Source organism: Verrucomicrobiia bacterium, assembly GCA_026414565.1.
Taxonomy (GTDB): domain Bacteria; phylum Verrucomicrobiota; class Verrucomicrobiia; order Limisphaerales; family Fontisphaeraceae; genus Fontisphaera.
The window spans coordinates 1-115,343 of sequence record JAOAIT010000049.1; the positions used below are offsets into that span (position 1 = coordinate 1).

Consider the following 115,343-nt stretch of genomic DNA (forward strand, 5'->3'; position numbering starts at 1 on the left):
CCGCCCTCGCCTCCCTTGCCACCACCGCCGCCCAGCTCGCCCAGCACCTCCTCACCGACCCCAACCTCGACCCCCACACCCTCGCCGCCGCCATCGAGCGCCTCACCCTCGCCCAATCCCTCCACACCCTCGCCAACCCCCAAGCCTCCCCCCACGACCGCGCCACCGCCCTCGACGCCTTCCACCAATACCGCCAGGCCGACCTCGCCCGCCAACGCCTCGAGCTGGCCCGCCAGCGCCTCGCCTCCCAACCCCCCCACGAACCTCCTCCCCCCGATCCCCTCGACGAGGAGGAAACCGCCCGCCTCCTGGTGGACCAGCTCGACCAAATCCTCGGCCTCAAACCCAAAAAGCCCAAAACCTCCCCTCCACCTCCTCCGCCGCCTCCACCCCCGCCGCCGGAACCACCCACGCCCCTTTCGCCCGCTTGGCCTCCTCCGCCCGCCGACCCCCTGCCTGGCCAAGGAGATTTTACACTCCCTCAGCCTCCGCCCCCTTCGCCCGACACCCCCTTTCCCCCTCAGCCTGAAGCCCCGCCCATCCCACCTTATCCCCCTCCATAGCGGGCTTGCTTCCAATGATTGCCAGGCAGGGCAAATCCCCTGCCGGCAATCCCCGGGGCCATTGCTGCCATCCTTGGAAAAAATAAAGCAGACGCCTTCAGAAACAGGAGCACCCTCCGCCGCAACTTCCCTTCGGCTCGCCCGCCTCATGCCCGGCCTTCACGGCCCGCCGGCAGCGGGGGAACTCTACCCCTCCAGCTTGCCGGCATGCGGCAGCAAGGCGCGGTATTCCGAAGGGGAGTGACCGGTGATCTTTTTGAAGACCCGGTTGAAGTGCGTCAGCGACTGAAAGCCCACCTCAAACGCAATCTCGCTGATCCGCAAATTCGGATTCAGCAGCAAATTCTTGGCCTTCTCGATCCGCACCCGCGAAACGTAATCGGTGAAATTCAGCCCCGTGACTTTCTTGAACATCTTGCAGAAATAAAAACTGCTCGTGTTCACCGCCCGCGCCACCATCGAAAGCGACAAATCCTCCGCCTGATGCGCCTGGATGTATTCCTTCGCCCGCGTGATCACCGGCGGCTCCGCATTCGCCCGCTGCATCAAAATCTGGTTGCTCACAATCGCCAGATGCTGCGCAAATATGCTCAGCAGCTTCACGATCGCCTCATAATGCTTCGGCGGTATCAGCTTCGTGCTGAAATAAATGTGCCGCAATTCCTCCCGGTCAATGTGTATGCCCCACTCCGCGATCAGCCGCGCCGTCCGATCCAGTTGCGCCTCCGTCGGCGCCTTCCGAAACACCTGCCCCGTCTGCAAAAAACCAATCAGCCGCTCCCCCAGCCGCACCGGCACCGCCGTATCCGTCAGCCCCACCGGACACGTCAGCGTGTGCGGCTCCGTCTGGGCGGCCTCCGAGAGTTTCTGCTGGATCTGCAGGCACACCGCGCACGAACGGCTCTTCTCCGCAATCATCGCGCACAGCGGATGCTCGTTGCGCTTGCCATGATGCGGAAGCTGCCACGACTCCAGCGGCTTGAAACTCACCGGCAGCCCCGTGATCTCCTCAAACGCCCGCTCGTAATCCTGGTAGATCGAAGACTGCGTCAATATCTCCGCAATCGTCCGATCGTTCTCCGCAAACGGCGAGGCCGGCGCCGGGGAGCTTTTTTTCTGCGTGCGGGGCGATGCGCGGCGCATGGGTTTGCCGGAAGCATGGGGCGCTTGAGCCACTGCAGCGGGCGCTGGCTCAAACACGGTTGGCGACTTGCCAAAAGTTGCTTCCACAAAGCCAATTTATATTAACCTTCTTTTGGCCACAATACCAATTTTGACTTGGGTCAGTTTCCCCCCAAAAATTACCCTCCACCCCCCCACCCGCACCCCCCGCCCGGACTTCCGCATTGCGGGATTCCTCCGCTTGCGGCAAGCTGGGCGTGGACTGCACACATGACACCATGACCCATGCCTTGCTCAGTCCCGACCTGCTCCGGCGCCTGGAGCAGTTCCAGCTCCTGGCCCGCCGCCGCGCCAAAAGCTCCGCCAAAGGCGAGCGCCGCAGCCGGGCCCGCGGCCATTCGGTGGAATTCGCCGATTACCGCCCCTACGTGGCCGGCGATGACCTGCGCTATCTCGACTGGAATCTCTACGGCCGCCTCGAGCGCCTCTTCCTCAAATTGTACGAGGAGGAACGCGAGCTCCCCGTCCTGATCCTCCTCGACGCCAGCGAAAGCATGGGCTTCGGCCAGCCGCCCAAGTTTGACTTCGCCCGTCAAATCGCCGCCGCCACCGGCTACGTCGCCCTTTGCGGCTTTGACCGCGTCAGCGTGCTGATCTTTCCCCGGCACGAGGAGGAAACCGTCGCCCGCCGCGGCCTGCACCTCGTGCGCGGCCGCAAAATGGCCTTGCCATTCTTCCAACTCCTCTCCCAGCTCCAACCCGGCGGGGCGGGGGACTTCAACGCCGCCCTGCGCCGGGCCGCCCTCGAAACCCGCCAGACCGGCGCCGCCGTCGTGCTCAGCGATTTCCTCGACCCGGCGGGTTATGAGGACGGCTTGAAGGCGCTGGTGGCCCGCGGCTTCCAGGTGCATGCCGTCCAAATCCTCTCCCCGGAAGAGCTCGCCCCGGCCACCTATGGCGACCTCCGCCTCGTGGACGCCGAAACCGGCGGCATCCAGGAGGTCACCTTCGGCAAATTCCGCCTCCGCGCCTACCAGCAGACCGTGGCCGCCTACGTCCAGCGGCTCCGGGAGTTCTGCGCCGCCCGCGGCGTCACCTTTTTCAGTGTCAGCTCGGCCACGCCCCTGGAGGAGCTGCTCCTCCGGCAGTTGCGGGCCGCGGAGGTCTGGGCATGAACTGGCTCTCCCCCGAAGCCCTGGTGTTTGCGGCGGCCCTGCCCGTCGTCGTGCTCTTTTACCTTCTCAAGCGCAAGCGCGTCGTGCGCCTCGTCTCCAGCACCGTCCTCTGGCAGCGCTTTCTGGCCGAGTCCCAGGCCAGCCGCCCCTTCCAAAAATTGCGCCACAACTGGCTCCTCTGGCTCCAGCTCCTGCTCCTGACCCTCGTCATCCTTGCCCTGACCCGCCCCTACTTCGGCGGCGATCAGCGCCTGGCCCGCCTCCGCGTCGTCATCCTCGACGGCTCCGCCTCCATGCAATCCACCGACGTGGCCCCCAATCGCTTCGCCGCCGCCCGCGCCCAGTTCTTGGATTGGTTGAACAGCCTCCGCGATGAGGATCAGGTCGTGCTGCTCTGGGCCGGCGCCCAGACCGTGGTTAAACAATCCGCCACCTCCCACAAACCCTCCTTGCGCCGGGCCGTGCAGGAATGTGTCCCGGCCGATGTCCCCACCCGCCTGCAGGAGGCCCTCCGCCTCGCCGAAACGCTCATCCGCAATCAAAACGACGCCGAAATCCATCTCTTCAGCGACGGCGCCGCCGCCGGCCTCGAAGAGTTTGCCCATGCCAATTTGCCCCTCGTCTATCACCAAGTGGGCGCGCGCGGCCACAACGTCGGCTGGATCGGCGGCGATGTCCGCGCCCATCCCGAAGACCCCGCCCAGCGGGCCGTCATCGGCCGGCTCCTCAACCCCACCACCAATCAATGGCTGGTCGAGGTCGCAATGGCCTTCGAGGGCCAGTCCGTCGCGCGCCAGGTGGTGTCCCTCCCCCCCACCAACACCCTCCCCGTCCTCTTCACCTTTCAACAGCCCCGCGATGGCGTGGTGCAGTTGCAAATTCATACCCCCGATGACCTGGCCGTGGACAATCAACTCTTCCTCATGAGTTACCTCCCGCGCCCCGTCCGCACCCTCCTAATCACCAAAGGCAACCGCTTCCTCGAGCGCGCCCTCCGCGCCGTCCCCTCCATGCAACTAACCGTGCAGCCAGCCTTGCTGGGGCCGGCGGCCGGTTTCGATCTGGTCATCCTGGATGACGTCTTGCCCGCAGTGTGGCCCGAGACCAGCCTCCTGGCCATCCATGTCCAGGCCACCAACTGGTTCGAGCGCGTGGGCAACCTCCCCAATCCCGTCATCGTGGATTGGCGGGCCAACCACCCCCTCCTGCGCTTTGTCAGCTTTGACAACGTCTATATTCGTGAGTCCCTCTCCGTGCCGCCGCCCTCCTGGGGCGCCGTGCTGGTGGAGGCCCGCGAAACCCCGCTCATCGTGGCCGGCGAGTGGAATCAGCAGCGCGTGTTGTGGCTCGGCTTTGACCCCCTGCAAAGCAACTGGCCCCTCATCTTCACCTTCCCCATCTTCATCGCCAACGCCGTCGAATGGTTGCACCCACCCGGCGCCGCAGGGCAGGGGATGCTCAAAACAGGCGAGCCCCTCCGCTGGACTTTGCCCGCCCCCGTGCCCGCCGCCGCAAAAATCATTTTGCCGGACAATCAGGCCATCCCCTTGCCCCTGGAAGCCGGGCGAAAAGAAATCATTTACGGCGGCACGGAGCGGATCGGACGCTATCAACTGGAGGCCGGCCCTCATCGCGCCGTCTTCTGTGTAAATCTGGCGGATGCCGCGGAAACCGCCACCACGCCGCGCCCGGAGCTGATCATGGGCGCGCACTCCCGCGCCGAGGCGGTGAAAAAAGCGCCGGCCAATCTCGAGTTCTGGCGCTGGCTGGCCCTGGCCGGGCTTCTGGTCCTGATGTGGGAATGGTGGTATTACCACAAACGAACCGTCTGAGCCACGGTACTCCCCGCATTCTCCCACTCATCCCCGCGCCCGCCCCCTCTTCCGCCGGTTACCCCTCAATTTTGCAGCCGCAACAGCGCAAAAATGCTCTCAATCAGATCCTTCGTCCGCAACACGTAGCCCGGCAACTGATCCGAACTGATGTTGAGAATCTCCAGCGCCGCCGGACTCCCCCGCAGCGCAAACGCCTGGTACCCATACCCGCACCCCAAAAAATACGCCGTGAGATTGCCCACATGCACAAGGGACGCCAGCCGCTTGTGGGGGCCCGCCGCTTCCGGTTGATGATGGCTCCACACCGCGGCAACCAGGTGCGGGGGAAATTTCCATTGGGCCAGCAGCCGGCCGCCCACCTCCCCATGGTGCACGCCGAGCAGTTGCTTCTCGGTGTCGGCCGCGTCACTGGGCCGGCTCTCAATCTCCTCCACCAGCCGGTCATAAATGTGCTCCAGCACCTGCGCCAGAACGATTTTCCCTACATCGTGCAGCAGCGCCGCCGTGAACGCCACGTTCTCATCATCGCCCAAGTCTTGCGCAATGATTTGGGCCGCCGCGGCGGCGGTCAACGAATGGCGCCACAGCTCGTCCTCCTTCAGCCCGTACGTTTGGTGCGAGCCTTTGAAAATTTGCGTGCCGCTCAGCGAGGTCACCAGCCGGAAAATCTGGTTGAACCCCAGGCGGGTCACCGCCTCAAATACCGTCTCCACCGGCAGGCTGCCCCGAAAGTACGCGCTGTTGCAACGCTGCAGCACGCTCGCTGTCAGGCCCGGATCCACATTGATGAGCTGAATCACATCGCTCAACGGCACATTCGGCGTCGCCAGCTTCTGCATCAACCGCGGCAACACCTGCGGCGCCGGCGGCAGATGCCGGGCTTTGGCAATGAAATCGTCTATTTCCTGCATAGCACAAAAGGCGTGGCTTTACCGGGTCGTTTGAGCGTGACCTCCCCGCTGCCCAAATCCAACATCATCGCCATACTGAGATATCCCCCAAACTCCGCCGCGGCCACCTGCAAATCATAGACGGGCAGCATGTTCTTCAACATCATCACGTTGCGCGGCCCCAAATCGTACGCCTGCTCCCCGTTGATGACTTCCATCCCCCCCGCCGCATGCACCTGGGCCTGCGCCAACTGCCCCCCCTGCCGCGCAAATTCTCGCAACAGCGCCTGCAATCCGGTGTCCACAAAAAGGCACGGCTCATCCATGCCGCGGCTCTCGTCCAGCATCGAATCCGGCAATATGGCCGCCAGCAGCCCACCCACCGAATTTACCGGATCATAAATCGCCACCGCCACCGCTGTCCCCAGCGGCGGGGTCTGCAGGGTCAGCAGGGGATCGCGCCCCACATACATGCTGCCCAAACCCACAATCTTTTCTCTCGCCATAATGACATTTCCTCGCCGGCGTGCCCGGCATTGCTGCCCTGAAGCTTGAAGGCCGCCGCGTCCCACCGGCGCCACTCCTGTCCGGCTCCCTTTCCATCTTCGGAATGGTCCGAAGTTAACATCGGCTGCCCTCCGCAGGTCCTTAAGTTGAAATTCCCGAGCGCTCGCAGCCCGCGGCCAGCCTTTGGCCCGGCAAAAATGACCGGCGTCCCCGGCGTTATTTTCCCAGATAACCGCCCCGGGCAAAGATTGCCCAAGGGGGGGGGACAAACCGAAAAGATGCGGAAAATCGCAGAAAAACGCCAAAATTCGGCCTTTTTTCCTGGCTGGCACGGCTGTTGCTTTGCTTCCGCCCAGCAACAAACACTGCTATGAGAGTTGCCGAGACAATCGAAACCAGGCCGTGGGCGGCGGATGCCCGGCAGGTGATTCACTTCCCCGCGGGGTTGCTGGGGTTTGAGCACCTCAAGGATTACATGCTGCTGGGTGCCCCCGAGGAGGCGCCGTTCTTCTGGCTCCAGGTGGTGGACGACCCCAACCTGGCTTTCGTGGTGGTGCCCCCCGCCGCCGTCGTGGCGGACTATACCCCGGACCTCAGCAACGAAGACGTGGATTTTCTCGGGCTCCAATCGCCGGACGAAGCCCTCGTGCTGAACATCGTGACGGTGCGCGGCCCGGCGCGCGCCACCGTGAATTTGAAAGGGCCGCTGGTCATCAACCGGCGCACCCTCGTGGGCAAACAGGTCATTCCGCTCAACGCGGCGGAGTACCCCGTAAACCATCCCCTGGCCGTGGGTGAATGAGCGCGGCCAACCAACCTTTAACCCTGCGCCATGCTCTATGTTGATCCTCTCACGCAAAATCGGCGAAAGCATCATCATCGCCGGGCGCATTACGGTGAAAATTGTCCGGGTGGAAGGCGACGTGGTGAAAGTGGGCATACAGGCGCCTTCCGATGTGCCGGTGCACCGCGAGGAGGTGTACCGGGAAATCCAAAACAACAACAGGGAAGCGTTGACCAGTGGCCGGCCCGTCATACCCAAATTGCGGCCGGACCCGGCGCCTTCCGCCCGAACATCAGTACGGCCCTGTGAGTGTCATAGCAGGACGTTAAACACTGAACCCAACCCACAAACCATCAACAGGAAGTAACTATGGTCATCAACACCAACATCCACGCGCAGGTCTCCGCTTCGAACCTGCAAAAAAGTCAGGAACTGCTCGGCAAGTCGCTGGCCCGCTTGAGCTCCGGGTCCAAAATCGTGGACCCCGCCGATGACGCCGCCGGCCTCGCCGTCAGCAACCGCATGGACGCCCAGATTAACCGTCTCGGCGCCGCCAAATCCAACGTGCTCAACGCCCTCTCGTTCACCCAAACCCAGGACGGCTACCTCAAAAAAGTCGCCAAGGCCCTGGACCGCATGAGCGAGCTGGCCATCCTCGCCCAGGACGTCACCAAGACCGACGCCGACCGCGACCTGTATCAGAAGGAGTTTGAGGAGTTGGGCAATTTCATCTCCAACACCGCCACCAAGGATTTCAACGGCGTCAGCCTGTTCACCAGCAACACCTTGGGCGTCACCATCGATGCTGAAGGCAACACCTTCGACATGAATGGCACCGACCTCAGCGTGACCGCTTACACCGACGCCATCGCCGCCAGTGTGGCCACCACCGTGGGCGCCGCCGACGCCCTGAAGAAGGTCAAGGACGCCATCAGTCAACTGGCCCAGGACCGCGCCAGAATCGGGGCCAACCAAACCCGCCTCCAGGCCACCATTGATCAGCTCGTCCTGGTCAAGGAAAACATGAACGCCGCCAGCTCCCGCATCCGCGACGTGGACGTGGCCGAGGAATCCACCGAGTACGCCCGCAACAACATCCTGGTCCAGAGCGGCACCGCCATGCTCGCCCAGGCCAATCAACTGCCCCAGAGCGTGCTGCGCCTGTTGCAGTAATTTCATCGCACGCGGCCGGCGCCGCCCCGTCCCATCCGGCGGCGGCGCCGTTCGCATTTTTACCCCCCCGGCCCCTGCCCAATCGAGGGATCCAGCCCACAGCACCCTCCCACTTATGACCGACTGGCAACAGGACCCCATCCTGGCGCGCTTTTACCAGCTTGCCACTCATCCCGCCAACGGCATCCGCGTGGTTTCCCTCGACTTCTTTGACACCCTGGTCCTGCGGCTGGTACACCGCCCCACCGATGTTTTCTACGAAGTCGGCGACCGGTGGCGCGCGGCCGGCTTGTGTCGGCCCGACCTCACACCCGAGGCCTGCGAGGTCTATCGGCGCGCCGCCGAGCGGCGCGCGCGTGAGCGATGGATCAAGTCGGGCAAAGGCGGTGAGGATGTTAATCTGGAGCAAATTTACGCGGAATTGCAGCCCCTCCTCACCACCCCCAGCGCCGCTGACATCGAACTGGCGGTGGAACAGGACGTATGCCTCCTCAACCCGGCCGTCTTCCACCTGGCTCACCACCTGCGGGAACAAGGCTTTCGGCTCGTGGTGGTGTCCGATATGTATTTGAGCGCGGCCCATTTGCAGTCCCTCCTCGCCGCCAATCACGTCCCGGAAGGTTTTTTCGATAGGATTTTCACCTCCAGCGACCTGGGAGTGTGCAAAGGCTCCGGCCATTTGTTTGCGCGCGTCGCCAGAGAATTGGGCGTGCGTCCCGCAGAAATTCTCCACTTGGGGGACAACCTCGAATCCGACGTCTTGGGTGCCCGCCGGGCAGGCGTGCGCTCCCTCGCCTACGTGGCCCACCATGTCCCCGAGTTCGCCCCCGTACTGGCCCGTGAGCAAACCCTGCTGGGGGACCGCCAGCCGTGGTTCAGTTGGGACGCGCTGCGCCTCCTCGCGGCCCGCCACTTCCCAGGCGACACCGCCGAAGCCTTCTTTGCGCGGGCAGGGGCCATGACCTTCGGCCCGCTGCTTACCCGCTTTGCCGAGTGGGCCTGTGATCAGTTTGCTTCCGCCGGCGTGCAAAAGGTGGGCGCCTTCATGCGGGAAGGGGAAATTCTGGGCAAACTCATCCAAAAGGAGGCCCACCGCCGCGGCCTCCCTCTGGAGGTTTCCCCTCTCTACGCCAACCGCTCCTCCACCGAACTGGCCGCCCTGGGGCGTGTGAACAGCGAGGGAGTAATTGATTGGTTGCTGCGGCACCGTGCCCTTGACGTGTGCACCATCTTGCAGCAACTGGGCCTCGACTCTCGGTGGTGCAAGGAAATGAAACTGCCCGAAACGGCCAAATTGCGCGAAGAATCTGCGATCATGCGCTTTGCGGAGTTCCTGTTTCGCCCGGACGTGGCCGCTCAGGTGGAGAAACACAGCCGGGAGGAACGCCGCAAGTTCCTGGATTATTTCACCGCCTGGCTGGACGGCAGCTCCGTAGTGGGGGTCTGTGATCTGGGATACAACGCCACCGCTCAGTGGCAAATCCAGCGCATCTTGCAACTGGAGGGGCTGAACACCCGGCTGCTGGGCTGTTATGTGCTAACTTACGAAAAAGCCGCCGAGCGGGTCTTGGAGGGTCTGGAGGTGCGCGATTTCCTGGGTGCCTTTGGCCATCCAGCCTGGCATCTGACCGCCTTCTTGCGCAGTCCGGTCTTTGCAGAAATCTGCCTCAATGCCCCGGTGGGCACCACTCTGGGCTACCGCCGGCGAAACGATGGCACCGTCGAGCCGGTGCTCGCGGAAACTCAGTTTCCGGAGCCGGTCAAGCGCAATTGTGCCGCCTTCAAACGCGGGGTGGAGCGTTATCAGGAGCTCTGGCACTGGCAGCTCAACCGCCGCCCGGAACTGGCGGATTCCTCCCGTGCCTTCACCCGCAAGCTCACCCATCATGCCGATGCCCGCAGCATGGCCATCTTGAGCCGTCTGGCCGCTTTTCCGCTCGGGGTGGAGGTTCAGCATTTCGGCAGTTTGACCCTGGATGACCGCTATTTCGAATCGGGTCAGGCGGCAGTGATCAGCGCTGACCAGGTGCAGGTGTTTCGTCAACGAGGTTACGCAGGCACCTTGAACACCTACCAAATCTTGTGGCCCCAAGGAGTGCTGCACGCGGCCAGTCCCGATATCGGCTCCCGTTTTTTCCAGTTGGCCGAGTCCTTGCTCAAATGCCGGCCTCAGGGCGAGTATGAGCTCCCCAAACACCAGGTGTGCGCTGTGGCTCGCTGGGATATGCAGCCATCCTCCCTTGCCGCCCTGCTTCCATCCCTCGCCAAACAGGTGCCGGCCTCGGGGCCGATCTCCCTGGTGCTGCTGGTGTCGGACGAAACACAGGCGGTGCGGAGCCGCGCGGGCATCGCCTCGCCGAACGGCCTCCAACTGACCTTGGTGGAAATGACCGACCCGGCGCGCTGGCACGAAAAAGTGTTGGAGGTCGCCGCCCGGTCTTCCGAACCATGGCTGTGGCTTATCCCTGCCTGCCAGACGATGCCGGAAGTCCCTTGGGCCAAACTCTACCAGAACGAACGCCTCGGGGCATGGACTGACACGGCCGCAGGCCTGGTGCTGCGCCGCACTGCCTGGCTGGAATCGTGCATGTTGTCCGGCCGCGGTAACCTCAACACCATGCTGACGGAGGTGGCCGAGGATCTGAAAAACCTGGGCTGGGAAGTCTCTGGCCACCGCACTCCGGCCCTCCCTGCCTCCCCTGCGACGCAGGAGGTTGCCGGCGCCTTGATCTGGCACGGCACCTTTTCCAATGCGGGCAGTCTCTCCGCCGTGAATCGTGCCCTGACCGCCGCCGTGGAAAAGCAGCCCGGTTGCCGCTTGACTCGCCTCCCGCTGGAGCAGAGCGTCAAAGTGCCCACCGCCCGAGGTGTTCTGGTCCGGCACGCCTGGCCGCCCGATTGGCGCCGGCCCGAATGCCGCAAATTCGTCGTTATCCAGCCGTGGGAATACGGACGGCTGCCCCAGGACTGGGTGCAACAGTCCGCTCAAGTGGACCAGTTTTGGGTCCCCTCCACTTATTTGCAGAAAGTCTATGTCGAATCGGGCATCCCGGCCGAAAAAGTCCGCGTGGTCCCTAATGGCGTTGACACCTCCAAATTCCACCCCGGCGTCCCCCCGCGGCCGTTGCCGACCTCCAAGCGATTCAAATTCTTGTTTGTCGGGGGCACGATTTTCCGCAAGGGCCCGGATGCCCTGCTCGAAGCCTACTTCCAAACCTTCACCCGGCGGGACGACGTGTGCCTGGTGATCAAGGATTTCGGTGGCAAGAGTTTCTATGCCGGGCAAACCATGACGCAGAAAATCAAAGCGCTGCAGCTGCGGCCTGATGCCCCGGAAATCCTCTACCTTAACGAAGACTGGCCGGAGGAGGCGCTGCCCGGGCTTTACACCGCCTGCGATTGCCTGGTGCACCCTTACCGGGGCGAAGGCTTTGGCTTGCCCGTCTTGGAGGCCATGGCCTGCGGCCTGCCGGTGATTGTGACCCGCGGGGGCGGCGCGGACGATTTCACCCCGGAAGCCCTGGTGTATTTCGTGCCCGCGCAACGCCAGAGCATCGGAGGCAGTGTGAGCGGTCTGAAGCTCGCCGGTGAGGGGTGGGTCCTGGAGCCCGACCGGCAGGTCCTCAGCCAATGGATGCGCCATGTCGTGGCGCACCCGGAGGAGGCCCGCCAAAAGGGCCGCGAGGCCGCCCAGTACGTGCAGGCCCACTGGACCTGGGACAAGGCAGCCGAGAAGGTGGTCACTTGTCTGCGGGAACTCGAAGCAGTGGAACCGACGGCTCCAGCTCCAGCCCCGCTGGCCCAGGAAACCAGACCCGCATCCATCACCTTGCCGCCGGCCGCCTGGTTGGGAAATTTGAAACAGGCACGGCAATACGTAGAGAAGAAACAGTGGCGCGAGGCGTGGGAAGAAACGCTCAAGGCCCTCGCTGTGCGGCCTTATCACCCCGAAGCCTATTTGCTCCTGGCCGAAATCGCCCGGGCCGTCAACGACCTGAACACCGCCCGCCGCCTTGCCGAGCGCAGCCGGCGCATGGCGCCCACCTGGAAAGCCCCCAAAAAATTGCTGCATTCTTTGCATGGCAAAGGCTCGGCCCACTGCCAAAGCTGGCCCCAGCCCCCGGCGGAGGACGCCGCGCCCCGGCTGACCGTGGCCTTGATTGTTAAAAACGAGGAAGCTTTCCTCGACCGCTGCCTCGCCTCCGTCAAGGAGCTGGCCGGCCAGATCGTGGTGGTGGATACCGGTTCCACCGACCGCACCGTCGAAATCGCCCGCGCCCACGGCGCCGAGGTGCATCATTTTGCCTGGTGCGATGATTTCAGCGCCGCCCGCAATGCCATGCTGGAACACGTCCGCGGCGATTGGGTGCTCATGCTCGACGCCGACGAAGAGCTGAAACCCGAGGGCCGCGCCCGGCTGCTGGAGGAAATGCGCAACCCCAAAGCCATGGCTTACCGCCTCCCCCTGGAGGACGCCGGGGCAGAGGACGAAGGATGCAGCTACGTGCCGCGCCTCTGGCGCAATGCCCCCGGCCTGTTTTTCGTGGGGCGGGTGCACGAGCAAATCTTCAGCAGCCTTGAGGTGCGCCGCGCCGAGTGGGGGTTGCAAAACCTCCTCAGCCAGGTGACCTTGCGGCACTACGGTTACAGCGCCGAGATCACCCAGGCCCGCGGTAAAGTCGAGCGCAACCTGCGGTTGTTGCAAAAGGCCGTCGCCGAGCTGCCCGCAGAGCCTAATCTTCTGATGAACCTGGGCCTGGAACTGGCCCGCTCAGGTCGGCTGTCCGAGGCCCTGGAACAATACGAGGCGGCCTTTGCCACCCTGAGCGCCAAACCGGCGGCGGAGGTGGTGCCCGAACTGCGCGAGCAGTTGCTCATGCAATACTCCTCGCATCTCATGCAGGCGCGGCGTTTTGCCGACGTAATCCGTGTGTTGCGCGCCCCGCTGGCCGTGCAGCAGGGCGGTTTGACGGCCTCGCTGCATTTCGTTCTCGGACTGGCCTTGATGGAGGAACAACGCGCCCTCGAGGCGGCCGCCGAAATGCGGGCCTGCCTGGCCAAACGCCATCAGCCCGCCCTCACGCGCATCAACAAGCTCATCCACACCGCCGCCCCATGGCATTGCCTCGCCCGCGCCCTGGCCCATGCCAGGGAAATTGACGCAGCGCAACAGGCCTTCTCCGAAGGCGTCGCCCAGCATCCGGACAATGTCCCGTTGCGTTGGGATTATGCGCGCTGGCTGTGGCAGCAGCAACAGGCCGTGCCGGCGCTCGAGCAGCTTCATGCCGTGGTCTCCCTCGACTCCGCCCGCATCGAGGCCTGGCTGTTGGGCGCTCAAATCGCGCTCAGCCGGCCGGAATATGACGAGTTTGCGCTGGATTGGACCGGCGAGGCGGTAAAGTGTCACCCGGACCACCACGAGCTGATGGCCCTGCGCGCCGAGGCGCTCCTGGCCCATGGGCATGTGGCGGAGGCGCTGCCCTTGTTGCGTCAGGTGGCGCTCAATGGCCACTTCCGCCTCCATGCCGCCCGTATCCTCTGCGAACTTGCCCTGGCCCAGGCGCCCGCCCCGTTGCCGCCGGAAAAGGAAGTCTTCGTCAGCCGTGAATTTATTGGCTGGTACCGCCGCCTCATTGACTGCCGGGGCGCGGCGGCGCTGCAACAGGTCAACCAACGCTTGGAGACCCTGGCCACAGTATTGCCTTCAGCCGCGCGGCTGCTCCAGGCCGCCCTGGCCGAGGCCGGGCAGGCCGGAGAGGGCGGCTCCGAAAATCTTTCCACGTCCGCTTAAAGTTTTTCGGCGACCTTCCGATAACTTGAGTGTCGTGTGACAAAGGCGGCCGGCAGCCTGGAAGAGCCGGCGGGGCAACGGTGGCCGCCCCCGAGATCGCGCCACCCGCGGCACGGAAGCCGCGCAATCCCCCGAAATGGGGGGTGACTCACGGAAGGAGTCAACTATGGTTATCAACACTAACACATCGGCCATCAGCAGCGCTCGTCTGCTCTCGGAATCATCCGCCATGCTCGCCAAGTCGCTGTCGCGCTTGTCCTCGGGTTCCAAGATCGTGAACCCGGAAGATGACGCCGGCGGTCTGGCTGTGTCGCTGAAATTCGACGCGCAGATCAACCGCAACAACGCGGCCAAGTCCAACGTCCTCAACGCCCTGTCCTTCAACCAGACCCGCGACGGGTACCTGCAGAAGGTGCAGAAGGCCCTTGACCGCATGAGCGAATTGGCCGTGCTGGCGCAGGACGTGACCAAAACGGAGAGTGACCGCGCCCTGTACGACAAGGAGTTCCAGGAGCTGAAGAGCTTCATCAGTGAGACGGCGCAGAAGGAATTCAACGGCATCAGTCTGTTCGATGGCACGACCCTGAAAATCACCGGTGACAGCGACGCCAACACCTTCGACCTCCAGGGGGTGAATCTGACGGACGCCAAGTACACCTTCGCTTCGGTCGACATCTCGACCAGCACCGGCGCCGTGAGCGCGCTGACCGCGGTCAAGGATGCCATTGACCAGTTGGCCACCGATCGCGCCACCGTCGCGGCCGGCAACGCGCACCTCACCTATGTGGCCGACCGGCTCAGCATCCTCAACGACAACCTGATCGCGTCCAACAGCCGCATCAAGGATGTGGATGTGGCCGAGGAAAGCACCAAGTTTGCCCGCTACAACATCCTGGTTCAGGCAGGCACCGCGATGTTGGCTCAGGCAAACGCCAGCCCGCAATCGGCGCTCCGCCTGCTCTCTTAAGCAGTGCGACCCATGCGGGTTTAGCGGACAACTCGGACGGCGCTGGGGCGCCGTCCGAGCCTTGATAAAAGCCGCCGGCCGAATGCCTGCCATCGGCCGGCGGCTGTATGCTTGCAAAAAAATACTTAAGCTGACCTATGGATTTGGGAGTCTCAGGCCTGGCCTCGGGGTTTGACTGGCGCAGCTTCATTGACCAGATGCTGCAAATCGAGCGCACCCCGCAAAACCGCATGCGCAACGAGCAGAGTTCTCTGCGCAAAATCAATGACGCCTACGCCAGCCTGAAAACCCAACTGCAGGCCCTCAAAGGCAAGGTCGAAGCCCTCCAAAAAGAGGAATTGTACCAGGCCCGCACGGCAAAATCCTCCGACGCCTCCCTCGCCACCGCCTCCGCCGCCACCGGCGCCGCCGTGGGCGAATACCGGTTCACCGTCAGCCAGTGGGCCACGGCCGCCATGCAGCAGGGCCTGACCAACCGCGGCGCCGCCCTGAGCCCCACCAATGACGTCTCCGGCCTGGTCCTCAGCCAGGCCGCCTTCTCCCGGCCCGTCACCGCCGGAACCTTTACGGTCAACGGCAGGCAGATATCGCTCGAGACCACCGACACCCTCCAGGGAATCTTTGATAAAATTGCCGCCGCCACCGGCGGCGCGGTCACCGGCAGTTACGATGCCGCCACCGATACCATTTCCCTGACCAGCGCCTCCCCCATCGTGCTGGGGGCCGCCACCGACACGAGCAACTTCCTGCAGGTGGCGCGGCTCTCCAACAACGGCACCGGCACCGTTACCAGCCGCTCCGCGCTGGGCTCGGTCCAGCTTGGCGCCAAACTCAATGCCGCCAATTTCAGCACTCCCATCACCGGCGATGCCGCGGGGAAGGGCGAATTCAAAATCAACGGCGTCAGCATCGCCTTTGACACCGCCACGGACACCGTGGCCGCCGTGCTGGCTCGCATCAACCAATCGTCCGCCGGCGTGTACGCCACTTATGATGCCGAGAGCGATCGCTTCGTCCTGACCAACAAAACCACCGGCGATGTCGGCATCGCCCTGGAGGATGTCACCGGCAATTTCCTGGCCGCCACCGGCCTCAGCGGCGGCACCCTGCAGCGCGGCGCCGATTTGCAATACTCCGTCAACGGCTCCAGCACCCTCATCAGCCGCAGCAACACCATCACCGAGGAAACCAGCGGCATTGCCGGCCTGTCGGTGACCCTCCTCAAACCCCCGCCCGCGGGCGGCACCGTGGACTTTACCGTGACGGTGGGCGCGGATACCGAAAAGGTGAAAACCGCGCTCAACGATTTCCTCAGCGAGTACAACAAAACCCAGTCGCTGATTGATTCGCAAACGGCGATCACCACCGATGCCAATGGCAAGGTCACCGCCAATACCCTGGCCGGCATGACCGATGTGTATGAAATCGCGCGGCAGTTGCGCGCCCTCGCCACCCAGGCCCTGAGCGGCCTGTCCGGCGGCTTCTCCCGCCTCAGTGATCTGGGCGTGGACACCTCCGGCACCGATAATTCCCTCAAACTGGCCAACAGCGCCAAGCTGGATGACGCCTTGAACAACCGGCTCAGCCAGGTGGCCGCCTTCTTCACCGACAAAACCTATGGCTTTGCCGCCAAATATAATGCTTACCTGGAACACGTGGTGGATGAGGAGGGCGTGCTCGCCAAAACCCAGAACTCGCTCAACAAACAGGTCACCCAGTTGGATGACCAGATCGCCGAGCAGGAACGCTACGTCCAAAACCTTCGCGAGCAGATGGTCCGCAGCTTCATGGCCATGGAAAACGCCCAGGCCCGGGCCAATCAGCAGTTGTCCTTTTTGCTGCAACGCTTCAAATCCTGACCCCGCCCACGCCTTCAACGCCCACACTTTCCGCTCAACTTCCCGCCCGCCCTGACGATAAGGATGAATGTGAACAAAGAATTTTGTCCGCAGATCCCGCCCGGGGTGGAAGTGGAGATGGACGGGCGCAAGCTGTGGTTCAGCCAGGCGCCGGCCTCCTTGGAGGCCCTGCTCGAGCACCTGGCCCGCCGCAGCCTGCAAACCCGGCGGGTCGTCGAGGCCCTGCACGTGGATGGCATGCGCGTGCACCCGGAAAAGGCCACGCAGGTGGTGACCCAGTTCCAACAACTGAAGGTGCAAACGGCCAGTCTGGACGAAATCCAGGCCCGCCGTTTGCACGAGGCGCTGGCCCACGCCGACCAGCTCCGCCAGCAGGTGCGGGGGGTGTCCCTGGTCCTGCTCATCAACGAATGGCGGCAGGCCCATGCCCTCTGGCAGGCCCTCGTGCCCGGCCTCCGCGAGTTGTTGCTCGCGGTGTGGAGCCTGGAGGAGCTGCGCGATGCCCAAGGCCCCCAGGGGGAACAGCTCTGGCAGCCGCTCCGCCAGCATCTGGAGTCCATCGAGGTGCACTTCAGCCGCACCGAGTGGATGTTTCTCGAATACGAAAACCGCTGGGGCCTGACCGAGGCAGTGAATCTCTCCGAGCAACTGGAAGTCAACCTCGGCAAATGGTTGGAGAAACTGACCGAGCACCTCGCCCGGCTGGGAGAACATTTGCGCGCGTGAGGGGCCATGGATAATTGGCAAGCCATATCCCGTTGGGCGCCGCTGGTTTGGCTGGCTCTCCCGCTGGCTTTCGGCGGGTGTCTGACGGATCGCCCCCCGGACCTCGTCATGGGCCAGGTCCACCGTCCCGTCAACATTCACACCAGCCCCCAATTCCCCGCCCAGACCCTCCGGCGGGTGGCCGTGCTGCCCTTGGTGAGCGACGTCGCAGGCGCCACCGGCCAGTTCGGACGCGACACCTTGGAGCCGGAAATCCGCGCCGAGCTGTCCCAGATGGGCCGCTTCGAACTCGTTTTCCCCACCATGCAGCAGCTCCGGCAATGGACAGGTCAAGCCACCTGGACGGCCGAAGAAAAACTCCCGCGCCAGTTTCTCAGCACCCTGCGCCAGCAAACCGGCTGTGAGGCTGTCTTGTTCTGCCGGCTAACCGCCTACCGTCCCTATCCGCCCCTGACCATTGGCTGGAATCTGAAGTTGGTCGAGGCCCGGGAAGGAGAGATTGTTTGGGCGGCGGATGAGGTGTTTGACGCCGGCAACCCGGCGGTGGCCAACAGCGCCCGCCTCTATTACCAGAAAAATACCAAAGACCAGCCGCCCTTGAATGACAGTCGCAGCATCCTCAACTCCCCCAGGCACTTCGGCCGTTATGCCTTCCACGCGCTGGTCGAGCGCATCCCCCCCGCCGCCCCGCAAAAAACCCCTCAAGTTTTCGCCGGAGCTGCCGATAATAAAGGTGGAAAACAGAAATAGGCCTGCCAATAATTGAGTGATAGGCATGCAAATCAATCCGAACAGTCCTTTACGGCCGGTTCCCACGGTGGGCAACTCGCCGTGGGCCCCTGTCAAACCCGCCGGGGAGCAGGGAACGGTTGATTTCAAAGCCACCGAAGCCCTGGAAAAGGCCCTCGAGCGCACCCCGGACGTGCGCCCCGAAAAAGTGGAAAAGGCCCGCCAGGACATCGGGCAGGTGGATTATCCGCCGCGCGAAACCATCCAAAGAATTGCGCAACTGCTGGCTTTGAACTGGGACAACTCCAACAAGTAACCGTTACCTCCTGCCTGCCATGGCCCTGCCCAACCCTTATCAATCCTACCGGCGGATGGCTGCCCAGACGGCAACGCCCGGACAATTGGTGCTGATGTTGTTTGATGGCGCCATCAATTTTCTCGAACGCGCCGCCAAGGGCTTCGAGCTGGATGATCCCCTGGAATTTAACACCACCATCAACAACAACATCCTCAAGGCCCAGGCCATCATCAACGAATTAAATGGCTCCCTCGACATGGAGGCCGGCGGCGAGCTCGCCGCCAACCTGCGCCGCCTGTACGAATACATGGACTATCGGTTGACCGAGAGCAACCGCACGAAAACCCCGGAAGGTTTGCACGAAGTCATTCAGCGGCTGGGCGTAATCCGGGATGCCTGGGCCGAAATGATGCGCCGCCAAAACGCCACCCAGGATAGCGCCACCCCCGCGTTGTCCTCCTTGATGGCCTGACATGACCGCTACGGCAGATTTGCTTGAACGCTTGCAGCAATGGCGTGATACCACCCTGGAAGAGCGCCAAGCCATCCAGGGCGGCCACTGGGAACTGGTGGCCGCCTGCCAGGCCCGCAAAAGTGAGTGGATGCGCGACTGGCCCTTTGCTCCCACCCATCTGGCCGGGGAACCCCCCGAAGTCCGCGCCCTGGTGGAAGAGATCCTGGCCCTGGAGCGCGGCAATTACGACGCCCTGACCGCCGGCCTGGAGAACACCCGCCAGCAGCTCGCGGCCATCGGCCAGAGCCGCCAACATTTGCGGCAGCTCCGCCGCGCCTATGGCAGCGGCCGGGCCTCCGCCTGGGAATCCTGGTCTTAAGCCGTGGGGCCGCCCGAGGCCTCCGCCGGGCTGTCCAGCGACTCACGCAGGGTGATCAACAGACGCTGATTCTCCAACGGCTTGGGCAGCAGGCTCGCCTGCACGCGTTGCGCCAGCGATAACAGCTCCGGCGTCATCTCCTGCACCATCAAAATCACTTTCAATCCCGGCCATTGATGGCGCAGCCGGTTCATGAGCTGCCACGCCGTCATGTCCGGCAGATTCACCTCGGCCAGCAGCACTTTCGCCGGTTGGGGACTGCTCGCCGCCAGTCGCAGCGCCTCCTCGCCGGTCCCGGCCAACTGCACCTCGTAGCCCCGGTAACCGAGCACCGCCTTCAACAGTGTCCGGCACGCGGAATCGGATTCCACCACCAATACGGACTCGGAGCCTTCCAGTTTTTTCTGCTGCAACAACAACGCATCCTGGGCCAGCGGCTCCGGCCGCGAAGCCGGCGGCCGGGCGGGTAAATACACATGCACGCGGGTGCCTTTGGCCTTCTGGCTCTCCACCTCCAGCCACCCGTTGTGCAAAGCCAGGATTTCATTGGCGGCAAAGAGGCCCAACCCCATCTCCCGATCGGCATGCGTGGTGAAAAACGGTTGCTGCAACCGGGCCAGCACCTCCGGCGCCATCCCATGACCGGTGTCGGACACAATAATATGCGCGAAAAGACCCGCCCGCCGTGGCGGCGCCGCCTCGGCTGCCTGAAATTCAGCCTTCTCCAGGACAAAGGCCAGCTCGCCCCCGCAGGGCATGGCTTCGCGCGCATTCAAACACAGATTGATCAACAGTTGCCGCAGGAGGGCGGGGCGCCCAAGAATCAGCCCGGGGGCGCATTCCACCCGCAGCTTGGCCACCCGCACGGCGCGCCCCAGGCAGTGTTGCATCAAGGTGATGATTTCTTCCAGCAGCACCCGCGGATCCAGCAGCTCCGGATGACTGGGACCCTTGCGGCTGAAAAGCTGCAGATGGCGGATCACCTGCGCGCCGTTTTGCGAGGCCGCCCGCGCATTGCGAATAAACTGCAAACACTCCGCCGGCGTATCCGGCGAGCTCTCCGCAAGATCCAGATTCGAAAGAATGGCGGTGAAGTAGTTGTTGAAATCGTGAATGACCCCATTGATGACCGGGCCCAGACTCTGCGTTTGCTGGGACCGCAGCAGGCCCTTGCGCAAAATAAGCTGTTGCGCCGGCTGGCGGAAACGCACCAGGCAGGTGCGTTGTTCGGGCGGCCCAAGCGGCGTGACCACCGTTTCCACCGGCGTGGCCTCGCGCTCCTGTCCCCCACGCCGGACGGACACCCACCAGGTGGCGCCCGGTGTGCTGAGGCCGGCATCAGGCTCCAACTCGCACGGATTCTGGCTCAGCCCCAGGGCTGTCACCGGCTGCCCCACCACTTGCTCCCGGGATACACCAAAGAAATCCTCCGCGGCCACATTCAGCGCCGCAATCCGCCCCGCTTCCACTATCACCAGGGCGTCCTTGTCGGCCTCAAAACTGGCCTGTTGCAAGGCCGCAGTGCCGGGGCCTGACCCCGGGGCGGGCGCTTCCAGCAAGGCATGCCAGAGCGGGCCGTTCGGGGGGGGCTCGGGCAACCGTTCAAGCGTCAGGCCCCAGGCCGATGCCACACTGGCCGAACCATTGGAGAAAGCCACCTGTCCGCCTCCCTGATTTTTGGCCGCTTGCCATGCCTGCCGGGCCTGCTCTTGCAAAGCGGCAGGCAATAGGTCCCACCAGGCGCAACCCGCTGCCACTTCGGCGGGCACTTGCAATAACCTAACGGCGCTCTGCCCCCACCACCTGACCTTCCCCGTATCATCCAGCACCATGCATGCCGGGCCGCGAACACTGTGGCTTTGGGCCATAGAATTATGGCCCCAGTATTTGTCAGGGTGAATGAAAGTCAAGGCTTTGCGGTCAGTCCATCGCCTTGGACCGCCCAACCTCCTTCTCGCAAGCTGGCTGCAAAACGCCCCCCGCGCCCGGCCATCAGGCCGGCCTCCCCCCGGCGCTCGCCGCTCTGCGCTATGCCGCCGCCGGTGTGGCGCAGGCGGCCTGCAAGTCCTTGCGCCGCTGCCGCATGGTGCGGAAAAATTCGTAACCCTCCCGCAAGCGGCGCACGCAGACTTCTTTGTCCTCCAGCATCGTCTTGATAATGCGCAGAATGGGCCGGGGACGCAAATAATACGCGCGATAAAAACGATCCACCGCCTCGTAGATTTCCTCTTTGCTCAGCCCCGGGTATTCAAGGGTGGATTGTTGCAGGCCGTCCTGATGCACAATGTCGGTTTTGTCCTTCTTGGCAAACCAGCCGTTGAGCCGCGCCATCTCGTATAGCTCCGTCCCGGGGTAGGGGGCCGCCAGCGAGACCTGGATGCTGAAGACATCCAGCTCCATCGCAAACCGGATGGTTTGCTCGATGGTCTCCCGCGTTTCAATGGGAAGCCCCAGGATGAAGGTGCCGTGAATCATGACGCCCAGCTCCTTGCACGCCTTGGTGAAGGCGCGCATCTCCTCCAGCGTCACCCCTTTCTTGATGCGGTTCAGGATCTCCTGGCTGCCGGATTCGTAACCCACCAAAAACAGCCGCAGGCCGCAGTCCTTCATCAGCTTGATGGTCTCGTAATTCAAATTGGCCCGGCTGTTGCAGGACCACGTGATGCCCAGCGGCTTGAGCTTCTTCGCAATCTCCCGCGCGCGCGGCAGGTTGGCGGTGAAGGTGTCATCGTCAAAGAAATATTCCTGCACCTGGGGGAAAAGCTTTTTGGCGTGCGCCATCTCGGCGGCGACGTTCTCGGGCGAGCGCACCCGGTACTTATGGCCGCCAATGGTTTGCGGCCAGAGACAGAAGATGCACTGCGCGGGACACCCGCGGCCGGTGTACAGGGAGATGTACGGCTCCTTCAGGTAGCCGATGGAGTACTTTTCCACCTGCAAATCGCGCTTATACACATCCACCACCCAGGGCAGCTCGTCCATGTTGGTGATGAGTTCGCGCTCCGGGTTGTGCACGATTTTCCCCTCGGCGTTGCGGTACGAAAGCCCCTTGATTTCCGCCAGCGGCCGGCCCTCGGCCACTTCCTTGCAGGTGTAGTCAAATTCCTTGCGCCCCACCCAGTCAATGGCCGGCGAGGCTTTGAGGGTCTCGCTCGGCAGCACCGCGGCATGGGCGCCCACAAAGCCGATCACGGTCTCCGGGCGCTGGGCCTTGATGGCCTCGGCCACCTTGCAATCATTGCGCAGCGAGGGCGTGGAGGTGTGAATGATCACATGATCGTATTCCCGGGCAATGGCCAGGCACGCCTCACGATCAATATCGTGCGGCGGACAGTCCAGCAGGCGGCTGTTGGGCACCAGGGCGGCCGGTTGCGCCAGCCAGGTGGGATACCAGAAGGAGCGAATTTCCCGCACCGCCTGGTAGCGGGAGCCGGCCCCGCCATCAAAACCATCAAATGACGGAGGATTCAGAAAAAGAGTTTTGCTCATAAACCGTTTGCTGCAGCGAAATCAGCCGCCGGAGAATCTGGCTGCCTGGTTGCGATGCCCATGCTCATCACCTCCGCGCGGATTCAAGCCTCTTTGCGCCCGATCCTGGCCAGTAATTCCTCTTTCTGCCGGTGATCGGCGCTGCCGCATTCACCGGCGGGTTGCACGGTGATCTTGCCGCCTTTGCCCTCTTTAAGCGCCAGCCGGGCTTCGGCCAGATGGCCCTTGCCCATCGAGGCCCCGTTAAACGCCTGCACTTTGGCGCCCGCCGGATCGGGTTTGGGTTTGGGGCCAAAGTTGTACTTGATGTTTTTCCAGTTGTCGCCCGGCTGGTAATTGGTGCCCAGGGCGCCGCTGGGATCATAGCCGCAATGCACCATGCAGTTTTCGCACCGCGGATCCCGGGCCACGCCGTTGACCGTGCCATACTTGTCCCAGTCCACCTTCTCCAGCATTTCCCGATAGGTCTTGTAATGCCCATCGGTCATCAGGTAACAGGGCGCCTTCCAGCCGGCAATGTTCCGGGTGGGAATCGCCCACGCCGTGCAGGTCAGCTCGCGTTTGCCCGCCAGGAATTCCTGATACACCCGCGTGCCAAACAGGGTGTATTTCTCGCCCCATTCCAGGATCCGCGCGAATTTCTCCTTCGTCATGGCGCGGGTGAGAAAGAAATCTTCCGGCTTTTTGCCCAGCCGCTGCAGCATGTCCTTCTTCGCCGCGTCATAATCGTAACCCGGCGAGATGGTGTGCCCGTCCACCCCCAGCCATGAGAAAAAGGCAAACATCTGCTCAATCTCCCGCACATCAGTTTCCCGATACACAGTGGTGTTGGTGGCCACCTGGAAACCCAGCCGCTTGGCCATTTTAATGGCCTCGACACACTCTTTGAACACCCCCTCCCGCTCGACGATGAGATCGTGGGTGTACTCCAGCCCGTCAATGTGGACGTTCCAATAAAGCCACTGCGTGGGGGCAATGACCGGTTTGTCCTCTTTTTTGCCCTGGCGGATGACCTCGGCTTCCTTGTCGGTGAGCAGCTTTTCCGCCAGCAGCTCTTGCACAAGGGGCTCGCGGGCGGGACTGTAGGTGGCCGCCAGATATTCCCGGAGCTTGCGCCGCATAAACACGCCATTGGTGCAGATATAAACAATGCGCCCTTGGGCCAGCAGCCCGTTCACCAGCGCTTCAATCTTGGGATAGATCAGCGGTTCGCCACCGCAGATGGACACCATCGGCGCGTCACATTCCTCCGCCGCCGCCAGACAGTCCTCCAGCGCCATCATGTCTTTGAGGCTGGTGGAGTACTCGCGGATGCGCCCGCAGCCGGTGCACGTCAGGTTGCAGGTGTGGAGCGGCTCCAGTTGCAGCACCAGCGCAAATTTGGGCGTGCCGCGCAATTTGTGTTTGATGATGTGGCCGGCGATTTTCGCCGTCAACGCCAGAGGAAAACGCATAAATGAAATGAAATCACTTGAGCTGAGCCACCCAGTTGGTCACCTCAAGTTGGGGCGCTGGAGCTTCGGCGGGGGGCGGGGTTTGGTTTTTGATCAGCCCCGGCAACAGAAAGGTGGCGGGGGACACCGAATGACTGCCGCTGAAGCCACCGCAACCGGTGGCGGTCAAGGCCAAGCATGCCCCTGCCAGCAAAACCCTGCCGAAGATTTTCCAGTGAATCTGCATCTAATAACAGGCTAATATAAAACTTAAGACCTTGATAGCAATAGGATTTTTCGGCAAATAAAACGGCGGACTGCCGCCAGGTTGGCCGCCAAATCCACCGGGGAGCGCCGCAGGGAAGGTTTCCCTCGTGTTGCTTTCGGGGTGGAAGGGAAAACGGATGCGTTGCCCCAAGTTTGGCCAGTCTGCCGGTTGTCTCAAAATCAAAAACATGCCCTGTTTCTGCCATGCTGGCCGTGAAGTTTTAATGCTGCGCCTGGGTCGCCTCGCCGGGCTGCTGTTATGCGCCAGCGGCCTGGGGTTGGGCCATCCGGTCACCGCTGCTGAATCAGGGCCGCCGGGCCAAACCCTACCCAAAGGCGAAGCCGCAGACAGCGGCAACGCCTTTTATCAATTTTACGAGCAACGCTACAAGGAGGCACAGAAGCGGGCCAGCCAGTTGACCAATAACTTCACCGCCGCCTGGGAATGGGCCCGCGCCTGCTTTGATTTGGGTGAATTCGCCACCAACGACACCCAGCGGGCGGCGGTGGCGGAGGAGGGCATTATGGCCAGCCGCCGCGCAATTGAGCTGAAGGCCGATCATGCCGCGGGCCATTATTATCTGGGAATGAATCTCGGGCAGTTGGCGCGCACCAAAAACCTCGGCGCCTTGCGGCTGGTCAAAGAAATGCAGGACGCCTTCTACCGGGCCCGGGAGTTGGATGCGCATTTTGACTTCGCCGGCGCGGATCGGTGTCTGGGGTTGTTGTATCGCGATGCCCCGGGTTGGCCCATCAGCGTGGGCAACCGCGGACTGGCCCGCCAGCATCTCTTGCAGGCCGTGCAACTGGCGCCGCTCTTTCCGGAGAACCCGCTCAACTGGGCCGAAACGCTCTGGCAGTGGCGCCAGACCCAGGACGCCCGCAAACAACTGCCCGCCGTGCAACGCGCCTTCGACCACGCCCGCACCAATCTCACCGGCGCCGTGTGGGCGGCCAGTTGGCGCGATTGGACCAACCGCTGGAACATCTTGTTGCAACGCTTGCAGCAGGGGGCAAAATAAGCATTGTGCCTGCTGCCCTCTGCCCCGGCAGCACGGGCAGACCCGCCCCACCGCCTCCGCACCACTTATGCCGGGCCGTGGCCCTTCCTCCAAATGGTTTGCTGGCACGGCTCATGGGGGAAATCGCTCGGCCCCAAGCCCCGCAAAGTCAAGGGTTGTCAAGGCCCCGGGCGTACGGCATGATGCAGGCGTCCTCCCGCCGGAGCAGGCAGGCCCCGGGGGCTGGTGCTATATCAGGCGGGGGAAGTCGCATAAATCCCTCAATCACACGCATTATGAAACAGATGTCATGGCTGCTGGCTGGCGCCCTGCTGGGTGGGGCGACGGGTTTGTTTGCTGCAGATGCCTTCAACGGCTTGGACATGGGCATGGGCAACTTGTTCCGCGTTTCCAAGGCCGAAAGCCGCTCCATCAGCCCGGAAAACTTCACCGGCGAAAAAGGCCGGGGCGGCATGGCCACCGAAGGCACAGGTAAAAATGCGGCCCGCGAACTGGGGCAGGGCTGGAAGGTCTCCCCTTCCGTGCGAATTGCCGCCGGACAAACCTTTACCTTGGGGGAAATCAAAGGCCCGGGCATGATTCAAAGCATCTGGATGACGCCCACGGGCAACTGGCGCAAATCCATCCTGCGTTTTTACTGGGATGACGAGCCGACCCCCTCGGTGGAGTGTCCGGTGGGCGATTTCTTTGCCATGGGCTGGGGGCAGTACAGCCAGCTCAGCTCGCTGGCGGTCTGCGTCAACCCGGGCAGCGCGTTTAATTGTTACTGGCCCATGCCCTTCCGCAAAAAGGCGCGCATCACCATGGAGAACATTGATGGCCGCGACATGGTGTTGTACTACCAGATCAATTACACCCTGGCGCCGGTGCCCCGTGATGCCGCTTATTTTCATGCCCAATACCGGCAGGAAAAGCCCCTCAAACAAAAGGGGCTTTACACCATTTTGGACGGCGTCAGAGGCGAGGGCCATTATGTCGGCACCTATCTCGCCTGGCAGGTGCACAGCCCGGGCTGGTGGGGCGAGGGAGAAATCAAGTTCTATCTGGATGGCGACAAGGACTGGCCCACCATCTGCGGCACGGGCACCGAGGATTATTTCTGCGGCTCCTATAATTTCGAGGTGCGCGACTGGCAGGACAACAAAAAACGCAATTACGGCGTCTTCAACACCCCTTACTCCGGTCTCCATCAGGTCATCCCGCCCAATCAAATCTACGAGGTGGGACAGCGCTTTGGACTGTATCGCTGGCACATCCCCGACCCGGTGCGCTTCAAAAAGGATTTGCGCGTGACCATTCAGGCGCTGGGCTGGCAGGAGGGCGGGCGTTACCTCCAGCTCCAGGATGACATCGCCTCGGTGGCCTATTGGTATCAGAAGGAGCCGCATGCGCCCTTCCCCACGCTCCCTTCGGCCAAAGACCTCGAGTATCCCGCCAAGCCATGAAGCTCTGCCGATTTGTCACCGAAGCGGATGCCGTTCCACGCCCGGGGCTGGTGACCGAAGGGACGGCGGTGCTGGATCTGACCGCCGCCGGCATCTTCAGCGTGGCGCAAATCCTGGAAGTGGACAGTCCGGCGGAGCTGGCCGCCTCGCTGGCCCGCCGGAGCCTGCCACGCCTGGCCCTGGCGGACGTCAGACTCCAATGCCCCCTGGACCGTCAGGAAATCTGGGCGGCCGGGGTCACCTACCTGCGCAGCAAGACGGCGCGCATGGAGGAGTCGGCCCTCAGCGCCAGCGCCTATGACCGGGTTTACGCGGCGCCGCGGCCGGAATTGTTCTTCAAATCCCTCCCGGACAAGGTGGTGGGGCCGGGTCATCCGGTGGGCATTCGCTCGGATGCCCGCTGGAGCGTGCCCGAGCCGGAGCTTGCCTTGGTCTTCAATTCACGGGGACGCCTGGCCGGTATCACCCTGGGCAATGACATGAGCAGCCGCGATATCGAAGGGGAAAACCCGCTTTACCTCCCCCAGGCCAAAATCTACCGCTTCTCCTGCGCCGTGGGCCCGTGGATACACGTGGGAGCCGACGAGACCGAGGCCCGGCGCTGGACCATCCATTTGGAAATCACCCGTCAGGGCAGGGAGGTCTTCAAGGGGGAAACGCCGGTGGACCGGCTCAAACGGCGTTTTGACGAATTGGGCGGTTATCTTTTTCGCTGTCAGGAGTTTCCGCATGGCGCTGTGCTGCTCACCGGCACGGGCATTGTGCCGCCGGACAGTTTCACCTTGGAACCCGGGGATCACATTGCCATCTCCGCCGAGGGGGTGGGGCGGTTGGAAAACCCGGTCATGGTGGTGTAAAAGGCAATAAAAAAGGCCGGCCTTACCGCCGGCCCGCAAACGGCCTGATGCCCTGCGGCTTAGAGCTGCTTCATGGCATTGTCCAGGGCCTCATAGAGCTGTTGCATCGTGGCTTCCGTCTCGTCGCCCATGTTGGAGATGCGGAAGGTGGTGCCTTTGATTTTCCCGTAGCCCCCGTCAATGAGGAAGCCCTGTTCACGCACCAGCTTTTGCAGTTTCGGCACGTCCACCACCCGGCCCCCGGGCTTGGCGCCGTTGTTGATGCAGGTCAGGGTGACGCTCTCGTAACCCGGCTCGGGGAACAGCGTAAAGCCATGTTTGGCCGCCCAGGCGCGGGTCATTTCCGCCAGCTTCTTGTGGCGCGCAAAACGGGCCTCCAAACCTTCCTGGAAGATGTCCTCCAGCTTGGACGCCAGCGCAAACACATGCCCAATGCTGGGCGTGCTGGGGGTCATGTTCTGCTCCGCATTTTTTTGAAACTCCACGAAATCGAAGTAGTAGCCCCGATCCTTCATGGTCGCCGCCTTGGCCAGCGCGGCGGGCGAGCAGACAAACACCGTCATGCCCGGCGGCAGCGCAAAGGCCTTCTGCGTGCCGGCCAGCAGCACGTCCACCCCCAGCTTGTCAAACTCCAGCTTCACCGCCGTCATCGAGCTTACCGCGTCCACGATGAACATCACGTCAGGGTATTTCTTTTTCAGCTCCGCAATCTCATAAACGGGGCTCATCACGCCCGTCGAAGTCTCATTGTGGATGAGCGTCAGGGCGTCAAACTGCCCGGTGGCCAGTTTGGCGTCTATCTGCTCGGCGCGAATGGGAGAGCCCCAGGGGACTTGCAGCGGCTCCGCCGCCTTGCCACACCGCTGGGCCACATCATACCACTTGTCGGAAAACGCGCCGCACATGCAGTTCAAAACTTTTTTGGCCACCAGATTGCGAATGGCCGCTTCCATGACGCCCCAGGCCGACGAGGTGCTCAAATAAACCAGTTGCCTGGTGTGGAGCAGGGCCTGCAGTTGCGGCTGGATTTTCGCATACAGGTCTTTGAACGCCTGGCTGCGATGGCCAATCATGGGGGTGCAAAAGGCCCGGAAAGTCTTTTCACTGACTTCCACCGGCCCCGGTATGTGCAGTTTTACATGAGCCATAATGCAAATGGAGTAGCACACGGCGATGCCGCGCGCGAGAGATTCATTCCCCAAAGCCCTGCCAAAGGCAAGCCGGTTGTTGGGGCCGGCCGCCCCCAGATTTCATTTTTTGTTCGAGTCCAGGGTTGACTTGGGCGCCAAGGAGGGATAATGGACTTTTTGTGTCATGATGACACGGGGGCCGATGCTCCAAGTAATGTGAAAATATGATACGGTCTTTTGCCTTTACCACCCAGGGGCGCCTGCACATGCGGGACATCCAGCCCTTCCTGATGCCCACACTGCTGGCGGACACCAATCTTTTCCTGTGGGTGGATTTGGAGAATGCCTCCGCCGAGGAGGCCAAACTGGTCTTGGAGGACATCTTTCACTTCCATCCCCTGAGCATCGAGGACTGCGTGATGGAGAGCCAGTCGCCGAAGGTGGAGGAGTACCAGCCCAAGGAGGAGGACCGGTTCAGCCCCTACCTGTTCATGGTCATCCATGCGGTGGACTACAGCCGGAAAGACGGCGTGTTTGCCACCAGCGAGTTGAACTTCTTTCTGGGACGCAATTTTCTGGTGACCTACCATGATTTGCCACAGCGGAGCGTCCAGGCCCTGGAGGAGCGCTGCCTGCGGAGCAACATCCACATCGCGCGCGCGCCCGACCGGGTGGCGCACAGCCTGCTGGATGCCCTGGTGGACAATTACAAGCCGGCGCTGGAGGAGCTGGCGCTGGAAATTGCCGAGCTGGAGCAGCAGGTGGTCCAGGGCAGCGGGCCGCAGGTGCTCAATAAAATCCTGCAGGCCAAAAAGGAGGTCATGCACCTGCGGCAGATCATCTCGCCCCAGCGGGAGGTGCTGGCCCGCTTCGCACGGGGCGAGTTCAAACTGATCCGGGCCCACATGGTGCCCTACTACCGCGACGTTTATGACGGGTTGTTCCGCATTTACGAGCTGGCGCAGACCTACGATGACCGCCTGACCGGCGTCTTGCAGGTGTATCTCAACCTCTCCGCCAACCGTACCAGCGAAGTGGTGAAGCTCCTGACGCTGATCACGGTGATCACCACCCCCCTGATGCTGGTGGGCACGTGGTACGGTATGAACTTCAAAAACATGCCGGAGCTGGACTGGCAGTACGGATATCTGCTGGCCTTCGGCGTGACGGTCGTGGCCACGGTTTTAACCTTTTGGTACTTTAAAAAACGCCATTGGTTCTGAGTATGCCGGGCAGCAAGTCCAATTTTTTGGATAAAGTGCTGGGCCGCATCGGGCGGCTGGACCAGGAAGGCCTGCAATCCGTCGTCCAACGCCTGGCCCGCGAGCGCAATTTCCTGGAGACGCTCTTTAACACCATTGAGGACGGCATCCTGGTGGTGGATGAAAACGGCAGGATCATCTACTTCAATCAATCGGTCACCCGGCTCCTGGGGCTGGCGCCGGAGGCCACCGAAGGCCAGAGTCTGGAGCGTTTTCTGCCGGAGCTGGACTGGAAAAAGGTCCTGAATTTTGACCACCAGGGGGGGCAGCGGGTCGTGCGGATGGAGTTGGAGGTTAATTTTCCGCGGCCGCGGTATTTGTGGCTCTATGCGGCCCCGCTGGACGGCGAGGCGGCCGGCAGTCTGGGGGTGGCCTTGATTCTGCATGACGCCACCGAGACGCGGCAGAAGACCTTCGAGGCCATTGAAAGCGAGCGGGTGCAGGCCCTGACTCTGCTGGCGGCCAGTGTGGCCCATGAAATTGGCAATCCGCTCAATGCGTTGCACATCCATCTGCAACTGATGGAGCGGGAGTGCAAAAAATTGCGCGCCCTCCACGAGCCGGCACCCATGCCCGCCACCACGGCGGGGCGCGGGCGGCGGAAGACAGGCCGGACGGGCGCCCGGGACGAAGCGGGGGCGGAGGCGCTGACCCGGCTGGAGAAATATCTGGAGGTGGCCAAAGGTGAGATTGGGCGCCTGGATTACATCATCACGGAGTTTTTGCAGGCGATGCGGCCCACCGCGCCCCAGATGAAACTGGGCAGCCTGAACGAGGCGGTGGAGGCGACGCTGGCCCTGTTGCAGCCGGAGCTGGACAACCGGGGAATTACGGTGCAGTTGCGGCTGGCGCGCCACCTCTCACCCGTGGCGCATGATCCGGTTCAAATCAAACAGGTCCTGGTCAATCTGGTGAAGAACGCCATGCAGGCCATGAGCCAGGGCGGAGTCCTGACCCTGGCCACCGGCGAAAGCGGCGAAGAGGCCTGGATCGAAGTCCGCGATACCGGCGGCGGCATCCCCAAAGAGACCCTGAGCCGCTTGTTTGAGCCGTTTTTCACCACCAAAAAGAAGGGCACGGGGCTGGGATTGATGATCGTGCAGCGGATTGTTCGCGGGCACGGCGGCCGGATTGAAATTGAAAGCCAGGCGGGGCAGGGGAGCACTTTCCGCGTGATTCTGCCCCGCCACCAGCGGCCGCCCCGGTTGTTGGAGGCGCCAGCGGTGGTGGAGACGGAGGCCAAGCCAACTTAAGCCATGGAAAAGCCAACCTTGTTGATTGTGGATGACGAGAAGCCCACCCGCGAAGGGTTGCGGGCCGCCCTCGAGGAGCGTTACGACGTGTACGTGGCCGAGGACGCCCGGGCGGCCATGGAGCTGTTGGAGCGGGATCATTTTGATGTGTTGTTAACCGACCTGCGGCTCCCGGGCGAGGACGGCCTGGCTTTGATTGCCCGGGCCAAATCGCTCCCGCGGCCGCCGGTGTGTCTGCTCATGACGGCCTACGGTTCGGAGGATGTGGCGGTGGCGGCCATGAAACGCGGCGCCGATGACTACATCGCCAAAGGCCGCCTCCAGATTGACGAGCTGGAGCTGCGCATTGCCCGGGCCCTCCGGCAGCAGCGCCTGGAGAGTGAGAATCAAAACCTTCGCCAGCAGCTGGACCAGAAATACGGACTGGAAAACATCATTGGCGCCTCCCCCGCCATGCAGGAGGTCTTTGAGACGGTCCGGCAGGTGGCGCCCACCCGGGCCACGGTGCTGATTCATGGCGAAAGCGGCACGGGCAAGGAGCTGATCGCCAAGGCCATCCATCAGCTCAGCCCCCGGGCCCGCAATCCCATGGTCACTGTTCACTGCGCCGCGCTGGCGCCGACACTGTTGGAGAGCGAATTGTTCGGGCACGAAAAGGGCGCCTTCACGGGAGCCCATGAGCGGCGGATCGGCCGCTTCGAGCAGGCGCAGGGAGGCACGCTTTTCCTGGACGAAATCGGGGAGATTGACGCCACCATTCAAATCAAGCTCCTGCGATTCTTGGGCGAAAGAACCTTCGAGCGGGTGGGCTCCAACAAGACCATCACCGCGGATGTCCGCCTGCTGGCGGCCACCAACAAAAACCTGGCCGAGCTGGTGGCCGCTGGAAAGTTCCGCGAAGACCTCTTTTTCCGCCTGCGCGTGGTGGAGATTTATCTGCCCCCCCTGCGGGAGCGGCGCGGCGACATCCCGCTGCTGGCGATGGCCTTTTTGCGCGAGTTTGCGCGTGAAAACAACAAACCGGTGCGCGAGTTTTCCCCGGAGGCGATGGAGGTGCTGCTCGAGCACAACTGGCCGGGCAACGTGCGCGAGCTGCGCACCGCCGTGGAGCATGCGGTGGTGCTGTGCCGGGGGGAGCGAATCCTGCCGCGGGATTTGCCGGCCTCGGTGCGCAAGCAGGAAAACCCCCTGCCGGTGTCACGCGAGAAGGCGCCCGGCCCGCTGCCGGCCATGACCATCCGGGATGCGGAAAAGCAGTTGATCATTCGCGCCCTGGAGGAAAGCAACGGCAACCGGGCGGAGGCCGCCCGGCGGGTGGGCATCAGCCGGCGGACGTTCTATCGGAAACTCAAGGAATACCAGCTTGAGCATTTGTGAGGGCGCACCGCCCCCCTTGCGGGCGTCCTCCGCGCCGCCCGGGCCTGCCGCGGCCGCGCTTCATCCCTCGGCGGCCGGGCTGGCGGTGACTTCCTGAAGCTGGTGTTTCTCGCGGAAAGTGATGTACACCACCCCCCCGGCGAGACTCCAGAGCAGGAAACCGGCATAAGCCAGCAGCGACAGGGAAAGGGCGGTGGTCGAGGGCGCGCCGATGGCCGGGCCGCTGAGAAGCAGCACGAACAAGTTTTCCCGCACCCCCAACCCGCTGGGCGTGATGGGCAGGGCGGCAATGCAAATGATCATGGGCACCAACAGCAGGTAAAGCGATGGGGGGATGCCCAGTCCCAGTCCCCGGCCCAACGCCCAGTATTGACCCACGCAGACCACATTCAGCAGCATGGACAGCGCGAGCGCCTTGAGCAGAAAACCCGGGGCGCGGCCAAATTCCCGGCAGCTTTCCAGCAGTTTCTCGAGCCATTCGCCCCGCGGCAGCCGCCGCAGAAGCTGCCGCGCGCCGGGCCAGCGGCGCGAAAGCCCCCCCCAGAAGGCCAGCACGGCCAGCACGCTGCAGCCGCACAGCATGGCCAGAATCAAGGCGGCGGTCACGCCAAGGCTTTCTTGGGTGGCCAGCAGGGGCAGATGAAACAACATCATGAGGCCGGCAAAGAGCAGCATGCTCCACAAGCCGATAAGCCGGTCCACAACCACCGTCATGACGGCTTCCGGCTTTTTGTGATGAGTTTCGCGTGCGGCGTAGTAGGCCTTGATGAGATCGCCGCCGGTGGAACCCAGCATGAAGGAATTGAAAAAGTGGGCCACCAGCGAAATCTCGGCCGCGCGGGCAAACGACAAATCCAGGCCGTGGACGCGCAGGGCCATGCGCCATCGCTGGATGCCCAGCAGGAGGGTGCCGCCCATGAAAAGCAGACTCAGGACAAAGGCGGCGGGCTGCACCTGCCGCAACTCGCTCCACAGCGCCGGGGGGCCCAGTCGCCAGGCGGCCCGCCATTGCTCCCAGCGGCTCAGCTCCTCCCAATTTTCGCCCTGGGCCGTCAGGGCCAGGCGGCCTTCATTCATGAAAATGGCGTGAAAAATCCAGCCCATCAGCAGCGCGCACACCGTCAGCCGCCAGCCGATGCGCCAAAGTTTTCGTGCCTTGCTCACACTTCGCCCCACAGGGAGCGGATGTGCTCCCAACCACGCTGAACATCTGCCGTGGGCACCCACGGCCCCAGCTCCAGCACTTTGATGTGTTCCGGTTTCACCATTCCCGCCAACGCGGCAAAATCAATGCCCCCGGCCCCGGGCGGGAGGTGGTCGCGCCCCGGAAAACTGACATCATGAATGTGAAAGCCGGCCAGGCGGTCGGCCAGCGATTCCAGATGCAAACCGTGGTGAATGAAACCCAGGTTTTCCTTGATTTGGGCGTGCCCGGTATCGTGCCAGTACACCACGCTGGGCTGGTCAAACTCCCGGAAAAACAGCGGGAAATCCGTCTCAAACGGGATTTCCTCGAGGGCCTCGCGGTTTTCGATGCCCAGTTTGAGGCCGCGGGCCTCGGCTTCGCGCTGCAGCCGCCGCAGCAGCTCGTAGGCCGCGGCCAGGTAGGGCTCTTTGCGTTTCTCCCGTTTCTCCAGGACTTCGGCGCAGAGTTTTTCGTATTTGGGCGTGTCCCGCTGGCCCGCCTCGGCCATTTCCAGCAGGCGATCCGTGTAATCCTTCATGTCCACCTTGCCCATGTGCAGAACGACCAGCGGGGCCTTGACACGGACGGCGGTTTCAAAGGTCTTCAGAGTCTGGCGGAATGCCATCTCGCGCTCGCGGGGATCCTCGGAGGTGAACTTGAAAATGTTGGGCGCCGCGCGGTCCACGCCCATGGGCAGCGGGCAGAAGTTGTGCAGCGAGGAGATGCGGATTTCCCCGGCGTCCACCGCCTCAAAGATGCCCGGCAGCAGGCTGATGCGGATGCCGTGGCTCAGCTCGGCATATTCGAAGCCGAGCGAGCGGATCTCGCGCAGCATCAACCGTCCATCGATGTGCCGATGCGAATTCCAACAGGTGGAAAAGGAGTACATAAAACAAAGCGCCGGGTGTGGCGGGGGCGCCACACCCGGCTGCACGTTCCAAACTGCACAAAGAGAGTTACAGGTCCGCGTAACGCGCGCTCAACATCGCGTTGAAGCGGGCCACTTTTTCCTTCCGGCGGCGCCGTTCACTCGGTTTCTCATAATGCCGGTGATTGCGCACCTCACGCAGGGTGCCTTCCCGGTCGAGCTTCTTTTTCAACCGGCGCAACGCGCGTTCAATCGATTCGCCTTTTTTCAGTCGTATCTCCGTCACCTGTGCTCACATCCTTCCCGTGACCTTGCCGCAGGCGGGCGGTTTGCCCGTTCATGATGATGACCTGGGGCCTCCGGTCAATTGGACTAGCTAGTTAATCCGGCTTGGGCCGCTTTGTCAATGGGCAAAAAGACAAAAAAAGGCTGTTTTCTGCAAAGGTAAGGACGGGAGAAACCCAACATCGGGCGGGGGCACAGTCAAACCGCCGCGGGAGTGGGGCCCGGCCAATTTAACTTGAGCGGCTGAGCCGGGGCCTTTAAGTTCAGGAGGTATGACCCTCAGGCAACAGTGGGCCGGCCTGCTCCGCAAGGCGGGGTGGCTTTGTTTGCTCTGGTGCTTGCTGCCCGGCAGCCGCGCGGCAACGGCGTCCGAGGGGATCTTCCTGCTGGGGCAGCCTGATGGCTCAGGATTGGAGTTCGGCCTGTCTGAACAGCAATGGCCGGCCTATGCGCGCACTTACCCCCAGCCCATTGTCTTCACGGTGGGCCGGAGCAAGCTGGCCGACTGGCCCTACATTCATCCCTCCCATCATGACCGGTGGGCCGGAAGCAAAGCCCATACCTTTACCCTGGTTTTTTCCCTGCCGGAGAAACCGGCCGAGCCGATGTATTTCATCCTCGGCCTGGCCGATGCCCATACCCCTTCGGAGGTGACCATCGGGCTGAACCACACGGAAATTGCCCGCCGCCGCGCCCCGGGCGGGCGGGGCGTGGCAAGCGATCCCCACCAGGCAGGGCAGGTTTCCGCCATGGTGTTTCCCGTGCCGCCGCACCTGTTGCAGGCGGGGGAAAACTGGCTGACCATCACCCTGAGCGATGGCAGTTGGGTGGTCTATGACTATGTCTATCTGGGGCCGCGAAAAACGCCCCTCCCGCTCAAAGGCATGGAGCCACCTGACCCGGCCACCTTCCTGGCGGGGCCTATGGCCGGCGTGGAAGAGGTGGTCTTTGCGGTGCGCAAGGTGGGGGACGACGGCCATTGGTACGCCAACATCAGTTACTACGCGGATTGCGAACTGGAGTTCAAGCACGGCAATCCCTTCACGCACAACGGCAAGCGGGTGGCCTACCGGCTGGGGGGCAAACTCGGCGTGCTGAATCTGCGCACCGGCAGCGTGCGCTGGCTGATTGACGATCCCCGCGGCGGCGTGCGCGACCCCGTGGTGCATTATGACGGCAGGACCATCCTCTTCGCCTACCGCAAGGGGGACGACGAGCATTACCACCTGTACACCATCCAGGCGGATGGCACGGGGTTGCGGCAGTTGACCCATGGGGACTATGACGATTTCGAGCCGTGCTGGCTGCCCGATGGCGGCATCCTCTTTGTGAGCACCCGCGCCCGGCGGTGGGTGAACTGCTGGCTGACCCAGGTGGCCACGCTGCACCGCTGTGATGCCAACGGCCAGCACCTCCGCATGATCTCCGCCAACAACGAGCATGACAATACGCCGTGGGTGCTGCCCGATGGCCGGATTCTCTACCAGCGCTGGGAATATGTGGACCGCTCCCAGGTGGACTATCATCACCTGTGGACGGCCAATCCGGATGGCACGGCGCAAATGGTGTTCTATGGCAATCAGCGCCCGGGCATTGTCATGATTGACGCCAAACCAATTCCCCACAGCTCCAAGGTGGTGGCCATTTTCTCGCCGGGCCACGGCCAGCGTGAACATGCCGGCGCGGTGGCGGTCATTGACCCAGCGGGCGGCCCGGACGATGCCAAAATGGCGCGGACGATCAGCCGGGGACGCCAGGACTATCGCGATCCGTGGGCTTTTTCCGAGCAGGCGTTCATGGTGGCCGAGGGGCCGGAAATCCAGTTGATGAACTCCCAGGGCGCCACCACGCCGTTGTACCGGCTGCCGGAAAGTGATGTGCGCGAGGGATACTGGCTGCACGAACCGCGGCCGCTGGTGCCGCGCCAGCGGGAGAAAGTCATTGCCCCGCTGGCCCAACCGGGCCAGACCACCGGGCGCGTGGTGCTGGCCAACATCTATGAGGGCCGCAACATGCAGGGCGTCAAGCCGGGAGAAATCAAAAAACTCCTCGTGCTGGAAACGCTGCCCAAGCCCATCAATTTTACCGGCGGCATGGACCCCCTCACCTACGGCGGTTCCTTCACCCTCGAGCGTATTCTGGGGACGGTACCCGTGGAGCCGGACGGCTCCGCCTATTTTGAACTGCCCGCCCTGCGCGGCCTCTTCTTTGTCGCGCTCGACGAAAACGATCTGGCGGTCAAGCGCATGCAGAGTTTCCTGACCGTGCAGCCCGGGGAGCTGGTGAGCTGCGTCGGTTGTCACGAGCAGCGCACCAAAAGCTACCTTCCGCCCGGGCCGTTGCTGGCGGTGCGGCGTCCCCCCAGCCGGATTGAGCCGGTGGCCGGCGCGCCGGAGGTGTTTGATTTTCCGCGCGATATTCAGCCCATTCTCAACCGCTTGTGCGTGGATTGTCATGATTACACCGCCACCCCGCGCGGCGGCCCGCGCGCCGGCGGCATCATCCTCACCGGCGATCACGGGCCGATATTCTCCCATGCCTATTTTACGCTGACGGTGAAGCAGCTTTTCCGGGACGGCCGCAACGAGGCCCGCAGCAATTACCGCCCGCGGCAACTCGGCTCCAGCGCCAGCCGGTTGTTGCAGATGTTGGATGGCACGCATTACGGCGTTCAGGCCACCCCCCGGGACAAACAATGGTTGCGGCTGTGGATCGAGTCCGGCGCGGTGTATCCGGGAACCTACGCCGCGCTGGGGGCCGGCTCCATTGGCGGCTATCAGGAAAATGAGCAGATTCATCTGGATACCCAATGGCCCACCACCCAGGCGGGGGCCGAGGTGCTCCAGCGCCGGTGCGGCGAGTGCCATACGGGGCAGCGCACCCTGCCGCGCTCGCTGTCGGATGAGCTGGGCATTTCCTTTTGGCGGTTTGACCTCAAGGACCCCCGGTTGCAGTTCAGCCGGCATATTCTTTTCAACCTGAGCCGGCCCGAGAAATCGCTGCTGGCCCTGGCGCCGCTGGCGCGGGAGGCCGGCGGGCTGGGCATCTGCACTAATCAAGCGGGGCGCGTGGTGTTCCCCGAAACGGCGGATCCGGACTGGCAGAAACTGGTGGCCATGGCCCAGGGGGGCAAGGATTACCTGGCCAAGATCAAACGCTTCGACATGCCGGGCTATGTCCCGCGGCACGGCTGGGTGCGTGAGATGAAAAGGTACGGGATTTTGCCGGTGGATTTGGATCCGGCCGTCACGCAAATCAATTTCTACGAGGTGGAACAACGTTACTGGCAGTCTTTCGGCCCCCGGCCTTAGCGCCCCCGCCGGCGCTGCCTGTGGTTTGAGCGATTGCCCGGCGGCATTGAACTTGTTAGCGTGGCGCCTCCATGAAGGCCAAATCAGCAACGGTCATGGTTTTCTGCAAAGTCCGGCTCTTGATGGTGCTGGGCCTTGCCGTGATTGCCGCGCAGCCAGCCAGGACGGCCGAAGGGCCCAGGCCGCTGCCACAGGCCCATGCCCACAATGATTATGAGCATGAACGGCCTTTGCTCGACGCCCTGGCGCACGGATTTTGCAGCGTGGAGGCGGACATCTGGCTGGTGGACGGACAGCTCCTGGTGGCGCACAACCGGCGCGATGTCAAGCCGGAGCGCACTCTTCAGAAACTGTATTTGGACCCCTTGCGGGAGCGCGTGCGCGAAAACGGCGGGCGGGTGTATCCGCAGGGGCCGACGGTAACGTTGATGATTGACGTGAAATCCGAGGCGGAGGCTACCTATGCCGAATTGCGCAAAGTGCTGGAAGGTTACACGAATATGTTGACGCGCTTCACGCCCACCAGCACGGTGCCCGGGGCGGTGATGGTGGTGTTGTCGGGCAACCGGGCAGCCCGCATGGTGGCGGCAGAGGCGCAGCGGTATGTGGCCCTGGATGGGCGGTTGGGGGATTTGGAGGGCAATGCCTCCCCGCATCTCATGCCGTTGATCAGTGATAATTGGACCCTGCATTTCCGCTGGCGGGGAGCAGGCGAAATGCCCCCCGAAGAGCGGCAGAAGTTGCAACGCCTGGTGCGGCAGGCGCACGACCAGGGCCGGCGCATCCGGTTCTGGGCCACGCCGGAGCGGCCGGAGGTGTGGCGGGAATTGCGCGCCGCAGGAGTGGATCTGCTCAATACCGACAAGCTGGCCGAGTTGCGGGATTTTCTCAACCCGTAGGACGACCTCCTCCCCTGAGGCCCGCGGGCCGGCGGGACGCTTTCCCGCTGGCCAAGGGCCGGGGTGCGGGTACATTGTGAAACTATGCGCAAGCTCAGTTGGTTTTTTGGTGTGGCCGGGCTGCTCCTGGCGCCGCTGTTGGGGGCTGGGGCGCCCGCCGAGACCACGCAGCGAAGCTTCTATCTCATCATCACTGGCGGGGAGTTGTTGGAAGGGGCGCTGGCCGACGCGCACACGCCATTTATCACCCGGACGCTCTTGCCGCTGGGCATGAAATGCGTGGGGGTGAGCATCGTGGATGATCTGGATGAGGATCTGATGGCGGCAGTGGGGCACGCCACCAACAAGGCCCATCTGGTCATTGTCACCGGCGGGCTGGGGCCGACGGACAATGACATTACCCGTCAGACGTTGTCGCGCTGCACTGGCATTGCCTTGAAGGAAAACCCCGACTTGCTGCGCGACATGGCGCGGCGATTTGGCACGCCCGAGGGCGAGCTGCGGCCCAACCTGCGGCGGCAAACCGAAGTGCCGGTGCGCGGGGGCTATTTGAAAAACAGTGTCGGGACGGCGGCGGGGCTGATTTTTGATCTGGCGGAGGGACACATTGTTGCCCTGCCAGGGCCGCCGCGTGAATTGCAGACCATGGTGCGCGAGCAGTTGGTGCCTTTTTTGATGCAGCACTATGGCATCCGGGCGCGGGCGAGCAGCCTCATGGTGCGTTTCCTGGGGGTGGGGCAATCGCAAATTGACCACACCATGAAGCAAAAAATCAAATTGCCGCCGGGGTTGATCGTGGGAAGCACCTTTGACGGCAGCCGCGTGGATTTCACCTTTACCTTGCCGGAGGATTCCGCGGCGGCGCGGGAGGCCCTGGAGGGTCTGAAGGAGCAGTTGAAAAAGGTTTTGGGTGACAACATCTATGCCTTTGGCCCGGAGACCCTGGAGGAGGTGATCTGCCGGCAGTTGAAGGAGCGGGGCTGGCGGCTGGCGGTGGTGGAAATGGGCAGCGGCGGCAGTGTGATGGCCGCTTTGGGGCGCGCACCAGGCGCTGGCGAGGCGCTGGCGCAGGGTTGGACCGCCATGGAAGAGGCGGCTCTGTGGCGCGGCCTGAATATGCCTGCCGCGCAATGGCAGGCTGCCACTGCCGGGCCGGAGCGTCTCAAACTGGCGGCGGAGACGGCCGCCAAGCTGGCGGGGACGGAGTGCGTGCTGGTGGTGGGCCCGGCGCAGCCGGCGGGCAGCGGCTCCGCCACCTTGACGGCCGGGTTGAAAGCGCCGGGCGGGCGCTGGGTGGAACAGAACTTTGTGTTCCGCACGGGCGCCGAAAACCAGCCGGCGCTGGTGACCCAAATCATGGGCTTTTTGTGGAAAAAACTGCCCTGAAGCAGGCCGGCCAACTGCGGATCAGGCGGGTTTCAATTTGGGGCCTTTGGGGGTGTCTTCCACCACCCAGCCCCGGTTTTTCATTTCCTGGCGCAGGGCATCGGCCCGGGCGAAGTCCCGGGCTTTGCGGGCGGCCTGCCGGGCCTCGGCGAGTTCCATGATTTCCTGCGGGATTTGAATTTCAGCGGCGGCGCTCACGCCCAGCACCTGGTCCACCTTCTCCCACGCCGCCAGGGCGGCGGCGGCGCGGGCGGGCGTCATTTGCCGGGCTGCCAGGAGGCGGTTGCATTCGCGCACCCACTCAAACACCGCGCCCCAGGCGGCGGCGATGTTGAGATCGTCATCCATCGCCTGCGTAAAAGCCTGCATCAGTCCTTCCTCCGGCGCCTCCTGGGCTGCGGCCGCCTGCTCGCGCAATTTGCCCAGGCATTCATCCAATCGCCCCAAAGCGGTGCGCGCCCCGGCCAGGCCGTCGAGGGTGAAATTGAAGGTCTCGCGGTAGTGGGCGGTGAGCAGGAGGTAGCGGATTTCGCGCCCGTCAAAACCTTTTTGCAGCAGATCGCGCAGGGTGAAGAAGTTGCCAAGCGATTTGCTCATCTTGCGGCCTTCCACCAGCAGATGCGCGCCGTGGAGCCAGTATTGGACAAAGCGCCGGCCGGGCGGTTGCAGGGCGGCCCCCTCGCTTTGAGCGATTTCGTCCTCGTGATGCGGGAAGATCAAGTCCTCGCCGCCGAGGTGCAGATCAAAGGAGGGACCCAGCCATTTCATGCTCATGGCGCTGCATTCGATGTGCCAGCCGGGACGGCCCTCGCCCCAGGGGCTGGGCCAGAAGACGTCGCCGTCCTCCGGAACGCGGGCTTTCCACAGGGCAAAATCAGCCACGGACTCTTTGGCGTACTCATCATGGCTCACCCGCTCCCCGGGGCGGAGCTGCTCGAGGTCCAGTTTGACCAGTTGGCCATAGCAGCAGCCGCAGCCACGGTATTTTTCGATGCTGAAATAGATGGAGCCGTCGGACGCCCGATAGGCAATGCCGCGCTCCATCAACCTCTCGATGAGCGCCAGCATTTCCGGGATGTGATCCGTGGCATGGGGGGTGTGGTGGGGGCGGCGGCAGCGGAGGGTTTCAAAGTCGCGGAAGAATTCCTCCTCGTAGCGGCGGGTGTACTCTTTGAGGCTGAGGCCGGTCTCGCGCACCCGGCGGATGATTTTATCCTCCACATCCGTGATGTTCATGACATGGGTGACCTCGTACCCGCGAAATTCGAGGTAACGGCGGACCAGATCCGCAAAGACAAAGGTGCGGAAATTGCCAATGTGGGCCAGGTCATAGACGGTCGGCCCGCAGCAATAAAGGCCCACGCGCCGGCCGGCCGGATCCAGCGGCTTAAAATCCTCGACGCGGCGCGTGAGGGTGTTAAACAAACGTAATCCCATGGAGCGTCCTCAAACGCCGGCGAGCTTAGCCCTCCCTTTGCGGGCAGGCCAAGCGGAAAGTGCAGGAGGGGCCGCCGCGCCGGCTCAAGGAGGCGGAGCACTGGCGCGGAGGGGATGGGGATAGAGGCCCATGGCGCTCACCGGCAGGGGACGCCACACCAGGCGGTCGTAGAGGACGGCCCGATCGGGCAGCCGAAAATCCCCCCGGGCCAGATTGGCAAAACCAGGATCCCGGGCGCTGATGTAGTTGTCCAGCAGCTCCGTCACCGCCGGGCTGCGCAGCAGGAATTGGCGGCACTGGATGACGGCATTGCGCCAGATGTAATTGCGGTCGGCATGGCTTTCCAGGTCGGCCACGCCGGGGTAGCGGGTGGCGTAGGGAGGCGACAGCAAATCCACCTCCGCCGAGGTTTTACGCCGGATTTCCGGGCGGTCGAGAAATTCTTTCCATTGCCGCGCGCCCCAGGCGGAGAAACTCACCGCCGCCTGGCAGTCCACAAACAGGTTGTGGTCCACGATATTGTCCTTGCCGCCGTGGATTTGCACGCCGCCAAACAGCCCCTCGGCGCACCGGTAGAAAATATTGCCGTAAATCAGCACCCCGCAGATGGCGTCATCCAGCCGGATGCCGGCCTGGCCCACCTCGCGCGGGTTGCCGATGTGGTGCCAGAAATTGTAGCGGTACACCACGCCGCGGTAGGTGGGATTGCCCCACATGTCGGCGCCGCCCTGATCGTCAGATTCGCGCACCACATTGAAGACCTCGTTGAACTCAATCAGGTGATCATTGCCCTCGATGCGCATGGCGCTGCTGGGGCAGGTGTGCAGGCGGTTGTGCCGGAGGCGGATGCCCACCCCTTCGGCCAGAATGGCCGGCGTGTACGTGGGCTTGAAGCGCGACATTTCATAAATGTGGCAATTTTCCACCAGATGGCCCGCCGATTGCAGGGTGCGCCGGTCGCCGCCGCGGACGATGGTGCCATTGCGGCCCAGCGTGAAAATGTCGCAGCCAAAAAGCGTGCATTGGGTGCCGCCCTGGATGATGACCCCGTTTTCCCCAAAACGGGCCACGCTACAGCCCAGCAGGCTGACATTGGTGCAGCCGCTGAGGATGACGCCGTCGCCGCGTCCCTCCTCGAATTGCAGTCCCACCAGGGCGACTTCCGCCACATTGGTCAGGGTGACCATGGGGCCGTCCAAAAGCGGGAAGGTCACCCGCGCGCCGGCCAGTTTGCCGGGAGGCAGCAAATAAAGCCGGCCGATGGTGCGGTCCAGGTACCATTCGCCCGGCAGATCAATTTCGGCGAAGAGGTTGAGGGCGTAGTAGGGCTGGCCTTCGTGATAGCCGTAACTGGCGGCGGGTGGGGCCAGCGTGATGCTCCGGTTGGTCAGATCCAGCGCGGCGACGCGCTGGTAATCCTCGGCCCAGTCCCAGAACCAGTAGCCATGCAGCCAGATCTCCGGCTCCTGTTGCCAGCGCGCCGGGCGGTCAAAATCAAAAGTGAAACGTCCCTCCCGATTGCCGCGGCGGGCATGGATGCTCATGGCGGTGTTGGTGCCCCCGAGCAACTTGCCCACCTGCACCCAGTTGGTGTTGGGCCAGCGGGCCAGCGTCAGGCGCGTGCCGTTGAAATACAGATCCGCGCGGCGGCCGGAGGCGGTCACGGCGCCCCAGTTGGTCAGGCCCAGCGCGCGCAAATCGCATTGCAGCACCTGCTCGCGGGAAGCCGCCGGCAGAAGGGCTTTCAAGGCCGGATCCGTTACCGGCGTAAAGCCGCTCAAGGCCTGGCTGCCGACAAACCGCGGCTTTTGGTTGGGAGCAGCCCGGTACACAATGGGCCGGCCCGGCTGGCCGGAGTCCCGGGCCTCCAGCCGAAACGGCTCCCGCAGGGCATATTCGCCGCCCTGAACGAGAATGGTCACTCCGCCCGCGGGCAGTTGGCCCTGGCTTTTAAGCTGGCGCACCGCCTCGCGAGCGCGGGCAAGCGAGGCAAAGGGTTTGGCCGCCGTGCCCGGATTTGCATCGCTGCCCTGGGGGGCCACATAGAAAACCGCGCCGGGTTGGGGCAGCTCGGCTGGCGGGGTGCGCGTGGCTTCCGCATCCCAGGCGGGCAGGCCGCGCTGCAGACGGCTGATCTCGGTCATGGCCTGCCGGGCTTCCGCCACCCAATGCGCCGGCACATCAGGAAGGGTTTCGAGTTTGCGATATTCCTCCAGCGCCCGGGCATATTGTTTCTCGCGCTCGAAGGATTGCGCCAGGCGCATTTGCGCCAGGCCTTTGAACAGGGCGGGGGCCTCCGCCTCGCCCAGCAGCCGCTGGCACTCCGCCCGGACGGCGGTATGATTGCGGGCCTCAAAATGCGTATGGATTAAGGCCATCCGCGCCTCCCAGCGTTCACGCGGCGAAGCTGCAGGCGCCTGAGCCAGTGCGGTGTAATGCTCAAGGGCAGCCGGCCACTGGCCGGCCTCGCGGCTGGCCTGGGCCAAAGCCCGCCGGGCCATCAGCCGCTCGCGTTCGCTCAAGTCGGGCAGGCGGTAAATGCGCTCCGCCACGGCGGCGCCAAAGTCCGGCGCGCCGGCTTCCATAAAAATGCGGCGCAAGGATTCCAGGGCGGTGGCGGAAAGTGGTGGCGGCGCCTGTTGCGTGAGTTGGAGCAGCAGATGCGCGGCCGCGGCGGGCTGGTTTTGCAGGCGCAACACCTCGGCCCGGCGCAGGCCGGCCAATCCTTGCAGAGGCGCCGGGGTGGCAGGTAACCGGCTCAAGGCAAGCTCGGCCGCCGCGTATTCCTTGCGCGCGAGGGCGAGACGGGCGGCTTCCAAAGTTGACGCCGCATTGCCGGGCAGGGGATGGGACCACCACGCCAGCGCGAGCACTTCGGCGGCGGACAGGGCGCGGCGGTAAATCGTGCATTCGTCCACCTCCAAAACCAGGGAGCCGATGCCGGCGTTAAAGTAACCCAGCCGGAAGGCGTTGCCGGCGGCGGGGGTGTAGGCCCCGTCATAAGGCGTGGCGGCGACGCAATCGCCATGCAGATACAGGCGCATTTCCCGGCCGTCCCACGTGGCCGCCAGATGCACCCAGACACCATCCGGCCAGAGGCCGCCGGATAAACTCCGGGCGCTGGAAGGCTGGGGCCGGCCGATTTCAAAGCTCGCGTTTTTTTGCGGGTAGGAGGAATAAACCCGCCAACCCGACCAGTAACCATCGCCGGTGCCTACAACTCCACCGTTGGGCGATTGGTTGTTGCCGCGATGAGCGCCGGGACCGTTTTTGCGAAACCAGCCCGCCACGGTGAAAGCGCGATTGGTCGGGTTGAATGCCGGCCCCACCAGGGCGCCGGCATCCAGGCGCACGGCGGTTTTGCCCGGCCAGCGGCCCTCAACGATTTGCAGGGTGTTGGCAGTCTGGCCGGCGGCGGGCGCGGCTTGAAAACGCAGGGGCGCGCCCCCGCGCGCCTCCGGGATTTGCAGCGATTGCGGGGTGAGGTTGTCAAACAGGTAGCATCGCTCCACGTCGGGTTGACTGGCCAGGCCGTTGGCAAATTTCCGCCAGGCGGCGAGGCTGGACGAGTCACCCGCGCCCAAGGCAGTCAATGCCGACATGGCCATGCCCGCCGCGAGGTTGATCAAGACCAGGGTGCGCATACGGGGCCAAGCATGGCAATTCCCTGCAGGATTGACGATAAAAACCTGATGTCCCAGCGGCGCGGGCAAAGATGGGGCCGCCACACCGGCCGCCTAGGATGGTGGAGGGGGTGATTTGAGCAGGAAGGCCAACCGCTGGTTGGCGGCCTCGGCCAGGGTGCTGAGCAGGTTGCGTTTTTCCAGATGCAGCTCGTCTTGATCGTCGCGGCGCCGCAAATAAAACTCCAGTTTCATCCCCGTGTCGGTGAACTCGTGGGTTTCCACCGGCAGGCTGTGGAGGCTATCCACGCCGGGGGCCAGCCAGAGATGCTCGCCGCCCTGGTGATGGCCGTTGCCGGGCCAGGAGATTTTGAAGCCCGGCTTCTGATACTCCACACAGACGGATTGCAGGATTTGGGGGATTTGCTCGATTTCCGTGGCCAGGGCCAGCTTGCAGCGGGCGGCTTCGGCCACGTGATACAGGAGTTTGAAATGGAGCCGCTCCGGAGTTCTCCCCAGTTGGGTCAAGGCCTTCCAATAGCCCAGCGCGCGCAGGCCGGCAAAGAGCACCACAAAGAGCGCCGCAAACCCAAACGCCATGCCGGCGCTGTTTTCCATGACCGTGACCAGGGCCACCAGCCCGCAAAGCAGGCAGAAACCATAAATAATAATCGAGGCCTGCCGGTGATTCAGGCCACGGGCCAGCAGGCGGTGGTGAATGTGGCCGGCATCGCCACTGAACATGGACTTGCCGCGCACCGCCCGGCGCACCATGGCCAGGAGGGTGTCAATGATGGGAAAGCCGAGCACCAACACCGGAATGAGCAGCGAGGCGGCCAGCGTGCCTTTTTGCGAGGTGACCAGCGCGCTGACAGCCAGGGTCATGCCCAAAAACAGGCTGCCGGTGTCCCCCAAGAAAATGCGGGCGGGATTAAAATTGTAGGGCAGGAATCCCAGACAGGCGCCTGCCAGTGCCGTCATGATGACCGCGCCCACGGTGTTGTCATTGTAGATGGAAATGGCCGCGATGGTGGCGGCGGCGAAGAAAGACACCCCGCAGGCCAGGCCGTCAATACCGTCCACCAGGTTGATGGCATTGGTGATGCCAATGAGCCACAGGAGGGTGAGCAGGGGACCGGCCCACCCCAAAGAAACGCTGCCCAGGGAGGGGATGGTGATGGACTGGAAACCCACGCCCGACACCACGAGCGCCACCGCCACGGGCAGTTGCGCCATGAGTTTTTTGCGGGCATTGAGTCCTCTCAAATCGTCATAAATCCCCAACAGCAGCATTGCCACACCGCTCAACAAGATTTGGAGCACCGCCGCCTCCTGCGCCCGCAGCAAATTGGCCACGCGGTTGTCATACATCCACAGGGCGGCAATGGGCAGCCACATGGCCAGCGCCACGGCCAGCCCGCCCAGCAGGGGAATGGGGCGATGGTGGATTTTTCTGGTGCCGGGATGATCCAGGATTCCGGCGCGTGAAGCCAGCCAGCGGACTATCGGGGTGAGCAACAAACCCAGGCCGCAGGCCAGAGCCAACAGCCCCAGATATGTCTTATAATTTCCCATGCGCCTACGCGTTGCTGCCCAACCCGCCCTTTGTTACCGCCAGGAGCAGACCCGCGTCAATCAGGATGTCGGAAACTTTGCGGCTCAGCTTAACAGGATTTGACCGCTCCACTGCCCTATGACACTATAAGCACAACTGGTGCAAGAGGAAATAATTATGAAAAAAAATACTGCAAACACAAAGGCCACGCCCAAGGGCGCTCTGGCGGACAGTCTCAATCAAGTGCTGGCCGATTCCTACGCCTTGATGGCGCTCACCCATGCCGCCCATTGGAATGTGGAAGGGCCCGGTTTTTTTGCCCTGCACACCGCCTTTCAAACCCAATACGAGGAGCTGTTCACGGCGATTGATGAGATTGCCGAGCGGATTCGCGCCCTGGGCGCCTATGCCATGAGCGGGCTGACCGCCTTTGCCAGAGCCGCCGGCATGAAGGAGTTTTCCGCGCCGCTCAGTCAGGAGGAATATGTCCGCCGGCTGTTGGAGGCCAACCGGAAACTCATCGCGGATGCGGAAAAAGCGCGCGATCTGGCCGGGGAGGCCAATGACATGGAAAGCCAGGACTTGATGATCCAGCGGATCACCCTCCATCAAAAAACGGTCTGGATGCTGGAAAGTTTCCTCAAGTCCTAAGGTCTGGAGGGTTGGGAGCGGCTGGAAAATTGTGGGCGCCAGCGGTACAGCCGCAACGAATTGCCGATCACAATCAGATCGCTCAGCCCCATGGTGGCAGCGCAAAGCACCGGGCTTAAGAAACCCAGGGCCGCCAGGGGAATGGCTGCGGCATTGTAAAAAAATGCCCAGAAAAGATTTTGCTTGATGGTGCGCAGCGTTTTTTGAGCGAGGGCCAGGGCCAGCGGCACGGCGGCCAGATCGGATTGCAGGAGCAGGAGGTCGGCCGCCTCGCGGGCAACGTCACTGGCGCGGCTTACCGCGATGCCCAAATCGGCTTGTTTGAGGGCGGGGGCGTCATTGATGCCATCCCCCACAAAAGCCACTTTCTCCCCTTGCGCCTGTAATTGACGCAGCACCCCGGCCTTCTGCTCGGGCCGCACGCCGGCAAAGACCAGGGCTTCCGGGATGCCGGCCGCCTGGGCGATGGCGCGGGCGGTGTGGGGATGGTCGCCGGTAATCATCCCCACTTTTTTGCCCTGTTGTTGAAGCTGGGCCACAATATCCGCGGCCCCGGGCTTCAACGTGTCCTGCAGGGCAAAGGCCGCAAGTAATTGGCGATCCAGACTCAGGCCAACCACGGTGGCCGCCTGCCTGCTCCAGTGACTTTCAAAAGCGGCAGCGGGGGATAAGTCCACCTCTTGCTCCTGGAGCCAGGCCAAAGAACCCAGGCGCAACACTTGCGAGCTGGGAGGCCAGAGGGCTTGCACACCTTGGCCGCGCAGCTCCTGCCACTGGTCCAGCGGAAACTGTGCCTGCGGAGACAGCCGGGCAATGGTTTGGCTCAGGGGATGACTGGAAGAGCGGGCAAGCGCGGCCGCCATTTCGGCCACCGGTGGCAGGGGGGACTGGCCGCCTCCCAAATCCAAGACCCCGGCACAGGTCACCTGGCCGCGGGTGAGGGTGCCGGTTTTGTCGAAGATGACCATGGAGATGCGCCCGGATTTTTCCAGGGCCTGGCCGTCCCGGATGAGAATGCCTTTGGTGGCGGCAACGTTGGCTGCGGCCATGATGGCGGTGGGGGTGGCCAGTCCCATGGCGCAGGGACAGGCCACAATGAGCACCGCCACCGCTTGAATGATGGCGGCCGCCAGCGCCGTCGCAGGGACTAGGGCGGGCCAGAGATGGCGGGCCATCTGCCGGCTGAACTCACTGGCCGATTCATAATTCAATCCCCACCACAAGCCGGTGAGCACGGCCACCAGCACCACCCCGGGGACGAACACACTGCTGACGCGATCGCCGAGGCGTTGAATGTTGGCGCGGCTGCTTTGGGCGCGCTCGACGGCGGCAATGATGTGAGCCAGGGCGGTTTGTTCACCCGTGGCCTGAACGCGCACGAGCAGGCGGCCCGACTGATTCAGCGTGCCGGCATAGACGCTGTCTCCGCGCTGCTTGTTCACCGGCAGCGGCTCCCCGGTGAGCATGGATTCGTCCACCGTGCTCTCCCCGAAGGAAACCTGGCCATCGGCCGGCACCCGGTCACCCGGGCGCAGGACGACGGTATCCCCGGGGCGCAACTGGCTGACCGGCACTTCCACCTCGGCGAGCTGGCGCTGGACGCGAGCGGTGGGGGGCGCCAACTGGAGCAGGCCTTGCAAGGCCGACGCGGCTTTGGCCGAGGTGCGAGCTTCCAGCCAGTGTCCCACACTGATGAGCGTGATGATGGCGGAGGCCTCCAAAAAATAGAGATGGCCGGGATAAGCGGTCACCAGGCCCCACACACTGAAGCCATAAGCGGCCGAGGACCCCAGGGCCACCAGCAAATCCATATTGGCCTGCCCCACCCGCAACTGTCGCCAGGCCGCCCGATAAAAACGGGCGCCGCAGCCGAATTGAACAAGGCTGGCCAGTACCAGTGCCAGCCATTGAAACCAGCGCTCCATGCCCCAGTGGGTGAGCCACTCGCCGCCCAGCAAAACGAGGGTGACCGTGCCCCCAAGCCAGACATTGGCCCCCCAGCCAGCCCAAAAACCAGCAGCCTCGCCCGCCGGCGACCCGGAGGGAGATGTACCCGCTTCGGCTTGGCCCAAAGCCGAGGCCGCTTGAATGCCATAACCAGCCTGGCGCACGGCCAGGATGACGGCCTGCGGGTTGGGCGCAGCCCCCGGCTGCCAACGGACGGTGAGCCTGCCCCCGGCTATTTGGGGAGCAGCGGAGGCCACCCCGGGGACACTTTGGGCCGCCTGTTGCACTTTTCGGGCGCAATTCTGGCAGGTCATGCCTTCCACCAAAAACGCTGTGGCGGAAGAGGTCCCAACGCCATTAACCGAGGTTGCCGACATAAAATTGTCGAAATATACGCGCCCGACGTGTTAAATTGGGCAGGTAACAATATGCACAAAGCGGTCCATGTTGCAATCGGCGGCTGGCGGCCCGGCTGGATATTGGCAGTGTACAGCTTGGCAGTCATGATATCGTGCGCAGCCGACAAGGAGGTGGCCAAAGGTATTTTCCAGGTGGGCGTTATTGACCCGGTGGGGCTGCGGGAATGCTCGGGGGTGGCGCCAGTGCGGGGACGCACCAATCTGTTCTGGATGCACAGCGACGGCCATCGCCCTGTCTTGTACCTGGTGGGACGGGATGGACGGGATGGACGCCAATATGTGATTGAGAATGTGGCAGTGGTGGATTGGGAAGACATTGCCAGTGATCATCAAGGCCATCTCTATTTGGGAGACATTGGTAACAATGAAGCCCAGCGGAATGAACTGGCGGTGCACCAAATCCCCGAGCCCGATTTGTCCCGGCCGGAGCATCCCCTGCAGGTGACCAGAACCTGGCGTTTGCGATTTCCCGCCGCGCCGTTTGATTGCGAAAGCCTCTTTATTTATGACGGTTACGGGTACGTCATCTCCAAGGTGTTTGACGATGCGCCGGCGGAGTTGTACCGGTTTCCGCTGAAAGCCGTGGGTCAACCCCTGGTGCTCGAAAAGGTGGGGGCTTTGGCTATTACTTCCCCGGTGACCGGCGCGGACATTTCCCCGGATGGACGCTGGCTGGGAGTGGCGGCCAAAAACGGCGTTTATGTCTTCGAGGTTGCAGGCCGCCCGGCGGCAAGCGTGGGGCAGACGCCATTGATGGCTCGGTTCAAGGACCGGCACATTGAGGGCATTTGTTACACCGCCGAGGGATGGATTGTCACGGCGGAGACCCGCAACATTTTTCTGTTCACCGACCGTGCCTTTGCCCGGCCCAAGAGCGGGAAGAAACCCTGAAGGTGCGTTTCAGTCCGGCCTGTCAGGGATGAAGATTTCTGGGAGGCGAGGTGTTTTTTTCCTGCTGCAAATGGGATCAAACACAGAAACCACTGGTGGGCGGTGATGTTACATTTATGTTTCCTTTTCGACGTTGCAATGTAACATTCATCACGTAAACCAACCTTCGTGTTTATGCCAAGTCATTATGAAGAGACCCTGCAACGGGACATGGAACGTATCCGAAGCAAGGTCATGCAAATGGCCGGTCTGGTGGGGCAAGCCTTGACGGATGGGCTCAAGGCCTTGCAGGAAAACAACCGGCAACTGGCTTATCTGGTCATTTTGCGGGATCAAACGGTGGATGATTTGGAGCGGGAGGTGGACCGGCTCTGCCTGGAGTTTCTGGTGCGGCAACAACCGGCGGCGGGGCACTTGCGCTTTGCCTACGTCACCATCAAAATCAATCAGGAGCTGGAGCGCATCGGGGATTACGCCGAAAGCATTGCCCGGCAGATGCTTAAACTGGCCCCGCTGAAGCTGGATTTTCTGGCCCCGCGGCTGACGGAAATCGCGCAGTTGGCCATTCCCATGGTGCACGATGCCGTCCGGGCCTTTTTGGATCAAAATGTGGAGCTGGCCCGCAGAACCATCGAGGCGGAGGCCAGCGTCAATGCGTTGCGCGATCAACTGATTCAGGAAATCAACCGCTGGCTGGCCGACAAACGCATCCCCTTGGAGGCCCTGCATCCCCTTTCCACCATTGTCCGGCGTTACGAGCGGGTCTCCGACCAGAGCAAAAACATCTGCGAAGAAGTCATCTACATGGTCACCGGCGAATATGCCAAACACAAGACCAGCGACGTTTTCCGGGTGTTGTTTGTGGACGAGGACAATGCCTGCCTGAGCCGGATGGCCGAGGGGGTGGGAACGGCCCTGAAGTTGGACAAGTTTTTATTTTCCAGCGCCGGGTTGAACCCGCAGCCGATTTCAGAGGCCACAGCCCGTTTTCTGGCCGAAAAAAATCTGCCGGTGGTCCGCCAGACACCGGTTTCCCTGGCGCACGTGCCCAACCTCGAGTTTTACCAGGTGGTGGTGTTGTTCACGCCGGAGGCGCGAGCGGCGCTGGCGCGGTTGCCGGCCAAGGTGGTAGTCTTTGAGTGGCTGCTGGACAATCCCGCCAAGGTGAAGGGAAACGAGGCAGAGGTGCGGGCTGCTTACGAGGCGGCCTACCAGTATGTGGAAGTGCATGTGCGGGATTTGGTGCAGGCCATTTTGGGACATGAGATTCCTTCCGAGACAACGGTAAAATCAGCTTAAACCTTGGGAAACAATCATCTAGGCTTATGAAATCCTATACTCTAACAACGACGGCGCTCGGTTCCTTTTTATGCGCTGGCCTGCTGGCCTTCACCGGCTTGAGCTGCAAACGGGCGGATTCCAGCGGCAGCGGGGGGCGGGTCACCATCCAAAACCGCGGCTCCGATACCATGGTCAATCTGGCCCAGGCCTGGGCGGAGGCGTATAAAAAAGTCCACCCCGAAGTGAAGGTGGAGGTGGGCGGCGGCGGCTCGGGCGTGGGCATTGCGGCGCTCATCAAGGGCACGGTGGACATTGCCAACTCCAGCCGGGACATCAAACCCTCGGAAGTGGAGCAGATGAAGAAAAACACAGGCAAGGAACCGAAGGAATTCACGGTGGGATATGACGCCCTGGCCATTTTTGTGCACAAGAGCAATCCCTTGGAAAACATCACTACCGAGCAGTTGGCCCAGATTTACATGGAAGGCGGCAAGATCACCAAGTGGTCCCAACTGGGGGTCACCATCCCCGGCGGCGGCGATGACATCGTGCGTGTCAGCCGCCAGTCCAGCTCGGGAACGTATGAGTTCTTCCGCGAGCATGTGCTCAACAACAAGGACTTCAAGCTGGGCTCACGGGACATGAACGGCTCGAAGGAGGTGGTGGAGCTGGTGGGCAACACGCCGACGGCCATTGGTTACAGCGGCATGGGCTATGCCACGGACAAGGTCAAGATGCTTAAGGTGGATGGCGTGGCGCCGACGGTGGAAACCACGCTGAATCGGACCTATCCGATTGCCCGCGCACTGCATTTGTACACGCAGGGTGAGCCGACGGGGGCGATCAAAGATTATCTGGACTGGATCCTGAGCGAGCCGGGGCAAATGCTCGTCCAGAAGACGGGCTACGTGCCTCTGCCCAAGGAAAAATGGGTTAAGAAACCCTGACGGCCGGTCCGACGTAGCCTCTATCGCGCACCCACTCCATGGAAGCAACAGCCCTCCAGAAGGCTCAACGGCGTCCTGCACGTCCGGCCTGGGCCATCTATGGTGAAAAAGGCCTGGAATGGATCATCCGCGTGGCGGGGGTCAGCGCGATCATCTTCGTGCTGGCCATCTTCTTCTTCGTGTTTCGGGAGGCCGCGCCCATTCTGGTGAGCAAGGACTTCAGCCTGTCGCAATTCCTCTTCAGCACGGAGTGGTACCCCACCTCGGCGGTCAATGTGCGCTACGGGACGCTGGCGCTGACGGTGGGCACCTTCAGCGTGACGATTCTGGCCATGCTCATTGCCGTGCCGTTTGGGCTGGGCGGGGCCATTTTTGTCAGTGAGTTTTGCGGCCCCAAGACCAAGGAGGCATTGAAGATTATCATCGAGCTGCTGGCGGCCATCCCCAGCGTGGTGTGGGGATTCATCGGGCTGACGGTGATGAGCAAGATCATCATGAAACTCACCGGCGCACCGGTGGGCGTGAACATGCTCAACGGCGCCATCATCCTGGCGCTGATGAGTGTGCCCATCATTGTTTCGATCGGCGAGGACGCGCTCAAGGCGGTGCCGGACAGTTACCGGGAAGCCGGGCTGGCCTTGGGGGCCACACAGTGGCAATTGGTGTACCGGGTGTTGATTCCCGCGGCCAAGAACGGCCTGCTGGCGGCGGTGCTGCTCGGCGTGGGCCGGGCCGTGGGTGAGACAATGGCGGTGCTCATGGCCACGGGCCATGCCGTGCACATTCCCCACAGCATTCTGGATTCGGTGCGCACGCTGACTGCCAACATTGCCGCCGAACTGGGCGAGGCCCCGGCCGGTTCGCCGCACTACCGGGTGCTGTTTTTGACCGGGGTGCTGTTGTTCAGCATCACCTTCGTGGTCAACCTGGCCGCGGACCTCGTGGTGCGCGGCATTCGCAAGAAAGGTTGAGGAGCATGACCGAGCCGTCTGCCAATCCGACCCCGCCCCCCGGCCCCGCTGCGGAAGTGCCGGGGGTTTCGTCGAGCCAGCTTTTCACCGAGACGCCGCTGGTGCGCGAGAAACTCAAGAAGCAAAAAATTGCCAAATGGGTTTTTGGCGCAATGTCCCTGGCCATGGTGGTGCCGCTGTTGTTGATCATTGGTTATTTGATTGAGCGGGCCTGGCCCTCCCTGAGTCTGGAGTTTCTGCTCGACATCCCGCGTGAAGGCATGAAGGAGGGCGGCATCTGGCCGGCGCTGGTGGGGACGATTTATCTGGTGGTCATCTCGCTGGCGGTGTCAGCGCCCATTGGCATCATGGCGGCCATTTACCTGAACGAGTACGCCAAAGACAACTGGTTCAACCGGATTATCAACCTGGCCGTCATCAACCTGGCGGGCGTGCCCAGCATTGTCCACGCGCTCTTCGGGCTGGGAGCGTTTGTATATGCGGCCCAAATGGGGTTGTCCATCATGGCGGCCTCGTTGACGCTGGCCATCATGACGCTGCCGGTGATCATCGCCAGCACCCGCGAGGCGCTGGCCTCGGTGCCCATGGCTTTCCGGGAGGCCTGCTGGAATGTGGGGGCCACGCGCTGGCAGACCATCAAGAGCATCGTGCTGCCCAACTCGATCAGCGGCATCCTGACCGGCGTGATTCTGCAGGTCAGCCGGGCGGCGGGGGAGACGGCGCCCATCATGTTCACCGGGGTGGCGTTTTACAAGGCGGTGGAGCGCGGCAGCCTGTTCCCCTACTACCTCAACGAGCAATGCATGGCCCTTTCCATGCATCTGTACACGCTGTCCACCCAGGTGCCGGATGTGAAGGAGTCCATGCAGTTTGCCACCGCGGTGGTGTTGTTGAGCGCGGTGCTGATGGTCAATGCCACGGCCATTGCCTTGCGCGTGTATCTGCGTTCGCGGAAAAAGTGGTAACCCCGATTGGCTTGTGAGCGAGTCTCGAAACAAACGCGTCGAAGTGCAGGACCTCCGGTTGTCCTACGGCAAGAAGGAGGTCATCCATGGCATTACCTTCGACATCTACGAGCGGGAGATCTTGGGCATCATCGGCCCCGCCCAATCCGGCAAGACCTCCCTGTTGCGCTGTCTGAACCGGACGATTGATTTTGTGGCCAATGCCCACGTGAGCGGCACGGTGAAGGTGGACGGCGAGGATGTGCGCAAGGTGAAGGACATTTACGCGCTCCGCCGCAAGATTGGCATGGTGGCGCCCTTGCCGGTGGGGCTGCCGCTGAGCATCTACGACAACGTGGCGTTTGCGCCCCGCTGCGCCGGCCTCACCAACAAGGCCGAGCTGGATGCGATGGTGGAGAAGTGCCTGCGGCAGGCGGCCTTGTGGGACGAGGTGAAGGACCGCCTGGACAGCCTGGGCACCAAGCTTTCCGGCGGGCAGCAGCAGCGCCTGACCATTGCCCGCGCCCTGTCCCATCAGCCGGAAATTCTGTGTCTGGACGAGTTTTCCATTGCGATTGACCCGGTAACCACCATGCGCATCGAGGATGTGCTCAAGGAGCTGCGCAAGGAGATCACGATCATCCTGGTCACCAACCTGACCCAGCAGGCCCGGCGGCTGGCCGATCGCACCATGTTCCTCTGGAATGGCGAGATCATCGAGCTGGACCGCAACGAGGTCATCTTCTCGGACCGCCCGGCCAATCGCAAAACGTACGATTACATCAACGGAGTTTTTGGATGAGCGCCGCCGTCACCAGTCCCTACAGCATTACCACGCGCAATCTGAACTTGTGGTACGCCAAGTTCCAGGCGCTGATCAATGTCAATGTGGACATCAAGCACGGCATCATCACCTCGCTGATCGGCCCGTCGGGCTGCGGCAAGACGACCTTGTTGCGATGCTTCAACCGGGTGAATGAACGCTATGGCTATGTGACCACCACGGGGGAGATCAAAATCCTGGGCAAAAACATTTATGACCCGGACGTTTCCCTGGTGGAGCTGCGCAAGTCGGTGGGCATGGTGTTTCAGCGGCCCAATCCGCTGCCCATCAGCGTCTATGAAAACGTGGTGTTTGGCCTGCGCATCCACCTGCCCAAGGAGCAGTTGACCCGCTCGATGATGGATGAGGCGGTGGAAAAGGCCCTGACCGAGGTGGGGTTGTGGCATGATCTCAAAGACCGCCTGGATCACAAGGCCACCAGCCTGCAACTGGAGCAGCAGCAGAAGTTGTGCATCGCCCGCCTGCTCCCGCTCAAACCGGAAATCATCCTCATGGACGAGCCGTGCAGCGCCCTGGACGTGGAGGGCACGCGGGCCATCGAGGAGCTGATGTTCACCCTGCGCGGGCGCTACACCATTGTCATCGTGACCCACAACATGATGCAGGCGCGGCGCGCCAGCGATGAGTGCATCTTCATGCTCATGGGCGAGCTGGTGGAGCACGGGCGGACCGAGCAGGTGTTCCTCAATCCGAAAAATCCCAAGACGGCCGAATACATCGAGGGCCGTTACGGTTGAGCGGCGCGGCGTTCCCGCTCAGGGCAGCCGCAGGCGGAAATACTGCTGGTGCTCAGCGGGGCGGATGTCCCAGAACAGACTCTCCAGAGCCGGGGAGGTGTTGGTTATCACCGGCGTCCATTCGCGGAAGTCAGACGAGACTTCCAAGATGACCGGTTTGTCCGGCAGGGCCGGCACGTAAATTCGCAGCACCTCCTCTGCCTGTGTCCAGTCCACTTGAGGCCAGGGCCATGTCTTCAACTCAACGGGAAGGCGCGCAATCAACTGCGTCGCCTGCAAAACATCCACCCAGTTGGTGGCGGTTTCCCCGGCGGCCGGCAGGTTGTGGGGGAAAAGCTGCAGTTCCACCCCGGTCATGCCCTGCGGCCCTAGGCTGCCGGCGGCCGGTTGCGCCAGCAGCCAGTTTTCTCCGGCCTCGAGGGAAAACTCCAGCGACAAGTCGCCGTGGTTGGTGAGCCAGAGGGTTAGGGCTGGCGGCCAGGCCGGGCCGCCGGAAAAACGGTGAAATTGGTGGCTATTCGTCGCTGTGAGCACGGCCAGTCGGCCGGGCGCGGGCAAAAGTTCCAGCGTCACAGGCACCAAGTTGGTTTGGGAGCTGCCATTCAAGCTGAGCAGGCGCACTTCATTGGTGTAAGTGCCCGGCGCCAGGTGGTTCACTTCGGCAAGGAGACTGAGTTGCAACTCCACACTTTGGCCGCTGGCAAGCTGGCCGTCGGCGGGTTCCGTGGCGAGCCACGGTTCCGCTTCCTCCGCACTCCAGACCAGGGCGGTGCCGCCCGCGTTGCTGAGGACCAGCGACAGGGGTGCCTGGGGGGGAGGCTCGCCGCGGGTGTGCGTGAGACACAGAGGGCTTTCCCCCGCGCTGGCAATGACCAGCCGGCCGGGCTGGGGGGAAATTCGAAGACTCAGGGGCCGGAGGGTGTTGCCGGCGCCGCTGGTGAGGTTGGCTAAAGCAAGGGTGCCCTGATAGTCGCCCGGCTCCAAGGCCGCTGCGTTGGTGGTCCATCTCACTGCAACTTGAGCGGTTTCTCCGGCCGCCAGCGTCCCTTGGCCGGGTTCGATCTCCGCCCACGGCACGGAGAGGGTGGCCTGCCACGCCAGAGCATGGGGCCCGGTATTGCTCAAGAGGTAAAAACCTTGGGCGGGGTTCAGGGCGCCGCCGGTGAGGCCTTCACCGCTCAGGCCGGAATCGGGCGTGACGACAAGCAATCCCGGGCGGGCGGCGACGTCCAGCACGATGGCGCGGGTCAGTGCAGCCGAACCGGCGCTGAGGTTGATGAGGTTGACCTGGCCGGTATGCAGGCCCGGGGGCAACTGCGTGGCCGCGGCATTCAAGGTGAGCGTCAAAATATCGCTGGCTGCGGCTGGGAGCTGGCCATTGGTGAGGGACAAGTCGAGCCACGGCGCGTCCGTTTGCGCCAGCCACACGGTGGCGGCATCGCCGGTGTTGATCAACGTGTACACAAAGGTCGCGGGCGCATAGGGACCGCCTTCGTATCCGCTGGCCGTGTAGGGCAATTCCGGGCTGACGGTCAGAGCGGCGTTGGTGCCCAGGATGGTCAGGCTGACGGTGCGGGCGGCAAGAGGAGAACTTTGACCGGCGAGGAAAACCCGCGCCAGGGCTGTGTGCTGACCGGCGGGCAAGGTTTGGGCGGCAGCGGCAAGACTTAAGGTGATGGGCAGGCGCTGGCCCACCTGCAACACCCCGTTGGTGGGACTAATCTCAAGCCAGTCGGCATTTTTGTCCGTCCACCAGGGCAGGGGCGTGTTGCCCAGGTTCACCAGCTCGTAATGCGCGGCTTGGGGCGCCAGCGGACCGCCGGCGGGGCCGCCTGCCACGAGATGGGTGGCGGGCGTCAATTCGGCGGCCGGGGTGGCCAGCGGCACGAAGAGGAGGGCGGTCTGGTTGGCCAGCGTGAAAGGCGTGCCATTGACTGTGTAGCGGGCGGCTTCTTCGGGCGTGCCGTTGCCCCGGATGCCCACGGTGGCGCTGCGTCCGCCGCCGCCGGTAAGGATGCGGTTGGGCTGAACTTCCTGGTACTGAAAGAGGGCGGTTTGGGTGGCCTCATCGAGCACGGCTTGAAACGTCAGCCGGGTGCTGGACGAGCTGGCCCGGGGCACGCCATTCCAACTGACAACGACCTGACGGTGGGGGGCCTCGCCGCGGATGCCCCACGTGACGGAGCCGGCGCTGGCGGGATTTAGATCATCCCAGTAGGGGCACAGCACATAAACCGGATCGGCGGCGCTGCTGAGGTCCGTGTTGGTGGCCAGGTGCAAACCGGCGGGCGAAAAGCCCAGCAGCCCATTGGCGCCCACATAAAGCTCGGTGAAATTGCGGCCGTACCAGTTGAAAACAAAAGGCAGGGGCAGCGCCGCGCTGACGGTATCATTACTGAGGGGCAATGTTTGGGCGTTGGTCAGGGAAATCCAGGCGTAGTTGGTGCTCAGAATTTGATAGTTGGCCAGCGCCCGCCAGAGATTCACCCGCCCGCCACTGCGGCATTTGCCGGCCAGAGCAGGGGGGCGGTCCACGGCGTCGAGCATTCGCCGGATGATTTGGGTGTGATGCTCGATGGGATACCGCGCCCGCAGGAGCGCCAGGACGCCGGCCACGTGTGGAGCCGCCATGGAGGTGCCGCTCAGGAAAACGTAACTGTTGTCGGCAAGGTGGTAGGTGGAGAAAATGCTCTGACCGGGGGCGGCCAGGTGAACGGTGTTGCTGCCGTAGTTGGAAAACGAGGCAAGGTTGTCATAGCGATCAGTGGCCGCCACGGCCACCACATTATCCCGGTTGCGGAGGACACCCAGACTGGCGGGATAAAAGGGGGTGGCGTCGTTGTTGGCGCCATCATTGCCCGAGGCCGCCACCACGATGATGCCGGCGCTGCGGCAGGCGCTGATGGCGGTATCCAGGGCGGAGGAGTACTCGGTGGTGCCAAAACTGGCATTGATGATCCGCGCGCCGTTCAGGCGGGCGTAATCGAAACACTCCACCGCATCGGAGATGTAACCGTTGCCGCTGCCGTCCATGAACTTGCAAATCATGAGCTGAACGCGCCAGGCCACCCCGGCGCCGCCCAGGCCGTTGTTGCCCACCGCGCCGATAATGCCGGCGATGTGGGTGCCATGGCCCAGGTCGTCCCACAGGTTGGTGGAGTTGGGACTGCCAATGGCGTTGAGGCCGTGAAGGTCGTCCACGATGCCGTTGCCGTCATCATCGCGGCCGTTGCCGGGGATTTCGCGGGGGTTGATCCAGAGGTTGGCCGCCAGATCTTCATGGGTCAACCGGATGCCGCTGTCCACGATGGCGACAATGATATTGGAGGCGCTGTTTTGGATGTCCCAGCCTTCCGGGGCGTCGAGATCCGCATCGCCCATCGTGTTGTGCAAGGCCCATTGCGAGCCGTCCAGCACCCGGGGATCATTGGGCAGGGTGAGCGCCGGGCGCAGGAGGTAGTCCGGCTCCACAAATTCAAACCAACGGGTGGCCTGGAGCCGGGGCAGAACGTCGGCCGCCCGCAGGTGGGGGGGCAAGGCCACCACGGCCACCCCCCCGAGGCCGGCAAACTGGCGGTGGATTCTCAAGCCCATCCGGCCCACTCCCTCGGCCCAGAGCGCCTGGGCCACATCCTCCCGCGGACGCACCAGCAGGCGGTCCTCCCGCCAGGCCGGGGCGGCCGACACCCCCAGCAGGCCCGCCAGCCCCAGGAGCAGGCCTCCCAGGCCCGGGCCCCTCAAGCACCTTGTGAACCATGACCATCGCATAACCAATGCCACCGCCGCAGTACCTGCCCTAAACTTGCGATAAAAATCCGCGTTTGCAAAGGGTCTGCAGGGGGCGGGGGCAGGCAAAATAACGTGCTGCTTTGACAAGATTCGTGTGGCTGGCCCTCCAAGATTCAATATAGGTTAAAATTATAAGGTGTATTCCCATGCCCTCGGGGGAATGCCAGTGGTGTGGGATGGAAACAGGAAGGCGCAATTGCGGCGCTTTCCGCAACGCCGGAGATGTTATGACGCAACGGTTCATCAGGAAGGCAGGTGCATGCCTGTCATGGCTGGCGCTTCCCCTGGGGTTGTTCGCCGCGGCCACCGACGGTTCGGTGCGCCTGGAGGTCACGCTGTTGGATTATAATGGCTCGGGTACCAAACACTGGACGGTGGTCTGGGTGACCACCGAGGGCGGGCAGTTCATCAAGACACTGCGCAAGCAGGGCCCGAGCAGTTTTACCACCAGCCATTGGAACAGCCATTGCTCGGCTTGGGTCACGGCCCGGGGCGGGCTGAGCGCGAATACAGCTTTTGACGGTTACTCTTCCGCCACGGCCAATGATTACAGCGGCACGAACAGCCCCGTAATCATTTATTGGGATTGTCGTGATGGCAGCAACAATCTGGTGGCTGATGGCGCCTACAAATTCTGGGTGCAATATGCGGAGGACAGCGGCCAGGGCCCCTATACCACCAGCGGTTTGTTGTGGGTCAAGGGGACGGCGCCCGCCACCAATACTTACCCCGATCAAACGGGCAATTTCACCAACATGAAAGTCACCTGGATTCCGGCGGCGCCGCCGACGCAGGCGCCCTCCATCACCAGCGCGCCGCCGCCGGGGAATGGCACGGTGGGGGTGCCGTACCGATATCAATGTCAGGCCACCGGCACTCCGGCGCCCGTCTTCGAGGCGTTGAATTTGCCGCCCGGCCTGAGCATCACCCCCGCCGGTTTGATCGCCGGCATTCCGGCGAGGGCCGGGACCTACAGCGGCACCATCACGGCCTCCAACGGAGTGGCGCCATCGGCGACCCAACCCTTTGCCATCACCATTGGCGTCGTGCCGGTGAACATTCAGGCGTTGCAGTTGAGCGGCCCCAACCTGGTGCTCGAGGCTTCCGGGCCGCCCGGCGGCCAATGTCGCCTGCTGTCGGCCAGCCAGCTTTCGGCGGCAGCCGGAGGCTGGGTCTTGGTGCAGACCAATGCCTTTGATGCCCAGGGTCAACTGCGGTGGAACGCGCCGGTCAATCCTTCGCAACCCAGTCAATTTTTCCGCATCCAAATTCCTTAGGCCGGCCACGGGGTGGGGGTCATGCACAACACTTGGGCAGATCGGCGCGGCTGGAGTCTCATCCTCTGGCTGGTGGCGCAGGTGGCGCTGGCGGCGGATCTGCCCGTCTGGACGTGGGGCGGCGAAACCATGGGCTCGAAGTACCGCATCAGTGTGGTGGCGCCGCCCGAGGGGGCCGCAGTGCGGGAACGCGTGCAACAGGAGGTGGCGGAGCGGCTCCGGGAGATCAACCGGCAGATGTCCCACTATTTGCCCGAGAGCGAATTGTCGCAGTTCAACCGCGCTCCGGCCGGGAAGCTCGTGCCGGTCTCCCCGGAATTGGCCACGGTGATTCGGTTTGCGGTGAGGGTGGGCCGGGAATCGGGCGGGGCTTTTGATTTGACCCTGGCGCCGCTGATCAACCTGTGGGGATTTGGTGAGCAGGGACCGGCACTCGCGCTGCCTTCAGAAGAGGCCATTGCCGCGGCACGCGCGCTGGTGGACTGGCGGGCGGTGGAGGTGACCACTGCCAACGCCTTGCGTAAGACCAGGGAGGGGCTCAGTTTGAATTTAAGCGGCCTGGCCAAGGGGTATGCAGTGGACGAAATCTGGCGGGTATTGCAGCGCCATGGGTTGACCAATGTTTACGTGTCCATTGCCGGGGAGATTCGGGTCTCGGGCCACAGTCCACGGGGGGGATCGTGGAAGATCGGCATCTCGGCGCCGCTGGAATTATGGCGGGAGCACGATCCAATGGCGGCCATGGTGGAATTGCGCCAGGGAGCCGTTTCCACTTCCGGCGATTACCAGAAATTTGTCTATGACGCGCAGGGGCGGCGGCTCTCGCACATCTTGGATCCGCGCACGGGCCGGCCGGTGCAACATGCCTTGGGCAGTGTCACCGTGGTGGCTCCGGAGGGGATGCAGGCCGATGCGCTCTCGACCACCCTGTTTGTTCTCGGGGTGGAGGAGGGCCTGAAGTTTGTGGAGGGCTGGAGCGACGCGGCGGCGTTGTTTATTGTCCGCGAAGCTGAAGGACCCCACTTTAAATTGGTTCCAAGCCGCCGCTGGGCACGCCTGACCGGCGGGGTTGGGGCTGCCCTTCCAGAGACTTCGCCCAAGGAGTGATTCGCCGGCCAGGCCTGGGAGCCGGCGATCATCCCGCAAAATCCGGTTTGGTCGCCGGGTGGGGGGAACACGAAGTTGAGTGTGCGGCATGAGCGCCGGAAAAATCACTCCCGGCTGCCGCTGGTGGCCCTCACGGACGTCGCAAGCCACTTGACGATCCCGGGCCGTGCCATGATGCTGGGCCCCGGCTGCGCTGCCGTGCTTTCGTCCTGCGACAGCGACGCGGCGGGGGAAGCCGCTGACGGTTTCTTTGCGGATGAAGCATGGCGCGGCGCACGCGTAAATCTTTGCCCATGAAAATCAAACTTCTGGCGTTCACCTGGCTGATCGTCGCCGTGAGCCTCTTGTCTGCCCTGGCGCAAACCGAGAAACAACGGGTATTGGTGCTGACGGACATTTCCAATGAGCCGGATGACGAGGAAAGCATGGTGCGTTTTCTCGTGTACGCCAACGAATACGACATCGAGGGGCTGGTGGCCACGACCAGCACATGGTTGCGGCAGACGACGCGGGTGGATTTAATCCATCGGCAGCTCGACGCCTACGCGCAGGTGCGGCCGAATCTGCTGAAACATGCGCCGGGCTATCCCCCGGCAGATGCCTTGCGGGCCGTGACGGCGGCGGGGCAGCCCAGCTACGGCATGGCGGCGGTGGGCGAGGGCAGGAGCACGGCCGGATCGCGGCTGGTGCTGGCCGCGGCGGAGAAGCACGATTCCCGCCCGTTGTGGATCACGGTGTGGGGGGGCGCCAACACCCTGGCGCAGGCGCTATGGGACGCGCGCCGGGAGCAGCCGCCGGAAGCGCTCAAGTCCCTGGTGGCCAAACTGCGGGTGTACACCATCTCAGACCAGGACGATGCCGGGCCGTGGTTGCGCCGGGAATTCCCGGACCTGTTCTACATCGTCAGCCCCAGCGGGACGGACTGGAAGGAGTACTGGCGGGCGACGTGGACGGGCATCAGCGGGGACCGGCATTACAAAAATGGCCCGGGGTACAAGTTCCATCTGGTGGACAACCCGTGGCTGGAAGAGAACATCATCAAGAATCATGGCCCGCTGGGCGCGCTTTACCCGCGGCTGGAGTACATCATGGAGGGAGACACGCCGTCCTTTTTGGGGTTGATCCAGAATGGTCTGGGCTGGCATGTGAGTCCCGCCTACGGTGGCTGGGGCGGGCGCTACGAGCTTTACCGGGCCTACGGGGAGACGCGGCCCATCTGGACCAACAACCAGGACAGCCGCGACACCGTGACCGCCGACAACGGCCAGACGCAATGCACGGACATGGCCACCATCTGGCGATGGCGGGAGCATTTTCAGCACGATTTCGCCGCCCGGATGGACTGGTGCGTGACCGACGATTTCAAGCAGGCCAATCACAATCCCATTGCCGTTCTCAATGGCGATTCTTCCAAGCGCATCCTGGAAATCAGCGCCAGGGGCGGGCAGACGGTGACCCTCTCGGCGGCAGGGACGCGTGATCCGGATGGCGACGCCTTCGAGGCGCGGTGGTGGATTTATCCCGAGGCCAGCACTTTGCGGGATGCGCGCGGACGGCAGTTTCCGCCCGAAGTCCAGTTGAGCCAAACCAACGGCCTGACCACCAGCCTCACCGCGCCGGCGGTGAAAAAACCGGCCACGCTCCACGTGATTTTGGAGGTGCAGGACCGGGGCACACCGAGCTTGTGGGCCTATCGGCGGGCGATTATTACCGTCCAGCCTTGAGGCCGCGGGACGTTATGCCTCAAGACGCTTTTATTGGGCGATCTTCAGGCATTTCATCTGGGTTTGATCCCGGATGAGGAGTTTGCCTTGGGCGAGCGCCAGGGGTGCCCAATTTTGGGTGCGCCCGCCCACCCGTGAAGCCAGGCGGTCATTTTCCGAGCCGGTCCCGCCTTCACCGAGCACCTTGGCAGAGGCGAGAGGTTTGAATCCGGCCGGGTCAGGTTCAATCAGGTAGAGGGTTTGTGCGCCATCTGTGGCCAGAATCAGCCCGTCCGCCAGGATCATGCTGCCTTTGTTGAAATCAGGCTCCCGGCGGGTTTTCCACAGGATTTTTCCCTCCAGATTCATGCAGACCAGGCCGTCGCGCCGGTCGTTGGTGCCGTATTGGGCGTAGAAGTGGCCCTGGTAGAAGATGGGCGGTTTGGTTTGGTCGCCAAACTCGCGGGTGGTGAACACTTCCCGGGTGGAAAAATTGCCGGTCGCGTCTTTTTCGATTTTGATCAGGGTGGCCCCCAGCTCATAACCGCCGACGATGAGCAGGCGATTGTCGCCGGCCTCCACCGCATTGGCGACGGAGATGTGGCAGTGCCAGTTGGTGTATCGCCAGAGGATTTTACCGCTAAACGGGTCCAGCCCGACGACGGTGCCCATTTCGTTTTCATCGGGGCGGGTGCGTTGAAAGGGGTTGGTGGAGGGGGTGACCATGATCACCTGGTCCTGGCCATGGATTTTAAGGATGGTGGGGCTGACATATCCCACATAACCGAGGCGGGGGGTGGCCCATTTGACGTTGCCGGTGAGTTTGTCATAAGCCACCACGCCCGCCTGCGGCGCCTGGGAGGCGATGATAAGCAAATCCTGGTAAATCAGTGGGCATTGAGTGATGGCCCAGGTGGGCAACCGGCTGCCGCCAAAGTCCGTCCACACATTTTTATGCCAGAGCGGCTTGTGGGTGGGGATGTCCACGCAATAGAGATCGCCGTTGTGGCCGCAGGTGTACACCCGGTTGCCATCCACGGTGGGGACGCTGCGGGAGCCGGGGAACATGACCGTGCCGGGGGCCTCGTAGGCAAAATGCCAAAGCTCGCGGCCGGTATCGAGGTCAAAGCAGCGCAGGTTGTCCCCCACCTTGTCGTCGCGGTCCAAAAGAAAAACCTTGCCGTCCTTCACGGCAGGGCCCCCAAAACCCCGGCCCACGGAGACGGTCCAGATCACCTCCGGCCCATTTGTGGGCCAGGCGCGCAGAATACCCTTTTGATTCGAGGTGCTGTTGCGGTAGGGGCCGAGGTATTGCGGCCAGTCCAGCGAGCCTGCGGCTCCCGCCAGCCCGTGCATCAGGATTGCCGCGATTATTAGCGCCGTCCGGGCAAAGTAGGTTTTCATGGTTAAATCAATAGACCCCTCCCGCCCGGTGGCGGTTACATGCTCGCGCCGGGGGCCGGCGCTCTATTGCGGCGACAGAAGCTCTTTTGCTTGAAATTCCCGGGCCTTGGCTTGCAGCCCTTTCTCCAGCGCCTCCTGCTCCTTCAAGCCGTGTTGGGCTGCGTATTGGCGGACGTCCTCGGTGATTTTCATGCTGCAAAAGTGCGGGCCGCACATGCTGCAGAAATGGGCGGTTTTGGCGCCTTCCTGGGGCAGGGTGGCATCGTGGTACGCCCGGGCGGTTTCGGGGTCCAGGGACAGGTTGAACTGGTCTTCCCAGCGGAATTCGAAGCGCGCCTTGCTCAGGGCATTGTCGCGCAACTGCGCCCCGGGATGGCCCTTGGCCAGATCGGCGGCGTGGGCGGCAATTTTGTAGGCGATCACCCCGTCCTTCACATCCTGTTTGTTGGGCAGGCCAAGGTGCTCTTTGGGAGTGACGTAGCACAGCATGGCGCAACCATACCAGCCGATCAGCGCAGCGCCAATGGCACTGGCGAAGTGGTCATAGCCGGGGGCGATGTCCGTGATCAGCGGGCCCAGGGTGTAGAAGGGCGCTTCGCCGCACCATTCAAGCTGCTTGTGCATGTTTTCCTCGATGAGGTGCAACGGGATGTGTCCCGGCCCCTCGTTCATCACCTGCACGCCGTGCTCCCAGGCGCGGCGGGTCAGCTCGCCCTGCACGCGCAGCTCCGCAAATTGGGCCTCGTCATTGGCATCGGCGATGGAGCCGGGACGCAGGCCGTCGCCGATGGAAAAGGTGATGTCGTAAGCAGCGCAAATTTCGCAAAGTTCATCCCAATGGGTGTAGAGGAAGTTCTCCTGATGGTGGGCAAGGCACCACTTGGCCATGATGCTGCCGCCGCGGGAGACAATGCCGGTCATGCGCCGCGCGGTGAGGGGGATGAAGCGCAGAAGCACGCCGGCATGGACGGTGATGTAGTCCACGCCCTGCTCGGCCTGCTCGATGAGGGTGTCGCGGTAGATTTCCCAGGTCAGCTCCTCGGCCCGGCCGCCCACTTTTTCCAGAGCCTGATAGATCGGCACCGTCCCAATGGGCACCGGGGAGTTGCGGATGATCCACTCGCGGGTGGCATGGATATTTTTCCCCGTGGAGAGATCCATGACGGTGTCGGCCCCCCACTTGATGGCCCAGCGCATTTTTTCCACCTCCTCCTCGATGGAGGAGGCGAGGGCGCTGTTGCCGATGTTGGCGTTGATTTTGGTGAGAAAGTTGCGCCCGATAATCATCGGCTCCAGCTCCGGATGGTTGATGTTGGCGGGAATGATGGCGCGACCGGCGGCAACCTCCTGGCGGACAAACTCGGGCGTGATCTCCTCCGGAATGCGCTGGGGAAAGCGGCGGAACACGGCGGGGGTGCAGGCGTAATCCGCCAACTGCGCCGAGCCGGCGTGTTGTTTGAGGACTTCATCCCGGGCGGTGTCGTGTGCCAGGTCGGCGCGCCGGGCGCGGCCCAGGTTTTCCCGTATGGCAATGAATTCCATTTCCGGGGTGATGATACCCTGGCGCGCATACCAGAGTTGGGTGACGGGATGTCCCGCGCTGGCGCGCAGCGGTTTGCGACGGGGCGCGGTCAGGCCCTCCAGTCGCAAGGGGGTTTCGTCCTGCCGTTTGGCCTGAGCCAGGCGGCGGTGGGCTTCCGAGAGGTAGCCATCATCCGCTGGTCGGACGGGGCGGCCGTCGTATTCGGCCACATCACCCCGGGCCAGAATCCAGGCCCGGCGGAGCGGGGGCAGGCCTTCCTCCACCCGGCCATGGAAATCGGGATTCCCCCACGGACCGCTGCAATCATACACCCGCACCGGCGGATTCGGCTCGGCGCGGCCGTCGGCATAACGGGTGGGGGAAAGCGCGATTTCGCGGAAGGGCACGCGCACGTCAGGATGTAACTGGCCGTGGACGTACACCCGGCGGCTGGCCGGCAGGGGTTCGCGACTGGACGGTTCCACCGCTTGCTTGTTGGCAATCATAATCAGGACTTCATTGGGGCGCCTGGACCGGAAATGCTGGGGAAGGGAATTGGACATTCCCTGCGCCAGCATTACCTGGATCAGGTTCAACGGGTCTTCCGCGCTCGCGCGCGGAACTCTCAGCCTGCGCTGCCGGTTTTTGCGGCAGCCGGTTGGCTCCCCGCCATCCGAAATCAAGTTAAGCCGCGGCGCGGGCAGCGTCAAGCTGCCGGAATTCGTGCTTGGCCCGCGGCAGGGCTTTGCGGCTAAATGACGGCGGCATGAATCGCATCCGCCTGCTGCCCGAGCATGTGGCCAACCAGATCGCCGCCGGCGAGGTGGTCGAGCGCCCCGCCAGCGTGGTCAAGGAGCTGGTGGAGAACGCGCTGGACGCCCAGGCCACCCGCATTGTGGTGGAAATTCAGGCGGGCGGGCGCAGCCTGATTCGGGTGACGGACGACGGCATCGGCATGAGCCGGGACGACGCCCTCTTGAGCCTGGAGCGCCATGCCACCAGCAAAATCCAGCGTGCCGAGGACTTGGCGGCCATTGCCACCATGGGTTTTCGCGGGGAGGCGCTCCCCAGCATTGCCAGTGTCAGCCGTTTTATTTTGACGACCCGCGAACATCCCGGGCCGGACGGGCAGCCGGTGGAGGCCACGCAAATCGTTGTGCACGGCGGCAAAATCATGGAGGTGCATGCGGCGGGCGCGCCCCCGGGCACTTGTGTGGAGGTGCGCCAGCTTTTTTACAATTTGCCGGCCCGGCGCAAATTTTTGCGGAGCGAGGAGACCGAGGCGGCGCACATCCAACATTATTTGACCCTGGCGGCGCTCGCCCATCCGGCGGTGGCGTTCACGTACTTGAAAGAGGGGCGCATGGTGTGGCAACTGCCCGCCTTGAGCGGGGTGGAGCCGCTGAGGGCGCTGCGCGAGCGGCTGCGGGCGTTGTATGGCGAGGTGGGGCAACTCCTGGCTCTGGACGCGCAAGGGGTAATTGCGGCAGGGGAGATGGAGGAGGAGGCGCCCCCGGAGCGGCCCGAAGTGCGCTTGTGGGGATACATCGGCGCGCCGGGGGTTTCCCGGGCCACCCGGGCCGAGCAGCACCTTTTCGTCAACCGGCGGCCGGTGGAAAACCGGGGGCTGAATGCTGCGTTGCTGGAGGCGTACCACACCGCCTTGATGAAAGGCCGCTATCCGGTGTGCTGCTTGTTTCTCGAAATGGACCCGGCGGCAGTGGATGTGAACATCCATCCGGCCAAACGCGAGGTGAAGTTTCATCGCGAGCGGGAGGTGCGTGGATTCGTCACCCGGGCGGTGCGCCAGCGGCTCCTGGATTTTCACGCGGCGCCGGCGGCGGCCCGCGACACGAAGGAATCGCCCGGCCCGCAACCTGCCGCGCCGCAGGCCAGGGCGGAGGCCACACCGCCCGCGGCGCAGTTGAATCTGGCGGTGCCCGGACAGCCGGCCCTGCCGATTGCGGCCACGCCCCTGTTTAACCAGGCGGCAGCCCCGGCACCGGCAAGATCGGCGCCGCCCCCTCCGGCGGACGCCTCCCCCAGGGAGCCCGTCCCCCGGACGGTTGTTTCCTCGTCCCCTGCGTCGCCTGCGCCGGAGGCCGGGCGCGAGCCGGTGCCCCTCCTCCGGGTGCCCTTGCGGCTGGTGGGGGTGATTGGGCGGTTGTACGTGGTGCTGGAATCAGATCGCGGCCTGGTGTTGCTGGATCAACATGCGGCGCATGAGCGGGTGCTCTTCGAGCAAATGATGGCGCGCCTGGAGCGTCAGGAGGCCGTGCCAAGTCAGCGGTTGCTGACACCGCAAACGGTGGAATTGCCGCCGCGCGAGGCGCATTTTTTGAAGGAGAACCTCGCCACACTGGCGCGGCTGGGCGTGGGACTGAGCCACTTTGGCGAGCGCACCTTCCTGCTGGACAGCCTGCCCGCCTTCATGAAAACTGCCGCGGCCCGGCAATTGGTGGTGGATTTGGTGGACGAACTGCAGGCGGCCGGCGCGGCGGTCAATACGCTGCGGCTGGGCGAGCAGGTCGTCGCCAAAACCGTGTGCCGGCACGCCGTCAAGGCGCATGATCCGCTGCAAGGGGCCGAGCTTGAGGAATTGATTGAGCAACTGCGGCGTTGCGCCATGCCCTACACCTGCCCCCATGGCCGGCCCACCCTGATTGAAATGAGTTATCGGGAACTGGAGAAGAAGTTTGGGCGAATTCAATGACGGGGCCGGGCCCGGCTGCACGTTAATTGCTTAATCCAGCGCGAAAGGGCTCCCCGGGAGCACTGCCTAGTGCCGGGAAAGTATTTAAGACTTAAGTGCCCCGGCCGCCTGGCCGATAAGGATACTAACCCCTTCGAGGGGATTTCCGGATAAGGCTTGTTTGGCGGGGCGGCGTGGGATACGCTTGTCTATGCAAGACAAGCCGGCCTCAAGCTTTGGGGATTGAGGCATCACGCGAGAACCAGGCGTTTATGCGCATCCAGAACCAGTTCAGTGGCGGGAGTCGGGCATGAGGCAGGGGATGTTCAACGCTGAATCCGAGGGCGGTTCGGCGCCTCTCTCCTTGGCACCCGCCGCGGGGGGGATGGATTCCATCGAGTATTTATCGGCCATTTTTCAGCAGAGCTTGATTGGCGTGGCGGTGGTGGAGGTGGCCACCGGCCGGTATTTGCAGGCCAACGCCCGCTTTGCCGAGATTGTGGGATATCCCCTCCCGGAGCTGTTGCAGCGCACTTTCCAAAGCATTACCCACCCGGATGACCTGGCCCAGGGCACGCGATTGCGCGAGGCGCTCCTGCAGGGGCGCATCCGGGAGTACCATTTCCAGAAGCGATATGTACGTGCCGATGGCGGGGTGGTCTGGGGATCAGTGGCGATTAGCGCGGTGGGGGCGCCCGGTGAACCATGCCGCCGCGCACTGGTGTTCTTGACCGACATCACCGATGCCAAACGGGTGGAGCTGGCACTGCAGGCCAGCGAGCAGCAATATCGCGAGCTGGTGGAAGGGGTGAATTCCATCATCCTGCGCATGAATCCGGAGGGCAAGATCACTTTCGTCAATGCCTTTGGCGAGCAGTTTTTTGGGTGGCCGCGGCAGGAGCTGACGGGCCAGAACGTGGTGGGCACCATTGTGCCCGAGCGGGAGTGCACCGGGCGCGATTTGCGGGAGTTGTTGGCGGCCATTGCCCATCATCCCGAGGCTTTCGAGCACAACATCAATGAAAACATGTGTCGCGATGGCCGCCGGGTTTGGATTGAATGGCTGAACCGGGCGGTGGTGGACAAGGACGGCCGGTTGGTGGAAGTTCTGTGTGTCGGCCACGACATCACGGCCCGCTGGGAGGCGGAACGGGCACTGCAGGAGCGGCATCGGCAGTTTTCGCAGTTGGCGGAGGCGGCGCGGCAACTGCACCGCCACTTGGAAGTGCCTGCCATTCTGCGGCTGCTGGTGCAAACGGCGGTGAGCCTTACCGGCGCCTCCGGTGGGGCTGCCGGACGGCTGGAGGGCGGGAAAATGGTGTTCAAGGAGTATTATGCCGGCGGCCGGTGGGTGCCCATTGATTATCAGTTCCCGGAGGGCTACGGCGTGCCGGGGCTGGTCATGCAAACCCGCCAGCCCTACGTCTCCGCCCACGCCCCCACCGATCCGCATGTCATTCCGGAAATTCAACAAGCCCTGGGCCTCGTAACCCTGGCCGATGTGCCCATCTTCAGCCATCAAGGCGAGTTGCTGGGGTGCATCGAAATACACAATAAACAAGGAGGCCAGCCATTCAACGAGGTGGACGTGGAGCTGCTGCAAATCCTCGCGGCCACCGCGGGCATTGCCCTCCATAATGCCCAACTCTATCAGTGGACGCAGCAGGAACTGGCCGAGCGCAGGCGCATGGACGCCGTGTTGCGCGAACAGGAGCGGCGGTTGAAGGAATCGCAACGCATCGCACGTATTGGCTCCTGGCATTGGGATTTAGTCTCGGGCCAGCTCTCGTGGAGCGAGGAAACGTACCGGCTTTATGGCGTGTCTCCGGACACATTTACGCTCAAGCTGGAAAGCTTTCTGCAACTGATTCATCCGGAGGATCGCGCCGCCATGCAGCAGTGGGTGGAAGATTGCATGCAGGGCTGCAGGCCTGGGGATTTAGAATTTCGCGCTGTACTCCCTGATGGCTCGGTGCGCTGGTTGAATGGCCGGGGCGAGCGGGTGTGCGACGTGGAGGGCCGTCCGTTGATCATGCACGGCACGGTGCAGGACATCACGGAGCGCAAACGGGTGGAGGCGGCGCTGCGGGAAAGTGAGGAGCGCTACCGGGCCCTGTTTGAACGCAGCATGGACGCCGTGTTTTTGTGCGACTTCGAAGGCCGTTTTTTGGACGCCAACCAGGCGGCCTTGGACTTGCTGGGCTACGCCCGCGAAGACATCCAGAGCCTGGAATTTCATCATTTGTTGACTCCGGAACAGCTTCCCCTCGCGTTTCGCACCGTGCGGGAAGTTCTGGAGACAGGCCGGCAGCAGACGCCCACCGAATACGTGCTGCGTCGCAAGGATGGGCGGACGATCATGATGGAAACCCATGCTGCCTTGATTTACATGGACGGCCGGCCCTGGGCCATCCAGGGCATCGGGCGCGACATCACCGCCCGCCGTCAAGCCGAGCAGGCCGAGCGCGAGGCGAGGCAATTCCTGCAAACGATTCTGGACACGGTGCCGGCGCGGGTGTTCTGGAAGGATCGGCAGTCACGCTACCTGGGATGCAACCTTGCCTTTGCGCGCGATGCGCAGGTGGCTTCGCCGGCGGAGATTGCCGGGAAAACAGATTATGACCTGGTTTGGAAGGAGCGGGCGGCGCAATACCAGGCGGTGGATCAGGAGGTGATAGACAGCGGGCAGCCACGGCTGCGATACGAGCTGGCCATCACTCATCCTGACCGGACGCAAAGCTGGCTGATTGTGAGCAAAACCCCCCTGCGCAATGCCCAGGGGGAGATTATCGGTGTGCTGGGCATTTACGAGGACATTACCGAGCTGAAGCAGATGCAGGAGGCCCATGACCGCCTGCAACAGCAACTGTTGCATGCGCAGAAACTCGAATCAGTGGGGCGGCTGGCGGGCGGCGTGGCGCATGATTTCAATAACATGCTCCAGGCGATCCTGGGGAATGTGGAGCTCGCGATGCAGGAGGCCGGATTGCCGCCTGAGGTGACCGAGTCCCTGGACGAGATCAAAAAGTCCGCCGAGCGGTCGGCGAAATTGACACAACAGTTGCTGGGGTACGCGCGAAAACAGACAATCATGCCGCGGCGGTTGGACCTGAATGAGGAGATCGGGCAGTTGTTGCTGATGCTGCAACGGCTCATTGGGGAGCATATCAAGCTGGTGTGGGCGCCGGGGCCCGGGCTGGGATGGGTGTGGCTCGATCCGGGGCAGTTGAATCAGGTGCTGGCCAATTTGGTGGTCAACGCCAAGGATGCAATTGGCGAGCGCGCGGGAGGCCAGATCACCATTGAGACGGCGCGGGTGGTCCTGGACGAGGCGTATGTGGCCCAGCACGCCGGCGTCACACCGGGGGAATATGTCATGGTGGCGGTGAGCGACAACGGGGTGGGGATGAGCGCGCAGGTCAAAGCGCGATTGTTCGAGCCGTTTTTCACCACCAAGGAGCTGGGCAAAGGCACAGGGCTGGGACTGGCCACCGTGTACGGCATCATGCAGCAGAACGGGGGACAGGTGAATGTCTATAGCGAAGAGGGACAGGGGACCACCTTTAAGCTCTATTTCCCTTGTCTGGCGGGTGAACTCACGAGGCCGGAAGAAAGCGGCGAGGTCAGGCCGGCGGAGAATGGAATGCCGGGGGCCCGCGGGGAAGAGGTGGTGCTGCTGGTGGAGGACGAGGAGCAGGTGCTGGAGCTGGAGCGGCGCCTGCTGGAGCGGCGGGGCTATCGGGTACTGGCTGCATGCGGGCCGGAGGAGGCGCTGGCGCAGGCCGGGCGCATCACCGGCAGGCTGGATTTACTGATCACCGATGTCGTGATGCCCGGGATGAATGGCCGGGAGCTGCGGGACCGGCTGCGCCAACGCTGGCCGCGGTTGAAATGCCTGTTTATGTCGGGTTACACGGCCAATGTGATTGCGCATCATGGCGTGTTGGAGGAAGGGGTTGATTTCATTCCCAAACCGTTTTCAGCCGTTGATTTTTGCCGGAAAATCCGGGCAACATTGGACGCCGAAAACCGCGATGATTAAACTCCTGTGGCTTTGACTACCGTCCAGTGGCCAGCGGTTCAGCGCCTGAGCAAGATCATTTTCTCCGGTTGGGGAGTGCTGGGCGTGGCGGCCTTCTGTTTGGCGGCGGTGCCGCCCGCGCCGGTGCCGGTGGAAAAGGAGGCCCCCTGGCGCATTGCCAACTTTTCCAAAGATGCCGGCGTGGGCCGGCGGAATGTGTTTGATCTGGCCTTTGAAACCAACGGCGTGGCGTGGTTTGCCGTTTCGGATGGCTTGTACCGGTACGATGGCTATCACTGGCGCAAATTCACCGTGGCCGACGGGCTGCCCAGCAGTTTCATCCGCTCCGTCACCGTGACCCGCGAAGGGGTGCTGTGGGTGGGGACGGATCGCGGCGCAGGCACGTTCAACGGGCAATACTTTTCGCATCTTGCGCCGCCGGAAAAACTGGCCGGCCCCAATGTGCGGCGGATCGTCCAGACACGGGACGGGGCTTTGTGGTTTTGTTGTGACCGGTGGCCCGATGCCACGCAGCCGGGCGGTCTGACCCGCTGGTTTCAGGGCGCGTACACCCATCATGGGGTGTCCAACGGACTGCCCAGCGATCATGTCATCAATCTTTTTGAACAGTCCAATGGCACGCTGATCGTGATGACCGGCAAAGGTCCCGCCATGGGGCAGGCCGGGAAATGGCAGTATATTGCCTTCACCGAGCCGGGTTATTCTTTTGAGGATTTTAGCTGGGGCGTCATTGAAACGCCGGAGGGCTGGCTGTTTGCGCAGGCGCAGAATAATGCCTTTTATTTTGACGGTCAGCGCTGGCGTGCATGTCCCCGCGAAGGCACGCCCAAATACCTCCCCCTCTGTCTGGCCAGGGATGGCTCGGTCATTGCGGCGGGGGATATTGGGCCGGAGGCGGTCAGCTTCCTGCGCTGGGACGGGCAGAAATTCATGCGGGCAAGCGCGGTGCTGCGGGGGGAGGCCCTGGACGTCAAGCATCTCAAGGCGGCGCCGGACGGGGCGATTTGGGCCGTGGGCCGCGGCACCATCCTGCGGTGGGAGTACGGGCCGGGTTTGTGGGAATGGCACCCGCAATACAGCCAGGTGTTGCTTGAAGACCAGCAGGGGCGGCTCTGGTTCGCCGGTGAACGCGGGCTGGTGTGTCAGGGGGAACGGTCATCCACCACCTTTTTGCAGGCGCAACCTCCCCTGGTGCAAGGCGCCCAGCAAAGCCTCTGGTTCAATGCCGCAGGGGGCGTCACGCGATGGGTGAACAATCAGACTGAGGGCTACCATGTCCATGAATGTGGTTTGGAGCTTTTCTTCGATGGCGTGGCGGATGGCACGGGCCGTTACACCTGGTTTTATGGCCGCGGGGGAGGGCGCCGTCACGTCATTGCCCGGCATGGCGCGGAAGGCTGGCAGTTGTATGACTCCGAAGCGCTGCGGCGGCGGGAAGTGATTTCCATGGCGGCGGATCCTGAGCACGGCGTGTGGGTGGTGCTGAACGACGGTGAGAACACGAGATATGAGATCGTCAAAGTGACCACCAACGGCCTGGCCGTGCCACCCGTGGCGGGGGAGTATCCGCGGGTATATCGCCCCCAGCTTTGTGTCAGTCATCAGGTCTTATATGTCTTTGGCTACAGTGGTTTGTGGACTTCGCCGCTCACTGTCCCGCTTAAGTTCACCTATGTGGAACAGGCCAAAGGGGTGGTGAGTTTTGGCCGAAGCGTGGGGGAGGTCAGTGCCTTTGTGGTGCGCGAGGGTATTGATGGACGCGCAGCGATTGTGGTGCACCGCGGCGCCAACTGGTTCCGGCATCCCATTCACTATGGCCAGCGGTTATGGCTGGGGGAAACGGGCTGGCTGCTGGTGGCAGACGGCGCGGAGATGGTGTTATGGCAGGTGCATGAATGGGATGCGCCCACCTACTTGTCGCTCCCCGCGGAGGCCTCCATCAATTCCTTGATTCGCATTCGGGATCACGATTTCTGGCTCGGCACTTCCATGGGGGTATTGAGGCGACACTCCCGCCCCATTCAGCCGGATACCGACCTTGGGGGGCCTGCCGCGGTGGACGAGGACACACCAGCCGTCTTCTTCGCCCGCGGGCTGGCGCCCTTTACGCCATTGGAGCAAAACCGCCGCTACTCCTTCTCCTGGCGGCTGAATGACGGGACCTGGTCGGACTATGGGGACTGGCCGGCCGCGGGGCTGATGTTCACCAATCTGCCGAGTGGCACCCACTTTCTGTCAGTGCGGGCCCGGGACGGTCTGGGGGGTGAAGATCCCAGCCCGGCGGTGTTATCGTTTGTGGTCAAACCATTGCCCTTGCAGAAACAGCCATGGTTTCGCTGGGCCGTGGGCAGCGGGGTGGCCATGCTGGCGGTGTTGAGCGCGGCCCTGGCCCTGTTGTCGCGGCGCCTGCACATGTATGCCAACCACCTCAAGGATCTGGTCAAGGCGCGCACGGCGGAGTTGGAGGAGGATGTCGCCCGGCGGCAAAAAGCCGAAGCGGCGGAGCGCGAGGCGCGCCAGTTGTTGCGGAGTGTGCTCGATACCGTGCCGGCCCGGGTTTTTTGGAAGGACCGCCATTGTCGTTATTTGGGGTGCAACCTGTCGTTTGCCCTGGATACCCGGTTGCCTTCGCCCGAGGCGGTGGTGGGCAAAACCGATGACGAACTGGAGTGGAAGGAGTTTGCGGCGCTTTACCGGGCGGACGACATGGAAGTCATGGACTCCGGCAAGCCCAAACTGGCCTTTGAAGAACCCATCATCATGCGGGGAGAACGGCGGTGGCTGCGCACCAGCAAGGTGCCCCTGCGGGATGTCCAGGGCAACATCATCGGCGTCCTGGGCACTTACGAGGACATCACCGAGCGCAAGCAGGCCCGGGAAGAACTGGCGCGCCGGGTGGAGTACATGCGGGTAATTGCCGAGCTGGCCAGCGAGTTTGTGGCCACCACCGCGGATCAAACGGACCCGCTGGTGCAGCGGACGCTGGCCACGATCGGGCAGATGACGCACGCCGACCGGGCTTATGTGTTTTTGCTGCGGGAGAATGCGCCCGTCGCGGACAACACCCACGAATGGTGTGCGGAAGGCATCGAACCACAGAAGCCCAACTTGCAGGGCATCAACATCGCCTCCATGCCGTGGTGGGTGCAACAAATGCGGAGCGGCAAAATGCTTTACATCCCCGACGTAAGCCGCATGCCGGCGGAGGCGGCGGCCGAACAAAAGTTGCTGGCGGCCCAGGGCATCCAATCGCTACTGGTAATCCCCATGATGGAGATGGGGGAGCCAATGGGGTTTGTGGGTCTGGATTCCGTGCGGCAACCGCGCCAATGGAGCTCCTCCGAGCAGGACTTCCTGCGCCTGATCAGCGCCACGATCATGCATGCGTTGTTGCGGCGGCGCGCCGAGGAGAAACAACTGGCTTTGCAAACCCAGCTTATGCACGCGCAGAAAATGGAATCGGTGGGCCGGCTGGCGGGCGGGGTGGCCCATGATTTCAACAACATGCTGCAGGCGATTCTGGGGAATGTGGAGATGGCCTTGCTCGAGGAGGAACTGCCGGCGGGGTTGCGGGAGCACTTGGAGGAAATCCGAAAGTCGGCCGAACGCTCGGCGCGGCTGACCCAGCAATTGCTGGGGTATGCCCGCAAACAAACCATCCTGCCGCGCCGGGTGGATTTGAATCAGGAGATCGCCCAACTGATGCAGATGCTGCAACGCCTCATTGGGGAGCACATCAAGTTGGTGTGGGCGCCGGGGGTGGACCTCTGGCCGGTGTGGCTGGACCCGGGGCAGTTGAACCAGGTGTTGACCAATCTGGTGGTGAATGCCAGAGACGCCATCGGGGATCGCCCGGGAGGCCAGATCACCCTGGAGACCGCAAATGTGGTGCTGGACGAGGCGTACGCCGCCCAGCATCCCGGTGTCACGACGGGGGAATATGTGCGGGTGGTGGTGAGCGACAACGGCAGCGGCATGAGTGCGGAAGTCAAGGCGAAGCTGTTTGAGCCGTTTTTCACCACCAAGGAGGTGGGCAAGGGGACGGGCCTGGGACTGGCCACGGTGTATGGCATCATGCAGCAAAATCGCGGGCATGTGAGCGTCACGAGCCAGGAGGGGCAGGGTGCCGCCATCATGCTGTACTTCCCCCGTCATGTCAGCCCGCAGGAGCAACGGGAACGCGAGCAGGAGGCCGAGGGATTGCCAGGGGCGCGGGGGGAGGAGCGGGTGATGTTGGTGGAGGATGAGGACCAGGTGTTGCAACTGGGGCGGCGCCTGCTGGAGCGCCGCGGGTATCGGGTGCTGGCGGCACATTCGCCGGCCGAGGCCTTGGAAAAGGCGGAGGCCTGTGACGGGCCGATTGATTTGTTGATCACCGATGTGGTGATGCCGGGCATGAACGGCCGGGAGCTGCGGGACCGCTTGCGGCAGAAATGGCCGGGCTTGAAATGTATCTTCATGTCCGGCTACACCGCCGATGTGCTGGCTCCGCATGGGGTGCTGGAGGAGGGGGTGGCATTTCTGGCCAAGCCGTTTTCCGCCCAGGATTTTTGCCGGCAGGTCCGCTGCTTGTTGGACCAACCGGCCTGAGCACCGGGGGCCGCCGCGCACCCGGCCGCTGGCGGGGCGGCGCATTTGATTCGTCTTTTTGGCCAGGGCATGTTATTCCACGGACCGGCAAACGTATGCGCGAGCCATTACCACGTGAGACCCCGGCGCCTTGGCGGCAGTGGGGGGAAGGGCTGGAGCCTGACGCCGTGCAGCAGATGGAGAACGCCTGCCGCCTGCCGATTTCGCTGGCGGGGGCGCTCATGCCCGATGCCCATGTGGGCTATGGGCTGCCCATTGGCGGCGTGCTGGCCACGCAAAACGCCGTGGTGCCCTTCGCGGTAGGAGTGGACATTGCGTGCCGCATGAAGCTCAGCGTGGTGGATTTGCCGGTGCCGGACCTGGAGCGGCAGCGGGAGCGCCTCATCCGGGCCATCGAGGCGGAGACGCGTTTCGGCGTGGGCGCCGAATTCAAACATCGCCGCCAGCATGACGTGATGGACGCGGACTGGTCGGTCAGCCCCGTCACCCGGAAGTTCAAAGACAAGGCCTGGGCGCAACTGGGGACCAGCGGCAGCGGCAATCATTTTGTGGAATTTGGCCTGTTCACCCTGCTTGAACCGTTGCGCGGACTGGCGCCGGGGCAATATGTGGCCTTGCTCAGCCACAGTGGCAGCCGCGGGACCGGGGCGGCGGTGTGCGATTACTACAGCCGGCTGGCGGCGGAAAAACGGCGGCATCTGCCGCGGGAGCTGCAGAAGCTGGCCTGGCTGGATCTGGACACCCAGGAGGGGCGCGAGTATTGGGAGGCCATGCAGTTGATGGGCCGTTACGCCGCGGCCAATCACGCTTTGATTCATCAGCACATCGTGGCCCACCTGGGGCTGCAGGTGTTGCTGGACGTGGAGAATCATCATAACTTTGCCTGGAAAGAGGTGCATCGCCTGCATGGCGTGGAGCGCGAGGTGATTGTCCATCGCAAGGGGGCCACCCCGGCGGCGGCGGGGGTGCTCGGGGTCATCCCCGGCTCGATGGCCTCGCCGGGCTTTCTGGTACGGGGCAAGGGGAATCCGGCTTCGCTGAACAGTGCCGCCCATGGGGCGGGGCGGGTGATGAGCCGGACACGCGCCGAGAAAACGCTGGATTGGAAGACCGTGCGGGAGCGGTTGCGCGAGCGCCAGGTGCATTTGATCTCTGCGGGCCTGGACGAGGCGCCCATGGTGTACAAGGACATCGAGCAGGTGATGGCCTATCAGGCGGACTTGGTGGAGATCGTGGGCCGGTTTGATCCGCGGCTGGTGAAAATGGCGCCCAGCGGAGAGCGGCCGGAGGATTGAACGCGGATTTCCCGGGCGGATGGGCCGCCCTGGGCAGACGACATGAACAAGGCACGCCCCTACGTTCTGGTGAACATGGCGATGACTGCCGATGGCAAGATTGCCACGGCCAACCGCCAGATTGTCCATTTCGGCAGCCCGCGGGATCAGCGGCACCTGTACGAGCTGCGGGCCACCGCCGATGCGGTGATGTGCGGCGCGCGCACCGCCGAGGCGCCGGGCGTGACCCTGGGGCCGGGGCCGGCGCGATTTCAGCGGCAAAGGCTGCGGCGTGGTTTGCCGGCGTGTCACCTGCGGGTGATTGTCAGCGGCAGCGGCACGGTGAACCCGGCGGCGGCGGTGTTTGCCAGCCGGGTGTCGCCGCTGCTCATCATCACCACGGCCCGGGCGGGAGCCGGCAAACTGGCGCGGCTGCGTCAGTTGGCGGAGGCCGTCCACGTGTGCGGTGAGCAGCGGGTGGATTTTGCCGCGGCGCTGACCTGGTTGAAACGGGAGTGGGGGGTGCGGCGCCTGGTGGTCGAAGGCGGCGCCGAGTTGAACGCGGCCTTGTGGGAGGCGGGACTGGTGGACGAGCTGCACCTCACGGTATGTCCCCTGATTTTTGGGGGGCGCGAAGCCCCCACCATTGTGGATGGCCCGCAGCAACCGGCCCTGGCGCAGGCACGCCGCCTCAAGCTGATAAGCGCCCGCCGGGTGGGGGATGAGATGTTTTGGGTGTACCGCGCCTCCCGGGCCTAGATGGCCAGCACCTCCGCCTGGGTGAACAGGCGCAAACCCTGCTTTTGCAACACCCGCTGGGCCTCCGCCAGCTTGTGCGTTTCAAAGAGGAGCACGGCCCGTTTGCGGGGCTGGGTGACGAAGCCGGAGGCGTTTTCCAGATTGATGCCCTCGCGGGCCAGCGCCTCGGTCACGGCATGGAGCGCGCCCGGTTGATCCGGCACTTCGACGGCCAGCACCTCCAAGGTGGACACGGCGAAGCCCTCGCGGCGCAGTGTTTCCAGGGCGGGCTCCAGGCGGTCCACCAGGATTTTGACCACCCCCACTTTTTCCAGGGTGGCGATGGTAATCCAGCGGATGTTGACCTTGGCTCCGGCCAGGCAGCGGGTCAGGCGGGCGAGCTGGCCCTGTTTGTTTTCTTCGAGAACCGCCAGGAGTTTGATGGTGTGCATAGGGCAGGGGACTAGAGGGTGCGTTTGTCCAGGACGCGGCGGGCCTTGCCTTCACTGACGGGCAGGCTGCCCGGCGCGCACAGCTCCACGCGGGGACGGGTGAGCAGCTCGGTGCGGAGGCGCTCGGCGATCAGTTGCTGCAACTCGGCCAGGCGCTCGACGCGGCCGTCAAACGCCGCGGCGCTCAATTCCACCTTGACGGTCATTTCATCCAGGCCTTCGAGCACGATGAGGTAGTTGCGGCCCAGCTCGGGGAGGCTCATGAGCACGCTCTCGATTTGTTGCGGATAAATGTTGACCCCCCGCACAATGAGCATGTCATCCGCCCGCCCGGTGATGCGCTGGATGCGGCGGTGGGTGCGGCCGCAGGGACAGGGTTCAGGCAGCAGGGCGGTGATGTCACGGGTGCGATAGCGCAGCAGGGGCATGGCCTCGCGGCACAGAGTGGTGAGCACCAGCTCGCCGGGCTGGCCGTCGGGCACCGGTTCGCCGGTGGCCGGGTCAATGATCTCCATCAGGAAGTGATCCTCCCACAGATGCATGCCGTGGCGGGCGGCACATTCAAAGGCCACGCCGGGCCCGTTCATTTCGGACAGGCCGTAGGAGTTGTACACCTCGATGCCAAACGCCTGCTCGATTTTACGGCGCGTTTGTTCCGTGTACGGCTCGGCGCCAATATAGCCGCGGCGCAGGGCGAGATGGCGGCGCGGGTCAATGCCCTTTTTCTCCAGGAAATCCGCAAAATAGAGCGCGTAACTGGGGGTGGTGTGAAACAGGGTGGAGCGGAAATCCTGCATCAACAGCAGTTGTTTCTCCGAGTTGCCCGGCCCGGCGGGAATGACCAGGCAGCCCACTTTTTCCGCGCCGTAGTGCATGACCAGCGCGCCGGTGAACAGGCCGTAGGTCATCATGTTTTGCAGGATGTCCTCCTCCGTGGCCCCCGTGGCCACCAGGCAGCGGGCAATGAGATTCGCCGAGTGCTGCAAATCGCGGCGCGAGAAGAAGATGGCCTTGGGTTTGCCGGTGGTGCCGCTGGAGGTGTGGAGGCGCAGGGCCTTGCGGAGCGGCACGGCCAGGAGCCCGGCCGGGTAGGCTTCGCGCAGGTCGGCATTGGTGGTGAAGGGCAGGTGCCGCACATCCTGCAGGCTTTTTATCTTTTCGGGATTCAGCCGGGCCGCCTCCAGCTTGCGCTGGTAGAAGGGCACCTGCCGTTGCACGCGGCGCACGGTGGCCCGCAGGCGCTCCAGTTGCAACTCTTCCAGCTCCCGGCGGCGCAGGCACTCGGCCGCCTTGTCCCAGTAACGTGTTTTCATCAGGGATTGGTGCGGGGTTTGTCGGTCCAGAGATTCGCGGTGCGGGCGGCGGCGTCGGGCAGGGGCGGCAGCGGCGCGCTGGGCACGGGCTCGTACCAGAAGGTGGCGCAGGACCAGTCGTCCTGCCGCTCAAACAGCCCCTGATTCCAGCCGATTTGCTGGATGGTGACGCGGCATTCCTTCTGCCAGTAAATGGGATCCGGCAGGTGCCAGCGGTACATGGTCACGAAGCCGTTTTGATTCAGGCTGCAGCCGTTGTAAAGATAGGCCACCTGCTGGATGCCCCAGGACAGGCCCACGTAGTCCTCGCTGCCAGTGCCGCAAATGGTGGGCCATTCGCGGTCGCCGTCCAGATATACCTTCACCTCGCCTTCGCCCCACCAGTGCTCGGCGAGCGTGCGAATGCCAATCACCGAGCCGATGAAGCGGCCCCGGCCGGTGCGGCGGGGCAGGAGTTCAAAGTCCTGTTTCAGCGTGGTGGGATTTTCGCGGCGAAAGAGGACGTGCAGGCGGCCCACCTCCCGGGGGTGTTTGTCCTTGAGGGTATAATCTATTTGATAGAAGAGCGGCAGGGACTTGCCGGATTCATTGGCCAGCGTGAACCGGGCGCGCTGCGTGAAGGGCATGGGCAACCAGATATTCATGCCGGCGCTGGGGCCCAGGGAGTGCACGGCCGACTGATGGGCGGACACCTTGCCATGCGCCAGCCCCATGAAATCGCCCAGGGGACATTCGATGCTGGGATGGGGCTGATTGTCCCACCAGGCCCGCAGGACCAGCCCGCGCAGGATCACCGGATCGGCGGAAGTCGTGACCCAGATATGGCGGATGGTGCCGGGACCCCGGATGTCCGCCAGTTGGACGACCTCGCCGGGGGCCAGATTTTTTGCGGGCGCGCCTTTGCGTCCGGGGCCGAGGTTGCTGGCCGCCTGGCCGCCCTGACCGGGGGCGCCGGTGGGGTTTTCGAAGGAGATGGAGCGGCTCACCAGGCCGGGGCGCAGATGGTAAGGCTCATGCACAAGGTCAAGCCCCGCCGCGCGGACGGCCGGGGAGGAAACCGCCACCAGCACGGCGGCGCCGGCAATCAGCAAAAATGATTTTTGCATAGGTGGTTGATAAGTATTGCCAACCTGCGCCCGTACTTTGCGGCAAACTCCGCCCGGCAATCAAGGGCAACCTTGAAGGGGCGCCAACGCTGATGCATCCCCAGCTCGGCGTGGCAGGGCCGGCTTACGCGCTCAGGGCCTCGCGTACTTTGGCTGCCAGGGATTGGGGGGTGAAGGGCTTTTGGAGGAAGATCACATTTTTGTCGTGCATGCCGCGTTGCAACATGATGTCGGCGGTGTAGCCGGACATGTACAGGCAGCGCACGCCGGGGCGGAGTTCCTGGATTTTCTGCACCATCTCCAGAGCAGACGATTCCGGCAGGATGACGTCGCTGATGACCAGATGAATGTCGCCCGGATGGTCGTTGACCAGGCGCAGGGCCTCCTGGGGGCGCGCGGCGCTCAAGACCTTGTATCCCAGTCTTTCCAACATGGCCCTGGTTAATTTCAGCAGCGAGGGTTCATCCTCCACCAACAGAATGGTCTCATGGCCATGCGGCGCCGCGACGGGCGGGGCAGCCGTTTCGGGCTCGCCTTTCTCCTGGTGCCGGGGAAGATAGATGCGAAAAACCGTCCCGAGGCCGGGTTCGCTATAGACGCTGATCACGCCCTGGTTTTGTTTCACGATGCCAAACACTGTGGCCAGCCCCATGCCGGTGCCCTTGCCCGGCTCCTTGGTGGTGAAGAAAGGTTCAAAGATGCGCGCTTTGACTTCCGGGGGGATGCCGCATCCATTATCGGCAAAACTGAGCCGCACATAATCGCCCGGCCGCGCATCCTGGTGCATCTGGCAGAAGGAATCGTCGGCCGTGAAATTCTCGGTGGCGATGGTGATGCGGCCCACATTCTGAATGGCATCGCGGGCGTTGACGGCCAGGTTCATCAGAATCTGGTCCAACTGGCCGGGGTCCATGAACACCGGCCAGAGGTTGGGGCCGGGCTCCCAGGTCAGTTTGATATCTTCTCCAATCAGGCGTTGGAGCATTTTCAGGGTGTTGTTGATGGCGCTGTTGAGGTCCAGGGCTTTGGGGTGGATGACCTGTTTGCGGGCAAAGGCCAGCAGGCGGGAGGTGAGGTCGGCGGAGCGCCGCGCGGCATGGTGAATTTCCAGCAAATCCCCGCGCAGCGGGTGGTCCGCCGGGAGCTCCTCCATCGCCATCTCCGCGGTGGACATGATGACGGAGAGCATGTTGTTGAAATCGTGCGCCCCCCCGCCGGCCAGGCGTCCCACCGCCTCCATTTTCTGCGCCTGCACCAGCTCGGCCTCCATCTTTTTCTTTTCAGCCTCGGCCTGGCGCAGCGCGGTGAGCTCCAGAAAGCTGAGCAGCACATGAGAGACCTGTTGCTCCACATCCCGCAGGGGAGTGGCGCTAACCAGTCCCTCCACCAGCTCGCCGCCCCGTTTTTGCAGGTGCAGCTCAAACTCTCGAAAGGTCTCCCCACGCAGGACCCGCCGCACCAGTTCATCGAAAACGTGGCGCTCCGAATCCGGCACGAGGGGCGGCGGCCGGTCCAGCACTTCGACGACCGGCCAGCCGAACAGACGTTCGGCGGAGGCATTCCACAGGCAGAGTTTCCCGTCCGCATCCAACACCATGATGCTCAGGGGGGAGTGTTGGACAACCGAGCGGTGGAGGTCCAGGGACAACCGGCGTTGCAGGAGGAGGTTTTCCACGCGCGCATGCAACTCGACTTTTTCGATGGGCGACTGAATCAGTTCGTCCACCGTCTTCCACAAGGCCCGCGTGGCGAGTCCCACATCCGGCCGGGTGGTGACCAGGAGCACTGGCAGGCAGTTGTACGGCTGATGGTTTTTCCATCGGCGGATCACCTCTTCCAGCCGGCTTAAGAACGGGCCATCAATTATCAACAGGTCCACCGTCGGCGACAGGAGGGCCTCCTGCCGTCCCGCGAGCACTTCGTGGCGCGGCTGCAATTCTTCGGCCAGCAGCCGCAGGTTCTCGGGGTTTTCCAGGAGGAGCAGGATGGTGGCCATAAGACAAATCAGGACGATTCCAGACAGCCGCGCACGGCGGCCAGGAAGGGTTGCAGGGCCAGGGGCTTGTGCCACACGCCGGCCGCCCCGGGGGGCGGCGCCAGGGCCCCTGGCTGCGGGGCGGAAGGAAGAATCCAATACAGCGGGATGTGTTGCTCGACGATGCGCTGGCACACCTGCAGCAGCTCCGCGGTGAATCCCGTGGCGTCCACTACTACGCACGCGACCCCCTGCTGGGCATGCAACTGCATCTCCGCTTCTCTGGCGTTGGCGGCCGTCAAACACGGCAGTCCGCGCTCCGCCAGCAGTTGAGAAACCACCTCTCGATTGCCCGGGAGCGCGGCGATCATCAGCAGCGCTTTCATGGGGCGGGGGCAATGGGCGGCGCGGCGTCGCCCTGCCATTCCGGCACGCCAGTCAGGAGGCCGCGAAATTCCTTGAGCGGCGGGCCGATGTAAATGCCGCGAGGGGTGACGGCAAATTCGCGCAAGGATTTTTCGAAGTCACTCAGGCGTTTTTTCAGCACCCCAATGACGCGCCGCATTTCGCCGGCGATTTCCACAAATCGCAACGTGATCAGGTTGTCCGCCATGTAACTGGCGCGGATGTCAGTGGCGCCGCCCTGCACGAGGAGGGAATGGGTTTCCAGAATCACCAGGATGACCACGCCCATGTGTTGCAAATATTTGCAGAGGGCATGCAGGTGGGTCACCAGATCCTCCCCCTGCAGGGAGAGCTTGAACCCTTCCGCGCTGTCAATCAGGACAATCCGGGTCTGCCGCTGCTCCACGTCTTCCCGCACGATCGCGGCAAATTCGGCCGGGGTGTAGTGCAGCGGTTCAATTTTCCGCAGTTCCAGCCGTCGGGCGTCCTGCAAGGAGCGCAGGCGCATGCCGACGGCTTCGCACCGGCCTTGCAGGATGTCAATCTCCTCCTCAAAACTGTACACCATGGCACGCTCGCCTTTCTGCGCCATGGCCGTGGCCAGTTGCATGGCCAGCGTGGTTTTGCCCACGCCCGAGGGGCCGGAGATAAAGGTGATGGTCCCGCGTTCCAGGCCGCCGCCCAGCAGCCGGTCCAACTCGGCAATGCCCGAGGCCATGGTCTCCCGGGTGTGCGGCCGGGAATGAGCCTCGGGGACCAGGCGGGGGAACACATGCAGCCCTTGGGCGTTAATTTTTACCGTGTGCGGGCCGGGGGCAAAATCTGAGCCGCGCATTTTGCGCACCTCGATGTTGACGCCATGGGGGCCGCGCTCGAGTTGCAGGATGCCATCGCTCAAAAATTGCAAATCCTCATCCGGTGCTTCCGCCGAGCTTTCGGAGGTGAAAAGCACCGTGGTTCCCTGTTCATTCAGGAAGCGCAGGAAGGAAAGCACCTGCCGCCGGTATTGAAAAAGATCCGTTGCGAGGTAACGAAATTGAGTCAGGGGATCCAGAAATACGCGGGCCGGTTTGAGGTGCTGCAATTGTTGGATGATTTTGCGGGTCAACGGATCGCGTTCCACCTCGGCCGGTGAGAAAATGTCATAGGTCAGAGATTTTTGGAAAAACTCCGAGGAAGGGCCCAAATCCAAAAAGTGCACCGCCGACAAATCCCATCCGCGCTCCGCCGCATCCCGCCGAATTTTCTCCTCGGGTTCCTCGAGGGAAATGAACAGGACGGATTCTCCCTGGCGGGCGCCGGCGAGCAGAAATTGCAGCCCGAGCGTGGTTTTGCCCACCCCGGGCCCGCCGCGCAGCAGGTAGGATTTTTGAGCCGGCAGGCCCCCCTGTAACAAATGATCAAGTCCGGGGACGCCGGTGGAAAGCCGTGGGGATGTTTGCATAAGGCAATTTTCCTCAAGGAATGTCTAATTTCAAGGCTTTAGACATTTTTATCAGCCGATCATGGAGTCCGCAGACCGGCGCAGCGGGCCGCGGGGCGGGAGCGGCAGCATTTTCGGCTGGCCAGCGAGGGGGGGATTTAAACACAATGCCATCAATGAAGTGTTTCAGCCGTGGTTTGGCCGGGGCCATCCTCGCACTGGCCCTGGGCGCCGTGTCGTGCAGCCCGGAAGGGCGGACCGGCGGGGGAGGAGAAGCCGGGAAGGGCAAAGGAGAGGGCAAAGTGGCCGCGGCGCGGCCGGTGCGTACGGTGGCCTGGGCAGTGGCGACCCCCCGTCCGATGGAAAGAGTGGTGCTGGTGACGGGCAGCCTGGCGGCCTTGGATCGCAGCACACTGGCGGCGAAGGTGCCGGGGCGCGTGGTGGAGCTGCCGGTGGACCTGGGCAGCGTGGTGCGGCGCGGGGACTTGCTGGCGCGGGTGGATCCCCGGGATTATGAGTTGAAGGTGCGCCAGGTGGAGGCGGCCGTCATGCAGGCCCGCGCCGCGCTGGGGCTGTCCCCCACAGGGGACGATGAGGTGACGCGGGTGGAAGAGGTGACGCAGGTGCGGGTGGCGGCGGCGATTTTCGAGGAGGCGGCGCGGCAGTTTGCGCGGGTGCAATCGTTGGTGCGGCAAAACGTGGCGTCGCAGGCGGAATTTGACAAGACGCAGGCGGAGTTCAACGTGGCCTCCAACCGGCTCATGGCCGCCAAGGAGGAGGCGCGCATCAATCAGGCCGCGCTGGCGCAGCGGCGGGCCGAACTGGAAATTGCGCGCCAGCAGTTGGAGGACACCCGGCTGCTGGCCCCTTTTGATGGCGTGGTGGAGGCGCGCCAGGCGAGCTTGGGCGAGTATTTGGGGGCCGGCGCCCCGGTGGTGACATTGGTGCGGACAGAAGTGCTCCGCCTGCGGTTGGAGGTGCCGGAGCGCGAGGCCGCCCGCATTCAACCGGGCCAGCCGGTGCGGTTCCGCGTGGAGGGCAGCACCAATGTGCATCAAACCACCCTCACGCGCCTCAGTCCCAGCATCTCGGAAATGAATCGCATGTTGATGGTGGAGGCTGACGTGCGGGGCGGGGGGGTGTTGCGTCCCGGCGCCTTTGTGCGGGCGGAGGTGGTGGTGGACGCCAACGAGCCGGGGCTGGCGGTGCCGGCGGAGGCCCTGGTGGTGTTTGCAGGGCTGGAAAAGGTGGTCACGGTGCAGGAGGGCAAGGCGCGGGAGCGCGTGGTGGTGACCGGCCGGCGGGGGCCGGACTGGGTGGAGATCCTCGACGGCTTGAAAGCCGGCGATCCGGTGGTGCTGCGGCCGGGCAATTTGCGCACGGGGGACGCGGTGCAAACCAACCGCCCGGCCGGGACCGGCGGGCCGCGTTCGTAAGCGGAGGAGGCCATGCAAAAACTGGCGGAAATCTGCATCCGGCGGCCGGTCTTTGCCTCGATGATCATCCTCTCCCTCTTTGTGGTGGGGGTGGCGGGCTACCTGCATCTGGGGGTGGACCGGTTTCCCTCGGTGGATTTGCCCACCGTGCGGGTGAGCACACGGCTGGTGGGGGCGTCGCCGGTGGAAATGGAAACCCAGGTGTCGCAGCCGCTGGAGGAGGCCATCAACACCATCGAAGGGATCAAGGAGCTGCGCTCGGTCAGCGGCCTGGGCCAGTCATTCATCATCGTGACGTTTGATTTGTCGCGCGACATTGATGCCGCGGCGCAGGATGTGCGGGACCGCGTGTCGCGCGTGGTGCGGAATCTGCCCCGGGATATTTACCCGCCGGTGGTGACCAAGGCGGACAATGATCTCTCGCCGGTGTTGACCATTGCGCTGGTGGGGGATCGTTCGCAGCGCGAGCTGACGGAGCTGGCGGATAAAATCGTCAAGAAACAGATCGAGCGCTCCCTGGGCGTGGGGGAGGTCAACGTCATCGGCGGGCTGGAGCGGAGCATCAACATCTGGGTGGACGCCGACCGGCTGGCGGCCTATCGAATTCCCATCACCGCCGTGCGTCAGGCGGTGGAGCGGCAGAATGCCAACATTCCGGGCGGGCTGGTGACCACGCCGGTGCGCGAGTCCACGTTGCGCACGATGGGGCGGTTGACGGATCCGAAGGCCTTTAATGAGCTGGTGGTGGCGACGCGCAACGGTTCGCCCATTCGCGTGCGGGACATCGGCTGGGCGGAGGACGGCACCAAGGAGCAGCGCACCCTGGCGCGGCTCAACGGCGTGCCCACCGTCACGCTGGAAGTGATGCGGCAGACCGGGGCCAACACCGTGGCGGTCATTGAAGGGGTCAAGGAACGCCTGCAGGAGGTGCAGGCGCTGCTGCCCGGCGATGTGCGCCTGGAGATCATCCGCGATCAATCGCGGTACATCTACGCGGCCTTGCATGAGATTCAGCGGCATCTGGTGGTGGGCAGCATTCTGGCCAGCCTGGTGGTGTTGTTGTTCATGCGCAACTGGCGGGCGACCCTCATTGCCGCGGTGGCCATTCCGGCCTCGGTGGTGGCGACGTTTGGCATGATGAAGGCGCTCAATTTCACCCTGAACAGCGTGACCATGCTGGCCCTGGTGCTGATGGTGGGCATTGTGATTGATGATGCCATTGTGGTGCTGGAAAACATCTTCCGATTTGTGGAGGAGAAAAAGCTGCACCCCTTTGAGGCGGCGCGCGAGGCGACCCGGGAAATTGGGCTGGCGGTCATGGCGACGACGTTCAGCCTGGTGGTGATCTTTGTGCCGGTCTCCTTCATGTCGAGCATCTCCGGGAGATTCCTCTATCAATTTGGGCTGACGGCAGCCGTGGCGGTGCTGGTGAGCCTGCTGGTGGCCTTCACCTTGACGCCCACCCTGAGTGCGCGGCTGTTGCGCGCCGCCGGGCGGGAGGGGGAGGAGGGGCCGAAATCGCGCCGGGGTTTCTACGGGTGGCTGGACAGGCATTATACCGCCCTGCTGGCGTGGGCCTTGCGGCACCGGGTGTGGACCGTCGTGCTGGCCACCGTGGTGGTGGCGTCCTCGGTGCCGATTTACCAGATGGTGCGGCAGGAGTACATTCCCACCAATGTGGACGAAGGCGAGTTTGATGTGAGCCTGCTGGCGCCGGAGGGGACAAGTTTTCCGGCGATGGTCAAGGTGGCCGAAGAGGCGGAGGGGCTGTTGCGGCAGGTGCCGGGCATTCGGCTGGTGCTGACCAGTGTGGGCGGCGGGGGATTCGGGGGCGTGAACAATGCGCGGTTTTATGTGCGCCTGGCGCCGCACGAGGAGCGCGTGTTCAGTTTCAAGCGGCTGTTGCAATGGCCGCCGTGGCGCGCCTGGCAGGGCAACTACTCCCAGCGGGATGTCATGCAGCAGGTGCGGCGGGTGTTGCGCCAGTTGCAGGACGTGCGCATCTCGGTGCGCAACCCGCAAACTTTCAGCATCGGCGGGCCCAACTTTGACATTGATTTTGCGTTGTTGGGTCCGGAGCTGGATGTGCTGGCGGAATATTCGGAGCGCCTCCGGTTGAAGGCGCCGGAGCTGGGGCTGCTGGACGCCGACACGACGCTCAAGCTGGACAAGCCGGAGCTGCGGGTGGAGATTGACCGCGACCGCGCGGCGCGGCTGGGGGTGGACACCGAGCACATTGCCGAGGCGCTGCGCATCATGGTGGGCGGGGACGAACGGGTATCGCGATTTCATGATACCACCATCAACGAGGATTACGATGTGCAGGTGCGATTAAGTGAGGCGGATCGCACCAATGCCACCACCATTGCGCGTTTGTTTGTGCCGGACGCCCAGGGCCGGCTGGTGCGGCTGGACAATGTGGTGCGCCTGGAGGCCCATGCCACCGTGTCGCGCGTGGACCGGCTGGATCGCCAGCGGCAGGTCAGTCTGCGCGCCCAGGTGGCCCCGGGGTTTGCGCAGGCGGATCGCATCGCCGCCCTGAGGGCCGAAGTGGCCAAAATGAATCTGCCGCCCGGCTACAGTACCCGGGTCTCCGGACGGGCCCGGGAGCTGGAGACCACCTTCAAAGAATTCATCTGGGCGTTCACCCTTTCGGTCATCCTGATGTACATCATCCTGGCCTCCCAGTTTGAGAACGTGGTGCATCCCTTCACCATCCTGCTCTCCCTGCCGTTGTCGGTGCCGTTTGCCCTGTTGTCCCTGTGGGCCACGGATCAGACGATCAACCTGTACTCCGCCTTGGGCATTTTGGTCCTGTTTGGGGTGGTCAAGAAAAACGCCATTTTGCAGATTGATCACATGAATCAGCTTCGCGCCGCCGGCCTGGAGCCGATGGCGGCCATTTTGCAGGCCAACCGGGACCGGCTGCGCCCGATTCTCATGACCACCTTTACCTTGGTGGCCGGCATGATTCCCATGGTGCTGGGTTCCGGTCCGGGGGCCGAGGAGCGGCGGGCCACCGGCGTGGTGGTCATCGGGGGGCAGACGCTTTGCCTGCTGCTCACCCTGGTGGTGACGCCGGTGGTGTATTCGTGGCTGGACGACTTTGGACGATGGTTGAAGCGGCGCCTGGCGGGGGGTGGGGCTTAGGCCGGGGCGTCTTTTTCCCGGTTGGACAAGGGTTTCTTGATTCATTACAGTGGCCGTGGCACTCCCCCAGCACGGGGGCCTGTATTTCAACTTATGCGCATACTCTTGGCAGGCAAAACCTGGCCGGCGGAAATAGGGACGGGAGATGCGGAGGCGTTGCCCGGCGGTCCGTGGAGCGTGATTGCGGTGGCGGATGCCGCCGCCGCCCGGGCGGCCCTTCAGAAGGAGGGGGAGACCTTTGATGCCGTGGTGGCCGAGATGTCGCTGGAGGGCGGCGACGGCCTGCAGTTGCTGGCATTGGTTCAGCAACAGCATCCGCGCACGCTGCGATTTTTATCTGCGGATCTGGCCCAGCGCCGCACGCTGGCCAAGAGTGTGACGGCCATGCATCAGTTGCTGCCGCATCCCTGCCCGCCGGACGTGCTCAAAACGGCGCTGGTGCGGGCGCTGACCTTGCGCCAATGGATGCCCAGCGAGCGCCTGCCGGAAATCCTGGCGCGGCTGCACAAGCTGCCCAGCCCGCCGGAGATTTATTTTCGGGTGGTGCGCGAGCTGCAGTCCCCGGACAGTACGCTGGACGCGGTGGGAGAGCTGATCGCCAAGGATCCTTCCATGAGCGCCAAACTGCTGCGCGTGGCCAACTCGGCGGCCTTCGGTTTGCAATACCAGGTCACCACCGCCCTGGAGGCCTTGCAGGTCCTGGGCACCGAAACCACCAAGTCGCTGCTGCTGCTGGCGCATAGTTTCTCCTACTTTGAAAACATCAACAGCCGCGATTTCTCCGTGGAGGGCCTGTGGCGGCATTCCCTGGCTGTGGGGCGGCTGGCGGAGGCCCTGGCGCGCGAGGAGGGGGCCGAGGCCAGGGTGGTGAGCGAAGCGTTCACCGCCGGGTTGTTGCATGATCTGGGCAAACTGGTGCTGGCGGCCAACCTGCCGGAGGAGTACAGCCGGGCGATGCGGCTGGCGCGGGAACAGTCGCTCAGCCATTGTGCGGCCGAGGAGCAGGTGATTGGCGCCTCCCATGCCGAGGTGGGGGCGGCGCTGCTGGGCGTGTGGGGGCTGCCGCTGGATATTGTGGAGGCGGTGATTTTGCATCACGCGCCGGGTTGGTTGCTGGATCGGGCGTTTTGTCCGCTCTCGGCGGTGGCGGCCGCCAACTGGCTTTGCCACGAATTGGAGGCCTCCGGGGAACAGGCCGGGACAGTGGCGGAGACCACCCAAAAATGTCTGGAGGCCGCCGGCTGGAAAGAGCGTTTGCCGGCCTGGCGGCAACTGGCCAGGGAAGTGCTTTCGGCGGCGTAATGCATTGGTGCTGCCATGCCTCCGCGGAGTCATCAGGTGTTGATTGTGGATGATGACCCGGTGCTGTTGGAGTTGATTGGCATGATCATGGAGCAGTTGGCGGACGGCACCTGGCAGGTGCACACGGCGGCCAGCCCGCGCGCTGCTTTGGATTTGTTGCAACGCCAGCCGGTGGATTTGCTGCTTGCCGATGTCTGCATGCCGGGGCCCGGGGGGCTGGCTTTCATCCGGGAGGTGCATGAGCGTCATCCCCACCTGATGATTGTCGCCATCAGTGGGGATGCGCCGCCGGGGCGGGAAGAGGCCTGCCTGCGGCACGGGGCGGAAATGTTTTTGGAAAAGCCAAGGTCGGGCGATGGCTGGCTGGCCATCTTTGCCATGTTGCAGGCGCGCCTGCGGCTGGCCGAAGAGGGAGCCCAAAACCATGATTAACGCCGCGGGGACTCGCGGCATTCAGCCAGATTCCAGAGCAAGGCCGGCAACTTTCCCTCGGCACTTATCGGGCCTTTGGGGGGGTGGTTTTTGAGGGGGTGGGTTGATAGAACTCCACCCCGCCCGGCGGGCCGTCGAAACTGGTAATCCAGGCGTGATCGCCCGAATCCTTGACCAGGTTAAATCCCCGCTCATAAAGTTGTGTCATGGCCTGCTGGTCAAATTCCTCCTTGCGTTGCAGGGGATGGTCGTTGGGGATGGCGGTCAAAAAAAACTGGGCACCATGCTCCCGGGTGCGGACGTAAAGACGGAATAAATCCCCATAGCTGTTGCTTTTGACGATGGTATCCAGCGAGCGTTTGGCAATCGGCACCAGGCGCGCGGGGACTTCCTGCCAGTCGGCGGTGAGGTGACTGTTGCGAATGACATACAAACGCACTTTCAAGCGTTGTTGCATGTCGGGAGGCAGCGTCTTGAGGGCATCCCAGACAGCGTCATAGATGAACACCTGATTGATCAGCCCGCCGTCCACGTGCATTTCATCATAGCGGCGGCCATCGGCTTCCACATTCAGATAAACAGGAGGAAACACCACGGGAATGGCGGCCGAGGCCAGCAGCACTTCCCGGAAAAGGGTGGAGCGGTTGGTGTGCCCGCTGGCGGCAATGGCCCCCAAATCCCAAATCACCGGTCGCTGCGCGTCCAGGGCCGTGGTGCCGACAAACAGCCGGCGGCCCTTGAGGTGCTCGTCGGCCACGCGCTGAATCAGCAGTTCATCATATTGCTCGTACACCATTTGACGGAGGGGCTTGGTGCTGGCGGCATGATCCCGTGTCCACATCTTCAGAAAATCCAGGAGGTGCAACAGAAAGATCTTTTTGGTGGTTATGTTGGTGTAACATTCCGACATTCTGCCGTCATATTCTTCTCCCAGAAAGGCAAAGGGCGCCATCAAGGCCCCGGTGCTGATGCCGGTGACCACCTTGAATTTGGGGCGTTTTTTGGTCTGGCTCCAGCCGGTGAGGAAGCCGGCCCCAAAAGCGCCATTGGCGGAGCCGCCAGAGATGGCCAGAATGTCACAAGAAATGGGGGTGTGATTGGTTGAGGAGGAATTTTCTTGCTTAAATTCTGCAGCAAAAGCAGCCACCATGCTTCGGCGGAAACTCACGCTTTCCACATCCCCCCACGTGCGGATTTCCTGCTGAAAGCCGGGCATGCGAATATAAGCTTCTTTCTCGGGCGGAGGGGCATTGCGCGGGCGGTAGGTCATGCAACCGCTGCCCACAACGAGCAGCAGACAGACCAGCAAACCTGCGAGCCACAGGCGCAAGCCATTCCGGCGTGGCCCGCGTGAGGGTGATGGCGGGGTGGTGGGCGGGTTGATTAACACAACAGCACTTCGTCATGCCCCTTGTGACCTGTCAAGTGTGCAGTCGTTCACGTGAGGTAAAATCTCAACTGGGGGTGCGGGGACGGCACGAGATCACACTGTTCCATGAGCGCAAAATCGGCAGGATGGAAAAAAGTTTCAGGCCCACCGGCCTTGCGCTAGACTCGTGCCATGAAGTCCATGATGAGCAGGATATGGCTTTGGTCGGGGGGTGTAAGCCTTCTGTGCCTTTTTTTGGCGCTGGGTGTCGCCGGTGCTGCCCCTTCTTCTGACTGGGGCACGCCCGATATGAGCCGGGAGGAGATTGTTGAGCGGACGATGAGCCCCTATCGTGGCCCCACCAACAAAGGCGTGGACACCCAGACCATGAACGGCAAGGTGCTGTGTGGTTACCAGGGATGGTTCGCCGCCGAGGGGGACGGCAGCGGGCGGGGCTTCTACCACTGGCAGGGCCGCCGGGGCTTTCAACCGGGCAGTTGCACGATTGACATGTGGCCGGACATGACCGAGATGGATCCGGATGAGCGTTATCCCACGCCATTTCGCCACGCGGACGGACGGGTTGCCGAGGTGTTCAGTTCATTCAATCGCAAGACGGTGTTGCGGCATTTTGCGTGGATGAAGCAATACGGCATTGACGGGGTGTTTGCGCAGCGTTTTGCGGTGGAGGTGTTTAATCCGCGCGGTCTGCGCCACTTCAATGTGGTGCTCAACCACTGCCGCGAAGGCGCCAACCTCCACGGCCGCGCTTACGCGGTGATGTATGATTTGTCGGGCATGAGAACCGGCCAGATGGCGCGGGTCATGGAGGACTGGCGGCTGTTGGTGACCCGGATGCGCATTACGCAGGATCCCGCCTATTTGCATCATCGTGGCAAACCAGTGGTGGCGGTCTGGGGGTTGGGTTTTAACGACGGCCGGCGTTATACGCTGGCGGAGGGGCTGGATTTAATCCGATTTCTGAAGTCGGATCCGGTGGCGGGCAACTGCACCGTGCTGCTGGGGGTGCCGACCGGCTGGCGGACCCTGGACCAGGATTGCGTGAATGATGCCCTGATGCATGAGGTGATCAAAGCCGGGGATATTGTGAGTCCGTGGACGGTGGGGCGTTATGCCGACCTTGCCGGGGTTAAACGCCACGCGGCACGCCGCTGGCAGCCGGACCTGCAGTGGTGCCAGGCCAACGGCAAGGATTACCTGCCGGTGGTGTTTCCGGGGTTCAGTTGGCACAACATGCGTACCAACTCGCCCTTGAATCAAATACCGCGCCTGGGTGGCCGCTTCCTCTGGGCGCAATATGTCGAGTTAAAACGCATGGGGGCCACGATGGCTTACCAGGCGATGTTTGACGAGGTGGATGAAGGGACGGCCATTTTCAAGGTCACCAATGATCCGCCGGTGGGGGCATCGCCGTTTGTGACTTACGAAGGCCTGCCAAGCGATTTTTACCTGCGCCTGGTGGGGACGGCGGCGCGCATGCTGCGCGGCGAGCTGCCGCTCACAGAGTCCCTGCTTTTCAATCGGTGACCGGTTTTTCGCCGGCCTGGCAGTGGCCCTTTTCGGTGCTCTGATTGGAGAGGTCATCGGCCAACCCGGTCAGACGCGGGATGGCTCGGCCCCCACAGGGGGCGCCAAGCAACGGGGTTTGCGCGAAAAATCGAAAAACCGTTGACGCTCTGGCGGCCCCTCGTCAAGATGCAGTCCACGCCAGTCCTCAAGCTGGCGCGTTGTTTGGATATGAAATTGTGGCATTGGGCACGCGGGGCGGGCTTTTTTACCCTCAGAAAGCCGGGGCGCTGTGTGGCCCAACGTCATTTGACCCCCCGGTCAAATTCTGACTTTAACCTTAACCCCTCAAAACCAACCCTTGTCGGATGAACATACACGAATACCAAGCCAAGCAATTGCTTGCCCAATACGGCGTGGCCGTACCACCGGGTGAGCCCTGTAAAACCCCTGAGCAGGTTCGCACCGCCGCACAAAAACTGCTGGACGCCGGTTATCGGGCGGTGGTGGTCAAGTCTCAGATTCACGCCGGCGGCCGCGGCAAAGGCGTTTTCAAGAATGGCTTGCAGGGCGGGGTGAAGGTGGTGCAGAGCGCGGAGGAGGCGTTTGAGCGGGCCAGGGCCATGTTGGGCAACACCCTGGTCACAAAACAAACAGGGCCGGAGGGCCGCGTGGTGAATACCCTCTTGGTGGAGGGAGCGGCGAAAATTAAGAAAGAATTTTATCTGGCGGCCTTGTTGGATCGTGCCCAGGGCCGGCCCATCATGATGGCCTCCACGGAAGGAGGCATGGACATTGAGGAAGTGGCGGCCAAAACGCCGGGAAAGATTTTCAAAGAGACCATTGACCCGATGGTGGGCATGATGCCCTACCAGGGCCGTAAAGTGGCGGTGGCCTTGGGATTGAAAGGGGACTTGATCGGCGCCGGGGCCAAGTTGTTTACCAGTTTATATCGGGCTTATTGGAGCCTGGATGCCTCCCTGGTGGAAATCAATCCGCTGTGCATCGTGGAAACGCCGGAGGGCAAGGAGGCCCTGGTGTGTGTGGATGCGAAGATCGGGTTCGATGACAATGCGTTGTATCGGCATGAGAACGTGGCCGCCATGCGGGATTTCGCCGAGGAATCGCCCCTGGAGACGGAGGCCAGCCGGTACAATCTGAATTACATCAAACTCGATGGCAACATCGCCTGCATGGTCAACGGCGCCGGCCTGGCCATGGCCACCATGGATATTATCCAACATTATGGCGGCATGCCGGCCAACTTCCTGGATGTGGGCGGCGGCGCGAGCAAGGAGCAGGTCATGGCGGCGTTCAAGATCATTTTGAGCGATCCCAACGTGAAGGCCATTCTCATCAACATCTTTGGCGGCATCATGGACTGCAATACGATTGCCGAGGGGGTCATTGGCGCGGTCCGCGAGACCGGCCTGCGGCTGCCGCTGGTGGTGCGGCTGGAGGGCAACAATGCCGACTTGGGCCGCAAAAAACTGGCCGAGTCCGGTTTGTCTCTGATCCCGGCCACCTCGATGGCCGATGCCGCCCAAAAAGTGGTGGGCTGTTTGAAGAACTGAAGCATCAACCCGGCAAAGATTTGAATTGTTATGGCCATTTTGATTCAACCCGATACGAAGATCATCATTCAGGGCATTACCGGCAGTTTTGGCGCCCGGCATGCCCAGTTGTCCCTTGATTACGGCACCCAGGTGGTGGCCGGTGTGACCCCGGGCAAGGGCGGACAAATGTTTGCCAACAAGGTGCCGATATTTGACACCGTGGCCGAGGCCTCCCGGGCCACGGGGGCCAAGGTCTCGGCCATCTTTGTGCCGCCAGCCTTTGCGGCGGATGCCATTCTGGAGGCAGTGGATGCCGGGCTGGAATTGGTGGTCTGCATTACGGAGGGCATTCCGATCAATGACATGGTCAAGGTCAAGGCGGCCATGCAAGGCAAGCCCACGCGCTTGATTGGGCCGAATTGCCCGGGCATTGTCACGCCGGGGCCGGGCAAGGACTCCCACGGGGGATGTCGCATCGGCATTGCGCCCGGGTACATTCACAAGAAGGGCCATATTGGCGTGGTTTCGCGCAGTGGCACCCTGACGTATGAGGCGGTGTGGCAACTGACCTGCCGCGGGGTGGGCCAGTCCACCTGTGTGGGCATCGGGGGGGATCCGGTCAATGGCACTTCCCACCTGGACATCATCAAAATGTTCAATGAAGATCCGGAGACCCACGGCATCATCATGATCGGCGAGATCGGCGGCAGCGCCGAGGAAGAGGCGGCCGCGTGGATCAAGCAGCACTGCAAAAAACCGGTGGCTGGCTTCATCGCCGGGGCCACGGCGCCGCCGGGACGGCGCATGGGCCATGCCGGGGCCATCATCAGTGGCGGCAAAGGGACGGCAGCCGCCAAGATTGCCGCGTTCAAGGAAGCCGGTATTGGGGTGGCGCCGACGCCCTCGGAGATGGCCGAAACGTTGCTCAAAATGATGTAGGCAGCATTGGGAGCCTTGATACCGGCCGGGCTGTTTCAAGTGGCTGGCGCAAAATCATTTGCGCCAGCCCGCCGCTTCAGGCGAAGTGGGCAGCGGCGGGGGCGGGGGTGAAATTTTTCTGTTGTTTTGTTTACGAGCGTGTTAAATTATCTCGGTAAAGCGAATGTATGCCCGCTGATCCGAAAGGCACCTTGACGCCCAAAGAGCTTGAGAAAAACTCGGCGCTTTACCGGGAGTTTCAGCTCGAACGGGAGGAGATTTTACGCCACAAATGGTATGAGTCGGAAAAAGCGGGCTACGACATTGGGTTTGAGCGCGCGCTGGCGGACTGGGTCTTAAAACATCGCTCCAAGTGGCGCAAGAGCCGGCAGGCGGCGCAACAACCCCAGGAAAAACCGGCCGGGGACCAGTGAGCCGCTGAGGGCATTTCCCCGCCCGCCGCCGGCAGGAGGGAGGAGGCCGGCTCCTTTTTCACCCGTTTCCAGAACAAGGTACAACAGGGCAGCCGAATTGTTAATTGCTATGGCGGAACAACATTTATTGATGGACAGCAAAGAGATCGCCGGCGCGTTGAAGCGCATGGCGCGCGAGATCATTGAACGCAACGGGGATTGCAAGGACCTGGTGCTGCTGGGGGTGCAGCGGACGGGGGTGACGTTGGCCGGCCGGCTGGCGCGGCTGTTGGAAAAGGAACTGGGTCGTTCTCTGCCCGTTGGCACATTGGACGTGGCCATGCACCGGGATGATCTGGATCAGCGGCTGGCGCCGCATGTGCATCCCACGCATATCCCCGGCGACATCACCGGCAAGGTGGTGGTGCTGGTGGATGACGTGCTGTACAGCGGGCGCACGACGCGGGCGGCACTGGATGCGCTGGCGGATTTTGGCCGGCCCCGCAAGGTGCAACTGGCCGTGCTGGTGGATCGGGGACACCGCGAGCTGCCAATCCGGGCCGATTTCGTGGGTAAAAACGTGCCCACTGCGCCCAAGGATCACATAGAAATGCGGCTGGACGACCAGGGCGGTGAAGATGCAGTATATCTTATCAGGCCTTAGCACAACCTGAGCCGCCCTATGACCTGGACCCGGAAACACCTGCTGGACATCGAGAGTCTGACGGCGGAGGAAATCCGCCACATCCTGGCCACCGCCCGCGCCTTCAAGGCGGTGGGCGAGCGGGCCATCAAGAAGGTGCCGGCGCTGCGGGGGAAGACGGTGGTCAACCTGTTTGTGGAGCCATCCACCCGCACGCGGACCAGTTTTGAACTATCGGCGATTCGCCTGTCCGCCGACGTGATCAATTTCACGGCGGAAGCTTCCTCTTTGAAGAAGGGGGAGACACTCAAAGACACCGCGCGCAATTTGGAGGCGCTCAACACCGATATCATCATCATTCGGCACAGCGCCGCCGGCGCCCCCCATTTTCTGGCGCGGGTGTTGCAGGCCAGTGTGGTCAACGCGGGCGACGGCGCGCATGAGCATCCCACGCAGGCGCTGCTGGATGCATTCACCATTTTGGAGAAAAAGGGCCGCATTGAGGGCCTGAAGGTGACCATTTTGGGCGATATTCTTTACAGCCGCGTGGCGCGGTCCAACATCTGGCTGCTCACCAAACTGGGCGCGGAGGTGACGTTGTGCGGGCCGAGCACGCTGGTGCCGCGGCAGTTCGAGCGCATGGGGTGCCGGGTGACGTACCATCTGGAGGAGGCCATCCGCGAGGCGGATGTGCTCAACCTGCTGCGGATTCAGCACGAGCGGCAGCGCAAGACAATGTTTCCCGGCACGGGGGAATATGCCGCCCTGTTTGGGCTGAACAGCGCACGGCTCAAACTGACCAAACCGGATGCGATGATCATGCATCCCGGTCCCATCAACCGGGGCGTGGAGATTGAGAGCTGGATTGCCGACAGCGAGCGCTCGGTCATTCTGGATCAGGTGAACAATGGCTTGGCGGTGCGCATGGCGGTGCTCTATCTGATCAACGGCGGTCAGGGGCCGCAGGAATTGGGGGCGGTAAATTAGCCTGCTCCCAGTGCTCGTCATGGCACTGACCAATGACTATAAGGCCTGCCGGGTGTATGATTTGCATCCGCAAAATCGCCGCCTGGGCCCGTTTATTGTGACCCAGACGGCGATTGACGCGGAGGATCCGCAACAGCGGGAGGAAATCTATCTGTTGCGGCGCGATGGGGTGTGGATTAGCCTGCTGCATCCGCTGGTCCAGGAATCCTCAGACCGCTGCCTGTTTTGTTTTGGCACGATGGGCGAGATCGTTCAGCTCCTGCAAAACCTCCCCCCGGAAGCACGCGTGGAGCGGGCGGAAGCGCCCCCCGAAAAAATGGCCCAGTGGCTTGCAGCCATCAACCAGGCGGGCGGTCCGCTGGCCTTCATCGAGGAGCGCGTCCTCCAATGGCGGGAGGGGAGCGCCCCTTGAGGCGCAGGCCGCTGCGTCACGGCGAGAGTTGCAACCGCAACTGATACCAACGTTGAGCCGTAACGCGCAGGGGCTGGGTGTCCCGCAGGGTCACCCGCTCTGACTCGCCCAAGTCCTCAATATGGTGAACTTGCATGAGGGTGTCCCAAGCTCCACCGCGCAGTTGGGCGCTGACCACAGGCTGCCATACCAGGTCTGTGGCATGGCGGGCGCGTTGAAAGATTAATGCGCCGTAGGGCTGGCCCTGGTGCCAGACCACGGTGGCTTGCGGGCGTGGTTGCGTCTCGGGCAGATGCGGATTGGTGCCCAGGGCGTATTCGGCCAGATTCACCAGGCCGTCGCCATCCGGGTCGGCGGCCGGCCCGATGAGCTGCGGATTGCACTCGCATGGCCAGTGGGTCGCCTGCCAGTTCTCCCACGGCCGCAACGGGAGGAGGTGAAAGAGGAAGGTGTGCTCGGCGCTCAGGGTGGGTTGCGACTGCCCCGTCAAAGTGCCGACGGCCTGAAAGGTGAGGCGGTAAAGGCCCGAGGTGGTAAATCCCCACGCATGATGTTTGTGCGCCTCGACTTCGATGGAGGTGACATCCGCCGCGGTGATGCCGTCGCGGCTGTCCATCAGGATATTGAACTGCCCCGGCCCCAGGGTCTGCCAGAGCAGGAAATGGCCTGGTCCTTCGACGCGCACGAGGCGGATTTCCATGCGATTATTGGCCAGCACGCCGGCCGGCACGCCCTCCCCGCTGCTGCCCAGCAAAGGAAGGCCGGGTTGGGCGGTCTGAGGCAGCACCCAGAGGGAGGCTCCCGCCGGGCCAAAAGGTGTGCCGGGAGGAAGCGTCAAGCGGGCCTGTTCTGCGCCCACGATGGTTATTTCATTGGTGGCAAAGCCTGATTCCAGCGCCTCACTATAAAAGACCAGGCCGAGCGGTGGCTGGGCGCCGGGGGTGTAGGTGACCCGGAGATCGGCGTGTTCGGTGGTGAGGTGGAAACAGGCACCCTGAGCGGCAAAGTTGGCGCAGCAGAGGGCCAGGAGGGTGGTAGGAATCCAAGTTTTCATAGTTTCAATTATTCAGGTTGGGGACGTCCTGGGGGACGTCCCTTTTTTCAGAGGGATGTTGGTGCTTCAGGACGCCGGAGATTAGCGGGGCGGTTTGGCAAAGTTGATGCCCCGATCCACCAGCGCTTTCAGGTAACTGGCTTTAAGACTCTGCACGTGGCCATCGGCGTAGAGGTAATTGGCCGCCTGGAGATGCCGGTCGGGTTGAATATCCGCGATGACGGCATTCCAGTTGTTCCAGTTGCGGGAGTGCGTATGATCGTTGTAGGTGCTGTGGCCCAGTTGATCGGCCGCCTCAAACACCGTGAAGGTCTCCGACGGTTTGGGCAGCGCGGTGAGCTTGCGGTAGGACGGCTCATGGGGCAGCGGCATACCGAATGGATCAAGGGCATCCACCGAGGTATATTCATTGAGAATATAACTGGAGGCCTGGCGCTCGATGCGTTCCTGCCCGTGGGGATCGGCCAGGCAGACGCGCACCTTGTCCGTGGCAATATAAGGGCGCAACAGATGTATCCAGGAGCGGTTGGTTTGCCCGCCATGGGAGGTGGTGGGGCCGTAACCGTCAAAGTCCTCGGCATACATCTGAATGCCCAAACCGATCTGCCGCAGATTGGACAGGCAATGCGCCGCCTTGGCCTTGCCCTTGGCGCGGCCCAGAGCCGGCAACATCAGGCTGGCGAGGATGGCGATAATCGCCATCACCACCAGCAGCTCGATCAACGTGAACCCCCGCCGGTTCGGACGGCCCTGCCCGTCGCGATGGCTGAGTGCAAAAGTCATTTTTTGACCGCCATTATTAATCAGGACGCGGAGGCGGTTTTACCGCGTTAGTTCATGGTGAGAATATCTCCAAGCCGGCACCTCTTGGGACGACATGAAGGCCCTGAGAAAGAAGTGGGCTTGGAGCCGCCGGAAATCAGGCGGACGGGGAGGGCGGGGCACGTTCCGGCATCAGGCGGATATCGCCTGCCGCAGGACGGTGAAAATCAATGAAGCAAACAATGGAAGGAGTCTGGCATAACGGCCGGATCAGCACGGCAACATCCGGGCATTCGAGTAGATGCCCGGCGGCCATTTGGGTGGCCACGCAATGATGGCCCGGAGTTTGTGCATCCGTGTGGAAGAAATGATGGATTTCCCGGCTGAGGCTCGCGGCCAGAAGCAGCGAAAACAACGCCATCATCACTGCGCCCGTTGTGGTTTTCCACAATGGCCGCGCCGGCTGTCGGTCATGGCGTTGTTGAAGCATGACAAATAACTTATAACATAAACCTCAACCGGGAGCAATAGGGCGGCCCCTCGCGGTTGGCGATGGCCGGGACGGTGCTGTTGGAATTGCTTACCGGCCTTGGTTGGCCGTGGATTTTAACCAGCCCAGGCGGAAGCGGGCGAAAAAGATGGCCTGGTAGGGATTCTTGTCGCCCGCCTCGTAAAGCAGGGCGCCGGAGCCGTCCGGCAGCGCGGCCAGGCAGGAGTAGGCGGCGGGGCGATCGTCCACCACCCGCGCCCACGGCCAGGAGCGGCCGTCGTCTTCGCTTGCGCGCACGGTAAGGCGCTCCCGGCGGTTGGTGCTCGCCGGATTGCTGAACAAGAGCACCCCCGGCGTTTCGCCTTGAGGCCAGGAGAGCCGCCGCAGGCTGGCCTGGCAGATGGGTTCAATCAATTCGGGCGCGTGCTGCTGCCCGGTCCAGGTCAGACCGCCGTCACTGCTGAAGGCGATTTGGCGGGTGGGCTGGCTGCGATTGTAGTTGCGCATGTTCAGCAGGAGGCGCCCGTCACTTAATTCCGCCACTTCACATTCATTCACGTTTGGCTGGGGAGTGCGCCCGCCCAATTTCCAGTTTTGGCCGCGGTCATCAGAATAGATGATATGCGAGTAGTATTGTTTGGTGCCGGCCTCAATGTGATCACAGGGGATGACCAGCCTTCCGCGCGCGGGGCCTTTTTCCAACTGAATGCCGGCACCGGGGCCGGTGGCAAACCAGGTCCAGTTGGTGGGCTTGACCTGAGGGGTGATCTCCCGCGGCGCGGCCCAGGTCAGGCCGTGGTCATCCGAGTGCGTGACAAAGACCCGGCGGGTGTCTTTGCTGGTCTGATTAATGATTTGCGCCTCCCGATCTTCTCCGCGATTCCAGGTCATCAGCAGGTAGAGACGGCCGGTCTGGCGCTCCAGCACCGGACAGGGGTTGCCGCAGGTGTGGGTGGAGTCGTCCCAAACCACCTGCGTGGTGGACCAGGTGCGGCCGCCATCCCGGCTGCGCTTGAGCACCAGGTCAATGTCGCCGGCGTCACTGGCTCCCTGTCGGCGGCCCTCGGCGAAGGCCAGTAAATCCCCATTGGCTGCCACCACCAGGGACGGGATGCGATAGGTGTGGTAGCCGTCCTGGCCGCTGGTGAAGACGGGGACGCGCCAGAAGGAATCAGGCAGCGATGAATCGGGCATGGCCGCCGAACACAGGTGGATGGCAAGCCAGGAGGATCCCGCGAGGAGGATCAGCCCAAGGCCGGTGACTTGCCGGCCAGGCAGTTTAGTGTTGTTCATGTGCGGCAATGGATTGGTGATGACCCGACTTTGCCAGTCTCCAAGAGACGGGTCAACTTCCTCTCATGGCTCCCGCTGCCGGGAGGCGGTTGCTTTTCATCAACGCCCTCAGGCGCTTTGGGAGCGGCGGTGAGGTGGAGAAAACCGATTCGTGTGGTGGGACGAGACCCTGCAGGGCAGAGGCAATTTGTTGGGCGGGTACGAGGCGGGGGGATTCCTGATTGCCACCCGATGGTGTGCCCTTTAGAATGCGGGCATGAGACATCCCATGCATCGCCGCCGGTTTTTGCACACCACGGGCGCCGGTATGGCTGCGTTGAGCACGTTTTCGCTTTGGGCCGCGGACAATCCTCCGCATCGCCGCTTGCGTGTGGCGGTGATGGGCCTGGGCCGGGGTTATGATCATGTCCGCGCCTTGCTGGAGCTGCCGGGGGTGGAAATCGCCTGGTTGTGCGATGTTGACAGCCGCCGCATAGACCGGGCGGCGGAGGCGGTGGAAAAGCAAACCAGAGCACGGTTGCAAGGGCACAAGGATGTGCGGAAGATTTTGGAGGATAAAAACCTGGATGCCTTGTTTATTGCGGCCCCCAATTTCTGGCACACGCCGGCCACCGTAATGGCCTGTGCCGCCGGCAAGCATGTGTATGTGGAAAAACCGGGCAGCGGCACCGCGCAGGAAAGCCAGTTGATTGTGGCCGCCGCGCGCAAATATGGGCGGCTGGTGCAGATGGGCAACCAGCGGCGCAGTTTTCCGGGCATTATTGAAGGCATGGCCAGGCTGCGGGAGGGGGCCATTGGCCGCGTCATCACCGCGCGTTGCTGGTACACCAACAGCCGCGGCAGCATAGGCCGGGGGCAACCGGCGCCGGTGCCCGCATGGCTGGATTATGAGTTGTGGCAGGGGCCGGTGCCGGAGCGGCCCTACAAGGACAATCTGGTGCATTACAACTGGCATTGGATGTGGCACTGGGGCAATGGGGAGCTGGGTAACAACGGCGTGCACTACCTCGATCTGGCCCGGTGGGGGCTGGGGGTGGATGCGCCGCGGCAGGTGGCCTGCACCGGCGGCAGGTATCATTTCCACGATGATCAGGAGACGCCGGATACCGGCGTGGTCACGTATGATTTTGGGTCGAGTTATGCCACGTGGGAATGGAGCAGTTGCCATCCGCGGCCCACGGAAAAATTTGGCCTGGTGCATTTCTATGGCGACAAAGGCTCGATGATTTTTGAGGGGGCGGGTTACCGCGTTTTGGATCTCAAGGGGGTGGAGATCGGGAAGGGCAGCGGCCCGGCCACAGACAAATTGCACATGGGGAATTTCTTGGACGCGATTCGAGGCGAGGCCAAACTCACCAGCGACATTGCCGAAGCGCAGAAGAGCGCCTTGTTGTGTCACTTGGGCAACATTGCCTGGCGGGTGGGGCGCACGTTGCGTTATGACGCCGCCGCGGCCCGCATTGTGGATGACGCCGCGGCCATGAAATTGTGGCAGCGCGAATATCGGCCGGGGTGGGCGCCCACGGTGTGATGTCACGCGGGCGGTTGGGCGCACGCGGCAGGTTTAATCCTCCACCGGGACCACCAGTTTTTCCATGATGTAATCTTTGCGTTCGGGCGTGTTTTTGCCCATGTAGAACGTGAAGATGCCGGCGGCCTCGGTGCGCGGGGCGTGCTCCACGCGGCTGAGGCGCATGTCCTTGCCGATGAACTGCTTGAACTCGGCCGGAGAAATTTCGCCCAGTCCCTTGAAGCGCGTGATTTCCGGCTTGCCCCCCAGCTCGGCGATGGCCTGGTCCCGCTCGGCGTCGCTGTAACAGTAGAGGGTGCGCTGTTTGTTGCGCACGCGAAAGAGGGGCGTTTCCAGGACGTACAACCGCCCTTCGTGCACCACCGGCTCGAAGAAGCGGAAGAAATAGGTGATCATCAAATTGCGAATGTGGAGGCCGTCCACATCCGCATCGGTGGCCAGGATGATTTTGCCGTAGCGCAGGCCCTCGATGCCGTCCTCCAGATTCAGGCTCTGCATGAGGTTATACAGCTCGTCATTTTTATACATCACGTCCCGCTTCAGGTCCCAGACATTCAGGGGTTTGCCTTTCAGGACAAAGACGGCCTGGGTGTTCACATCCCGGCAACTGGTGATGGAGCCGGCGGCGGACTGGCCCTCGCAGATGAAAATCATGGTGTCCTCGCCCTTGCCGCGCTTGCGGTCGAGGTGGTGCTTGCAGTCCTTGAGCTGCGGGATGCGCAGGCTGATGGCCTTGGCGCGTTCGCGGGCCAGTTTTTTGACCTCCTGCAATTCCTTGCGCAACTGCTGGGTGTCGGTGGCCTTGGCGACGATCTGATCGGCGATTTCCTTGTTGCGGTTGAAAAAGTGCAGCAGCTCCTCGCGCACCTTGTTGACCAGCTCGCTGCGGATTTCGGTGTTGCCCAGTTTGTTTTTAGTCTGGGATTCAAAGACTGGATCCTTCAGGCGTATGGCAATGGCGCCCACCATGGACTCCCGCACATCGTCACCGTCAAACTTGCCGTTGCTGTATTCGTTGACGGCCTTGAGCAGGCCTTCGCGGAAGGCGCTCAAGTGGGTGCCGCCGTCGCTGGTGTAGGTGCCGTTGACGTAGGAATAAAACGTTTCGCCATAGCGGCTGTTGGTGTGGGTGAAACAAAATTCCAGTGTCTTGCTGCTGTAGTGCAGCGGAGGGTAGAGCGGCTCGGCGCCATCCGAGCGCAGGTCCTCCATCACCAGATCCAGCAGGCCGTGCCGCGATTGAAAGACCTTGCCGTTGAAAACCAGCCGCAGTCCCGGATTCAAATAGCTGTAGTGACGAAGCCGGTGCTCAATGTGCTCAAGCCGGTATTCGTAATCCTTGAAAATCTCGGGGTCCGCTTCATAGGTGACCAGCGTGCCGTCCGGCTCGCCGGGGCATTTGCCCTCCCGTTGCTGCTTGAGTTTGCCCTGCTTGAACACGGCCTCGGCAAATTCGCCCTGGCGGTGGCTGCGCACCAGGAAATGGCGCGAGAGGGCGTTGACCGCCTTGGTGCCCACCCCGTTCAACCCCACGCTAAACTGAAACACGTCATCGTTGTACTTGGCCCCTGTGTTGATGGTGCTGACGCAGTCCACCAATTTGCCCAGGGGGATGCCCCGGCCGAAATCGCGGACAGTGACCTTCTTGTCCTCCAAGGTGATTTGGATTTCCTTGCCATAGCCCATGATGTACTCGTCCACGGCATTATCAATGACCTCCTTCATGAGGATGTAACAGCCGTCATCGTAATGCGCGCCGGTGCCAATGCGCCCGATGTACATGCCAGTGCGCAGCCGGATATGCTCCAAGGACGAGAGCGTCTTGATTTTGCTCTCGTCATACACGTGCTTGTTGCTTTTAGATTCTGCCATAGTCCCGTGCGCCGGCTGGGAAGGCCGGATCTGCATCCGAGGCACAACCTAATCCTGGCCCGCAGATAAATCAACCCCTTAAAGGGCGTGTCCCCTATAAGTTGAGGGGAGTCAGCCCGCAATCCCCCACATATAGGGCCGGTGGATTGGTTCGCCGCTTGATGCCAGTTGCCGGGTTGCGGGAGGGGGGCGGCTTTGCTAAGCTCGTGCCGTGCGTGTAGCATTCAAAGAATGGGCGATTGTGACGGATGCGCTTTTGCGCGGGGAACAGATCATTATCTTGCGCAAGGGGGGCATCGCCGAGGGACGGGGGGGATTCCGGCCGGAGCATGAGCAATTCTGGCTTTTCCCGACGCAGTTTCATCAGCAGCGGGAATCTGTGGTGCCCGCCGCGCAGGCACGTTTTGATGAGCTGGCCAAATCCTGGCCGCCGGCGGACCGCGTGCGCATAGAGGGATTTGCCACACTCACGGGGTGGCGAAAATTGGACACGCTGGAGGAGGCCCGCAAGCTGTCCGGGCAACACATTTGGCGGGACGAAGTGATTGCCAGCCGCTACGAGTGGGGCCGGGAAGCGGGCATCTACGTCTTGCTGGTGCGAATCAACCGCCTGCCGGCGCCGGTGGAGCTGCCGGTGTTGCCCGCTTATGCCGGGTGCAAGTCATGGATAGAACTGGAGCGGGACCTGCCCACCGACGGGGCCATGCCCGTGCTGAGCGATGCGGAATTTGCCGCGCGGGTGCAGCAGTTGCACGCCGCTTTGCAATCCTGATATTTCCATGCCCAAGCGCCTGATTCTGGCTTCCGCGTCGCCGCGGCGGGTGGAGCTGTTAAAACAGTTGGGGGTGGAGTTTGACGTCATGCCCTCGCAGGTGGCCGAGGTTGATCACGCATTTCTTACTCCGCGGGAAATATGCCTGCTCAACGCGTGGCAGAAGTGCCGGAGCGTCGCCCGGAGGCGGCCGGATGCCGTGGTGCTGGGTGCGGACACGGAGGTGTGTCTGGGGGCCAGGATCTTTGGGAAACCCGCCAGCCGCGGGGAGGCGGAGGCCTTCTTGATGGAGTTGCAGGGGCGGGTGCATGAGGTGGTCACGGGAGTGTGTCTGATGCACTGGGGACGGCGCCGGCAATGGCTGGGCGCGGAGGTGACGCGCGTGCACTTCAAACCCCTGAGCGCGACGGAGATTGCGGACTACCTGGGCCTCATCCAGCCGCTGGACAAGGCGGGAGCCTACGCCATACAGGAGCACGGAGAACGCATCATTGAGCGGATTGAAGGTTCCTACTCCAACGTGGTGGGGCTGCCGCTGGAGATGCTGCGGGAGGCCCTGAACGAATTTGCCGATTTGCTCAAGGAACGTTGACGGCAGCCAGTTCCGGCCACAGGAGCGCGCTCATCACCATGCCTTTGGTGAAGCACTCCAGATCAAATTTTTCATTGGGCGCGTGCGGGTTGTCATCGGGCAGCGCCAGTCCCAGCAGGAGGGTGTCCGCGCCCAGGATGCTTTTGAACTCGTTGACGATGGGAATGGAGCCGCCCTCGCGCAGCAACACCGGTTTGCGGCCAAAGGCCCCTTGCAAGGCGCGCAGGGCCGCCTGGGCAAGGGGATGGTCGGGGGGAAAGAGATAAGGCCTGCCACTGTGGCCGGTGGTGATTTCCATGCGGACGGCGGGCGGACATAACTTGCGCAGATGCCGCACCACCAGGCGGAGGATGTGTTCCGGATCCTGGTCGGGCACCAGGCGCAGGGTGATCTTGGCCGAGGCTGAAGCCGGCACGATGGTTTTGCTGCCCTCGCCCTGGTAGCCGCTGGTCAGGCCATTGATTTCGAGGGTGGGCCGGGCGCCGCGTTGCTCGTTGGGCGTGAAGCCTTTTTCACCAAAGAGCTGCGGCACGCCGAGGAATTTGCGGTATTGCTCGCGATGGAAGGGCACGCGCGCCATCTGCTTGCGCTCAGCGGGGGTGAGAGGCCGCACGGCGTCGTAGAAGCCAGGGATGGCAACCCGGCCGTGGGCGTCGTGCAACTGACCCAGAATCTGGCACAGGGCGGTGGCCGGGTTCATCACCGAGCCGCCATAAATGCCGGAATGCAAATCCCGTGAAGGGCCGGTCACTTTGACTTCAAGGGCGGCAATGCCGCGCAAACCGCAGGTGAGGGCAGGATGGCGTTTGTCCGGCATGCCGGTATCGGAGACGACAAAAGCGGCGGCTTGCAGACGGCGTTGATAGCGTTTGAGAAAACCAGGCAGATTTTCGCTGCCCACCTCCTCCTCACCCTCAATGAGGAAGGTGAGATCGCAGGGCAGGGGGGTGCCGGTCTGGAGGTAGGCCTCGACGGCTTTCAAATGGGCGAAGTGCTGGCCTTTGTTGTCGCTGGCGCCGCGGCCATAAAGGGAGGCACCGGCCACCAGCGGTTGAAAGGGCGGGTTGCGCCACAGGGAGAACGGCTCGGCGGGTTGCACGTCGTAATGCCCATAAACCACAAAGTGCGGGCGGGGCGTGCGGGAGGCGCGGGGCCGGGGCGTGCGGGCGAGCACCACCGGATGCCCGGGAGTGGAGCAGACTTGCACCTCCAGACCCATGCGGCGGCAATGTTGGGCCAGCCAGTCGGCACAGCGGCGCATGTCCTTGCGGTGCTGCCGCTGGGCGGAGACACTGGGAAAACGGACGTAGTCGCACAGCTCCTCAATGAAACGCTCGCGGTGCTTGGACAGATATTCCAGAACTGTTTTCATGCGCAAAAGCAAAGGCGGGAAGTGCCCCTCACGACTGGCTCAAACGTTTAACCGGGGCCTCAAAAAGCATCTGGTGGGCCTCGCGGAGAATGGAGGGGATGCGCCCGGCAAACGGGCTGCGGGCGAGCGCGGCCTGCCAGTCAAACTCATCCACGCGGGCGGCATTTTCCCCCGGGAACCAATGATCAGCCTGGCCGAGCAGATTGTAACGCATCTTGGCCCAGTCCACCAAATCCAGGGCCTTGGCGTAGGTCCAGAGGCGCAGGATTTCGAGCACGTTGATCTGGCCGGGGGCGTCCACGTATTCGGGCAGGCCCTCAGGCCAGCGGCGGCACCAGTCGTCACCGAGCACGCGGCGCATTTCGGCGCGCAGGCGCTCCTCGATGGGGCGGACCACTTCCGCAGCCTGGTCATACCAGGCCAGGGCTTGCACGTGTTCATCGAAATCCTGGGGCCGCGCCACGCCGCAGCTCAAGGTGTGGACTTCCGGGCGGGCCAGACAAAAGAGGTCATTGAACTGTATGGGGGTCAACGGGGCGCAGAGCTGCCGCATTTTGGCGCTGGGGGTGTAGAGCTTGCCGCCCTTGTCGTTGGGGCTGATGATGAAAACCCCCATGTCCAGCTTGTGGGCGGCGAGCACGGCGGGCCAGGTCAGCTCGTTGACGAAATACCAATGCAGATTGACATAATCAAAGCCGCCGCTGTTGATCGCCGCCAAAATGATGTCCGGGGTGGCATGGGTGGAGAAACCTACGAAGCGGCAGCGGCCCTGTTGTTGCAGGCAGCGGGCCGCCTCCAGACAGCCGCCCGGTTTGAGGCTCCACTCCAGGAATTGCCGGTTGTTGATGCCGTGCAGGGCCAGCAGGTCCACATAATCCAGCCGCAGATAATTCATCGAGCGGTCGAAGGTCCGCAGGAATTCCTCGGCGGTGGCGGCGGGGGCCACCTTGGTTTGCACGATGATTTTGTCCCGGGGCAGGGTGGGGAGGATGCGGCCCAGTTGCATTTCCGAGGTGCCGTAGCCGCGGGCGGTTTCGATGTGATTGATGCCCAGCTCCAGAGCGCGGTGGATGCAGGCCTCCAGATTGGCCTGATTCTCCGCGGGGATTTCCTCCGGGGGCACGTCCTGCCATTTGTGCTGGTAGCGCATGCCGCCGCAGGAAATCACGGGCATGGAAAGTTCTGTTTTGCCGAACCGCCGGTAACGCATTTGAGGCCGTGCCATGGTTTCGTTATGCCAAAGGGAAGCCCGCGCCGCAACGCTTCATCACGGGTAAGTCATTGTTCAACGCCGGGACCGCGGGCGACGGGGGCCGGCGGCGGGTTTTTCCGTGCGTTTGGGCGGAACGGAGCGCGGCCGGGGCTTGGCGCGGAGCACCAGGGGACAGCCTTCGTAGCCGAAGGCCTTGCGCAATTCGCCGGCCAGATACTTTTTGTATGGCTCTGAGAGCAGCTCGTCCCGATTCACAAATAAAACAAAGGTGGGGGGCGCAGCCTCCACCTGCGTGGCGTAGAAAAACTTGAGATGATGGCCGAGGTTGCTGATGGGCTGCTTGCGCTCTACTGCAGAAGCCAGCACCCGGTTGAGCACGGCGGTGGGGACGCGCTGCCGCCATTGGGCGGCCACATAACGGATGGCCTCCAGGAGGCGCTCCAGGTGGAAGCCGGAAAGGGCGGAGGTAAAGATTACCGGGGCATAATCCAGGAAAAACATGCGCTCCTGCACCCAGGCGGCGAATTCATCGAGCCGGGCGCCGGGCTGGCCGGGGCGATGCTGGCGTTGGGCCTCTTTGATGCGCTCCTGGTAGAGGTCCCATTTATTGACGACGAGCACACAGGCGCGGTGGTGGTCAACAATCAGATCGGCAATTTTTTTGTCCTGTTCCGTGATGCCGGCCTCGGCATCGAGCACCAGCACGGCGATATCACAGCGGGCGATGCTGGCCTCGGCGCGATCCACACTAAAAAACTCCACGGAATCCTCCAGCCGCCGTTTTTTGCGGATGCCGGCCGTATCAATGAGGATGCACGGCTGCCGGATGCCGTCGGTTTCAATTTCAAAGGGCACGTCCACCGCGTCGCGGGTGGTGCCGGGAATGGGGCTGACGATGACGCGCTCGCTGTGGGTGAGGGCGTTAATCAAGGACGACTTGCCGACATTGGGGCGGCCGACCAGGGCAATTTTGAGCGGCTCAGCCTTGGGGGAATCGGCGGCCGGCCCGGTTGACGGCATTACACCCAGGGCATCCAGCTTTTGCATGACGAGATGCATCAGGGCCGGGATGCCCCGGCCATGCAGGGCGGAGACGGGTTGCACAGGATCAAAACCGAGGGCGCTGAACTCGACGCTGGCGGTTTCGAGGCCCTCATGATCGGCCTTGTTGGCCACCACAATGACCGGCTTGCGCGCTTCGCGCAGCCGCGCCGCCACTTCCTCATCCAACGGGGTAAGCCCCGTCTGTGCGTCCACCACCAGCAGCACCAGGTGGGCGGAGTCAATGGCCACCTGGACCTGCTGCAACGCCGCCTGCACGATGATGTCATCGGCTTTTTCGCCGCGCAGCAGGCCGATGCCGCCGGTATCCACCAAGGTAAAGGGGCGTCCCTTCCATTCCGCCTCGGCCGTGACCCGGTCACGGGTTACGCCGGGTTGATCATGGACAATGGCGATGCGCCGCCCAACCAGGCGGTTGAACAGAGCACTTTTGCCGACATTGGGCCGGCCGACGATGGCGATAACTGCCGACATCAACGGTAAGGATGACGGGGAGCCGTGCTGGCGAAAAGGAAAAACCAGCGTGGTGAGGCGTGAGGGGGGGCAGGCCGTCAGGTGACCTAATAAACTTTAATCCGGTAATAACGCTGGCCCCCGCGTGGCGGATAGATTTGCAACTCCATCGAATTTTCCGTGGCGTGGAGGGGGGCGCCCACGGGCTGCCAAAGGGGAGCGGAGAGGGAATCGGAAGCTTCCAGTTGATACATTTTGCCGGGCAGAGTTGACCATCGAAGAGTTAGCGCGCCGCTTTGAGCTTCCCACAGGGCGGGCCGGAATTGGGGCGGGGCGTGAACGATGACGGTGAAGCAGTTGGTGGCAGTCAAGTTGGGGGTGCCATTGTCACGCACGCGCACGCAAATATCATAGACGCCAGCCTGGTGGGCCAGAGGCTGCCAGCTCAAATGCCCCTGGGGTGTCAGCGTGAGGCCGGCAGGGCCGTTGGCGGGCGGCAGGAAGGTGAGGGTTTGCGGGGGCCAGTCCAGGTCAAAGGCTGTCAACTGGATTTCCAGGCGCTGCCCGGCGATGAGGTTTTGCGGGGGCACATCTTCGATGATGGGACGGCGGTTGTCGGAGGGGAGGGCGGCGTTGGGCGCTCCCGGGGTGGGTTCGGAGAGGGCGTAAATGCCGGCCTCACCATCGGGGAAGCGGCCCGAGCTGACATCGGCGAGTTGCAGGCCGAATTGCACTGCATCCACCAGGGTGCCGTCCGGAGCAAACAAAGCGATGGTTTCACCATTGCGGCTCAAGGCAAAATTCACGTGGAGGTTGGTGCCGCCGACAAGGTTCTGCCCGGCTTCATTATCCGCCCAGACCAGCAGGAAACCCTGGGGCGGAATGGTCCAGCCGTTGGGGATGCGGAATTGATAAGGATTATTTAGATTGTCGGTCAGGTAGTAACCGCT

Annotated in this window: 86 protein-coding genes, 1 pseudogene and 1 riboswitch (1 of these 88 running past the window's edge); of the genes and pseudogenes, 53 read left to right on the top strand and 34 right to left on the bottom strand. The window is 62.9% G+C overall.

Annotated features, from left to right (window positions below; translation table 11 throughout):
• Window positions 1-563 (top strand): hypothetical protein (locus N3J91_11155; protein MCX8156985.1); only part of this gene is annotated, 563 nt, incomplete at its 5' end.
• 186 nt (window positions 564-749) lie between these two features.
• Here the strand turns inward: N3J91_11155 and N3J91_11160 are convergent.
• Window positions 750-1,793 carry a helix-turn-helix domain-containing protein gene (locus N3J91_11160; protein ID MCX8156986.1) on the bottom strand — a complete coding sequence of 348 codons (1,044 nt, stop codon included), beginning with the start codon at window positions 1,791-1,793 and terminating at the stop codon, window positions 750-752.
• A 170-nt stretch (window positions 1,794-1,963) separates the two neighbouring features.
• Between N3J91_11160 and N3J91_11165 the strand changes: the two genes are divergently transcribed.
• Together N3J91_11165 and N3J91_11170 are read left to right on the top strand one after the other, a co-directional pair.
• Window positions 1,964-2,860 carry a DUF58 domain-containing protein gene (locus N3J91_11165; GenBank protein ID MCX8156987.1) on the top strand — a complete coding sequence of 299 codons (897 nt, stop codon included), beginning with the start codon at window positions 1,964-1,966 and terminating at the stop codon, window positions 2,858-2,860.
• Window positions 2,857-4,692 (top strand): VWA domain-containing protein, encoded by a 1,836-nt coding sequence (locus tag N3J91_11170; protein ID MCX8156988.1) that lies wholly within the window; start codon window positions 2,857-2,859, stop codon window positions 4,690-4,692. Before N3J91_11165 ends, N3J91_11170 begins: the two co-directional genes overlap by 4 nt.
• A gap of 65 nt (window positions 4,693-4,757) precedes the next feature.
• Here N3J91_11170 and N3J91_11175 read toward each other — a convergent pair whose 3' ends face one another.
• Together N3J91_11175 and N3J91_11180 are read right to left on the bottom strand one after the other, a co-directional pair.
• Window positions 4,758-5,606, bottom strand: a complete 849-nt coding sequence (locus tag N3J91_11175; protein ID MCX8156989.1) for an HDOD domain-containing protein — start codon at window positions 5,604-5,606, stop codon at window positions 4,758-4,760.
• On the bottom strand, window positions 5,594-6,091 hold the full coding sequence (locus N3J91_11180; protein ID MCX8156990.1) for a chemotaxis protein CheD: 498 nt from the start codon (window positions 6,089-6,091) through the stop codon (window positions 5,594-5,596). Before N3J91_11180 ends, N3J91_11175 begins: the two co-directional genes overlap by 13 nt.
• A 371-nt stretch (window positions 6,092-6,462) precedes the next feature.
• Between N3J91_11180 and N3J91_11185 the strand changes: the two genes are divergently transcribed.
• From N3J91_11185 to N3J91_11235, 11 genes and pseudogenes are all read left to right on the top strand, one after another.
• Complete coding sequence (locus tag N3J91_11185) at window positions 6,463-6,894, top strand: flagellar assembly protein FliW (protein MCX8156991.1); 432 nt, start codon at window positions 6,463-6,465, stop codon at window positions 6,892-6,894.
• A gap of 37 nt (window positions 6,895-6,931) precedes the next feature.
• Window positions 6,932-7,117, top strand: a pseudogene (gene csrA / locus N3J91_11190) (carbon storage regulator CsrA).
• A gap of 128 nt (window positions 7,118-7,245) precedes the next feature.
• The gene (locus N3J91_11195) at window positions 7,246-8,049 is read left to right on the top strand and encodes a flagellin (protein ID MCX8156992.1); all 804 of its coding nucleotides are present in this window, start codon (window positions 7,246-7,248) and stop codon (window positions 8,047-8,049) included.
• A 115-nt stretch (window positions 8,050-8,164) separates the two neighbouring features.
• On the top strand, window positions 8,165-13,840 hold the full coding sequence (locus tag N3J91_11200) for a glycosyltransferase (protein MCX8156993.1): 5,676 nt from the start codon (window positions 8,165-8,167) through the stop codon (window positions 13,838-13,840).
• A 166-nt stretch (window positions 13,841-14,006) separates the two neighbouring features.
• On the top strand, window positions 14,007-14,807 hold the full coding sequence (locus N3J91_11205) for a flagellin (protein MCX8156994.1): 801 nt from the start codon (window positions 14,007-14,009) through the stop codon (window positions 14,805-14,807).
• Window positions 14,808-14,944: 137 nt separating this feature from the next.
• Window positions 14,945-16,666 carry a flagellar filament capping protein FliD gene (gene fliD / locus N3J91_11210; protein MCX8156995.1) on the top strand — a complete coding sequence of 574 codons (1,722 nt, stop codon included), beginning with the start codon at window positions 14,945-14,947 and terminating at the stop codon, window positions 16,664-16,666.
• Between the two features lie 69 nt (window positions 16,667-16,735).
• On the top strand, window positions 16,736-17,392 hold the full coding sequence (locus tag N3J91_11215) for a hypothetical protein (GenBank protein ID MCX8156996.1): 657 nt from the start codon (window positions 16,736-16,738) through the stop codon (window positions 17,390-17,392).
• A 6-nt stretch (window positions 17,393-17,398) separates the two neighbouring features.
• Complete coding sequence (locus tag N3J91_11220; GenBank protein ID MCX8156997.1) at window positions 17,399-18,142, top strand: hypothetical protein; 744 nt, start codon at window positions 17,399-17,401, stop codon at window positions 18,140-18,142.
• Between the two features lie 25 nt (window positions 18,143-18,167).
• The gene (locus N3J91_11225) at window positions 18,168-18,437 is read left to right on the top strand and encodes a hypothetical protein (GenBank protein MCX8156998.1); all 270 of its coding nucleotides are present in this window, start codon (window positions 18,168-18,170) and stop codon (window positions 18,435-18,437) included.
• Between the two features lie 19 nt (window positions 18,438-18,456).
• Window positions 18,457-18,891 (top strand): flagellar export chaperone FliS, encoded by a 435-nt coding sequence (gene fliS, locus N3J91_11230; GenBank protein ID MCX8156999.1) that lies wholly within the window; start codon window positions 18,457-18,459, stop codon window positions 18,889-18,891.
• Between the two features lies 1 nt (window position 18,892).
• Entirely contained in the window at window positions 18,893-19,252 is a 360-nt protein-coding gene (locus N3J91_11235; GenBank protein MCX8157000.1) for a hypothetical protein, read from the top strand.
• On the opposite strand, the gene N3J91_11240 is transcribed toward N3J91_11235, so the two are convergent.
• The 4 genes from N3J91_11240 to N3J91_11255 form a co-directional block, all read right to left on the bottom strand.
• Window positions 19,249-20,883 carry an ATP-binding protein gene (locus tag N3J91_11240; GenBank protein MCX8157001.1) on the bottom strand — a complete coding sequence of 545 codons (1,635 nt, stop codon included), beginning with the start codon at window positions 20,881-20,883 and terminating at the stop codon, window positions 19,249-19,251. The genes N3J91_11235 and N3J91_11240 overlap by 4 nt on opposite strands.
• Before the next feature lie 397 nt (window positions 20,884-21,280).
• Window positions 21,281-22,741, bottom strand: coding sequence for a hopanoid biosynthesis associated radical SAM protein HpnJ (gene hpnJ, locus N3J91_11245; protein MCX8157002.1), 1,461 nt, complete (start codon window positions 22,739-22,741; stop codon window positions 21,281-21,283).
• Window positions 22,742-22,824: 83 nt separating this feature from the next.
• Entirely contained in the window at window positions 22,825-24,195 is a 1,371-nt protein-coding gene (gene hpnH / locus N3J91_11250) for an adenosyl-hopene transferase HpnH (GenBank protein ID MCX8157003.1), read from the bottom strand.
• A gap of 13 nt (window positions 24,196-24,208) precedes the next feature.
• Window positions 24,209-24,364 (bottom strand): hypothetical protein, encoded by a 156-nt coding sequence (locus N3J91_11255; protein MCX8157004.1) that lies wholly within the window; start codon window positions 24,362-24,364, stop codon window positions 24,209-24,211.
• 301 nt (window positions 24,365-24,665) lie between these two features.
• Between N3J91_11255 and N3J91_11260 the strand changes: the two genes are divergently transcribed.
• The 3 genes from N3J91_11260 to N3J91_11270 all read left to right on the top strand — a co-directional run bounded on the left by N3J91_11260 (window position 24,666) and on the right by N3J91_11270 (window position 27,765).
• Complete coding sequence (locus N3J91_11260) at window positions 24,666-25,463, top strand: hypothetical protein (GenBank protein MCX8157005.1); 798 nt, start codon at window positions 24,666-24,668, stop codon at window positions 25,461-25,463.
• 275 nt (window positions 25,464-25,738) lie between these two features.
• Window positions 25,739-26,908: a DUF2961 domain-containing protein gene (locus tag N3J91_11265; protein ID MCX8157006.1), complete on the top strand. Its 1,170-nt coding sequence runs from the start codon at window positions 25,739-25,741 to the stop codon at window positions 26,906-26,908.
• On the top strand, window positions 26,905-27,765 hold the full coding sequence (locus N3J91_11270) for a fumarylacetoacetate hydrolase family protein (protein MCX8157007.1): 861 nt from the start codon (window positions 26,905-26,907) through the stop codon (window positions 27,763-27,765). Before N3J91_11265 ends, N3J91_11270 begins: the two co-directional genes overlap by 4 nt.
• Before the next feature lie 59 nt (window positions 27,766-27,824).
• Here N3J91_11270 and N3J91_11275 read toward each other — a convergent pair whose 3' ends face one another.
• Window positions 27,825-28,913 carry an alanine--glyoxylate aminotransferase family protein gene (locus N3J91_11275; GenBank protein ID MCX8157008.1) on the bottom strand — a complete coding sequence of 363 codons (1,089 nt, stop codon included), beginning with the start codon at window positions 28,911-28,913 and terminating at the stop codon, window positions 27,825-27,827.
• A 206-nt stretch (window positions 28,914-29,119) separates the two neighbouring features.
• Between N3J91_11275 and corA the strand changes: the two genes are divergently transcribed.
• From corA to N3J91_11290, 3 genes are read left to right on the top strand one after another with little or no spacing between them, the layout of a single operon-like run.
• Complete coding sequence (corA, locus tag N3J91_11280; GenBank protein ID MCX8157009.1) at window positions 29,120-30,118, top strand: magnesium/cobalt transporter CorA; 999 nt, start codon at window positions 29,120-29,122, stop codon at window positions 30,116-30,118.
• A 2-nt stretch (window positions 30,119-30,120) separates the two neighbouring features.
• Window positions 30,121-31,410: an ATP-binding protein gene (locus tag N3J91_11285; protein ID MCX8157010.1), complete on the top strand. Its 1,290-nt coding sequence runs from the start codon at window positions 30,121-30,123 to the stop codon at window positions 31,408-31,410.
• Between the two features lie 3 nt (window positions 31,411-31,413).
• Window positions 31,414-32,787, top strand: coding sequence for a sigma-54 dependent transcriptional regulator (locus N3J91_11290; GenBank protein MCX8157011.1), 1,374 nt, complete (start codon window positions 31,414-31,416; stop codon window positions 32,785-32,787).
• Between the two features lie 60 nt (window positions 32,788-32,847).
• On the opposite strand, the gene N3J91_11295 is transcribed toward N3J91_11290, so the two are convergent.
• From N3J91_11295 to rpsU, 3 genes are all read right to left on the bottom strand, one after another.
• Complete coding sequence (locus tag N3J91_11295) at window positions 32,848-33,951, bottom strand: flippase-like domain-containing protein (protein MCX8157012.1); 1,104 nt, start codon at window positions 33,949-33,951, stop codon at window positions 32,848-32,850.
• A complete protein-coding gene (locus N3J91_11300) occupies window positions 33,948-34,862 on the bottom strand; it encodes a sugar phosphate isomerase/epimerase (GenBank protein ID MCX8157013.1) in 915 nt (304 codons plus the stop codon). The genes N3J91_11295 and N3J91_11300 overlap by 4 nt, the downstream gene beginning before the upstream one ends.
• Before the next feature lie 67 nt (window positions 34,863-34,929).
• Entirely contained in the window at window positions 34,930-35,127 is a 198-nt protein-coding gene (gene rpsU / locus N3J91_11305; GenBank protein MCX8157014.1) for a 30S ribosomal protein S21, read from the bottom strand.
• A 271-nt stretch (window positions 35,128-35,398) separates the two neighbouring features.
• Between rpsU and N3J91_11310 the strand changes: the two genes are divergently transcribed.
• From N3J91_11310 to N3J91_11320, 3 genes are all read left to right on the top strand, one after another.
• Window positions 35,399-38,437: a polysaccharide lyase family protein gene (locus N3J91_11310; protein MCX8157015.1), complete on the top strand. Its 3,039-nt coding sequence runs from the start codon at window positions 35,399-35,401 to the stop codon at window positions 38,435-38,437.
• Window positions 38,438-38,508: 71 nt separating this feature from the next.
• Entirely contained in the window at window positions 38,509-39,336 is an 828-nt protein-coding gene (locus N3J91_11315; GenBank protein MCX8157016.1) for a phosphatidylinositol-specific phospholipase C/glycerophosphodiester phosphodiesterase family protein, read from the top strand.
• Between the two features lie 84 nt (window positions 39,337-39,420).
• Complete coding sequence (locus N3J91_11320; GenBank protein MCX8157017.1) at window positions 39,421-40,722, top strand: molybdopterin-binding protein; 1,302 nt, start codon at window positions 39,421-39,423, stop codon at window positions 40,720-40,722.
• Window positions 40,723-40,743: 21 nt separating this feature from the next.
• Here the strand turns inward: N3J91_11320 and cysS are convergent, their stop codons facing one another.
• The 3 genes from cysS to N3J91_11335 all read right to left on the bottom strand — a co-directional run bounded on the left by cysS (window position 40,744) and on the right by N3J91_11335 (window position 47,358).
• Complete coding sequence (gene cysS / locus N3J91_11325; protein ID MCX8157018.1) at window positions 40,744-42,159, bottom strand: cysteine--tRNA ligase; 1,416 nt, start codon at window positions 42,157-42,159, stop codon at window positions 40,744-40,746.
• Window positions 42,160-42,243: 84 nt separating this feature from the next.
• On the bottom strand, window positions 42,244-45,804 hold the full coding sequence (locus N3J91_11330) for a right-handed parallel beta-helix repeat-containing protein (GenBank protein MCX8157019.1): 3,561 nt from the start codon (window positions 45,802-45,804) through the stop codon (window positions 42,244-42,246).
• 93 nt (window positions 45,805-45,897) lie between these two features.
• Window positions 45,898-47,358, bottom strand: coding sequence for an undecaprenyl/decaprenyl-phosphate alpha-N-acetylglucosaminyl 1-phosphate transferase (locus N3J91_11335; GenBank protein MCX8157020.1), 1,461 nt, complete (start codon window positions 47,356-47,358; stop codon window positions 45,898-45,900).
• 157 nt (window positions 47,359-47,515) lie between these two features.
• Here N3J91_11335 and N3J91_11340 point away from each other — a divergent pair, with 157 nt between their 5' ends.
• Window positions 47,516-47,989, top strand: coding sequence for a DNA starvation/stationary phase protection protein (locus N3J91_11340; GenBank protein ID MCX8157021.1), 474 nt, complete (start codon window positions 47,516-47,518; stop codon window positions 47,987-47,989).
• Here the strand turns inward: N3J91_11340 and N3J91_11345 are convergent.
• Window positions 47,986-50,313, bottom strand: coding sequence for a cation-translocating P-type ATPase (locus tag N3J91_11345; GenBank protein MCX8157022.1), 2,328 nt, complete (start codon window positions 50,311-50,313; stop codon window positions 47,986-47,988). The two genes, N3J91_11340 and N3J91_11345, sit on opposite strands and share 4 nt — an antisense overlap.
• Window positions 50,314-50,439: 126 nt before the next feature.
• Between N3J91_11345 and N3J91_11350 the strand changes: the two genes are divergently transcribed.
• From N3J91_11350 to N3J91_11380, 7 genes are all read left to right on the top strand, one after another.
• Window positions 50,440-51,246, top strand: a complete 807-nt coding sequence (locus N3J91_11350; GenBank protein MCX8157023.1) for a hypothetical protein — start codon at window positions 50,440-50,442, stop codon at window positions 51,244-51,246.
• Window positions 51,247-51,456: 210 nt separating this feature from the next.
• Window positions 51,457-52,545, top strand: a complete 1,089-nt coding sequence (phoU, locus tag N3J91_11355) for a phosphate signaling complex protein PhoU (GenBank protein ID MCX8157024.1) — start codon at window positions 51,457-51,459, stop codon at window positions 52,543-52,545.
• 26 nt (window positions 52,546-52,571) lie between these two features.
• Entirely contained in the window at window positions 52,572-53,474 is a 903-nt protein-coding gene (locus N3J91_11360; protein ID MCX8157025.1) for a phosphate ABC transporter substrate-binding protein, read from the top strand.
• A gap of 38 nt (window positions 53,475-53,512) precedes the next feature.
• Complete coding sequence (pstC, locus tag N3J91_11365) at window positions 53,513-54,445, top strand: phosphate ABC transporter permease subunit PstC (GenBank protein ID MCX8157026.1); 933 nt, start codon at window positions 53,513-53,515, stop codon at window positions 54,443-54,445.
• Between the two features lie 5 nt (window positions 54,446-54,450).
• Window positions 54,451-55,410 (top strand): phosphate ABC transporter permease PstA, encoded by a 960-nt coding sequence (gene pstA, locus N3J91_11370; protein ID MCX8157027.1) that lies wholly within the window; start codon window positions 54,451-54,453, stop codon window positions 55,408-55,410.
• A 13-nt stretch (window positions 55,411-55,423) separates the two neighbouring features.
• Entirely contained in the window at window positions 55,424-56,191 is a 768-nt protein-coding gene (locus N3J91_11375) for a phosphate ABC transporter ATP-binding protein (GenBank protein MCX8157028.1), read from the top strand.
• Window positions 56,188-56,970: a phosphate ABC transporter ATP-binding protein gene (locus tag N3J91_11380; protein ID MCX8157029.1), complete on the top strand. Its 783-nt coding sequence runs from the start codon at window positions 56,188-56,190 to the stop codon at window positions 56,968-56,970. The genes N3J91_11375 and N3J91_11380 overlap by 4 nt, the downstream gene beginning before the upstream one ends.
• A gap of 18 nt (window positions 56,971-56,988) precedes the next feature.
• Here the strand turns inward: N3J91_11380 and N3J91_11385 are convergent, their stop codons facing one another.
• Complete coding sequence (locus N3J91_11385; protein ID MCX8157030.1) at window positions 56,989-60,711, bottom strand: S8 family serine peptidase; 3,723 nt, start codon at window positions 60,709-60,711, stop codon at window positions 56,989-56,991.
• A gap of 275 nt (window positions 60,712-60,986) precedes the next feature.
• Here N3J91_11385 and N3J91_11390 point away from each other — a divergent pair, with 275 nt between their 5' ends.
• The 3 genes from N3J91_11390 to N3J91_11400 all read left to right on the top strand — a co-directional run bounded on the left by N3J91_11390 (window position 60,987) and on the right by N3J91_11400 (window position 64,867).
• Window positions 60,987-62,036 (top strand): Ig domain-containing protein, encoded by a 1,050-nt coding sequence (locus N3J91_11390; GenBank protein ID MCX8157031.1) that lies wholly within the window; start codon window positions 60,987-60,989, stop codon window positions 62,034-62,036.
• A 21-nt stretch (window positions 62,037-62,057) separates the two neighbouring features.
• Window positions 62,058-63,143: an FAD:protein FMN transferase gene (locus N3J91_11395; GenBank protein ID MCX8157032.1), complete on the top strand. Its 1,086-nt coding sequence runs from the start codon at window positions 62,058-62,060 to the stop codon at window positions 63,141-63,143.
• Between the two features lie 293 nt (window positions 63,144-63,436).
• The gene (locus tag N3J91_11400) at window positions 63,437-64,867 is read left to right on the top strand and encodes a DUF1593 domain-containing protein (GenBank protein MCX8157033.1); all 1,431 of its coding nucleotides are present in this window, start codon (window positions 63,437-63,439) and stop codon (window positions 64,865-64,867) included.
• Window positions 64,868-64,897: 30 nt separating this feature from the next.
• Here the strand turns inward: N3J91_11400 and N3J91_11405 are convergent, their stop codons facing one another.
• Both N3J91_11405 and thiC read right to left on the bottom strand, forming a co-directional pair.
• Window positions 64,898-66,250, bottom strand: coding sequence for a PQQ-like beta-propeller repeat protein (locus N3J91_11405; GenBank protein MCX8157034.1), 1,353 nt, complete (start codon window positions 66,248-66,250; stop codon window positions 64,898-64,900).
• 63 nt (window positions 66,251-66,313) lie between these two features.
• On the bottom strand, window positions 66,314-68,278 hold the full coding sequence (gene thiC, locus N3J91_11410) for a phosphomethylpyrimidine synthase ThiC (protein MCX8157035.1): 1,965 nt from the start codon (window positions 68,276-68,278) through the stop codon (window positions 66,314-66,316).
• A gap of 40 nt (window positions 68,279-68,318) precedes the next feature.
• Window positions 68,319-68,451, bottom strand: a riboswitch (TPP riboswitch).
• Between the two features lie 87 nt (window positions 68,452-68,538).
• Between thiC and mutL the strand changes: the two genes are divergently transcribed.
• The 5 genes from mutL (at window position 68,539) to N3J91_11435 (ending at window position 81,129) form a co-directional block, all read left to right on the top strand.
• Window positions 68,539-70,485: a DNA mismatch repair endonuclease MutL gene (gene mutL / locus N3J91_11415; protein MCX8157036.1), complete on the top strand. Its 1,947-nt coding sequence runs from the start codon at window positions 68,539-68,541 to the stop codon at window positions 70,483-70,485.
• Between the two features lie 289 nt (window positions 70,486-70,774).
• Window positions 70,775-74,506 (top strand): PAS domain S-box protein, encoded by a 3,732-nt coding sequence (locus tag N3J91_11420; protein MCX8157037.1) that lies wholly within the window; start codon window positions 70,775-70,777, stop codon window positions 74,504-74,506.
• Window positions 74,507-74,512: 6 nt separating this feature from the next.
• Window positions 74,513-79,096 carry a response regulator gene (locus N3J91_11425; protein ID MCX8157038.1) on the top strand — a complete coding sequence of 1,528 codons (4,584 nt, stop codon included), beginning with the start codon at window positions 74,513-74,515 and terminating at the stop codon, window positions 79,094-79,096.
• Window positions 79,097-79,191: 95 nt separating this feature from the next.
• Window positions 79,192-80,391, top strand: a complete 1,200-nt coding sequence (locus N3J91_11430; protein MCX8157039.1) for an RtcB family protein — start codon at window positions 79,192-79,194, stop codon at window positions 80,389-80,391.
• Between the two features lie 42 nt (window positions 80,392-80,433).
• Window positions 80,434-81,129 carry a dihydrofolate reductase family protein gene (locus N3J91_11435; GenBank protein MCX8157040.1) on the top strand — a complete coding sequence of 232 codons (696 nt, stop codon included), beginning with the start codon at window positions 80,434-80,436 and terminating at the stop codon, window positions 81,127-81,129.
• Here N3J91_11435 and N3J91_11440 read toward each other — a convergent pair.
• From N3J91_11440 to N3J91_11465, 6 genes are all read right to left on the bottom strand, one after another.
• Complete coding sequence (locus N3J91_11440; protein ID MCX8157041.1) at window positions 81,126-81,560, bottom strand: ACT domain-containing protein; 435 nt, start codon at window positions 81,558-81,560, stop codon at window positions 81,126-81,128. The genes N3J91_11435 and N3J91_11440 overlap by 4 nt on opposite strands.
• Before the next feature lie 11 nt (window positions 81,561-81,571).
• Window positions 81,572-82,873, bottom strand: coding sequence for a phenylacetate--CoA ligase (locus N3J91_11445; protein ID MCX8157042.1), 1,302 nt, complete (start codon window positions 82,871-82,873; stop codon window positions 81,572-81,574).
• Window positions 82,873-83,979, bottom strand: coding sequence for a DUF2961 domain-containing protein (locus tag N3J91_11450; protein MCX8157043.1), 1,107 nt, complete (start codon window positions 83,977-83,979; stop codon window positions 82,873-82,875). The genes N3J91_11445 and N3J91_11450 overlap by 1 nt, the downstream gene beginning before the upstream one ends.
• 124 nt (window positions 83,980-84,103) lie before the next feature.
• The gene (locus N3J91_11455; protein ID MCX8157044.1) at window positions 84,104-85,975 is read right to left on the bottom strand and encodes a response regulator; all 1,872 of its coding nucleotides are present in this window, start codon (window positions 85,973-85,975) and stop codon (window positions 84,104-84,106) included.
• Window positions 85,976-85,983: 8 nt separating this feature from the next.
• Entirely contained in the window at window positions 85,984-86,340 is a 357-nt protein-coding gene (locus tag N3J91_11460) for a hypothetical protein (protein MCX8157045.1), read from the bottom strand.
• Window positions 86,337-87,803, bottom strand: a complete 1,467-nt coding sequence (locus tag N3J91_11465) for an AAA family ATPase (GenBank protein MCX8157046.1) — start codon at window positions 87,801-87,803, stop codon at window positions 86,337-86,339. Before N3J91_11465 ends, N3J91_11460 begins: the two co-directional genes overlap by 4 nt.
• A gap of 155 nt (window positions 87,804-87,958) precedes the next feature.
• On the opposite strand from N3J91_11465, the gene N3J91_11470 reads away from it, so the two are divergent.
• The 4 genes from N3J91_11470 to N3J91_11485 all read left to right on the top strand — a co-directional run bounded on the left by N3J91_11470 (window position 87,959) and on the right by N3J91_11485 (window position 94,102).
• Complete coding sequence (locus N3J91_11470; protein MCX8157047.1) at window positions 87,959-89,218, top strand: efflux RND transporter periplasmic adaptor subunit; 1,260 nt, start codon at window positions 87,959-87,961, stop codon at window positions 89,216-89,218.
• A gap of 12 nt (window positions 89,219-89,230) precedes the next feature.
• Window positions 89,231-92,368: an efflux RND transporter permease subunit gene (locus N3J91_11475; GenBank protein MCX8157048.1), complete on the top strand. Its 3,138-nt coding sequence runs from the start codon at window positions 89,231-89,233 to the stop codon at window positions 92,366-92,368.
• Window positions 92,369-92,461: 93 nt separating this feature from the next.
• A complete protein-coding gene (locus N3J91_11480) occupies window positions 92,462-93,670 on the top strand; it encodes an HDOD domain-containing protein (GenBank protein MCX8157049.1) in 1,209 nt (402 codons plus the stop codon).
• A 15-nt stretch (window positions 93,671-93,685) separates the two neighbouring features.
• Window positions 93,686-94,102 carry a response regulator gene (locus tag N3J91_11485; protein ID MCX8157050.1) on the top strand — a complete coding sequence of 139 codons (417 nt, stop codon included), beginning with the start codon at window positions 93,686-93,688 and terminating at the stop codon, window positions 94,100-94,102.
• Window positions 94,103-94,166: 64 nt separating this feature from the next.
• Here the strand turns inward: N3J91_11485 and N3J91_11490 are convergent, their stop codons facing one another.
• A complete protein-coding gene (locus N3J91_11490) occupies window positions 94,167-95,432 on the bottom strand; it encodes a patatin-like phospholipase family protein (protein MCX8157051.1) in 1,266 nt (421 codons plus the stop codon).
• Between the two features lie 378 nt (window positions 95,433-95,810).
• On the opposite strand from N3J91_11490, the gene N3J91_11495 reads away from it, so the two are divergent.
• From N3J91_11495 to N3J91_11525, 7 genes are all read left to right on the top strand, one after another.
• Window positions 95,811-97,019, top strand: a complete 1,209-nt coding sequence (locus tag N3J91_11495) for a glycoside hydrolase family 71/99-like protein (protein MCX8157052.1) — start codon at window positions 95,811-95,813, stop codon at window positions 97,017-97,019.
• A gap of 347 nt (window positions 97,020-97,366) precedes the next feature.
• Window positions 97,367-98,572, top strand: a complete 1,206-nt coding sequence (gene sucC / locus N3J91_11500) for an ADP-forming succinate--CoA ligase subunit beta (protein ID MCX8157053.1) — start codon at window positions 97,367-97,369, stop codon at window positions 98,570-98,572.
• Between the two features lie 30 nt (window positions 98,573-98,602).
• Window positions 98,603-99,493 (top strand): succinate--CoA ligase subunit alpha, encoded by an 891-nt coding sequence (gene sucD, locus N3J91_11505; GenBank protein MCX8157054.1) that lies wholly within the window; start codon window positions 98,603-98,605, stop codon window positions 99,491-99,493.
• 167 nt (window positions 99,494-99,660) lie between these two features.
• A complete protein-coding gene (locus N3J91_11510; protein MCX8157055.1) occupies window positions 99,661-99,906 on the top strand; it encodes a DUF4032 domain-containing protein in 246 nt (81 codons plus the stop codon).
• A gap of 109 nt (window positions 99,907-100,015) precedes the next feature.
• Complete coding sequence (pyrR, locus tag N3J91_11515; GenBank protein ID MCX8157056.1) at window positions 100,016-100,549, top strand: bifunctional pyr operon transcriptional regulator/uracil phosphoribosyltransferase PyrR; 534 nt, start codon at window positions 100,016-100,018, stop codon at window positions 100,547-100,549.
• Between the two features lie 18 nt (window positions 100,550-100,567).
• Window positions 100,568-101,515 carry an aspartate carbamoyltransferase catalytic subunit gene (locus N3J91_11520; GenBank protein MCX8157057.1) on the top strand — a complete coding sequence of 316 codons (948 nt, stop codon included), beginning with the start codon at window positions 100,568-100,570 and terminating at the stop codon, window positions 101,513-101,515.
• Between the two features lie 10 nt (window positions 101,516-101,525).
• A complete protein-coding gene (locus N3J91_11525; protein MCX8157058.1) occupies window positions 101,526-101,927 on the top strand; it encodes a hypothetical protein in 402 nt (133 codons plus the stop codon).
• Between the two features lie 16 nt (window positions 101,928-101,943).
• Here N3J91_11525 and N3J91_11530 read toward each other — a convergent pair whose 3' ends face one another.
• From N3J91_11530 to N3J91_11545, 4 genes are all read right to left on the bottom strand, one after another.
• The gene (locus N3J91_11530) at window positions 101,944-102,981 is read right to left on the bottom strand and encodes a choice-of-anchor M domain-containing protein (protein MCX8157059.1); all 1,038 of its coding nucleotides are present in this window, start codon (window positions 102,979-102,981) and stop codon (window positions 101,944-101,946) included.
• A gap of 81 nt (window positions 102,982-103,062) precedes the next feature.
• Entirely contained in the window at window positions 103,063-103,764 is a 702-nt protein-coding gene (locus tag N3J91_11535; protein ID MCX8157060.1) for a type II secretion system GspH family protein, read from the bottom strand.
• 136 nt (window positions 103,765-103,900) lie between these two features.
• Window positions 103,901-104,233 carry a hypothetical protein gene (locus N3J91_11540; GenBank protein ID MCX8157061.1) on the bottom strand — a complete coding sequence of 111 codons (333 nt, stop codon included), beginning with the start codon at window positions 104,231-104,233 and terminating at the stop codon, window positions 103,901-103,903.
• 90 nt (window positions 104,234-104,323) lie between these two features.
• Complete coding sequence (locus N3J91_11545; protein ID MCX8157062.1) at window positions 104,324-105,526, bottom strand: glycoside hydrolase; 1,203 nt, start codon at window positions 105,524-105,526, stop codon at window positions 104,324-104,326.
• Between the two features lie 256 nt (window positions 105,527-105,782).
• On the opposite strand from N3J91_11545, the gene N3J91_11550 reads away from it, so the two are divergent.
• Window positions 105,783-107,057, top strand: coding sequence for a Gfo/Idh/MocA family oxidoreductase (locus N3J91_11550; protein ID MCX8157063.1), 1,275 nt, complete (start codon window positions 105,783-105,785; stop codon window positions 107,055-107,057).
• Between the two features lie 33 nt (window positions 107,058-107,090).
• On the opposite strand, the gene N3J91_11555 is transcribed toward N3J91_11550, so the two are convergent.
• Window positions 107,091-108,929 (bottom strand): type IIA DNA topoisomerase subunit B, encoded by a 1,839-nt coding sequence (locus tag N3J91_11555; GenBank protein ID MCX8157064.1) that lies wholly within the window; start codon window positions 108,927-108,929, stop codon window positions 107,091-107,093.
• Window positions 108,930-109,140: 211 nt separating this feature from the next.
• Between N3J91_11555 and N3J91_11560 the strand changes: the two genes are divergently transcribed.
• Both N3J91_11560 and N3J91_11565 read left to right on the top strand, forming a co-directional pair.
• A complete protein-coding gene (locus tag N3J91_11560; GenBank protein MCX8157065.1) occupies window positions 109,141-109,701 on the top strand; it encodes a DUF1802 family protein in 561 nt (186 codons plus the stop codon).
• A gap of 7 nt (window positions 109,702-109,708) precedes the next feature.
• Window positions 109,709-110,293 (top strand): Maf family protein, encoded by a 585-nt coding sequence (locus N3J91_11565; GenBank protein ID MCX8157066.1) that lies wholly within the window; start codon window positions 109,709-109,711, stop codon window positions 110,291-110,293.
• On the opposite strand, the gene N3J91_11570 is transcribed toward N3J91_11565, so the two are convergent.
• From N3J91_11570 to N3J91_11585, 4 genes are all read right to left on the bottom strand, one after another.
• Window positions 110,280-111,665 (bottom strand): dipeptidase, encoded by a 1,386-nt coding sequence (locus tag N3J91_11570; protein ID MCX8157067.1) that lies wholly within the window; start codon window positions 111,663-111,665, stop codon window positions 110,280-110,282. The two genes, N3J91_11565 and N3J91_11570, sit on opposite strands and share 14 nt — an antisense overlap.
• A gap of 28 nt (window positions 111,666-111,693) precedes the next feature.
• The gene (locus tag N3J91_11575; protein MCX8157068.1) at window positions 111,694-112,875 is read right to left on the bottom strand and encodes an aldo/keto reductase; all 1,182 of its coding nucleotides are present in this window, start codon (window positions 112,873-112,875) and stop codon (window positions 111,694-111,696) included.
• A 75-nt stretch (window positions 112,876-112,950) separates the two neighbouring features.
• The gene (der, locus tag N3J91_11580; protein MCX8157069.1) at window positions 112,951-114,414 is read right to left on the bottom strand and encodes a ribosome biogenesis GTPase Der; all 1,464 of its coding nucleotides are present in this window, start codon (window positions 114,412-114,414) and stop codon (window positions 112,951-112,953) included.
• 86 nt (window positions 114,415-114,500) lie between these two features.
• Window positions 114,501-115,343 carry part of the coding region annotated (locus N3J91_11585; protein ID MCX8157070.1) for a lamin tail domain-containing protein on the bottom strand (this coding region is incomplete at its 5' end). Its footprint extends 1,029 nt past the window's final position, so 843 of the 1,872 annotated nt are shown.

Excerpts from the sequence above, each read along its gene's own strand:
- N3J91_11165 (MCX8156987.1), top strand. The coding sequence starts at position 1,964 with ATGACCCATGCCTTGCTCAGTCCCGACCTGCTCCGGCGCCTGGAGCAG.
- N3J91_11170 (MCX8156988.1), top strand. The coding sequence starts at position 2,857 with ATGAACTGGCTCTCCCCCGAAGCCCTGGTGTTTGCGGCGGCCCTGCCC.
- N3J91_11175 (MCX8156989.1), bottom strand. The coding sequence starts at position 5,606 with ATGCAGGAAATAGACGATTTCATTGCCAAAGCCCGGCATCTGCCGCCG.
- N3J91_11180 (MCX8156990.1), bottom strand. The coding sequence starts at position 6,091 with ATGGCGAGAGAAAAGATTGTGGGTTTGGGCAGCATGTATGTGGGGCGC.
- N3J91_11185 (MCX8156991.1), top strand. The coding sequence starts at position 6,463 with ATGAGAGTTGCCGAGACAATCGAAACCAGGCCGTGGGCGGCGGATGCC.
- N3J91_11195 (MCX8156992.1), top strand. The coding sequence starts at position 7,246 with ATGGTCATCAACACCAACATCCACGCGCAGGTCTCCGCTTCGAACCTG.
- N3J91_11200 (MCX8156993.1), top strand. The coding sequence starts at position 8,165 with ATGACCGACTGGCAACAGGACCCCATCCTGGCGCGCTTTTACCAGCTT.
- N3J91_11205 (MCX8156994.1), top strand. The coding sequence starts at position 14,007 with ATGGTTATCAACACTAACACATCGGCCATCAGCAGCGCTCGTCTGCTC.
- fliD (MCX8156995.1), top strand. The coding sequence starts at position 14,945 with ATGGATTTGGGAGTCTCAGGCCTGGCCTCGGGGTTTGACTGGCGCAGC.
- N3J91_11220 (MCX8156997.1), top strand. The coding sequence starts at position 17,399 with ATGGATAATTGGCAAGCCATATCCCGTTGGGCGCCGCTGGTTTGGCTG.
- N3J91_11225 (MCX8156998.1), top strand. The coding sequence starts at position 18,168 with ATGCAAATCAATCCGAACAGTCCTTTACGGCCGGTTCCCACGGTGGGC.
- fliS (MCX8156999.1), top strand. The coding sequence starts at position 18,457 with ATGGCCCTGCCCAACCCTTATCAATCCTACCGGCGGATGGCTGCCCAG.
- N3J91_11235 (MCX8157000.1), top strand. The coding sequence starts at position 18,893 with ATGACCGCTACGGCAGATTTGCTTGAACGCTTGCAGCAATGGCGTGAT.
- hpnJ (MCX8157002.1), bottom strand. The coding sequence starts at position 22,741 with ATGAGCAAAACTCTTTTTCTGAATCCTCCGTCATTTGATGGTTTTGAT.
- hpnH (MCX8157003.1), bottom strand. The coding sequence starts at position 24,195 with ATGCGTTTTCCTCTGGCGTTGACGGCGAAAATCGCCGGCCACATCATC.
- N3J91_11260 (MCX8157005.1), top strand. The coding sequence starts at position 24,666 with ATGCTGCGCCTGGGTCGCCTCGCCGGGCTGCTGTTATGCGCCAGCGGC.
- N3J91_11265 (MCX8157006.1), top strand. The coding sequence starts at position 25,739 with ATGAAACAGATGTCATGGCTGCTGGCTGGCGCCCTGCTGGGTGGGGCG.
- N3J91_11270 (MCX8157007.1), top strand. The coding sequence starts at position 26,905 with ATGAAGCTCTGCCGATTTGTCACCGAAGCGGATGCCGTTCCACGCCCG.
- N3J91_11275 (MCX8157008.1), bottom strand. The coding sequence starts at position 28,913 with ATGGCTCATGTAAAACTGCACATACCGGGGCCGGTGGAAGTCAGTGAA.
- corA (MCX8157009.1), top strand. The coding sequence starts at position 29,120 with ATGATACGGTCTTTTGCCTTTACCACCCAGGGGCGCCTGCACATGCGG.
- N3J91_11285 (MCX8157010.1), top strand. The coding sequence starts at position 30,121 with ATGCCGGGCAGCAAGTCCAATTTTTTGGATAAAGTGCTGGGCCGCATC.
- N3J91_11290 (MCX8157011.1), top strand. The coding sequence starts at position 31,414 with ATGGAAAAGCCAACCTTGTTGATTGTGGATGACGAGAAGCCCACCCGC.
- N3J91_11300 (MCX8157013.1), bottom strand. The coding sequence starts at position 34,862 with ATGTACTCCTTTTCCACCTGTTGGAATTCGCATCGGCACATCGATGGA.
- N3J91_11310 (MCX8157015.1), top strand. The coding sequence starts at position 35,399 with ATGACCCTCAGGCAACAGTGGGCCGGCCTGCTCCGCAAGGCGGGGTGG.
- N3J91_11315 (MCX8157016.1), top strand. The coding sequence starts at position 38,509 with ATGAAGGCCAAATCAGCAACGGTCATGGTTTTCTGCAAAGTCCGGCTC.
- N3J91_11320 (MCX8157017.1), top strand. The coding sequence starts at position 39,421 with ATGCGCAAGCTCAGTTGGTTTTTTGGTGTGGCCGGGCTGCTCCTGGCG.
- cysS (MCX8157018.1), bottom strand. The coding sequence starts at position 42,159 with ATGGGATTACGTTTGTTTAACACCCTCACGCGCCGCGTCGAGGATTTT.
- N3J91_11330 (MCX8157019.1), bottom strand. The coding sequence starts at position 45,804 with ATGCGCACCCTGGTCTTGATCAACCTCGCGGCGGGCATGGCCATGTCG.
- N3J91_11335 (MCX8157020.1), bottom strand. The coding sequence starts at position 47,358 with ATGGGAAATTATAAGACATATCTGGGGCTGTTGGCTCTGGCCTGCGGC.
- N3J91_11340 (MCX8157021.1), top strand. The coding sequence starts at position 47,516 with ATGAAAAAAAATACTGCAAACACAAAGGCCACGCCCAAGGGCGCTCTG.
- N3J91_11345 (MCX8157022.1), bottom strand. The coding sequence starts at position 50,313 with ATGTCGGCAACCTCGGTTAATGGCGTTGGGACCTCTTCCGCCACAGCG.
- N3J91_11350 (MCX8157023.1), top strand. The coding sequence starts at position 50,440 with ATGATATCGTGCGCAGCCGACAAGGAGGTGGCCAAAGGTATTTTCCAG.
- phoU (MCX8157024.1), top strand. The coding sequence starts at position 51,457 with ATGGAACGTATCCGAAGCAAGGTCATGCAAATGGCCGGTCTGGTGGGG.
- N3J91_11360 (MCX8157025.1), top strand. The coding sequence starts at position 52,572 with ATGAAATCCTATACTCTAACAACGACGGCGCTCGGTTCCTTTTTATGC.
- pstC (MCX8157026.1), top strand. The coding sequence starts at position 53,513 with ATGGAAGCAACAGCCCTCCAGAAGGCTCAACGGCGTCCTGCACGTCCG.
- pstA (MCX8157027.1), top strand. The coding sequence starts at position 54,451 with ATGACCGAGCCGTCTGCCAATCCGACCCCGCCCCCCGGCCCCGCTGCG.
- N3J91_11380 (MCX8157029.1), top strand. The coding sequence starts at position 56,188 with ATGAGCGCCGCCGTCACCAGTCCCTACAGCATTACCACGCGCAATCTG.
- N3J91_11390 (MCX8157031.1), top strand. The coding sequence starts at position 60,987 with ATGACGCAACGGTTCATCAGGAAGGCAGGTGCATGCCTGTCATGGCTG.
- N3J91_11395 (MCX8157032.1), top strand. The coding sequence starts at position 62,058 with ATGCACAACACTTGGGCAGATCGGCGCGGCTGGAGTCTCATCCTCTGG.
- N3J91_11400 (MCX8157033.1), top strand. The coding sequence starts at position 63,437 with ATGAAAATCAAACTTCTGGCGTTCACCTGGCTGATCGTCGCCGTGAGC.
- N3J91_11405 (MCX8157034.1), bottom strand. The coding sequence starts at position 66,250 with ATGAAAACCTACTTTGCCCGGACGGCGCTAATAATCGCGGCAATCCTG.
- thiC (MCX8157035.1), bottom strand. The coding sequence starts at position 68,278 with ATGATTGCCAACAAGCAAGCGGTGGAACCGTCCAGTCGCGAACCCCTG.
- mutL (MCX8157036.1), top strand. The coding sequence starts at position 68,539 with ATGAATCGCATCCGCCTGCTGCCCGAGCATGTGGCCAACCAGATCGCC.
- N3J91_11420 (MCX8157037.1), top strand. The coding sequence starts at position 70,775 with ATGAGGCAGGGGATGTTCAACGCTGAATCCGAGGGCGGTTCGGCGCCT.
- N3J91_11430 (MCX8157039.1), top strand. The coding sequence starts at position 79,192 with ATGCGCGAGCCATTACCACGTGAGACCCCGGCGCCTTGGCGGCAGTGG.
- N3J91_11435 (MCX8157040.1), top strand. The coding sequence starts at position 80,434 with ATGAACAAGGCACGCCCCTACGTTCTGGTGAACATGGCGATGACTGCC.
- N3J91_11440 (MCX8157041.1), bottom strand. The coding sequence starts at position 81,560 with ATGCACACCATCAAACTCCTGGCGGTTCTCGAAGAAAACAAACAGGGC.
- N3J91_11445 (MCX8157042.1), bottom strand. The coding sequence starts at position 82,873 with ATGAAAACACGTTACTGGGACAAGGCGGCCGAGTGCCTGCGCCGCCGG.
- N3J91_11450 (MCX8157043.1), bottom strand. The coding sequence starts at position 83,979 with ATGCAAAAATCATTTTTGCTGATTGCCGGCGCCGCCGTGCTGGTGGCG.
- N3J91_11455 (MCX8157044.1), bottom strand. The coding sequence starts at position 85,975 with ATGGCCACCATCCTGCTCCTCCTGGAAAACCCCGAGAACCTGCGGCTG.
- N3J91_11460 (MCX8157045.1), bottom strand. The coding sequence starts at position 86,340 with ATGAAAGCGCTGCTGATGATCGCCGCGCTCCCGGGCAATCGAGAGGTG.
- N3J91_11465 (MCX8157046.1), bottom strand. The coding sequence starts at position 87,803 with ATGCAAACATCCCCACGGCTTTCCACCGGCGTCCCCGGACTTGATCAT.
- N3J91_11470 (MCX8157047.1), top strand. The coding sequence starts at position 87,959 with ATGAAGTGTTTCAGCCGTGGTTTGGCCGGGGCCATCCTCGCACTGGCC.
- N3J91_11475 (MCX8157048.1), top strand. The coding sequence starts at position 89,231 with ATGCAAAAACTGGCGGAAATCTGCATCCGGCGGCCGGTCTTTGCCTCG.
- N3J91_11480 (MCX8157049.1), top strand. The coding sequence starts at position 92,462 with ATGCGCATACTCTTGGCAGGCAAAACCTGGCCGGCGGAAATAGGGACG.
- N3J91_11485 (MCX8157050.1), top strand. The coding sequence starts at position 93,686 with ATGCCTCCGCGGAGTCATCAGGTGTTGATTGTGGATGATGACCCGGTG.
- N3J91_11495 (MCX8157052.1), top strand. The coding sequence starts at position 95,811 with ATGAGCCCCTATCGTGGCCCCACCAACAAAGGCGTGGACACCCAGACC.
- sucC (MCX8157053.1), top strand. The coding sequence starts at position 97,367 with ATGAACATACACGAATACCAAGCCAAGCAATTGCTTGCCCAATACGGC.
- sucD (MCX8157054.1), top strand. The coding sequence starts at position 98,603 with ATGGCCATTTTGATTCAACCCGATACGAAGATCATCATTCAGGGCATT.
- N3J91_11510 (MCX8157055.1), top strand. The coding sequence starts at position 99,661 with ATGCCCGCTGATCCGAAAGGCACCTTGACGCCCAAAGAGCTTGAGAAA.
- pyrR (MCX8157056.1), top strand. The coding sequence starts at position 100,016 with ATGGCGGAACAACATTTATTGATGGACAGCAAAGAGATCGCCGGCGCG.
- N3J91_11520 (MCX8157057.1), top strand. The coding sequence starts at position 100,568 with ATGACCTGGACCCGGAAACACCTGCTGGACATCGAGAGTCTGACGGCG.
- N3J91_11530 (MCX8157059.1), bottom strand. The coding sequence starts at position 102,981 with ATGAAAACTTGGATTCCTACCACCCTCCTGGCCCTCTGCTGCGCCAAC.
- N3J91_11535 (MCX8157060.1), bottom strand. The coding sequence starts at position 103,764 with ATGACTTTTGCACTCAGCCATCGCGACGGGCAGGGCCGTCCGAACCGG.
- N3J91_11540 (MCX8157061.1), bottom strand. The coding sequence starts at position 104,233 with ATGCTTCAACAACGCCATGACCGACAGCCGGCGCGGCCATTGTGGAAA.
- N3J91_11545 (MCX8157062.1), bottom strand. The coding sequence starts at position 105,526 with ATGAACAACACTAAACTGCCTGGCCGGCAAGTCACCGGCCTTGGGCTG.
- N3J91_11550 (MCX8157063.1), top strand. The coding sequence starts at position 105,783 with ATGAGACATCCCATGCATCGCCGCCGGTTTTTGCACACCACGGGCGCC.
- N3J91_11555 (MCX8157064.1), bottom strand. The coding sequence starts at position 108,929 with ATGGCAGAATCTAAAAGCAACAAGCACGTGTATGACGAGAGCAAAATC.
- N3J91_11565 (MCX8157066.1), top strand. The coding sequence starts at position 109,709 with ATGCCCAAGCGCCTGATTCTGGCTTCCGCGTCGCCGCGGCGGGTGGAG.
- N3J91_11570 (MCX8157067.1), bottom strand. The coding sequence starts at position 111,665 with ATGAAAACAGTTCTGGAATATCTGTCCAAGCACCGCGAGCGTTTCATT.
- N3J91_11575 (MCX8157068.1), bottom strand. The coding sequence starts at position 112,875 with ATGCGTTACCGGCGGTTCGGCAAAACAGAACTTTCCATGCCCGTGATT.
- der (MCX8157069.1), bottom strand. The coding sequence starts at position 114,414 with ATGTCGGCAGTTATCGCCATCGTCGGCCGGCCCAATGTCGGCAAAAGT.